We start from the raw sequence: 113,371 nt of genomic DNA on the forward strand, positions 1-113,371 counted from the left end.
GCCCTCCCGGATCACTACACCGCTCGTCCCCTCTCGGCTCACCACACCGACCGCGCTCTCCCGGGTAGCAGCATCCTCCCGGGTAGCAGCATCCTCCCGGGTAGCGCTGCCCTCCCGGGTCGCCACACCGCCCGCGCCCTTCCGGGTCGCGGTGCCTTCGATACCCGCGCGGGTGGCGAAGAACTTCCGTAGTACCTCTCGGAGCGCGGTGTGCTCCGAGGTGAACGCGAACAGCGGTGGGAGCGTCGCCGGGGCCGTCCCGGCCTCGGGCGCGCTCATGACGCGCTCCCGGGGACGGCGGCGGCCACGCGTCCGGTCAGGTAGCGGTCGCGCAGGGTTCGCTTGTCGATCTTGCCCATGACGGTGCGCAGTTCGGTGTCGACGAATTCGACCAGGGCGGGACATTTGTAGTGCGCCAAGCGTTCTCGGCACCAGGTGACGAGTTCGGCGGCGGTCGGGGGCCGCTCGGTCGGTACCACCAGGGCGCACAGTTGCTCGCCCATATCCGGATGCGGGATGCCGATGACGGCCACGTCGAATACGCCGGGATGGGTGCGCAGTACCGCCTCGGATTCGGCCGGGTACACGTTCACCCCGCCGCTGACCACCATGTCCGAGGCGCGGTCGGTGAGATACAGGTAGCCGTCCGCGTCGAGATAGCCGATCTCGCCGATGACGAACACGTCCCCGTCGAGGTAGCTGCGGGCGGTCTTCTCCGGGTCGTTGTGGTACTCCGGGCGCATCCCGAGGGCGGAGCGCGCACACACCAGTCCTGGTGTGCCCGGGCCCAGTTCGCTGCCGTCCTGGGCGCGGATGCTCAACTCGTATCCGGGCATCGCGCGCCCGACCGAGCCGGGGTGGGCCAGCCATTCCGTGGAGTCGATGAAGGTCACCGTCCCCACCTCGGTGGACCCGTAGGCCTCGAACAGGACCGGGCCGAACCAGTCGATCATGGCGCGCTTGACGTGCACCGGACAGCTCGCGCCGGTGTGCACGATCGAGCGCACGCTGCCCACGTCGTAGCGCTGGCGGATCGCGGCGGGCAGCGCGAGCAGCCGGGAGAAGTGCGTGGGCACCATCATCGAGGATTCGATCCGGTAGCGGTCGATGAACCGCAGCACCCCTTCGGCGTCGAAGCGCCGCAGGATGACCAGCGGGTTGCCGACCGCCAGCCCGCGCACGCCGCCGATGGGGCCGGTGTGGTGCATGGGTCCGACGATGAGGTGGCGACCCCTGGGCCGCACCGGCGATCGGTCGATGCGGCGTACGTGCTCGACCATATTCGCACCGGTGGGATACATCTGCTCCGGCAGCCGCACCCCCTTGGGCAGTCCGGTGGTGCCGGAGGTGTAGTACAGCGGTGCGGCCGGGACGATCAGCTCCGACGGCTCGTCATCGGGGAATCCCGCGACGAGCCGCTCGAAACACTCCACGGCGGCACTCCCCCCGCCCCCGGCAGCACGCCCCGCATCGACCGTCTCGCCGCCCACCTCCGCGGAACCCCCGCGCATTACCCGCCCCGCGTCTCCGGAATCCGCGCGTGCTACCCACCCCGCGTCGCCGGAACCCGCGCGTGTTATCCGCCCTGTGTCTCCGGAACCCGCGCGTGCTACCCACCCCACGTCACCGGAACCCCTACGTGTCACCCGCGCCGGGGCGTCGGAAGCCCCACGTGTCACCCACCCCACGTCACCGGAACCCCTACGTGTCACCCGCGCCGGGGCGTCGGAAGCCCCACGTGTCACCCGCCCCGGGGCGTCGGCACCCTCCGGTGTCTCCCCGGCCGCGAGTCCGGCGACTTCCGCTGTCTCCCAGGCGATGACACGCACCGTCTCGCTCGCCGCCCGCACCGTCGCCGCGCAGCGCGCCGAGCACAGCACCGCATGCACCCCCGCGTCGTCGAGGATGTGCCGCACCTCGGCCGCGGTGAGCTGGAAGTTCACCGGCACCACAGACAGCCCCGCGTAGGTGGTGGCCAGATGGGCCAGCGCCGTGTACAGCCCGTTCTCCGCCATGATCGCCACGCGCTGTCCCTTCCCCACCTCGAGGGACAGCAGCCAGCCGACCGTGCGGTTGATCATCGAATTCAACTGCGACCACGACCATTCGAGGTCGCCGTCGGTGACGGCGACCCCGTCCGGATCACGGCGCGCGACCGCCGCCACTCCGTACGCCACGATCAGCTCCCGACCCGGGGATGCGAGCGCGCCAGGGTGGTGCGCACCGCCGCGAGCACGGATTCCGCGTTGGGCACGAACGCGTCCTCGAGCGGTTTGGCGTACGGGATGGGCGTGTTGGCCCCCGCGACCCGGGCCACCGGCGCGGCCAGTTCGTCGAAGAGCCGTTCGGAGATCATGGCGGCCAGCTCCGCGCCGAAACCGTTGCGCCGCACCGCCTCGTGCACGATGACGGCATGCCGGGTGCGGGCCACCGACTCCAGCACCGTCTCCTCGTCGAGCGGCACCAGCGACCGCAGGTCGATCACCTCGGCCTCGATGCCGTCGGCGGCGAGCTGTTGCGCCGCGGCCAGGGCGTCGTAGACCTGGCGGCCGTAGGAGATGAGCGTGATGTCGCGTCCGGGCCGCCGCGTGGCCGCCACCCCGAGCGGCACATAGTGCCGCCCCACCGGAACCGGTTGCGGCGGCGTGAAGTACAGCAGGCTCTGCTCCACCACCACGCACGGATCGGGATCCTCGATACAGGCGGTGAGCAGCCCCTTGGCGTCGGCCGGGGTGCTCGGCACCACCACCTTGAGTCCGGGGATATGGGTCAACCAGGCTTCGAGCATCTCCGAATGCTGTGCGCCGAACTGCATTCCGGCTCCGGCCGCACATCGCACGGTGAGCGGGACGGTGGTCTGGCCACCGGACATGTAGCGCAGTTTGGCGGCGTGATTGGACAGCTGGTCCATGCACACGGCCAGGAAGTCCATGAGCATGATCTCCGCGACCGGCCGCATTCCCGCCACGGCCGCGCCGATCGCCGCGCCCATGATGGCCTGCTCGCTGATCGGGGTGGCGCGCACCCGGTGGTCGCCGTACTTGGTGGACAGCCCGCGCGTCACCATGAACACGCCGCCGCCCGGGTCGGCGATGTCCTCACCCAGCAGGAAGACCGAGGGGTCGCGGGCGAGGGCATCGTCCAGTGCGCTGCCCAGCGCCTGGAATCCGGTCATCGGCTGGCTGTCGGTCGCCTCTCGCGGCTGTGCCTCGCTCATACCAGCGCCTCCTCGTACACGTCGGTGACCGCCTCCGCGGGATCCGGCGGCGGACTCTGCTCGGCGAAGGCCACGGCGTCCTCGACCGCCGCCTTCTCCTCGTTCTCGATGCCCGCCAGCACCGCCTCGTCGGCGATATCGCGGTCGAGCAGCCATGCGCGGAAACGCGGCACCGGATCGGCGGCGCGCGCCGCGTCCAGCTCACCGGGTTTCATGTACTCGTTGCGATCCGACATCTGGTGTCCGTGGAAACGGAAGGTCATGGCCTCGAGCAGGGTCGGCCCCTCCCCGGCCCGCGCGCGGGCGATGGCCTCGCGCGCGGCGGAGTACATGGCGACGGGGTCGTTGCCGTCCACCCGCACGCCGGGGAAGGAGTAGGAGGCGGCGCGGTCGGCGATGCGCGCCACACTGGTGCCGTCCTCGTATGCGGTGTGTTCGGCGTAGAGATTGTTGTGGCAGCAGAAGATCACCGGCAGCTTCCAGATTCCGGCGAGATTGCAGGCTTCGTGGAACGCGCCGATATTGCTGGCCCCGTCGCCGAAGTTCACCACGGTCACCTGGTCGGTGCCGCGCAGCCGCGCCGCCAGGGCCAGCCCCGCGCCGATGGGCAGTCCGCCGCCCACGATGCCGGTGGTGACCATGAGCCCGGACTCCGGGTGCGTGATGTGCATCGGCCCGCCCTTGCCTTTGCACATCCCGGTGGCCTTGCCCATGAATTCGGCCCAGAGTTCGCGCAGCGGAACACCTTTGGCGAGCTGATCGTGCAACCCCCGGTAGGTGGTGACGACATGGTCGTCCGGCCGCAGCAGTGTGCCCACGGACGCGGAGACGATCTCCTGGCCGCGCGGCGAGTAGTACTGCGCGCTGACCTGTCCGGCCAGCACCAGCGACCGGAACTTCTCGTCACACAGTTTGATTCGGGTGGCCTTGCGGAAGATCCGGATCAGTTCGTCTCGACCGATCTCGGCGGGAATGTCGGTGTCCAACACGATGACCTATCTATTAGTTGGTCCGATAATTAATTGATAGCACGGGGCGCGATCGCCCGTCCAGTGCCGATTCGGGTCATTTCGCCAGGTACGCGTCCAGATCCTGATGGAACTGCCGAATCCGGACCTCCTGGTAATCCGCCAGGGTCACACCGGGTTTCGTCATGGCCTTCAGACCGCGCTGCACCAGCGGCAGATTCGACAGGTCCTGATTGAACACCGGAACCAGCCCGCCCAGTTCCGGTGCGGCGCTGAAGTCCTCGTCCGGACCCAACCAGTGGATCGGACCGGCCTTGGGTTTGGGCACACCCGGCGGGAGCGGCGCGAGCAACATGATGTCGAACACGCAGCGATCCGGATCGTTGCCGTAGGGCCGGAAGCGGTAGGTCAGCGGTGCGCCGACACCCGCCCACGGGCACATGTTCGGGAAGACGAAATATTGGATGGCGTCCACGATCTCGCTGTCGCTGACCCCGGACAGATCCGCCCCGGAGCGCTCCACCAGGCGCTGCCGCAGCGCCTCGGCCACGATCGGCCGCGCCGACTCACCGTCGGGGACGTGAATGGCCCCGATGCCCTCGGGGTAGAAGTCGCGGAACATGGCCTCCAGCACATCCTGGGGCTCCAGCGGTTCCAGATGCGGGCTGGTGGTGGCCTGCGGGGTGATCATCCGATTGAAGCCGGGCTGCCCGTCGGACCCACGGTAGACGTCGTACTGGGTATTGCTGTCGCCCAGGTATTCCAGCAGTTGCGGGTGGGTCGAGATGACATGGTAGGACTCGATGAACGCTTCCAGAGCGACCTTCCAGTTGCAGTCGATCACCTTGGCGACGTGCACCGCCTTGAACCGCTCCTCCAGCTTGAAATACGCGAAGTGTTTCTCGACCTCGCCCAGATAGGTGTGCAGCGAGACCGCGTCGGGATCCGGATTGACGAAGACATATCCCGCCCACACATCGGTCTTCGCCTGCGGCAGTGCGAATTTCGCATCCTCCACGTGGGGGAAGTCCCAGCGGCTGGGCACCTCGGCGAGCGCCCCGTCCAGCCCCCAGGTGAAACCGTGGAACGGACAGCGCAGCTGTTCCGCGTGACCGTTGTCGTCGCACAGCCGGGTGCCCCGGTGCAGGCACGCGTTGTGATACGCCCTGATCTCGCCGTCCCGGGTGCGCACCACGATCAGGGAGATATCGGCGATGTCGTAGACGATGTAGTCGCCGGGCGCGGGGATGTCCTCCTCCCGGCAGGCCAGCTGCCAGACCTTCTTCCACACCTTCTCCACCTCGAGCCGGTGGAAGTCCGCGGAGAGGTAGCGCTCCTTGTCGATGTCCTCCGACCCCAGGTATTCGTAGGACTCCTCGAGCAGCGGGGGCGGCACCTCCCGGGTGTCACCGGACAACAGGCTCTGCACACTGGGCCCGGGTGAGCGGGCCTCGCCCGGTGCGAGCTCGCGGCCGTCGCGAAGGTCGGTCATGACATCCTCCAACCAGAGTGAATTACATTGCGGGAGAGAAGGTGACGGATGGCGCTCATGGTGCCGCCGTCAGCTGTTCGACATAGCGCTGCGCGGCCATGCCGATGAAGGCCGACCCATTGCTGGTCCAGCCGCCGTCGACGTAGAGCACCTGCCCGGTGATATAGCTCGCGGCCGGGGAGATCAGGAACCCGACCGCGGCGGCGATGTCCTCCGGCGTGCCGAGCCGTCCCAGCGGCATGGCCGCACCGATGGCCCGTTGCAGACCGGGATCGCCGAATTCGGCCCGGGTGCCCTCGGTGAGGACCAACCCCGGCCCCACCGCGTTCACCCGGATCCCGCGCGGTGCGTACTCGGTGGCCATCTGCTTGGTGAGGGCGACGATGGCGGCCTTGGACGCGGGGTACATGCCACGCCCCGGTCCCGACATCTCGGCCAGCACGGAGGTGAGGTTCACGATCGCCCCGCCGTGCGCCGGGAAGTTCGCCACGCAGGCTCGGGCCACCAACCAGCTACCGATCACATTGGTGCGCAGCACCGCGTCGACATCGGTCAGGGTGGAGTCGTCGAGGGTGTGCGAGCGCCAGATCCCGGCATTGTTGACCAGCACGTCCAGCGGACCGACCGTGGCGGCCAACTCCCCGACCGCCTGCTCGTCGGAGATATCGCAGTCGAGCGCCGTCCCGCCGATCTCGGCGGCGGTGGCCGCCGCCGCGGCCTTGTCGAGGTCGACGGCAACAACCTGGAATCCGTTGTCCGCCAGCTGTTTCGCGATGGCGCGGCCGATTCCGTTGCCCGCACCCGTCACCAGGGCCTTCGACATGCCCCACCTCCGTTCTCGGCGACCGCGCTGCGCGACCCCCGCTTGTCTATGACACGGATCACTATTATATTGGCCAATTAATTAGTCAAGACCCGGCCCACCCGCCTGTTTTCTGTGGGGGGCAACATCTTTGGAGGCGGCTTTGACCGATACCTCGCCCTGCTCCGCTCCCGCGTTCGATCCCCTGGATCCGCAGACACTGCAATGCCCGTATCCCTGGCACCGCGCCCTGCGCCGGGAGGCGCCGGTGCACTTCGTGGCGAGCCGGGGCATGTGGTTCGTGACCTCGCGCGAGCTGGTCGCCACGGCGCTGGCCGATCACGAGGTGTTCTCGTCGAACTTCGGTCTGCCGCAGCTGCCCCCGCCCGAGTCCATCAAGGAGGAACTCGAGCGGATCCAGGCACAGGGGTGGCCCGCGGTGCCGACGCTGCTCACCGCCGATCCGCCGGAGCATCACTACTACCGACGCATGCTGGCCAAGGCGTTCACGCCCCGGTTCATCGCACGCCTGGAGCCGCGCATCCGCGAGATCGCCCGCGAGCTGGCCGAGGGACTACCCGACGGCACGCCGGTGGAGTTCGTGAAAGCCGTTGCGGCACCACTGCCCCTGCGGGTCATCGCCCATGTGCTGAATGTGCCCGACGACCGGATCGACGATTTCAAACGCTGGTCGGATCAGTTCACCGCGACGGTGGGCGCGGAACTCGACGACGGCGGACGTCTGGAGCAGGCCCGCGGTCTGCTGGAGTATCAGCGCTTCTTCGCCGCCGAACTCGACGACCGGCGCGCGCATCCGCGCGACGACCTGCTGAGCGGACTGGTCCACGCGCCCAGCGCCGCCGACGGTGACGAACCGCTGAGCACGGCCGCCTGCCTGAGCATCATCCAGCAGTTGCTCATCGCCGGGAACGAGACCTCGACCAAACTGCTGACCGGAGTGTTCGAACAGATCGCGCACGCGCCCCGGTGGTGGGAGTGGCTGCGCGCGGACCCCACCGCGCATGCCGCACCCCTCATCGAGGAGGGGCTGCGCTTCCTCGCCCCCGTGCAGAGCATGTTCCGCATCACCAAGACCGAGGCGACGCTGGGCGGCTACACCATCCCGGCCGGGCAGCTGGTGGTGCTCGGTTTCGGCTCGGCCAGCCGAGACGAGGCCGCGTTCGAGCGGCCCGAGGAGTTCGACCCCGAACGGCCGGATGTCAGGTCGCACCTGGCCTTCGGCGCCGGTATCCACGCCTGCCTGGGCGCGCCGCTGGCCCGGCTGGAATCCCGGATCATGGTCGAGGAGCTGGCGGCGCGCTTCGGCGCGGTGGAATTCGGCCCGGACAACGATTTCGAGTACGAACCCAGCTTCATGCTGCGCGGCCTGAAGCGCCTCTCGCTGATCTTCCGGGCGCAGGGCACACCCGCCGCCGACCGCCCGGTATCCGCCACGGCCGAACGGTAGGCCCGGCGATGACCACCACCGCTCCCCCACCCCCACCCGATGCGGCCTCGGCGCGCGCCGAGGTGGTGCGGTGGTCCCGGGGTTATGCGAACCGCCATCCCCTCGCCGCGCTGCGCACGGTCGGCGGGCAGTTCGTACTCGGGGTGCGCGCCTGCCAATATCTGATGTCCGATATCGCGCGTCGCCGGTTCCCGTTCGGCGAGTTCGTCGAACAGGCGACCTTCATGGCACGCACGGCGGTGGTGCCGACCCTATTCGTCACGGTGCCCATCGCGGTGACGCTGTCCATCCAATTCGGTTTGCTGGCCGGGCAACTCGGGGCGACCTCGCTGGCCGGGGCCGCCAATGGGCTTGCGGTCATCCGGCAGGGCGCGCCGATGGTCGCCGCCATTCTGATGGCGGCGGCCGTGGGGTCTGCCATCAGCGCCGATCTGGGGTCGCGGACCATTCGGGAGGAGACCGCGGCCATGGAGGTCATGGGGGTGTCGGTGATCCGGCGGCTGGTGGTGCCGCGCCTGGCCGCCGCGGTGGTGGTGGCCGTCGCACTGACCGGATTCACCTGTTTCATCGGCTTTCTGGCCGGATACGCCTTCACGGTCACCCTCCAGGGCGGCACCCCGGGTAGTTACACCGCCACATTCGCCTCCTTCGCCACGGTCGACGATCTGGTACTGACCTTGCTCAAGGCGATGGTGTTCGGGGTGATCGTGGCGGTGGTGTCGTGCTACAAGGGGCTCGACGCCCGGCACGGCGCATCGGGGGTGGCGAACGCGGTCAATGCCGCCGTGGTGCAGTCGATTCTGCTGCTCATGCTGGTCAATGTGCTGATGAGCCAGATGTATCTGATCCTGTTCCCGCGGGCGGGATTCTGATCATGGCGACCGGCTACACCATCGCCGGAACGCGCCCGCTGGTGGCGGGGGCCGGTTTCGGCCGTCACCACCTGGCGCGCGTCGGCCACATGGTGGCCTTCTTCTTCCGTGCCATCGCGGGCATACCGATTGTGCTGCAACGGTATTCGCGTGAGTTCCTGCGGCTGCTCTCCGATGTGACCTGGGGCAACGGTTCCATCGTGGTGGGCGGCGGCACCGCGGGCGTGGTGCTGGTGGTGGGTGGCGCGACGGGCGCGATCGTGGGCATCGAGGGCTACAACGCGCTGCAACTGCTCGGCCTGGGTCCGGCCACCGGGCTCATCACTTCCCTCGCCGCGGTGCGGGAGCTGGCCCCGCTCATGGCGGCGCTGGCCTTCGGCATCCAGGCGGGCTGCCGCTTCACCGCGCAGTTGGGGGCCATGCGGATCGCCGAGGAGATCGACGCCCTGGAATCGGTGGCCATCCGCCCGATTCCGTATCTGGTGACCACGCGGGTACTGGCCTCGGCGCTGGCCATCCTGCCGCTGTTCGTCGCCTGCCTGGCGCTGAACTTCCTGGCCTGCCAACTCGTCGTCTTCCTCGCCAGCGGGCAGGGCACCGGTACCTATCTGCACTACTTCGCGCTCATGCTCAGCGGGCGCGACATCGTCTTCGCGGTGATCAAGGTGTGTGTCTTCGTGGCGGTCATGTCCACCATCCAGTGCTACTACGGCTTCTACGCCACCGGTGGCCCGCGCGGGGTCGGCATCGCGGCGGGGCGGGCCATGCGCGCCAGCATCACCATCATGGCCGTGCTGAACATGCTGCTGACCATGGCGTTCTGGGGCATCGACGCGGGCGGACGACTGGGGGGTTAGGCACGACATGGGAAACAGGACACGGGGCAATGCGTTCGAACTGGACGGCCGGGGGCCGTCCACCCGGCTACTGCTGGCGACCGGGGTGGTCTTCCTGGTGATCTGCGTGGTCGCGACCCAGCTGCTGCTGGCGAAATCCCGGGGCGATCTGGATCGCAGGGTCACGGTGACCGCGCTGCTCGGGAGTGTCGGCGACGGTCTGCCGGAGAAATCCGATGTGAAGTTCCGAGGGGTGCTGGTCGGCATGGTCCGGGGCGTCACCCCGGCACGCGGCGATTCGCCCAATATCGTGACCATCGACCTGAAACCCGAACACGCGCGGCGGATTCCGAGCACCGTCACGGCACGCATCGTGCCGAGCAACGCCTTCGCCGTCTCCTCGGTGCAACTGGTGGACAACGACGGCGGGCCGTCCCAAGGAGACGACGGCGGGCCGTCCCATGAAAACGCCGTCGGGCGGCCGCTCACGGACGGTGCGACCATCGCCGAGGACCGTACGCTGCCGACGCAACTGTTTCAGACCACCCTGGTCAAGGTGCGGGAACTGCTGCGCGCCGTCGGCCGCGACGACAGCGACCGCACCCTGGGTCTCATCCGCACTCTCGCCGATGCCACGGCCGGCAAGGGCGCGACGTTGACCGCCACCGTGGACGGGCTCAATCGGGTGGTCGACGAGATGAACCGGCTCAGCACCGAGGACACCGGCCCGAGCACCCTGCGCACCTGGGAGCGGGCCATCGCGACCTTGGCGGAGACCGCACCGGATCTGGTGGACGCGCTGCACAGCACGGTCGCGCCCCTGCGGACCGTCGCCGAGAAGCAGGAGGAACTGGCGGCGCTGCTGCTGGGCACCGGCGACACCCTCGGCACCGTCGGCACCGCCATGGACAATCACGCCGACCAGCTGGTGAACATCACCGCCCAGCTCACCCCGGTGGTGGGGGTGCTGGCCGACGACGCCGGCGAATTCCCGGCCATCATGCTGCGGTTGAACAGTGTGGTCGACACCTTCTTCCGGGAGCTGTGGACGCGCACCGGAGAGAAGCTGACCTTCACCTTCAAACTGGTGGTGTCGCTGACCCCGCTGCGGCTGTATGTGCGGGCCGACTGCCCGGTGTACGGCGAATTGCGTGGCCCGAGTTGCGATACCGCGCCCGAGACCACACCGGTCATCGACACCACGGGTCTGCCCGATGCGCGCGCCTACACCCCGCCGCCCGGGGTGACGCTGCCGGACGCGGACTCCGCGGCGGCCCGCATTCTGCTCGGCCCGCTCGGAACTCCGCCCGCACCACCGGTATTCACCCCGGTTCCACAGACCGGTCGCTCGACGGAGGGCCAACGATGACAGCACACCGACGAAACCTGCTGTGGCTGGCCGCTTTTCTCGTGGTGAGCCTGTCGCTGACCTGGACGATATTCGTCACGTTACGGCGGGATGTACAGGGTCCCACGCATTCCTACACCGCGATGTTCACCGATGCCTCGGGCCTGCGCAAGGGCTCGGATGTGCGGATCGCCGGGGTGCGGGTGGGCAGGGTCGACGCCGTGGAACTCGACGGCACCCGCGCCCGGGTGCGCTTCCGGGTGCGGCGCGATCAGCCGGTCTACGGCGATACCCGCGCCTCGATCGTCTACCAGAACATCGCCGGACAACGCTATCTCGGCCTCACTCTGGCCGACTTCGGTCAACCCGCACGGCTGCCCGACGGCGCCACCATCCCGGTCGAACACACCGAGCCCTCCTTCGATCTCACCGGTCTGCTCAATGGTTTCGAACCGCTGTTCACGCTGCTCGACCCGGCCGACCGCGGCAATCTGTCCACCGCACTCATCGAGGCGCTCCAGGGCGATGTGCACGCACTCACCACGCTCATCACCGAGACGTCCCGACTGGCACAGGTGGTGGCCGGACCCGACGAGCTGCTCGGCAAGGTGATCACCAGCCTGAACGGGGTGATGGCCACCCTCGCCGCGCAGGGCACCCGGTTGCAGACCACCCTCACCCAGGTCCGCACGGTGGTGGACGGGCTCGCCGAGCAGCGCGGTGAGCTGGTTTCCTCGCTCGGCGCGATCTCCGGAACGGTCGGCCGGCTCGCGGCGGTGATCACCGGGGCGGCACCGGATCTGGAGCAGTTGCTGGCCCGGGAGCCGGGGTGGCTGGCGACCATCGTCGGCAATCCGGACGGCGTCGCCACCCTGGGGGCGAACCTGCCCGCGGTGTTCAAGGGGCTGGCCCGGGTGACCGGGGACAGCACCGCCATGAGCGCGCAGGCGTGCGACTTCAACTTCACGATTCTCGACCTGATCGCCCCCGTCGTTCCCGCGATCGTCGACAGCGCGACCCCCGGTGGGCAGCGCAGGTACTCGGCACAGTGCAGGTGATATGCCATGACAGCGACAGCGCGAAACAGCACGCCGCGCAGCCTCATTCCACGCTCCGTCGGTATCGGTCGGCGACTGCGCGACCGGCCCCTGGAATCGCTGCGCCAGACCTGGCTCGGTGCGCTGGCGCTGGCCGCGCTCGTCCTGGCGGTCGCCGCCACCACCCTGGTGACCACGCTGCACATCGGCCAGGCCACCTACACCGCCGAGTTCGGACAGGCGGCGGGCATCCGGCCGGGTGATCAGGTGACGGTCGCGGGGGTGCCGGTGGGAACCGTGGGCGGCACCGAACTCGCCGGCGACCGCGTGCTCGTCCGCATGAAGATCGACGGCGACGTCGCCCTCGGCGCGCAGACCCGCGCTGAGATCGTCCTCACCACCGTACTGGGCGCTCGCTCGATCGCGCTCATGCCCGCCGGTGACGGATCACTGCCGGACGGACGAATCCCACTGACGCACACCACGGTTCCCTACGATCTGCAGAAGCTGCTACAGGATTCGACCGCCACTTTCGAACAGGTCGACGCCGATCGTTTCGCGCGATCCATGGGCCTGCTGGCGGCACAGCTGCGCGATACGCCCGCGATCCTGCCCGAGGCACTGGCCAATGTGGAGAACCTGTCGCGGATGATCGCCGAACGCCGCGATCAGATCGGCGCACTGTTGCGCAATACCGCCCAACTGGCCACCATCCTCGGCGACCAGAGCGGCGATATGGCCGCCCTCATCGGACAGGGCGATGTCATGGTGCGGGAAATCCTCGCCCGCCGGGCCGGTGTGGTGCGACTGCTGGATGCCGCGACCCAACTGGTCACCATCGCGCATACGGTGGCGGTCGGCAATCGGGAGCACATCGACTCGCTGCTGGTCGACATCCGCACCCTCACCGGCATGATCGGCGACCACGACGAGTTGCTGCGCAATATGTTCCAGGCCATGCCGATCGCCGTCCGCAATATCACCAATGCCACCGGCACCGGCCCGTTCCTGGACTTCCTGCTGCCCGGCGGGCTCATGGTGGATTCCTGGATGTGCGCGATCAGCGCCAATGCCGAGCAGCACCACTGGCCCGAACACTTCCGGTACTTCGAGGACTGCCGATGAGATACCCAGCCCTCCGCCACCGAGCCCTCCGTACCGGCGCGATCGCGGCTCTGGTCGCGGCGCTGGTCGCCGCCGGATTCGCGGTACTGCCCGGCACCGGGACCGCGCCGCGCACCATCATCGCCCAGTTCGACAATGCCATCGGCCTCTACCAGGGCAATGCGGTCGCGGTGCTCGGCATGCCGGTCGGCACGGTCGAGAACATCACCGCCAAGGGCGAATACGTCGAGATCGAACTGCGCATCGACAGCGGCGTGCGCCTGCCCGACACCGTGCAGGCCGTCACCGTCGGCACCTCGATTCTCACCGAACGGCATATCGAACTCACCCCGCCCTACACCGACGGCCCGACCCTGCCCGACGGCGCGGTGCTCGGCCTGACCCGCACCAGAACGCCCATCGAGTTCGACCGCATCCTGAACATGGTGGACAAGCTGGGCACCGCGCTGGGCGGCGACGGTCGCGGCGGCGGCCCCGTCGCCGAGATCCTCGACAGCACCGCGGCCATGGCGGCGGGCAGTGGTGAGCAACTGCGCTCGGCGCTCGGCACGCTGTCGGAGGCGCTGCGCACCGGGGCCGACGACGGCGAGGGCACCCGCCAGGCCATCACCACCATCGTCACCGAACTCGCCGCGCTCACCGACGCCGCCGCCCGCAATCAGCAGCTGCTCGACCAGTTCGGTTCCGGCGTCGGGCAACTCAGCGACCTGCTGGTGCGGGAACAGCTGGGGCAAGGTGAGACGGGGCGACTGCTCAACGAGGTGCTCGACCGCATCACCGCCCTGCTCACCGAGCATCGCGACGATCTGCGCGCCACCGTGGCCAGCAGCGATTCCTTCGCCCGCGCGCTGGTGGACTACCGGCGCGAACTCGCCGAGGTCTTCAATCTCGCCCCGCTGGCGGTGGACAACGTGGTGAACGCCATCGACCAGCGCAACGGCTATCTGCGGGTCGGCGCGCACTTCGATTCGGTGTTCTTCGACAGCTCCATGACCAAGGAGGTGTGCAATATTCTCGGACTACGCCAACTAGGGTGCAGCACCGGCAATTTCAGCGATATGGGGCCGGATTTCGGCGTCACGTCGGTACTCGAGGCGATGACGAGGATGCACCCGTGAGCCGCCGTCGACCGCTGCCGGTCACCGTCTGCGCCACCGCGGCCCTGCTCGCGGGCTGCTCGGTCAGCGTGGAGGACCTGCCGCTGCCCGCGCCCGGGGTGAACGGCCCGAGCTATCACCTGAACGCGGTGTTCTCCAATGCCCTCAACCTGCCCGATCGCGCCAAGGTCCGGGTCGGCGGCGCGGACGTCGGCGAGGTGGTGTCCATGACCGCCCGCGACTACACGGCGGTGGTGTCGATGCGCATTCTCGACACCGTCGCGCTACCCACCGGCACCCGGGCCGAATTGCGTTCGGCCACACCACTGGGCGATATCTTCGTCTCCCTGGTGCCGCCCGCCGGAGGTGGCGGCGACACGGCGCTGCGCGACGGTGACACCATCCCGCTGCCGTCCACCGCGGCCGCCGCCACCGTCGAGGATGTCCTCGCCTCCACCACCCTCCTGGTCAACGGCGGCGTGATCCGCAACCTCACCCGGGTGCTCAACGGTATGGGCGACGCCATGAACGACGGGGGTGCGCGCCTGACCGCCGTCATCGCGCAGTCGCGGGATCTGCTGGCCACCATGGCGGCCCGCTCCGAAGAACTACGCGGCGTGCTGGCCCGCACCGCGGCACTGGCCGACGGCCTGGACGCGCGGCGCACCGCCATCGACGAGATTCTCGGCGCGGCCGGACCCGCCCTCGCCGTGATCGCCGACAACACCGCGCGCATGGTCACCCTCGCCGACCAGATCGCCGCGCTGACCCGGCATCTGGAGAAGTTCCCGGCGATTCAGGGCACCGACACCCGCAGCATCGTGCACGACCTGAACATGGTGTCGGCGGCCTTCAACGAATCCGCCGTGGATCCGCGCGTCACCATGGCCAACCTGCTGCGCATCCTGCCGCCGACGCTGAAGTTCTTCAGCTCCAACGCCGCCCACGCCGATGTGGAACTGCGGCAGGTGGTGATCGGTCCGGTGGACGATCCCGGCCACCTGGCCGATTCGGCGTTCCGGTTCCCGGAGCAGGCCGATCTGGCGAACTTCGTCGGATCGCTGGCCTTCGTGCTCACCCAGCTCGGCAATCGCGTGACGGGGGCGGGGCGATGAGCATGCTGGAACCACCGGCGCGCCTGCTGGTGCGCACCGCCCGGGCCGCGACGGCGCACCGGCTCGCGCTGTCGGTGGTCGCGCAGGTGGCGCTGCTGGCCCTGGCCGGGGCCTACATCATGTTCGGCGCGCTGCGCACCGATCCGTTCGCCACTCAGATGCGGATTCGGGTACAGCTCAGCGAATCCGGCGGACTGCTGGCCGGACAGGACGTCACCCTGCGCGGCGTGCCGATCGGACGGGTGGAGTCGGTGGAGCTGACCGCCGACGGTGTGCGGGCGGTGGCCCGGGTCGACGGGACCGCGCGCATTCCGCGCGACGGCACGGCGGTGCGGGTGTCGGGGCTGTCCCCCGCCGGTGAGCAGTACCTGAACTTCGAACCCAGCTCGCAGGGTGGGCCGCTGCTGACCGACGGCAGCCTGATCACCCAGGACCGCACCGTCGTGCCGGTGCCGCTGTGGCGGGTGCTCGGCAATATCGACGGCCTGCTGGCGCAAACCGATCCGGAGCGGCTGCGGGCCATCGTGGACGAGCTCGGCGTCGGACCGGAGGGACCGCGCACACTGCGGAACCTGCTGGGCGGCATGGAACTGCTGGTCTCCAGCCTGGACGGCGTCCTGCCGCAGACCACCGCCCTGCTGCGCGACAGTCGACCGGTCTTCCAGCTCATGATCGACAAGGCCGACGGAATGCGCACGGCCACCGCGAATCTCACCGCCACGCTCAACGCCGCCGGGGCCAAGGACGCCGGGCTGCGGCAGCTCATCGAGCACAGCCCGCGCACCCTGGCCGCACTCGACACCCTGATCGCCGACAACTCCCCCACCATGGTGCAGCTGCTCGGCAATCTCGCCACCGTCGCCCAGCTCTCCTATATCCGGGTGCCCGCGCTGACCCATCTGCTGCGCGACGACCGCGGCTCGGTCCTCGACGCCGTCGCCTCCACCATGCACGACGGCGGGGTGTGGGCGGTGGCCAACCTGTACTTCCGCCACTACTGCGACTACCCGCATCCGCGCGACGTGCCGTTCGACCCCAGCTATCCGGAGCCCTACATGTACACCTACTGCGCCAATCCCGATCCGGCGCTGCTGGTCCGGGGAGCCCGCAACGCACCGGTGCCCCCCGGCGACGACACCGCCGGTCCGCCACCCGGATACGACCCCATGCGCCGCACCGACCCGACACCGATCGGACCGCACACCATCCCGCTGCCCTACGGCGGCCCCGTCATGCCGCCCGAATCCGAGCCCCACCGGCAGGGCAAGTAGCTCGACCCCTAGGAAACGCCATGCCCGACAAGACCATCGACGTCCTCGATCAGGACGCCGACTCCCCCACCTCGACACCGCCCGAGACCGCGACTACCACCGCCACCGACAGCACCGGCTGCGACAGCAGCACCGACGACATGCGCACCGACCGCGACCGCGAAACCCCCTCCGACACCGACGTCGCGACCGCGAAGTCCACCGCACCCGACAGCAGCCGGTCGTCCACGGCCGATCCCGCGACTCGCGCGGACCCGATCGACCAGGCGGCCCCAGCAGAGAAGGCGGCCCGTTCAGGCACACCGGCCCCGGCAGACAGCTCGGCCCGCGCGGACAAGGCGACACCAGCAGACAGCTCGGCCCCGGCAGGCGAAGCGACACCAGCAGACAACGCCACCCCGGCAGGCGAAGTGACATCAGCAACCAGCGCCACCCCGGCAGGCGAAGCGACACCAGGAGACAACGCCACCCCGGCAGGCGAAGTGACACCAGCGGACGACGGAGCCCCCTCGGACAAGGCGACACCGGTGGCGTCGGCGGCATCAGCAGGCAGCGCCGGCGCGGCGGAATCGTCGGACGCGACAGGTCCCACGACTCCGGCACATTCCCGCGTGGCCAAGACCATCCGTATCCGGTGGCGCCCCGCGGCCGGTGCGCGCCGCCTCGCCCCGGCGATCGCGCTGCTGCTCATCATCGGCCTCGGGGCCGCCGCCGCGTACTTCGGCTGGCAGTACCGCGAGGTGCGGGCCACCGAGCAGGCGAGTGCCGCCGCGCTGCGTGCCGCCGAGACCTACGCCGTCACCCTGACCTCGGTGGACAGCGCCGATCTGGACGCCAATTTCCAGGCTGTCCTGGACGGCTCCACCGGCGAGTTCCGCGACGCATACACCCAGTCCAGCAGTCAGCTGCGGCAGCTGCTGATCGACCACCGGGCGGCGGGCAAGGGCGTGGTGCTGCAGTCGGCCGTCCAATCCGCCACCCGGGACGAGGTGGTGGTGCTGCTGTTCGTCGACCAGACGGTGACCAATACCGAGATGCCGGACCCGCGGGTGGACCGCAGCCGCATCGTCATGACCATGCGGCTGGTCGACGGGCAGTGGAAGGCCGCGCGGGTCGATATTCCCTGACGGCGCTCGCCGTCGACGAGAGGTGGAAAGACGAGAGGTGGAAGTATGAACAGTCCCCAACCCACCGGCGCGCTCACCGCGCTGCGCGACGACCTGATCATGCGGTCCATGCTGGCCCGCGTCGGTGACGTGCCCGAAGCCGTCCTGCTGCCCGTGCTGCGGGTGGTCGCCGACGACCGCGCCGCGGTGGACGCGGGCTGGGCGGCCGTCACCGCCAAGCGCACCGGCAACCGGTTCCTGGAGGGACCGCGCTGGTCCTGGAAGCGCCGCTACGGCCAGTTCGTCACCGAACTCGAATGGGCCACCACCGAATTGACGAAGGTCATGCCGGTCGAGGACGTCACCGACCTGGTCGCCACGGCGGTGTCGATCCGGCTGCGCCGCTGGCTGCGCTATCTGCTCCCGGCCTTCGCCTCGCTGCGGCTCATTCCCCAGGGCATGTACCCGTCGGTCATGGACGCGGGGGTCGGCTTCGCGACCTTCCTGGTCGGACCCATCCGCCGCACGGCGGTCGAGGCCGACGGCACCCTGGTGTACGAGATCCCCGAATGCGCCATGCACGCCTCGGTGTCCGCGCCCGCCGCACAGACGAATTCCTGCCTCATGGGCTGCAAGGCGGCCTGTGAGCGCGTCTTCGACGCCACCTCGGCGATGCCGCTGGAATTCGAACCCCATCTGCCCGAACTGTCCTGCACGCTGCGCGTGCGTCCCGCGCTCTCATGATCCAGGAGGGGCCATGTCCAGCCCGACCACGACATCCGACCAGACCGCGACCGGTCGCGACTATCTGCCGCTGCACGACGAATTCGACTACACGGTAGACGATTTCACCGGAGCAGTCCCGGAGAGCCTGCGCGGCACCATGTATCGCAACGGACCGGGCAAGATGGACGCCGGGGGCCAACCGCTCGGCCATCTGTTCGACGGTGACGGCATGCTGTCCATGTACGCCTTCGACGACGGGCGACTGCACTTCCGCAACCGGTTCGTCCGCACCAAGCACTATCGGCGGTCGCTCACCGCGCACGGCGCGCCGTATCGCGCGCTGGGTACCCTGCGATCCGGCGGAATCCTCACCAACGCACTGCGATTCCCGGCCAATGTGGCCAATACCAGTGTGGCCGTGCACGCCGGGAAGCTGCTGGCGCTGTGGGAGGGCGGGCGACCCACCGAGATCGACCCCGACACCCTGGCCACCGTGGGCGTACACGATTTCGACGGCGGGCTCACCTGGATCGGCGCGTTCTCCGCTCATCCGCGCTGGGATCCCCGCACCGGCGAGATGTTCAACTTCGGCCTGTCCATGTTCCCGCGCCCCCAGCTCGCCTGCTACCGGGTCGACCGCGGCGGCACGCTGCACGCGCTGGGGTCGCTCGGACTGCCCACCCCGATGTTCAATCACGATATGGGCCTCACCGAACGCCACCTGGTGTTCGCCATCCCGCCCCTGGTGTTCCCGATCGGCAAATTCCTCGGTGCGGGCCTGGGCATGCGCAATTTCATCGAGGCCATCGACTACGACGCCCGGCGCGGCACCATGATCGGCCTGGTGCCCCGCGACGGCGGCAAACCCCGGGTGCTGCACACCGATCCGCTCATGCACCTGCATCTGGCCAACACCTACGAGGACGGCTCGGACACCGTGGTGGAGCTGGTGGACTACGACGCCTCCTGGACGGAACTCAACAGCCAGCTCAGCACTGTGCGCGACGGCATGCTCGGTGCCGGAAAACCCTACGGCGGCAGGCTCACCCAGCTGCGCGTCACCCCCACCGGCCGGGTGATCCACGAGATCCTCTCCGACCTGCACGGCGACTTCCCCACCTACAACCTGGGCCACACCAGCCGCCGCAACCGCTACGTGTACCTGGCCGCCAGCGCCGACGGCACCCCCTACCCGAGTTCGATCGCCAAGCTGGACACCGACACCGGCAAGGAGTCGGTGCACCGACTGCCGGACGACACCCTGGCCCACGAGGCCCTGTTCGTCCCCCGCCCCGGTGCGAGCGCCGAGGACGACGGCTGGCTGCTGGCCGTGACCCAGGACCGCACCACCGAACTCGCCAGCGTGCTCGTACTGGACGCGCGCGACCTCCTGGCCGACCCGCTCTACCGCGGCACCCTGCGCCACCACATGCCGCTCACCTTCCACGGCACCTTCACCGACCGGGTCGCCCGGCCCGCCTGAACACCCGGCGGGCGGTGCGTGGCCGCATCGCCCGCCTAGGTGGTGGCGTCGAGCAGCAGGCGCTCGAACAGGCTGTCCAGGATATCCATTTCGATGGGGTCGGAGGCCGCGGCGGCGTGCGCGAAACCGTCCACGACGGCGAGGATGAGCCGGGCGATCTGCACCGGGTCGAGGTCGGCCGGGATTCGTCCGGCGGCCTGCCCTCGGGTCACCGCCTCGGCCACGCCTTCGACCATGCCCTTGCTCACGGCGGCGAAGGCTTCCGAGAGTTCGGCGTGCCGTCGGGCGTCGATCGGTGCGGTCGCGACGAACCCGGCCAGTTCCGGATGTTCGTGGTTGATCCGCATGGAGACCGCCAGCAGGGCTTGCAGCAGTTCGCGCACCGAGAGCGCACCGTCGATGGCGGCCGCCGCGCGGTCCTGGATGCGGCCGTACACCTCGGCGCAGACGGTTTCGAACAACTGGCTCTTGGTGCCGAAGTGGTAGTAGACCGCCCCGGCGGTGACCCCCGCGATACCGGCGATGACGCTGTTGGTCGCCGGTCCGTAGCCGTGCTGAGCGAAGCAGCGAATGGCGGCGTCGACAACCCGCTGTCGCGTGTCGACGCTGTCGATTCCGGCCGGGCGGCCCGGACCCGGTTTACCCCGCTTGCTCTGAGTCACCTGGTCATTATCGCGTATCGGCCGGGTCGTACCGGCCGGAAGGGGTAGCGGTGGTGCGCGGTGCCCGGCCGGTCCACCGGCGGTGGGCGCGGCTGAAATTGGCGGCGTCGTGGTAGCCGAGCCGGCGCGCGATATCGGCCAGGGTGAGGCGATCCAGGGCCAGCAGTTCGGTGGCGAGGGTGTGGCGCACCTCGTCGAGCAGTTCGCGGAAGGTGGTGCCTTCGGCGTGCAGCCGGCGGCGCAGCGTGCGCTCGTCCAGGTGCAGCCGGGCCGCGACGGTGGCGGCGGTCGGCCCGTCGGCGAGTTCGGCCAGGATCAGCGACCGGACGCGGCCCGCCGTGCCGCGGCGGGCCCGCCGGGTTTCGAGCAGCCGTCGGCACTGCTGTTCCAGCAGCAGCGCGGTGGTCGAATCGGATTGGGTGAGTGGATGATCCAGTAGTCGGGCGCTGAACACCAGGCGATGCCGGGCGGCATCGGTGCGCAGGTCGACGCCGGGCAGCCGCTCCCGCAGCCGGGCCGCGCGGGCTCCGGTGAAGGCGGTCTCGATGCGCATCCCGCTCCCCGCGCCGATGGCGGCCGGAGCCAGGACGGCGATCTTGGTGAGTTCCCGCTCCACGAAGAAGGCGCGCACATCGGCCGGAATGGCGCTGTCGTCGAAGGTGACGGTCAGGTCCGGCCCGTCGGCGGCGAGCACCGGTTCGATGAAGGCGAAGGACAATTCGGCGTACCGCACCCCGAGCCGGATCGCCTCGCGCACGGTCGCGGCGGACAGCATGGCGTAACCCCAGACGCCGAGGGTACCGACGGTGTAGCGCAGCCCGGCCGCGATTCCGAGACCGGGCCGGTCACCGATCCGGTCCAGCAGGGCGCGGGCGATGGCCAGTTCCTGTCCGGCTTCGACCACGGTATCGGGCCGGGTCAGGTCCGTGGCGCACAGCCCGGTACCGGACAGGCATTCGCTCGCACTCATCCCGTACTCGCCACCCAGCTCGACGAGGATGCGGGCGGCGGCCGGTCCGCGCGGATGATCCCAGGCGCGCGGCGGTGGTGTGATCGAAGCGCTCATGTCCGTAAATGACAATAGGACACCCGGAGCGGACATCGCGGCGATTCGGGGTCGGCTCCTAGCGTCGAACCATGACGAGCAGGACGGTGTCGGTCGGGATCATCGGCGCGGGTTTCGGCGGTGTGGCGGCGGCCATCGAATTGGACCGCCACGGCATCGGCGACTACACGATCTTCGAGCGGGGCGATTCGGTGGGCGGGGTGTGGCGGGCCAACTCCTATCCCGGTGCGGCATGCGATGTGCCCTCCCCCATCTACTCGCTCTCCTACGCACTGGAGACGAACTGGTCGCGCCGGTTCGGCACGCAGCCGGAGATCCACGACTACCTGCGGCGCACCGCCGACAGCTTCGGCGTCACCCCGCGCATTCGATTCGGCACCGAGGTCACCGCCGCCGCCTTCGAGGAGGACAGCGGCCGCTGGCGGGTGGAGACCGCGGCCGGCGAGGTGCTGCGATTCGACGCGCTCATCTGTGCCACCGGCCAACTCTCCCGCCCCCGACTGCCAGAACTGCCGGGCATGGCGAGCTTCGGCGGTGCCCAGTTCCATTCCGCGCAGTGGGATCACGACGTCGATCTCACCGGTCAGCGGGTCGCGGTGGTGGGCAGCGGCGCGAGCGCGGTGCAGGTGGTGCCCGCCATCGTGGACCAGGTCGCGGAGCTGCACGTCGTCCAGCGGTCCGCGTACTGGGTGGGCAACAAGTGGGACCATCGCACCACCCGCGCGATGCGCGCGGTCCTCGGTTCGGTGCCGGGACTGGCCCGGCTCCAGCACAATATCGAATGGCTGTGGTACGAGTCGCGAGCGCCGTTCATCGCCCGCTGGGCCGCACCGGTGCAGCGACTGTTCGAACTGTGGCTGAAGGTCAAGATGCGCCGCGAGATCCGCGATCCGGAACTCCGCGCCGCCGTCCTGCCGACCTACCGCTTCGGCTGCAACCGCGTACTGCTGTCCAATGACTGGTATCCGGCGCTGGACCGCGAGCATGCCACCCTCCACCCGCACGGGGTGGAGGAGGTCACCGAACGGGGACTGCGGCTGTCCGACGTCAGCGAGGTCGCGGCGGATGTGATCGTCTGGTGCACCGGGTTCACGGCGAGCGAGTACCTCGCCCCCGTCGACATCACCGGACGCGACGGCCGAAAGCTGCATGCGGAGTGGAAGTCCGGGCCGTACGCCCATCTGGGGATCACCGTAACCGGCTACCCGAATCTGTTTCTCATGTTCGGGCCGAACACCGGCTCGATCACCAACACCATCACGTTCATGCTCGAGAAGCAGGCCCGCTACGCGCGCATCGCCATCGAGCGCATCGCCGAGCGCGGCGGCTGGCTCGACGTGCGCCGCGAGGTCCAGGACGCCTACAACGAGCGGCTCCAGGAACGGTTGCGCCACACCGTGTTCACCACCGGCTGCCCGGGCTGGTACCACACCGAGGAGGGCAAGGTCATCGCCGTCTGGCCCGGTTCGCATATCGGTTACGCCCGCGCCACCCGCACGGTGGATTTCAGCGAGTACGAGTTCGGTCACGCACCCGCGGCCGTCTGACCTTCCCGATCCGACCCCGCGCGGTGGCCCCGCCCTGCCCCGGCCCGCTCGACGGCCACGACCGCCGCGAACAGTAGGGCCTCACCGGCATTGCCGAGCGGCGGCAGGTCGAAGGCCGCCGCGGAGGCCACTACCAGCACCACCGCCGCGATCACCAGCAGGGGCCGCTTCTCCCTGCGCCACAGCGTGATTCCGGCGAGCAGCACCACGGCGATCACGACCAGTACGGGCCAGGGCGGCCCGTGCGGTTCCGCAGGGGTGTAGCGGAGGGTGTCGGCGAACTCGCGTGGAACCAGCCGCAGCGCGAGCAGATCGCGCAGCACGCCCCAGGCCATCAGCAGTACGGCGAGCATCCAGGCCCAGCGGCGACGCAGGCCGAGCACGCGTTCGGCCGCCCACACCAACAGCAGCGGGGTCAGCACCGCGTGCCCGACGAACCTGCCGACGCTCAGTGCGTGCAGCGTCGCGCCCGCACCGAGAGTGGAGCCGAGACCGAAGACCGCCGCGTCGTAGGCGAGTCCGAGACCCAGCAGGGTCAGGGGCCAGCAGGGCGCGGACGGCACTCCGGAACCGGTCCACAGCGCCACGACGCATCCCAGCTGTGCCACCGCCAGCAGCACCAGTACCACCGAAACCATCCGCTACCACCCGCTTCCCTCGAACGGCCACGATATCGGCGGCTCCGCCGGGTGTCGGTCACCGCCGCCCGGCTCGGCCCGCGCTCAGGCCGGTTTCCGGCGCAGGTAGGCCCCGTGCGGATCGCCCTGTACCCGGCCATCGCCGAAGATCCGCCGACCGCGCAGAAAGACGTCGGTGACGCGGGCGTTCATCTCGAAGCCCTCGAAAGGCGTGTACTCCTGGGCGGATTCGGAGTCGGCGGCGCGCACGGTCCAGCGGGCGTCCGGGTCGATCAGCACGATATCGGCGTCATGGCCCGGTGCGATATCGCCCTTTCCGGACAGCCCGTACCGGCGTGCGGGATTGCCGGAGGTCAGCTCGGCGATCCGGGACAGCGGCAGCCCCCGCTTCGTCCCCTCCCCCACCAGACCCGGCAGCAGGTACTCCGCGCCGCCGAATCCGGATTTGGCGGCGAAGACGTCCGCGCGATCGTCGCCGAACTTCTGCTCGTCCCGACAGCAGGCGTGATCGCTGACCACCCAGTCGATCTCACCGGCCAGCAGATGCCGCCACAGCGCCTCGACATCGGCGCGCTCGCGCAGCGGCGGATTCACCTTGCCGCCGATACCGTGCGCGGTGTCGACATCGGCCAGCAGGTGGCCGATGGTGACCTCGCGGCGGAAGTCCACGTGCGGGAAGGCCCCGGCCATGGTGAGCGCCGCCGCGACCGCCTTGGCCGAGGACAGGTGCAGCAGGTTGATATTCGCCAGTCCGGTCTCGTGGGCGAGATAGGAGGCCATGGTGATGGCCAGGCCCTCGGAGTGCGGCGGGCGCGACGCGCTGTAGGCACGCAGCCCGGTGAGGGTGCCCTCGCGCTCCACCAGTGCCGTGTAGGCGGCCATGATCTCGGCGGTCTCGCAGTGCAGCGACAGTGAGATGTGCGGACCCAACGCGGCGCGCGCCCGCTGGACGGCGCGCATGACGAATTCGAAATGGGCCAGGTCGTAGCGCTCGTGTGGCCCCAGCATGAGGAAGTCGGCCTGATCTGACGAACGGCCGTGCAGTCCGTGCCCGCCGTAGAACATGAAGATCTTGAACGAGGTGATGCCGAAATCGGTGACCAGCGACGGGATCTCGGCGATGTGCTCGGCGCTCATGGGCGCCAGGTGCAGGGCGTGGTCCACGAACGAGCGCCCCGACATCCGCTCCAGCACCTCGGGGACGAAATCGCGGTACGCGCCGCCCCGGTTCAGGTAGTAGCGGCCGGTGCGCATATAGGTGAGGGAGGTGGTGACGCCACCCTGGGCGCAGGCGCGGCTCTCGGTCTCGGTGTCCTGCGACAGCTCGCGGTAGATGCCCCAGTGCTGGTGGGCGTCCACCACACCCGGAAAGGCCAGCAGGCCCTGCGCGTCGACCACCCGATCCGCGTCGGTGACCGTCTGATTCGGCCCGATGGCGGTGACGACGCCGTCGTGCACGGCGATATCGACCGGTTCGGGATGGTCGGTGGTCGGATCACCCGGTCGCACCACGCGGGCGTTCCGGATCAACAGGTCGGTCGCCACGACTGCTCCAGTTTCTCTGTGCGAAACATCTTTTCCAACTCGGCGATCATCGCAGTAGGATGCGCTGATAGTCAACGCCACAACGTCCTGAGCTGTTTCGTATTGGGAAACACAAGGTGGCGGGTGAGGAGTCGGGTGATGGATGGACCGCTGTCGGGAATCCGGGTGCTGGAGGTGGCGACGCTGTTCGCCGGACCGCTGGCGGCGACGCTGCTGGCGGATTTCGGGGCCGAGGTGGTGAAGCTCGAGCACCCCGGCGGCGACCCCGTGCGCGGACACGGCGCACAGCGCGACGGGGTCGGCCTCTGGTGGAAGATGCTGGGCCGCAACAAGAAATCGGTGACGCTGTATCTGGGCGCACCGGAAGGGCAGGAGATCTTCCGCCGGATGGTGGCCGACGCCGACGTGGTGATCGAGAACTTCCGCCCCGGAACCCTGGAGCGCTGGGGATTGGGCTATCCCGAACTGCGCGAGATCAATCCGGGACTGGTGCTGGCCCGGGTGACCGGATTCGGGCAGGTGGGGCCCTATGCCCGCCGTCCCGGTTTCGGCACGCTGGCCGAGGCGATGAGCGGATTCGCCGCCGTCACCGGAGAACCGGACGGCCCGCCCACGCTGCCGCCCTTCGGCCTGGCCGACGGGATCGCGGCGCAGGCGACCGCTTTCGCCGTCATGACCGCGCTGCGCGCCCGCGATCGCGACGGACACGGCCAGCAGATCGACCTCGCCATCATCGAACCGATTCTCACCCTGCTGGGTCCGCAGCTCATCGCCTACGACCAACTGGGCGAACTCCAGCCGCGCATGGGCAATCGGTCCTCGAACAACGCACCGCGCAATGTGTACCGGACCGCCGACGGCGGATGGGTGGCGGTGTCCACCAGCGCGCAATCGGTGGCCGAGCGGGTGATGCGACTGGTCGGGCGGCCGGAGTTCATCGACGAACCCTGGTTCGCCTCCGGTGCCGAACGCGCCCGGCACGCCGATGAACTGGACGCCGCGGTCGGGGCGTGGATCGCGGACCGCCCCACCGACGAGGTGGTACGCGCCTTCGAGAAGGCCGAGGCCGCCATCGCGCCGGTCTACACCGCCGCCGACGTGCTCACCGATCCGCAGTATCGGGCACTGGGCACCATCGCCGAGGTGCCCGATGCCGAACTGGGGACACTGCGCATGCAGAACGTGCTGTTCCGACTCTCCGAGACACCCGGCCGAATCCGCTGGGCGGGACCACCGCTGGGCGCGCACACCGCGGAGGTGCTGGGCGAGTACGGCGTCGACGCCGCGGCACTGACGGCGCTGCGGGACGCGGGGGTGGTCGCATGACGTACCCGGCGCATTCCCCGGACCGCCCGGCCCGACCCGTCATCACGCGCGATCCCCTGCTGGAGGCGGTGCGCGGCGGCGTCCGGCTGATCGAACTCGGCCAGCCCTTCTTCACTGGTATGCCGTGCTCCCCCAACCATCCCGGCTTCCGCATGACCCTGGCCCGACGCCACGGCGATATGGTGCGGCCCGACGGCGGGTCCGCCGCCAATGAGGTCATCGTGACCGGCGGGCACGTCGGCACGCACATCGACGCGCTCAGTCACGTCAGCCACGACGGACTGCTGTACGGCGGCATCGACGCCGCGGCCGCTCAGCGGGGCGGCGCGTTCAGCGCCCACGGCGCGGAACTGTTGCCCGGCTTCCTACGGCGGGGCCTGCTGTTCGACATCGCGCGCCGACACGACACCGACACTCTGCCGGGCGGGTACGAGGTGACCGAGGCCGACCTCGACGGCGCGGCGGGCGACGCCGGGTTCACGCCAGAACCCGGTGACGTGGCGCTCATCCGCACCGGCTGGGCGCGGCACTTCGACGACCCGCCCACGTATCTCGGTGGCACGACCGGGGTTCCGGGCGTGGGCGTGCCCGCCGCACGCTGGCTCGCCGCGCACGGCGTGGCCGCCACCGGCGCCGACACCACCGCCTACGAGCGCATCGCCCCCGGCGCGGGACACAGCGTCCTGCCCGTACACCGGGTGCTGCTCGTCGACTCCGGAATCTACATCCTCGAACACCTCGCACTCGAGGAACTCGCGGCGGCCGAACTGACCGAATTCGTCTTCATGCTCGCTCCCCTGCGCATCGTCGGCGGCACCGGCTCCCCGGTGCGCCCACTCGCGGCGGTGAGCCGATGACCGAGACACCCGGCACGACCGAAGCGACCGAGCCCCGCGAATCGACGGGACCGACCGGGCCGACGGCGCCCGCCGAGTCGACCGCCCCCGTCAGGTCGACCGCACCGACCGGTCCTCCGGCGGCCTACCGGCTGGCGGAGTTCGCCGTGGCGGCGCGGGACAGGGGGGTTGGTGTGGAGTTGCGTTCCGATGCCGCGCGGCGCGTGCTGGACGCACTCGGCAACAGCATTGCGGCGCAGCGGGTTCCCGCCGCGGCCACGGTGCGCGCCCTGGTGGCCGAGTGGGGTGGGGCCGCGCGGGCGACCGCGCTGGGGCTGCCGGGCCGCTATCCGGAAGCCGCGGCGGCCCTGCTCGGCGGCACCCTGGCACACGCCCTGGACTTCGACGACACCCACCTCCCGTCGGTGCTGCATCCGTCGGCCACGGTGGTACCCACCGCGCTGGCCGTCGCCGAGGCCACCGGAGCCACCGGGGCCGCGCTGCTGGACGCCATCGCGGTCGGCATCGAGCTCACGGTGCGCGTAGGGATGGCCGGATACGATGCCGCACTGGGTAATTCGGTGTTCTTCGAGCGCGGACTGCATGCCACCGCCATCTGTGGCGCGGTCGGCGGCGCGGTGGCCGCGGCCATGCTGTACGGCCTGGACGCCGCCGGAATCGCGCACGCGCTCGGCATTGCCGCCAGCATGGGTTCGGGCCTGCTCGAGGCCAATCGCACCGGCGGCACCGTCAAGCGCGTGCACTGCGGCTGGGCCGCGCACGCCGCGGTCACCGCCGCCGGTCTGGCCCGACACGGCCTCACCGGCCCGCCGACGGTGCTGGAGGGCAGATTCGGTCTGCTGCACGCCTTCTGCGGGGAGCGGGCACATCCGGACCAGCTGCTGGACGGGCTCGGTGAGCAGTGGGAGCTGCCCGGGGTGTTCTTCAAGCCGTATCCGTGCAATCACTTCACCCACGCCGGTATCGACGCCGCCCGCCGCCTGCGCGATCGCGGTGTCACCGCCGACGAGATCGTCCGCCTCACCCTGGGTGCGCCCACCCCGGTGCTGCGCACCATCGGCGAACCCCGCACCGCCAAACAGCGACCCGAATCCGGCTACCACGCGGCCTTCTCCGGCCCCTACACGGTGGCCGCGGCCCTGCTCGGCGGCGGCGGACTCGGCGTCTTCCACGAGGACTTCACCGACGTCGCCGCCCGCGACCCGGCCCGCCTCACCCTCGCCGCCAAGGTGGTCTGCGTCCCCGACCCCCGCTGCGACGAGATCTTCCCCCACCAGTTCCCGGCCACCCTGACCGCCGAACTCCGCGACGGCCGCACCGTCACCGAACATGTGGCGGTCAATCGCGGCGGCCCGGGCGACCCGCTGTCCCCCGACGAGCTGGCCGTCAAATTCCGCCTCAACACCGCCGAGGCGCTGTCCCCCGCCCGCGCCGACGACATCACCGAGATCGTCTACGGCCTGGCCGATCTCGACGATCCAGGAAAGCTGACAACCCTGCTGCACTCCCCCACCTAGCCCTCACCTGCGCATACGAAAGCAGCCCGGCCCCTCGGCCGCCGGGCTGCTTTCGCACGTCCGCAGCATGCCGGGCGCTCAGTAAAACTGCTGGTCACAGCGGTGAAATTTTCGGCTCGAGCTATTGACTCACGAGTGTTTCAGACCATTAATTGACGCTACTCGAAGAAACACTGTTTCCCCCTGAGAGACAAAGGAGTCACCTTGAGAATCAGAACCCTGTCGGCCGCGCTGTCCTCCCTCTGGATCGCCGTGGCCGCGCTCGCCACCGCCCTCGCCCCCGTCGCCACCGCCGACACCACGGTGACCAAGGTCGAGAACAAGGTCGAAATCCGTTGCGCCTTCCGCATTCTGAAGCAGAGCAGCGACTGGTACTTCCCGGCGGGGAACCCCAAGGGCCTGCTGTGGCTGCAGCACGGCTTCTCCGCCGCCAACGATGCCATGGACGACACCGCCCGCAAGTTCGCCGCGCAGGGCTTCCTGGTGTTCGCGCCCACTCTGCCGACCTCCAGCCTGCTCGGCTGCACCATCGCCAACCTCGGCAACAACACCGACTTCCTGCACAATGTGGCCGACCTGTTCGGCAAGTCCGCCGATCCCTCGGACAAGCTCGGCCGCAGCTTCGCCGACGCCAAGGCCAAGGCGGGGCGACCCGAACTCACCCTGCCGACCTCCTGGGTCTTCGCCGGACATTCCGCGGGCGGCGAGGCGGTGCCGTTCGTGGCGCAGGAACTGCGCGCCGACTACCCGTCCGCCTTCGCCAATCTGCGCGGTGTCATTCTCTTCGACCCGGTCAAGAGCATCATCGGCAACAACCTGAGCAGTTCGCTCAACCATCTGAGCAACAGCACCCTGCCCGTGGTCGCGGTCTCCGCGCCACCGTACAGCTGCAACCGAAACGGCTCGGGCACCGAAGAGGTGCTCGAACAGCTGCCCCGGCCCTTCCTGGGCGTCCTGGTCACCACCGCCTCCCACATCGACGTGGAGGCGTCCAGTGCACCCGGGCCGGACAAGTTCGCCTGCGGCACTCCCCAGAGCAAGAACGTAGATGCGCTGCAACGACTTTCGGTGGCGTGGGCCGGTGATTTCGTGAGCGGCTCGACCACGGCCGACTACTACCCCGGCGGCGGATACTTCCAGAGCCTGGTGAGCGCCGGAATCCTCGAGCCCCTGTCCTGAATCGGCATCACTGCGATCCCGGCCGCGCCGGAGGGAAACCTCCGGCGCGGCCGAGCAGCGCGGGGACGGGGCTGCCCAGCACCTCCCCCAGCCAAGTACCGGTCGCGCTCACCGCCTCCGCGCGCACCCCGGTGCCGATATCCATGCGGTGCAGCAGGTACAGCAGATCCTCGGTGGCGATATTGCCGGTGGCGGCGGGTGCGAACGGGCAGCCGCCGACCCCGCCGGTGCTGGCATCCAGGATGCGCGCACCCGCCTCCAGCGCGGCAACGGCATTGGCGTAGCCGGTGTTCCGGGTGTTGTGGAAGTGGCAACGGACGGGGATGCCCGGAGCCAGCGCGGCAGTGCCCGCCACCAGTGTGCGAACCCGATCGGGGGTGCCGACGCCGATGGTGTCGGCCAGGGCGATCTCGTCGGGTTCGGCGGCGGCGACCCGGCGCACCAGATCCAGCACGGCGGCGGCGGACACCTCCCCCTCGAAGGGGCAGCCGAAAGCGGCGGCGATGGTGACGGTGCGCCGGACGCCGTGTGCCGCGGCGCGCCGGGCCAGCGCCGACCAGCGCTCCACCCCCTCGGCGGTGGTGCAGTTCTGATTGCGCCGACTGAACGTATCCGTCGCCACCACAACCACATTGATCTCGTCGACATCGGTCGCCAGGGCGCGGTCCAGACCCCGGTCGTTGAACACCAGGCCCGCGTACGAGACGCCGGGCACCCGGGGGACGCCCGCCATCACCGCCTCCGCGTCCGCCATCTGCGGAACTCGTTGCGGATTCACGAAACTCACGGCTTCGATGCGGCGCAGCCCGGCCTCGACCGATCGTTCGATCAGGCGGATCTTGTCGGCGGTCGCGACGATCGCGCGCTCGTTCTGCAATCCGTCGCGCGGGGCGACCTCCAGCACGGTGACTTCCACGCCCAACCTCCAGCATTCACTCGTCTTGCCGCTCTGTTTCTCTCAGGGATACAGTGTTACCACTCTCGCACACTTTACCGAAATGGAGGCGACGCATGGCCGCCGCACCGCACCCGACCCCCGGGCCGCTGGCCGATCTGCGCGTGATCGAGATGGGCCAGTTGTTGGCCGGGCCGTTCTGCGGACAGTTGCTCGGCGACTTCGGAGCGGAGGTGATCAAACTCGAAGCGCCCGGCAGTGGAGATCCCATGCGCCAGTGGGGCCGGGAACAGTCCCAGGGCAAATCGCTGTGGTGGCCGGTGGTGGCGCGCAACAAGAAGTCGGTCACCTGCGATCTGCGCCAGGCGGAGGGCCAGCGGCTGGCACGCGAACTCATCGCGCGCGCCGATATCGTCATCGAGAACTTCCGCCCCGGCACCATGGAGCGCTGGGGACTCGACTACAACCGCCTGCGGGCCGACAATCCCGGCCTGATCATGGTGCGCGTCACCGGATACGGCCAGACCGGGCCGTACGCGCCGCGCGCCGGATACGGCTCCATCGGTGAGGCCATGGGCGGCATCCGCTACACCACCGGCGACCCCGACCATCCGCCCGCGCGCACCGGTATCTCCCTCGGCGATTCGCTGGCCGCCGTCTTCGCGACCATCGGCACCCTGACCGCGCTGCACCACCGGGAACGCACCGGACAGGGTCAGCTGGTGGACTCCGCCATCTACGAGGCGGTGCTGGCCATGATGGAATCCCTGCTGCCCGAATTCGCGGTCACCGGCTATCAGCGCGAGCGTACCGGCTCGGTGCTGCCGAATGTCGCGCCCAGCAACGTGTATCCGACCGCGGCGGGCGAGATGATCCTCATCGCGGCCAACCAGGACACGGTGTTCGCGCGACTGGCCGAACTCATGGGCCATCCCGAATTGGCGACCGACGAGCGGTATTCCACCCATACCGGCCGGGGCGCGCGGATGGCCGAACTCGACGATGTCATCGCCGCGTGGACGGTCACCGCCACCGCCGACGAACTGCTGGAGCGACTGCACGGCGCGGGCGTTCCGGCGGGCCGGATCTACACCGCCCGGGATATGTTCGCCGATCCGCACTTCGCGGCGCGCGAGGCCATCGTGCGGATCGCGCATCCGGAGTTCGGCGAGCTGCCCATGCACAATGTGGTGCCCAAACTCAGCGCCACCCCCGGCACCATCCGGCACTGCGGCCCGGAACTCGGCGAGCACAATGCCGACGTGTACGGCGGCGTGCTCGAACTGTCCCCCGACCGCATCGCCGCACTCGCCGACAGCGGCGTCATCTGAGGGGAGCACCCGTGAAGGATCTCACCGAGGACGCGCGCAGCGCCGGCTACGGGCAGCGCCTCGGGTCCGGACAGCGGCCCGCCGTGCTGGTGGTCGATATCTGCGCCGCCTATCTGACCGACGGATCGCCGCTGCGCGCGCCGGTGGAGGACGCGGTGACAGCGGCCGCCGCCGTGGTGCACCGGGCCCGCGCGGGCGGCCATCCGGTGCTGTTCACCCGGGTCAGCTATCGGCCCGGCACCGCGGAGGGCGGACTGTTCCGCCGCAAGGTGCCCACCCTGGCGGTCTTCGAGGAGGGCAACCCGCTCGCCGACTTCCTCGACGACCCCGCCCCGCTGCCCGGGGAATGCGTGGTGGTCAAGCAGTATCCCAGCGCCTTTCACGGCACCGCGCTGGCCGCCAACCTGACGGCGGCCGGTATCGACACCCTGCTCATCACCGGTCTCACCACCAGCGGCTGTGTGCGCGCCACCGCCACCGACGCGCTGCAACACGGCTTCCGGCCCATGGTCGTCGCCGATGCCTGCGGCGACCGCGACCCGCGCCTGCACGATGCCAATCTCTACGATCTGGACGCGAAGTACGCCGATGTCCTCAGCCTGGACGCGGCACTGCGCCTGCTGCCCTGACCAGGCCCGCACCCGGGATCTCCGGATGCGGGCCGGGCACGCGGTGCGGACACTCGCGCCGGGTGTGATCGGATCGGTCGGACGCGGCAGGCACAATCAGGACATGCCAGACGGTCCCAAGCCCACCTCCGAGCACGCCGGATACTCCGTGCGCACGGTGGCCGAGCGGATCGGGGTCCCCACCGCCACCCTGCGCAGTTGGAACCGGCGCTACGGCATCGGACCGCAGCAGGACCGGCCGGGTCGGCACCGCCTGTACACCGAGGCCGATATCGCGGTGCTCACGCGGATGGTGGATCTCATCCGGGCCGGTGCGACCCCGGCCGGAGCGGCCGCCACCGCCCGCGGTCCCGCGCTGTCGCTCGGCGACAAGGCCGCGCTGCTCACCGCCGCGTTCGCGTTGGAGAGCCGGGCGGTGTGCGCGCTGCTGGACACCCACCTGCGCGATTACGGGGTGATCGACACCTGGGATCGGCTGTGTCGCCCCGCCTTCGCCGATATCGTGGCGCGCCAGCTCGACGGGGAGGGCTGCGTCGACGTGGAACATCTGTTGTCCTGGTGCATCATCGCCACCCTGCACCGCGCCGCGCCGCCGCCGGACACCCCGCCCGGACCGGTGGTGCTGGCCTGCACCAGCGGCGAAACCCATTCGCTGCCACTGGAAGTGCTACGCGCCGCCCTGGCCGAACGCGGCACGGGCGCGCATATGCTCGGCCCGGACGTGCCGACCGCCGCCCTGGCCGACACCCTGGCGCGACTGCCGTCCCCGGCCACCGTCCTGCTGTGGTCGCAGCAGGAGTCCACCGCGCTCACCTCGGCGATCCGGGTGTGCGACAACGCCGACGCGACGGTCTACCTCGGCGGCCCCGGATGGGACACCCTCATCCTGCCCGCATCCGCCACCCGGCTGGACAGTCTCAGTGCGGCGGTCGATCGTCTCGGCTGAGTTCCTCCACCGCGGCCAACGCCGCCTCGAGCGAGTCGACATGGCGGATATCGTGCGCGAATCGTCTTCCCGCCCAGCCCGGTCCGGCCAGCACCAGATCGATCGCCGGGTTGTCGGCGATCCGGATCGGTTCCGGGCGTGCCGTATCCGATGTCTGCGACCAGAGCACCACGACGGCCGGACCGGCCCGGCGGGCGAGCGCGTCGAGCAGAGCGTCGACGGGCACGGCGGCACCGAGCATGAGGGTGGGCCGCCCGCGTTCGGCCAACGCGGCGCGCAACACCTCCAGCGGCAGCACGTGATGCTCCTCGGCCGCGCAGGCCAGCACGATCGGCCGCGCCCGGTCCTTGTCGGTCTGGGCGGGCACGGTGCGGTGCAGGCCGGTGGTCAGTGCCCACGACAGCACGTGCTCCACGTCGATGTAGCCGTCGCCGCGGCGCTGCCGATCCACGATCGCGCCGAAGGCGGGGCGGCACAGCCGATTCCACGTCGCCACCACGCCGTGGTGCGCCAGGTGCGCGGTGACCAGGGAGAGCAGTGCGGAGACGTCCATGCGTTCGGCGGCGGCTACGACCGGTTCGACGTCGCCGAGCGGGGGTGCGGGACCCAGTACGGTTTTCGCCGCCCGCGCCGCACTGACCGGACTCGCCCCGGCGCGCACCAGTTCCACCATGCGTGTCACCACGGCGAGGTCCTCGGTGGTGTAGTGGCGGTGCCGGCCGGGCCGGTGCCGCTGTGGGCCGAGCCCGTAGCGCTGATTCCAACTGCGCAGCGTCGCGACGGGAAGGCCGAGCAGTTTCGCCACCGAACCGACCGTGTACTCGGTCACGACAGACACCTCGGTCGGCTCGGCCACAACGGGCTCATCCGCCGGCTCGGTCGCACCGCGAGCCTCGGTCGACTCGATCGGCTCGATCGCACCACGAGCCTCGGTCGACTCGATCGGCTCGATCGCACCGCTAGCCTCGGTCGACTCGTCGGGCTCGGTCCGCGTCGGGTCGGCGCGCATCAGCGCACCGCGTCGTTCCCGACCGACGCGCGCCGACCCGCACCCCACCGCTCGTATCCGGCGCTCACGGCACACAGCAGACCCCAGCCGGAGGTCACCAGCAGTGTGTTCGGCCGTTCGGGTCGTCCGCGCAGCGCCCGGGCCAGCACCACGGTATCGGCGGTGTCGGACGCCACCCGGATCGCGGTGGCGGCCCGCCGCGCCCGCGGATCGGTCGCGCCCGCCATGACCAGCCCGGAGGCCAGGTCCCGCAGCGCGATCAGGCGGGCCAGCGGCCGCAACTCCGGTTCCTCGTCGGTGCCCAATCCGGCCGGATGCAGCATGATCTCGGGCCGGATGGCCACCGCGAGACCGTAGACCGCGGTCGCGAGGCCGAGTAGTCGGGTCGGGGTGGCGGGGTTCATCGGGTCACCTCCGGGTGTTCGAGGACGAGTTGCACCACATTCAGGTAGCCGGATCGGAAGCCCGCTTCCGAGTAGGCCAGGTAGAGCCGCCACATCCGGCGGAAGGTGCGGTCGAAACCCTGTGCGGCCACCCGCTCGGTCTCGGCGGTGAAGCGCTCCCGCCACAGCCGCAGGGTGTGCGCGTAGTGCGGGCCGATCTCCTTCCGCTGCACCACCCGCAGTCCGGTGTGCTCCGAAAGCCGCTGGGACAGCAGCGTTTCCGAGGGTAGGAAGCCGCCGGGGAAGATGTACTTGTGCACCCAGGTGTAGGTGCGTCGGCTGGCCAGCATCCGGTCGTGCGGCATGGTGATGGCCTGGAGGGCGCTCCGGCCGCCGGGGGCCAGCACTCGTTCCAGGGTGGTCAGGTAGTCGGGCAGGTAGTCGTAGCCGACCGCCTCGATCATCTCCACCGAGACCACGGCGTCGTACCGGCCGTCCACGGCACGGTAGTCGAGCAGGTCGATGGTGACCCGGTCCGCCAGCCCGGCCGCGGCGACCCGCTCCCGGGCCAGTCGGCGCTGTTCCCGGGAGAGCGTGATGGAACGCACCGTGGCCCCGCGCGCCGCCGCCCGGATGGCCAATTCGCCCCAGCCGGTGCCGATGTCGAGTACCGAGGTGCCCGGGCCGACACCGGCGCCGTCGAGCAGTCGGTCGATCTTGCGGCGCTGGGCGGCGGCGAGGTCGCCCCATACCGGTGGTGGGTCCAGCCGGTCGAAGTCCGCCGCCGAATAGGTCATGGTCTCGTCCAACCACAGCGCGAAGAAGTCGTTGGACAGGTCGTAGTGATGTGCCGCGTTGCGCGCCGCACCCGATGCGGTGGCACGCATCCCACGCGGCAGTCGCGGCAGGCACAGCGTCCGCAGGGTCTGCAGTGACCGCGGGATCAGCCGGTCGATATGCGCGGCCAAGACGGTGAGCACGCCGGGCAGATCGGGTGCGGACCACTCCCCGGCCATGTACGACTCGCCGAAGCCGATGAGTCCGCCGTCCGCGATCCGCCCCGCGAAACCGCCGGGGTCGTGGATCAGCATGCGGGGTGCGGTCGGATCGTCGGCGCTGCCCAGGACACGGCCGTCGGGGAATTCCACCCGCAGCGGCAGCCCGCGCACGGCATTGCGGAACAGTGCGGCCGCCACCGGCCGCCCCAGGGCGGCCCGCCAGCCGCGCGGCACCCGGTGCGGTTCGGCCCAGCGGTCGTCACGGGATTCGGCGTCGTGCGGCGCGCTGTCGCGCGCATCGACGTGGCGCACATCGACATCGTGCGCATCAGCGTCGTACGTGTCGGCGGCGTGTGCGTCGGGCGCCTGCGCATCAGCGTCGCTCGCGTCGAGAGCGTGCGTGTCGGCATCGCGTACGTCGAAGGCGCGCGCGTCAGCGTCGCTCACGTCGAAGGCGTGCGTGTCGGCATCGCGTACGTCGAAGGCGCGCGCGTCAGCGTCGCTCACGTCGAAGGCGTGCGCGTCAGCGTCGCTCACGTCGAAGGCGCGCGCGTCAGCGTCGCTCACGTCGAGAGCGTGCGCATCAATGTCGCTCGCGTCGGGCGCGCGCGCATCCGTGGCGTGCGGCTCGACCGGAGCGCTCGCCCGGGGGCAGTGGGATGTGGTCACGACAGCCTCCTACGAGATGTGTTGTGGTCGCGGCAGTACCGGCAGGCCGCGCGCCCACAGCCGCAGCCCCTGCCAGCGGATGCGCGCCGTCACCCGCCAGGTCTCCAGCGGGTGGGCGAGCAGTACGCGCGCCAGGGTGCGCGGGTCCGCGGGCAGCACTCGCCCGGACATGCTGGCGGCGAAGAAGGTTCGCCCGTCCGGTCGGTCCAGCACGATCGCCAGGCGCAGCCGGTCGGTCGGCACCGGGGCGCGCAGCCGGTAGCGTCCGGCCACCGGATTGAACGGCGAGACGTGGAACCGTTTGGCCACGGTCGATTCCGCGCGCGCATCGGGTTCCACCACGTAGCGGTGCACGCCGCCGTAGGTGTTGTGCACCTCGGCGACCACCGCGCGCACCGCTCCGGCGCGGTCGTGGCACCAGTAGACGGTCAGCGGATTGAAGACGTAGCCGAGCACGCGGGCGTTGGTGAGCATGAGAACGCGTCCGCCGCCCGCGTCGATCCCGGCGTCCGTGAGACAGCGTTCCACCATGGCCCGCACGTCGCGACCGTCGTCGAGGCGCGCGAACGGCCGCAGATACCACGGCAGCCGCGGCGGTTCGTCCAGGTCGACCAGCCAGCTGTAGCTGCGATAGGTGAACCGGTGCCGGACCGGCTCGGTGCGAGTGTGCCGGATGACGGTCCGCACCAGCCGGGGCGCGGTCACGACGGCTCCCCGGCGGCCACCGCCACCGTGGACGGGCGCCGCGCCCACCGGCCGCCGATGCGTTCGGCGGCGCGCAGTCCCGACAACGCGCCGTCCTCGTGGAAGCCCCACCCGTGGTAAGCGCCCGCGAAAGCCACCGTGTGATCGCCGATCTCGCGCAGGCGATGGCGCGCGGCCATGGATTTCGGCGTGTACTGCGGATGTTCGTAGGTCATGGTGGCGAGCACGGTCTCCGGCGCGACCCGATCACCGTCACCGAGGGTGACCAGGAAGCGCCGGTCGGCGGATTCGGTCAGCCGCTGCAATCGGGAGACGTCGTAGCTGACCAGCACGCGGTCGGGGGCGGCCGCGCAATCCGGCAGCCGGTAGTTCCAGGAGGCCCGCGCGCCGGAACGGCGCGGCAGCACCGATTCGTCGGTGTGCAGGATGGTGTGGTTCACCGAATACGGCAGTGCCCCCAGGATCTCGGCCTCGGCCGTCGTCGGTGATTCCAGCAGCCGCAGCGCCTGATCGGGGTGGGTGGCGATGACGGCGGCGTCGAAGAAGTCCACCCGGTCGGCGTCGTCGCGCACCGCGACCGTCCGCGCGCCCCGGTGCACGGCGCGCACCGGCGTCCCGGACCGCACCGCGTGCATCCGCGCGGCGATGGCCCGCACATAGGTGGCCGACCCGCCGGTGACGGTGCGCCAGGTCGGCGACCCGAACACGGTGAGCATGCCGTGGTGGTCGAGGAAGGTCAGCAGATAGCGCGCCGGATACTCCAGCGCCCGCTGCGGCGGACACGACCACACCGCGGCCACCAGCGGCACCATGAAATGGGAGGTGAAGTACGGCGAGAACCGGCCCGCCGCAAGGAATTCCCCGAGCGTGCGCTCCTCGTCGCCACCGTGGGCGGCGAGTTCGTCGCGGGCGAGCCGGTGGAAGCGCAGGATCTCACCGAGCATGGCCAGATACCGGCCGCGCCGCAGGGCGCCCGGTTCCGGGAACAGTCCGCGCAGTCCCTTCGCGCCCGCGTACTCGAGGCCGCAACCGTCGCAGCGCACCGACATCGACATGTCCGATTCCTGTGTGCGAACGCCCAATTCGCCGAACAACCGCAGCAGTGTCGGATAGGTGCGGTCGTTGTGCACCAGGAAGCCGGAGTCGACCCCGAGGGTGTCACCCGAACCGTCGCGGCGGGCCGCCACCCGGTGCGTGTGGGCGTGCCCGCCCAACCGGCCGTCGGCCTCGTACAACACCACATCGGCATCGCGGGCCAGCACCCAGGCGGCGGTCAGGCCCGAGACGCCGCTGCCGATCACCGCCACCCGGCGGTTGGCTCCGGTCAACGCTCGCACAGCGGCACGATCCGCTCGTCGCCGCCGGTGGTGGGCGAGGTCAGGAACAGGCAGGTGTTCAGGCCCGCCGCGTCGATGGCGGCCCGGATGGCAGCCCACTCGTCCGCGCTGCGCGCCGGGGTGCGCGAGAGCACGAATCCGGAGGTGCGCTCCGGATTCACGACCAGTGCCCAGGAGTAGTCCGGATCGATCGCCGTCACCACGTAGTTGGTGGGCGGGTCGGGCTGATTCCAGAAGGTGACGCCCAGTTGCGCATTGGTCACCGGGTCGTTCACCCGAGCCCTGCCGACGATCTCGTCGGTGGTGCCGAACCAGGTGGTGCAGCGGTTGCGGACGGTGATGTCGCCGTCCGGCATCAGGCTGTAGTCGGCGCGGGTGTCGCGGGCGCAGGCGAGGTTGAACGGCTGCGGAATGGCGGCCAGCTGCTGCCACGTACCCAGGTACCGCTCGACGTCGAGCCGGGGCACCGGGGTCACGGGCGCCGCGGACGCGGTCGCCGGCAGCAACGCCCCCACGGCGAGGGCCGCCGCCGCGGTGGCGAGTACCGCCGACATCCTCCGGTGCTGTCGATGTTCCTTCATCGTTCTCCACTCCTTCGCACGAGTCGCTGGACTCGGTCGACGTGCTGGTGCCGACAGCGTACCGTAGAAACGATGCAAAAACGATGCATCATCCGAAATCGCATCGCTACCAGGAAGGCGCCCCCGCTATGCCCGCACGGCCCGCCGATCGGCTCGACGACCTACTCGACCGCACCGTCGTAATCGGCTACACCCGCCTCGGGCTGCGGCTGCGACGCCGATCGTGGCAGCCGATCCCGGCGGACGCGTTACGCGGCAGGACCGCACTGGTCACCGGTGCGAACTCCGGAATCGGCCAGGCCACCGCCACCGGCCTGGCCCGGCTCGGGGCACGGGTGACGCTGCTGGTGCGCGATGTCGATCGCGGCCGCCGGGCGGCCGCCGCGATCGCGGCCACGGTTCCCGGCAGCGCGCCGCGCGTCGACGAGTGCGACGTGTCCAATCTGCTGCGGGTGCGCGCCTACGCCGAGGCCCGCGCCGCCGCCGCGGAACCCCTCGATATCGTGGTGCACAATGCGGGGGTGCTGCCGTCGAGCCGGACCGAGAGTCCCGATGGCCACGAACTGTCCCTGGCGACCCACGTGCTCGGCCCGCTGCTGATGACCGAACTGCTCGCCCCCACTCTCGCCCGGTCGGATTCGGCCCGGGTGATCCTCATGTCCTCGGGCGGGATGTACACGCAGCCGCTGCCGGTGGTGGATATCGAGTACCGCACCGGTCGCTACCGGGGCGCGGCGGCGTACGCCCGCAGCAAGCGAGTGCAGGTCGCACTGACCCCGATCCTCGCCGAACGCTATGCCGCGCAGGGTATCTCGGTGCATGCCATGCATCCGGGCTGGGTGGACACCCCGGGCATCACCGCCGCCCTGCCCGGCTTCCGGCGCGCGGTGCGCCCACTGCTGCGCACCGCCGCGGAGGGTGCCGACACCGCCGTATGGCTGGCGACCGCCGATGTGCCGTCCGGCCTGTTCTGGCACGACCGGCGCTCCCGGCCCACGCACTACCTGCGCCGCACCCGGGAACTGCCGGGCGACCGCGAACGCGTGTGGCGGTACTGCGCGGCGGCGTCCGGGATCGATCCGGACAGCCGCCCTGCCAACCGAGACCAGCCTGTCGACTGAGACCGGCCGGTCGACCGAGACCAGCCTTGGTCGCCCGCGCCTACGACAGCGCGACGCTGCAACGCCTCGCGTACCGGCCGCCGCAGGATCAGATGGTGGCCGAACTGCGCGCCGCCGGTTCCCGCCGAATCGCCGGAGTATGGAGGCCGCCGAGGTGACGGCCACCGACGATCCGGCGGCGGACCGCACCGTCGACGCGGTGGTGCAGCCGGGGCTGCAGGTGGCGGAACGGTCGATGCATTCGACCGAGACCAGCCAGCCCGACCGACGCCGGTCGGTTGGCAGTCGGTCGGCGGACGAGAGTCGCTCACATGCCGCGGAATTCGACGATGGGGGCCGGATACACCGATGCGGGCACACCGGCGCGCCACGGCCGGTGCACCTCGCCGCCCGGCAGGTCCGCGAGCTCGGGCAGCCAGCGACGCACGTAGTCGCCGTCGGGGTCGTAGCGTTCGGACTGCAACAGCGGGTTGAGCACCCGGCTGGACCGGGTATCGGTGCCGGTTCCGGCGGCCCACTGCCAGTTCAGCCGGTTGTTGGCGAGGTCGGCGTCGACCAGCCAGCGCTCGAAGTGCGCGGCGCCGCGCCGCCAGTCCACGCGCAGCGTCTTGCTCAGGAAGCTGGCCACGATCAGGCGGGCGCGCCCCGGCATCCACCCCTGGGCGAGCAACTGACGCATGGCCGCGTCCACGACCGGGTAGCCGGTGCGTCCGGCTCGCCACGCCGCGAGACCCGTGCGGTCGTCGAGCCAGGTCCGGCTCTCGGACCGGTAGTCCGCGTGCGCGACCTCGGTCCGGTCGGCCAGCACCTGGTGATGGAAGTCCCGCCAGGCCACCTGTCGCACGAAGGCGTGACCGCCCGGGGACGAGGCATCGGTGCGATACACCACCTCCGCCGGCGAGAGGCAGCCGAAGTGCAGGTAGGGCGACAGACCCGAGGTGCCCTCGACCGCCAGCAGATCCTTGCCGTCCGCGTACCGCTCGACCGGTCCGGACAACCAGTGCGCCAGCAGCTCACGGCCGGTGATCTCACCGCCCACTCGCAGTTCCGGCGAACCCGGCTGGTCACACAGGTCGGCCGGATCGGGTATCGGATCGCTGGCGATATCGGGCACGGTTAACGTGTCGGGGGCGGGCAGCGGTGACCGCATGGGCGTTTCCAGCCAGCGGCGGAAGTAGGGCGTGAACACCGCGTAGTGGCCGCGACCGGTATCGGGTTTCACCTCGGCGGGATCGACCGCGGTGATCGACGCCGCGTGCGTGCGCAACCGGCGGCCACCGGCCGAGAGTCGCTCCCACAGGGCATTCTCGCGGTCGCGGCTGTAGCGGCTCACATCCTCGGCGATATGCACGGTGCGCGCGCCGACCTCGGCCGCCACCCGTTCGACCTCGTCGACCACGCGGCCGTGCCGCACGATCAGCCGACCGCCCCGGGACCGCAGTTCGGTATCGAGTTCGGTGAGTGCCGCCCGGAGGAATCGCAGCCGGTTGGGCGCGGCCGTTCTCGACAGGATGGCCTCGTCGACGACGAAGAGGGGTACCACCTCTGTCCCCTCGTGGTGGGCGGCGGCGAGCGCCGGATTGTCACGCATGCGCAGGTCGCGGGTGAACAATGCGATGGAGGCAGCCATACCACCAGCATACGCTCAAATCGATGCACAACCGATTCAACCCGGGCGGTAGCAAACACTTTGTTTGTGGAAACACCGTTTCGATGTGACACTATCGGCGGTATCCGAGTACGAAACCGTGTTTCGCACAAGAGAACAGAGGCAACGTATGGGAGCGCATCCGAACGGCTGGTGGATCCTGCTGCACCTGGTGCTGTTCGTGTTCTGGCTGGGCGGCGATCTGGGCGTGTACTACTCCAGCCGCTTCGTGATCGATCCGCGGCTCACCCCGGCCGCCCGGTCCTCCGCACTGGCCATCATGAGCGGACTCGATCTGGGTCCGAAAATCTGCCTGGTGCTGTTCCTGCCCAGCGGCGTCACCCTGATGGCCCTCGAACCGCACGGGGCGTCGCTGTTCGGCATCGACTTCTTCCCCTGGTGGTTCGTCGTGGCGGTCTGGCTGTTCGCCGCGGTGTGGTTGACACTGGCCGTCATCGCGCATCGCACGCACGGACGCCTCGCGGGCATCCATCGCGCCGATCTGGCCATCAGGGTGGCGGTCATCGCGGGGGCGCTGGCGTCGGGTGGCTACGCGCTGGTGGCTGCCGAGCCGTTCGGCGTCACCACCGATCCGCGCTGGCTGGGCGGCAAGATCCTGCTCTACGGCCTCGCCATCGCGGCGGGGCTGGGCATCCGAATGACCTTGCGCCCCTTCGGCCCCGCCTTCGCGACCCTGATGTCCGAGGGCTCCAGCGAGCCGGTGGAGCGCACGCTGCGACGCAGCGTGGACGGCTGCCTGCCCTATGTGTGGACGATCTGGGGCAGCGTGCTCGCGGCGGCCGCACTGGGCGTGCTCAAGCCCGGCGCGGATCTGTGAGACGGCGCGGTCGCCCCGAATGCCCTCACCCCGCCTACGCCGTCAGCCCGCGTACCCCAGTTGCGCCGACACCGCGCCCGCCGCCTTCTGCAACATCGGCACGTACTCTTTCAGCCGCGGTTCGAAGCGCGACAGCGGCCCGCACACACTGATCGCGGCCACCACGCCGCCGTCGTGGTCGAGCACCGGGGCCGCGACCGAGGCCGCGCCGATCTGCCGCTCCCCCAACGAGATCGCGTATCCACGCTTGCGCACCTCGGCCAATTCGGTGCGCAGCTTGCGCGGGGTGGTGATGGTGGCGTCGGTGAAAGGGGTCAATTCGTGGCGGTCCAGGTACTCGTCGACCTCCTCCTCGCGCAGGAAGGCCAGGATGGCCTTGGAGGAGCTGCCCGCGTGCAGCGGATACGGCACGCCGAGGGCGACCTCCATCCGCAGTTCCTGATCCGGCACCACCTGATCCACGTACATGCGGGTGTCACCCCGCCGAATGGACAGGGTGGCGGTCTCCCCGGTCTGCGCGGCCAGGCGGCGCAATTCCGGTGCCGCCATGACCCGCAGATCGGTGCGCGCGAGATAGGCGCGCCCCAGCGCGATGGCGGCGTGGCCGAGCGCGTAGCGACGGGTGGTGGGCTCCAGGGTGATCAGTTCGCGATTGCGCAGCGCCGTCAGGATGCGGTGCACCGCGGCCTTGGTCAGCCCCAGTTCGTTGGCGATCTCGGTGACCCCCAGATCGGGTCGTCCGGTTCGGCCGAACAGTAGCAATACATCCATGGCGCGCTCGACGGCGGCGATGGAACGACTTTGATTCTCGGCCTCGGTGTCCGACACGCCTACAGCTTAGGGCACACCATTTCCCATTGGGAAACACCCCGCCGAATCCCGCGAGAACTGGCCATTTTCGTCGCACCGCTTGCACCGCACTCATCCAGGGCGTTACCTTGTGCGTAACAACGTTTCCACTACCGAAACGGAAACCCTGTGAGTTCGACGAATCTCCGTGCGGTACTGGCACAGTGGGCCACCGGCGTCGTCGTGGTGACGACCATCCGCGACGACGGCGGGCGGCACGGCATGACGGCCAGTTCCTTCACCAGTGTGGCCCTGGATCCGCCATTGGTCTCCATCAGTCTGACCACGGCCAGCACCACCTGCCGACTCATCCGCCGCAGCGGGGTGTTCGCGATCAATGTGCTCGGCCACGATCACGAGGAGATCGGGCGGCGCTTCGCCACCGCGAGCGACGATCCCGCCGCCCGCTTCGCACTCGGCGACTGGGATACCGCACCCAGCGGAGCGGCGATCCTCACCGACGCGGTGGCCTGGCTCGACTGCGCGGTCGCCGCCTGCCACCCGGCCGGGGACCACACCATCGTCCTCGGCCTGGTCCAGGACGCGGCCCGGCCCCGGCCCGCACCCCCGCTGATCTACCACGACCGCACCTACCACGAGGGGATTGCCCGATGACCGCCGAACGACCGACCGGCCAACGGCTCGTCGAAGATATGACCGATGCGGAACGGCAGCGCGCCGAACGCGTCGACGCCGTGCTGCCCGCCCTGCGGGCGGCCGCCGAGGAGGCCGATCGCACCGCCACCTTCCCGGCCTCGCATATCGGACTGCTGCGCGACGCCGGACTGCTCGGCCTGGTGGTGCCGGAGAAGTTCGGCGGCCTCGGCGGCACCCTGCGCGATCTGGCCGCCGCTACCTTCGCCATGGGCACGGCCTGCCCGTCCACGGCGCTGGCGTACTTCTTCCACAACACCAGCGCCTCGCGCGGGCTGCTGCCGCTGGAGGCGATCGACGCCGGACTCTTCGCCGCCGAGGAGATCCCGGTGGTGCGCGCCTTCGCCGAGAAGGTGCTGACCCGCATGGCCGACGGCGTGTGGCTGGCCAACTTCGCCTCCGAGTCGGTGAAGACCGCCAAGGCCAACATCACCATCGCCACCACCGCGCGCAAGGTGGAGGGCGGTTGGATGCTCCAGGGCGAGAAGTCCTTCGGCTGCGCGACCGGGGTGGCCGACTACTACCTGACCTCGGCCAAGCTGGAGGGCTACGAGACCGCCGAGGGGTTGGCGACCTTCTTCGTACCGCGCGACGCACCCGGGGTGAGCGTGCGCGCCCCCTGGGACGGACTCGGCATGCGGGCCACCGCCAACAACGGCATCCGGCTCGACGAGGTGTTCATCCCCGAGGACGAGGCCCTTGCGGTTCCGGGCGCGTTCACCAAGATGCTCACCATGAGCAGAGGCAGTTTCGTCGGCAATCAACTCGCCATCGCGGCGGTGTACACCGGCTGCGCGCAGCGCGCCTACGACGAGACCCTGACCGCGACCACACGCAAGACCTTCGCCGACACCGGGGAGCCCATCGCCTCCTCGCCCGTGCACCAGGTACTGATCGGGGAGATGACCCGCCAGTTGCGCACCGCCTACCTGTGGCTGCGCTATCAGCTGAGCATCGAGACCGCGGAGCCGCCGATCACACCGAAGTCGGAGGTGTTCACCCAGTGGCGGCTCGGCAAGGGCGCGGTCACCGAAGCCTGCTTCCAGGTGGCCCTCGGGGCGCTCAAGGCGGGCGGCACCTCGGCGGCGTCCATGGGCGGTCCGGCCGGGCGCGCGCTGCGCGATCTCGCCATGGGACTGGTCATGACGTTCCCGGCCGAGCGGGGCATGCTCGAGGTGGCGCGCATCGTCACCGACGCCGAGGCCAACGAGCTGTTCACCACCGCGCCCGAGGCGGCGCGATGAGCGCGGCGCTGCCCGAGATCCTCGATCTGATCGACGGCGAGTGGGGCACGCCGAGCGTGGATCTCGGTCTGGCACTGGAGGATCCGGCCACCGGAGCCCCGGTGGCCCGGGCCGTCGCCACCGCCCCGGAGCGTGTCGATCGCGCACTCACGGTGGCGGACAACGTGTCCGGAGCCATCACCCCGGACCTGCTCGACGCCGTCGCCGACGGCCTGGAGCCGCTGCTGCCCCGCATCACCGAACTCGACGCCCGCGCCACCGGCGTGCCGATCCGGCAGACCGAACCCCTGGGCATGATCGTGTCGGGCGCGTTCCGTCTCGCCGCCGAACAGCTTCGAGCGGGTGTGCTGCGAGCCGACGTGGCGGGGGTGCGGGTGCGGCGGCTGCCGCTGGGTCCGGCACTGTGCCTGGTGCCGTGGAACGCACCCGCCCCGATGGCCGCGCACAAGGTGGCCAACGCCCTGGCGGCGGGGTGCCCGGTCATTCTGAAGGTCAGCGAATTCGCGCCCTACAGCACGATTCCACTGGCCGAGGTGATCTCCGACCATGTGCCCGCCGGGATGTTCCAGCTGGTGCAGGGCGGTCCGGCGACCGGTGCGCAACTGGTCGCGGACCCGCGCGTCAAGGCCGTCTCCTTCACCGGCGGGCTGCCCGGGGGCCGCTCCATCGCCACGGTGTCGGCTCCCCTGCTGCGACCGTGCCAGCTCGAACTGGGCGGCAACAATCCCCTCGTGGTGCTGCCCGACGCCGATCTCGACACCGCCGCGCGCATGGCGGCCGAACTGCTCACCACCCTCAACGGTCAGTGGTGCCGGGCGCTGGGCCGGTTGATCCTGCCTGCCGACCGTGCGGCCGAGATCCTGGACGCCACCGGAAAACGCTTGGCGGCCTTGCGCATCGGGCCACCACTGGATCCTGAGACGGAATTCGGTCCGCTCGTCCATTCCCGCCATGCCCACCGAGTGCGGGCGGCGCTGACCGGACGCCGGTTCCACGCCTACGGCACGCTGCCCGGCGGCGGCAACTATGTGGAGCCCACGCTGCTCGCCGACGATCTCACCGACGAGGTGTTCGGACCGGTCGCCGGAACCGTCACCTACGACTCCGTCGAGGAAGCGGTGCGGCTGGCCAATGCCGTCCCCTACGGACTGGAGGGCTATGTGTGCGGCAGCGACGAGGAGCTGGCCGTCAGCGTGGCGCACCGGATACGCGCCGGTGAGGTCAAGGTCAACGGCTCGTCGATCATGAGCCTGCACCTCATGACACCGCGCCCGGCCTGGGGGCTGTCCGGGCTGGGCGAGGAGGGCACCACCGAAACCCTGCGTTTCTTCACCGGAGCCCGGGTGGTCGGCGTCGAGGGCCGCTTCGCTCTCCACACGTCGTGACCGCCGTCGTGGTGGTGGGGGCGGGCCCGGTCGGCTTGACCGCCGCGCTCACCCTCGCCCGCCGTGGCGTCGCGGTCACCGTGCTCGAACAGGGCGACGGCCTGGCCGCCGAATCACGTGCCTCCACCTTCCATCCGCCCACCCTGGCGATGCTCGCGGATCTGGGGGTGCTGAAACCGCTGCTGGCCCAAGGCATCATCGCGGCCACCTTCCAGTACCGGGAGCGTGGGGGCGGCCCGATCGCCACCCTCGACCTGGGGGTGCTCGCCGACGACACCGACTACCCGTTCCGGGTGCAGTGCGAGCAGAGCAAACTCACGCCCATCCTGCGCGGTGCGTTGCCCGCGCACGCCGACGTGCGTTTCGGCCACGAGGTGCGCGGCCTGTACGCCAGCGACGACGGGGCCGTACTGCACACCTCGCGCGGGCCGGTGCGCGCCGACTGGGTAATCGGCGCGGACGGCGCGCATTCGGCGGTCCGCCACGGTATCGGGGCCGGTTTCGACGGCAGCACCTATCCGGAACGGTTCCTGGTCGCGTCGGTCGACGAGGATCTCGCGGCGGCGCTGCCCGATCTCGCACCGATCAACTACGTCTTCGACCCGGACGAATGGCTGGTGCTACTGCGCACTCCCGAGCACTGGCGGGTGCTGCTGCCCACCCCCGCCGATACCGATGACGACCTCGAATGGTCCCGACTGCCACAGCGTTTGGCGGCCGTCGCGGATCTGGGCCGCCCGTGGCGCATCCGGCACGCCTCGCTGTACCGGGTACACCAGCGCGTCGCCCCGTCGTTCCGCAGCGGCCGGGTGCTGCTCATGGGAGACGCGGCGCATGTGAACAATCCGCTCGGTGGCATGGGTATGAACAGCGGCATCCACGACGCCGTCCAACTCGCCACCGCACTCGCCGATGTGCTCGACGGCGGCACCGAATCCCAACTGGACACGGTGGCCGCCCGGCGGCGCACGGTCGCCGTCGAGCACGTACAACGCGCCAGCCACGACAACTGGCGGCGGCTGCGCGGCGAGGACGAGACCTACCGCGCGCACCTGCGTGAACTGGCGGCCGATCCCATCACCGCCCGCGCCCACCTGCGCCGCGCCTGCCTGCTCGACTCCTTGGAGGCGCCACGGTGATCCGCCACACGACCACGCCGACCGCCGCCGATACCACGGAACACGCGCCCACCACCGCCGTCGATCCTCGATCCCCGCATGCCGCCGGTGGTCTGGTCCGAACACGCTGCGGCCGTCACGGTTTCGCGCGGCGGGGTACGGGTCTGCCCACTCCGGAGGACGGCGTCGTCCGCCGGCGCGGCCAGTCGCGCCGGGTCGGCGCTCGCGGCGGGTTCCCCACACCCGCGCCCACGGCGACAACCGGGGACGCCCGCGTGGGTCACGTAGGCGACCGAGCGCACGGCGCTGCGGTGTCGGGCGCGTACGCGCCTCGCGGCGGCGCGAAACCGGACGGAGCGCGCCGATGAGGATCTCGCGGGAGAATCCGGCGCGGCCGAGCGAGATCGTCGGAACGGTGCCGGTCACACCGGCCGAGGCGGTGGATCCGGTGGTCCGCGAAGCGCATCGGGACTTCCAGGGGTGGTCGGCGCTGCCGTTGGAACGCCGCCTGACGGTGCTGGGCACCGCCGCCGACGCGCTCGCGGCCGCGACCGCGCGGCTGAGTGTGCTGCTCGCCCGGGAGACGGGTAAGCCGGTGGCCGACTGCCGGGGCGAGATCGGTTTCGCGGCAACCTATCTGCGGTGGGTCTGCGCGAACGCACCACGTGTGCTGGATGGTTCGGTCATCGACGACGAGCACGGCCGGATCGAGTGCACACCCGCTCCCTTCGGAGTGGTCGCCGCGATCACGCCGTGGAACGCGCCCGTCATTCTCGCCGCGCTCAAACTCGGTCCCGCGCTCGCCGCCGGAAACGCGGTGGTGCTCAAGCCGTCTCCGCTCGCACCGTTGGCGGTGACGGAGCTGGCGGCGCTGCTGCCCGCCACCCACGTGATCCACGGCGGCCCGGAGACAGTGCGCGCGCTCATCGCGCATCCGAGGGTCGGCAAGGTGGCCTTCACCGGCGGGGCCGAGGCGGGCCGCCACATCGCCGCGGCGGCCGGTACGGCGCTCACCCCGGTGGTGTTGGAGCTCGGCGGCAACGATCCGGCGGTGCTGCTCGACGACTTCGCGCTCACCCCGGCCGATTACGAGCGTCTGGTGCTCGCCTCCTTCGCCACCTCCGGGCAGGTGTGCATGGCGGCCAAACGGCTGTATGTGCCGCGGCACCGCCTGGACGAGTTCGTCGAGTCCTATCTCGCCGCGGCGCGCCGCGTCCTGATCGTGGGTGATCCGCTGGACGAACGGGTGACCATGGGTCCGGTGGTCGATCGCGCCGCCGTCGAGCGCATGAACCACTTCATCGCCGACGCCTGGAATCGCGGCGGCTGGCTCATCCCGCTCGCGGATCTGCCGACGGACACCGCCGACGGGTACTATGTCGCGCCCACGCTGGCCCTCGACCTCCCCGACGACGCCGCCCTGGTGCGGGAGGAACAGTTCGGCCCGCTGGTCCCCGTGCTCACCTACGAGACCGAGGACGAGGCGTTGGCCCGGGCCAACGACTCCGACTTCGGTCTCGCCGCCTCGGTCTGGTCGGCCGACGAGGACCGCGCCCTCGCGGTGGCCGCCCGGCTCGAGGCGGGCTTCACCTTCGTCAACACCCACAACCGCACCGGCATGTCGCTGCGCGCGCCGTTCGGCGGTGTCAAACGCAGCGGCTTCGGTCGTGAGTACGCCGAGGAGGGCCTGCGAGAGTACGTGCAGAGCACCGTGATCCACGCCCCGGCCGCATTCCGCCCCGGCGGCGCGGGCATGCCCGCGCGCGCCTACCCGGACGCGGCGTCGCGGTAGCCGTCCACATCCGCCCGCATCCGACCGGTCACCGCCCAGTGCACGCAGCGGCGCAGGATGGTCCGGAACGCCGCGGACTCCCAGCTGCCCCGGTCGGTGCGCCCCAGATCCGCGATGCCGAGATCGCGCAGATCGTAGCGGCCACGGCAGTGGCCGAGGGTGAGATAGCAGACCATACCGGCCCCGTGGTCCTTCAGATACAGCACCGGGCGGATCTCGTCGGTGCGGGTGTGCCCCTCCGCGAAACCCGGGCAGTCGCCGACGAATCGGGTGTGGGCGAGCACGCGCAGCGGCGGATGCAGTTCGCTGATGTACAGCTCGTCGGTCACCTCGAACGCCCCGACCCCCCGCAGCAGCGGATGTTCGGGTTCGGTCGGCACCACCCGGTAGGGCGCGATATCCGGATGGCCGAGGAACTGGCTGCCGAGGACCTCCGCGAGCTCGCCGAAGTCGCGGGGCGTGGCGAACAGGGCGTCGGCCTCCGGCCCCAGGGGTTCGATGGCGGCATTGGTGCCGTGCAGCGCCAGCCAGCGCCCGCCCCGGGAGACGAAGTCCGCCAACCGTTTCCGCTGCCGCTCGGTGGGCACGGTGGCGCAGGTGTAGGTGACGAGCAGGTCGGCGGTGTCCAGGGCGTCGCGGCAGTCGTAGTCCTCGAATACCCGGGTGCGGACCAGTTCGTAGGCGCCGAGTTCGCGCAGCAACCGCAGCCGGGCGTAGTCGAAGTCGTGCCAGCGTCCACCGCACACCAGCACCGCCTCGATCCGGCCGGTGGGTCCGGACATCACGCCGCCTCAGAAATCGAATCGATTGGTGAAGCCGCCGTCCACCACCAGGTTGACCCCGGTGATGTGCCGTGCCGCCGGGGAGGCGAGGAAGGTGACCGTACGGGCCACGTCCTCGGGACCGGCCAGCCGCCCCAGGGCGGTGGCGGCCACCGCGCCGTCGTAGAGCGCGGGCAGCTGATTCTTGATGTAGTCCCACGCCCCGCCGTCGAAGTACACCGGCCCGGGCGAGACGGCATTGACCCGAATGCCCTTGGGACCCAGTGCCCGTGCCTGTGCACCGACGTGCTGGACCATGGCGGCCTTGAGCGCGCCGAAGCTGTTGGCGGTCGGCAGCACCCCGGCTTCCAGTGCGGAGGTGCTGGCGATGGCGACCACGGCCGCAGCCTCGCTGCGCTCGAGGTGCGGTGCGGCCGCCTCCAGCAGGCGCACCAGGCTCATCAGATCGGTGCGGAAGTTGTTCTCCCACGCCTCGGGCCCCTCTCCCACCGAGGCGGAGGCATTGACCACCACGATGTCCAGACCGCCCAGCGCGCCCGCGACGGCCTCGACCAGCTCGGTGATGGCGTCCGGGTCCGAGACGTCCGCCGCCCGGTGGAATACCGTGCCCTGCTCCCCCAGTTGTGCCGCGGCGGCGGCGAGCGCGTCCGCGTCGCGGGCGCAAACGCCCACCGCCGCACCTTCGGCGAGCAGGGACCGTGCGGTGGTGAGGCCGATGCCGCGGCTCGCGCCCGTGATGAGGGCGCGCTTGCCTTTGAGATCCAGTTCCATGGGAGTGTTCCTTCCGGTCGGCGGATGCTGTCACGCCGGAATGCGCTGTGTGGGAGCGGCTCTCGGCACGCTGCCGGTTTCAGTGAAACACAAACTAGAGTCCATCTATAGAAACTTCGCCGAATTCGCGGCCGAAAGTCCGCCGGGCACACCAACAGTCGCCGGGGGGCGCTGAACGCCCGACAGACACAGCAGGACTCGATACCCGCACAGCGGATTTCCGATGCGCACGCCCGAACTAGTCGGCACGGCACCGCGCGGATCACAGCGCGCCGATATCCTCCGCGATCGCACGCACCTCCGCGCCGAAGCGCCGGCGGCCCAGATTGGCCAGCACGGCGTCCTCGGTGAGCCACGCGACGGCCGCCACCTCGAGCAGGCTCGACAGCGCGGTCGCCGCCGCGCCGCGGCGCGCCGGTGACGACTTCCCGTGCCGCCGAGCCAATTCGGCCGCGAACACGATCACGACCTCGGCATGGTGCGCGCCACGCAACGCTTCGACGGCCGAGTTCCAGCCGGGTGAGCGAACGAAGTAGACCAGCGCGGCATCGCGTCGGTGCGAGCACCAGTGCAGCATCGCGTCCAGGACATCGCCGATCGGCACGTCCGGGCTCCGGTCGAACTCATCGCGCAGCCGGCTCGTCAGCGCCCGCGCGAACCGACGCACGGCGGCCAACAGCACCTCGTCCTTGGACCGGTAGTGGTAGTACACCGCGGCCGGGGTCATACCCGCCGCGGTGGCGATCTCGGCCACGGTCACCTGCTCGATCGGCCGTGCCGCGCACAGTGCCACAGCGGCATCCAGTACCGCGTCCTGCCGAGACGGACGGTGGGGCGCGCGACGCGCGCCGGGTCGATCTGCCATCGCACGATGATGACAGGCGCGACACCATGCGAGCACCGCGCCATCGCCATACGAGCACAGTGCCATCGCGCCGAACCAGTGGCTCTGCCATCGCACAGCAGTGCTCGGCAAACGCGCCGAACCAGTGCTCTGCGATTGCTACGAGCACTCGGCCATCACCACACAAACGGTCTGGCGTCGCTGCGCGAAACGCTGTGCCCTCGTCGCGCGAAACGCTGTGCCTCGCCGTAGCGGCGCTTGTGCCATCCTGAGCGCACCCACCGTCGGCGCACAGTGAACCGGAGCAGCGAGGATGACCGATCGCCCCCTCGAGGATGTCCGCCCGCCCGCGCATCGGCCGTCACGCCGCCACCTCGTCGTCGCGGCAGCGGTCCGGGTGTTCGCACGTAAAGGCTTCGCCGACACCGCGATTCAGGACATCGCCGACGAGGCCGGGATGGGGTCGGCGGCGGTCTACTACCACTTCACCGGTAAGGAGGAGCTGTTCGACGCCGCCCTCCGCCAGGCCATGGACGCCAGTTCCGCCGCGGCCGAGGCGGCATGGCCGCAGGACGCACCGGCCGACGAGCGCACCCTGGACCGGATCGTCACCGCCGTCTGGGACTGGACTGTCCGCGACCCCGACGCCTTCCGCCTGCTCTCCGGTCAGTCGCACGGCGGTGCGACGCCCGGATCACGCACGCTGGCAGCGGAGTACGCGGCCCGCCACGAACGGCGCGCCCACGACTACTTCGGGGCCGACCCGGTACCCGCCACCCCGCGCGCCGCCGCGGCGGTCCGCGCGCTGCGGGCGCTGCGCATCCGCACCATGATCATGACCACCATCGCCGTGCATCCCCTTCGCCTCGACGACGGCCCCCTGGCGGGAATACCCGACGGGGACCTGCGGACCGCGCTCATCGAGGTGTGCCACCGCATGGTGAAGGGGCGCGAGCCAGGACCCGCCGCCCCCGCTCAGGAGTGATAGTCCACCACCGCCCGCGCCGCCAGGCGCGGCACTAGCCAGGCCGCCACCTCGCGGTGCGCCGGATGCCCCTGGTAGGCCAAGAGTTCCGCGCCGGAGTCGTGGGTTGTCACCAGGCACAGGTCATAGGAGACATCGGTGCCGAGCTCGTCCAGCTCGACCGTCAGCGACCGCACGTGCGGCACCTCGCCCGCCAGGCCGCGCAGCAGCTCCGCCGCGCGCTCGCTGTCGGCGCGATCGGCGAACTTCATGAGCACCACGTGGGTGAGCGCCCCGTCGGTGCTGATCGCGTCGGCGGTCATCGGCTGCCGCGGCGACGCATCACCAGCAGTCCGGCGGCCAAGGCCGCGAGTATTACGCCACCGGCCACGATGGCGACGATCATGCCGGTATCACTGTCCTCCTCGGCCGCTTCGGCCGTGTCGGCGTCGGCCATCGGCGCGGGTGGTGGTGTGGTCTCCGGCGTGCCGAAGGTGAGCGGGACGGACGCCAGGATCTTGGACGGGTCCGTCAGACTGGTGACCGCGACGGTGCAGGCTCCGGGGGCGGCGGTGCAGTCGGTGCCGCCGACGGCCTCGACCAGCGCCAGCTCTCGGCCGCCGGTCGGCTGCCAGACGCCCTGTTCGTCGGCGCGGCCCATGAGCGAGCCGCTGAGCTGGCAGTCGGTCGGCAGCGTGATCTGCGGTTTGCACTGTCCCACGGCCACCGTGGGGAGATTCGGCGGCAGGCCCGCCAGATTCACCGTGATCATCTGTCCGGGTGCGACTCCGGAACTCTCGCTCACCTCCAGCGTCGGCGCGGCGGACGCGGCCGGACTGCCGACGAGCAGTGCCAGGGTGGCGGCGGCCGCCGGTACGGCGGTGCGCAGGACGGTGGACTTCATATTCTCTCCTCGGGGGATCGTCACAAGCGCCGACGCTCGGCGAGCGCGGCGAGAGCTACGGCGGACAACAGGGCGGCGGTGATCCACCACAGCGCCATCGACGGACCGGCGGTCTCGGAGTCGACCCGGGTGGCCGACGTGGTGGTCGTGGGGGTGACAGGTGGCCGGGAACCGGCGAAATCGACCGGGATCTGCGCGGAATTCGCGTCGATCACCGATTGCGGTTCGGTGCCGGGCAGCGGCGCGGCGGCGATCACGCACTGCCGCTGCGTGCAGTCGATATCGCCGAAACGCGCTCGCGCGGTGAGGGTTACGGTCGGAATGGTGCCGTCGGCGGTGATATTGACGAAGGTCGCCCCGCCTTCCAGGTCGCAGTCCCGCAGCCCGTTGGCGAAGCCCTGCGTGCACAGCCCCACCGCGACGGCGGCCAGGCCGGGCCGGAAGCCGCTGCCGTCCACCGTGATCCGCTGCCCCTCGGTGAGACCCGAACTCGCGCTCACCGACAGCACGGGCGGGTCCTCCGGTGCCGCGTACGCGGGTGCGGTGACGGCCAGCGCCGCCAGCGTGATGGAACAGACCGCGGCCGCGCGGATCATGACAGCCCTCCTTCGAGCACCGGGTGGGCGGCGCTGGTACGCGCCGGTCGAGGACGCGCCGAGCGCGCGTACAGCGCGGCGGCGATCAGGACGGGCAGAGCGAGCGCGGTGAGCGCCGTACCCGTGCCGAAGCTCGCGTCGAGCAGTGTCACCGCACCCAGCCCCAGTACCCCGGCCGCCAGGACGACGAGCAGGGTGAGCACCGGGAGCCACGGGTGTTCCGACACGGTCGCGGCCGTGCGGTCCAGACCGCGCGCCGCCCGCGCGGCGGCGGCCAGCGTGACCGCGATGCCGATCGCCGCACCGGCGGTGCCCGGCGCGGTGGCCACCAGGACCGGACCACCCGCGGCGAGGATCAGCAGCACCGGTACGGCGCCGACGTGCGGGCCGGGCAGTGCCACCGCGATACCCGCGGGCACCGCGGCCAGCAGCAGCAACCCCACCTGGTCCGCCCCGAACGCTTCCCAGCGGAAGAGCAGCAGGTGCAGTGCGGGCAGTACGGTGCCGCCCAGCACGAATCCGGCTGTGGCATACCCGAACAGGAGCAAGCGGATCGAGACGGACGCCCCCGCGCCCGTTCCGACACCCGCACCTACGCCGGCGCTGGCACGGCCGCCGGAACCTCCGTCGGAACCGCCACCGCCACCGCCACCGCCACCGGCATCGGCATCGGCATCGGCACTGATCGGAACCGGTTCTTCCGCAGCATGTGTCACTCCCAGCGCCAGCACGCTGTGCAGTCCGACGGCGATGCCCGCGACGATCAGCGCGGTGCCGGGCGTCTCGATCCAGATGGCACTCGTACCCGCCGCGACCGCCACACCCACCGTCATCGCCACCTGCCATCCGGCCAGGGCGCGCGACTGTCGCCAGACCATGACGCGTCCGAGCGCGATGAGCGGGCCGCAGGCCGCGCTCGCGACCAGCAGCGCCGCGACGAAAGGCACGGGCCCGGTGACCATCCCGGCGACGATGAACGCCAGCCCGGCCACGATCCCCGCCCCCGCCGCCCAGGACGGCGGCAGCCGCCGCCACACCGCCACCGCCGCCGCCACCGAACCGGTGACCAGCGCGGTGATCGCGATATAGCCGACCGCCGCGCCGGGGACGCCGACCACCCCGCCGAACGGTTTGCTCAGCAGCACCAGTTGCCCGCCCGCCACCGGACCAGCCCAGACACCGGCGAGCACCAGGGCGGCGAGCCCGAGTCGATCGGAACGCATATCACCCCTCCGACCTGCGTCGCGGACCAGCGGTGCCGGGCGCGGCGGACGGAAACGTGGATCGGTGCGATTCGCAGGTCGTCATCCTTACCTCCTGCGAGCGTTTCTCTGAAGGAAACGCAGTTTCGGAATTGCCATATTGAACCCGCACCTCCACCGGGTGTCAAGGCGAAACGAACCCGGCCGCAAGGGAAACAGCCGATCGCGCCACCGCCGATTACCACGGCGTGAAATCCGTGAACGCCGCTGGACAGATCCGGGCACCGGGTACAGAATCAGAACTATGGAAACAGCGTTTCGATGAAGGAAACGCGATCCGGAGCGGAAGGGCCTCACCCTATGACCCGAGTCGCGGCCGCGCAGTTCGCGGTCGGAACCGATGTCGCGGACAACCTCGCCACCTGCGTCCGCATGATCGACACCGCCGCCGATACGGGCGCGGAACTGGTGGTCCTCCCCGAGTTCTGTAACCACCTATCCTGGTACGATGACCGCGCCCATGCGCACCGAATGGCGTGCCGGCTCGGAGATTCCTTTCTCACCACCATCGCCGACCGCGCCGCCCACCACGGCGTATTCGTCAAGATCGGCGTCACGCTGGCGCACCCCGACGGCCGGACCACCGGAGCCTCGCTGCTCTTCGGCCCCGCGGGCGAGCTGCTCGGCCGCGCCGACAAGCAGATCCTCATGGGTGCCGAGAACGACTATCTCGAGGTGGGCCGGGAGGATGCGCCGGTCATCGAGACGGCGCTCGGCCGCCTCGGCATGTACGCCTGCATGGAGGGCGTCGTCAACGAGGTCACCCGGTCGCTGGCGGTACGCGGCGCGCAGGTGCTGGCCAACAGCCTCAACTCCTTCGCCGTCGACGAGGCGGCACTGCATATTCCGGTGCGCGCCGCCGAGAACAAGGTGTGGGTGATCGCCGCCAACAAGGTCGGCCCGCTGCTGCCGGTGGACCGGCTGCCCGAGATCGCCGCCCGGCTCGGCGTACCGCCGGATCGACTCGACGGGGCCGGGGAGTCCCAGATCGTGGCCCCCGACGGCACCTGCGTGGCCAAGGCTCCGCCGCGCGGGGAGGCCGTGATCGTCGCCGATATCGAGATCGCCCGCGCCGACGACAAACGACGGCCGGACGGCACCGATGTGCTCGCCGCCCGGCGGCCCGACCTCTACCGGCCGCTGCTCGCCGCACCCGCCGCCCGACAGGCCCCGACCGGCGCGGGGGCGGTGACCGCGGCGGTCGCCCGGCCCGATCACGACACCGTGCGGGCGCTGGCCACCGCCGACGTCCAGCTGATCGTGCTGCCGGAACTGGCCGCCCTGCCGGCCCCCGCACTCGTGGACGCCCTGCGCGACACCACCGCGCACGCGGTCACCACCGTCCGCGAGGGCGTCGCTCACCACGGTCTGCTGGTGAACGCCGACGGGGTGGTGGCGCGCCAGCCGCAGCTGCATCCGACCGCGCGCCACCCCTGGCTGACCGCGCCCGGCTCCGCCCTCACCGTGATCGAACTGCCCTGGGGCCGGCTGGCGCTGGTGGTCGGCGACGACGCGCTGTTTCCCGAGACCTTCCGGCTGGCGGCCGTCCAGGACGCCGATGTGGTCGCGGTGTGCCACACTCCCGCCGAACCGTGGGAGGCGCGCCTCGGACTGCCCGAACGCGCGGCCGAGAATCGGCTCAACGTGGTGGCCGCCGGACTCGACGACAGTGGCGGGCTCACCGGCGGGATCTACGCGCTCAGCCCCGATTTCACCCTCTGGACGGTCTGGGAGGGCCCGTTCGCCGGGGTGATCAGCCATCCCGACATCACCCCGGTTCCGGCCGGGGCCACCAGCGTTCGCGCCCGCATCCGACCGGCCCAGGCCGCCAACCGCCTCGTATCCCGGGGCACCGACCTGGTGGCCGATCGCCCGCGTCAACCCTTCGATTCCCTACCCGTGCCCTGACGAAAGCAGCCGTGTGACAACCGTATCGACGACTCCGGAGCAGCCATGAGCGAAACCCTGCAACACGTCGAGCAGCTGGTCGACCAGACCCCGCGCGCCGATGTGACCGAGACCTTCGAGGAGTGGCGGGCGCTGCTCACCGGATTGAAATCCCTTATCGCCGCACGCTTCTCGCTCACCCGTGACCCCTCGACCGCCGATCTGGAGACCTACGGCGACCCGGACGGTGGCCCCTCCGGCAGCCTCGCCGCCTACTCCGGACCGGAGATCGACTGGCTGGTGCACTCCTGGATCGGCGATCCCCGAACCGGTTTCGTGAATCTGCATCTCACCGCGTGGTTGGGCCCGCACATCCGGGTGCCGCACCTCGGATCGGCGCTGCTGCTGTGGCCGGAGGGCTGGTTCTACGTGGACGCGATCCCGCGCGGCGACCTCGTCGGCGACGGCGCGTACTTCGACGACTTCTACGCCCCCAATGACGAACCCTGGCTGGACTTCAAGCGCGACCACCCGGACTTCACCTGGTTCACCAGCCGCACCGGCTTCATTCGCGGCAGCCTCTCCCCCACCGCGTACTGCTACTCCTTTCCCCCCACGCGACCGAATCTCGATACCGTGGCGCAGGTGCTGACGTCCAGAGTGGAGCAGTGGCTGACCTGGGTGGACGCGGCCGAACCCGTGCCCGCCGCGGAACGCCCCGCACTCGCCGAGCGGGATCTGGCCATCCGGCGCAATATCGCCGAGCGGGATCCGGCCAATGTCATGGGAGAGCGGTTCTTCGGGCCCGAACTCACCCAGCGGCTGGTGCGCGCGCTCTGGGGCGGCGACCGTGAACTGCCGAGGCCGACCGCATGACACTCATCCGCTCCCTGTGGTGGTCGGCGCGCACCGACGGCACCGCACCATTCGACACCGCCCACCTGAAGGTCTACTACCCGGCCGTCGCCACCGGTTCCGACGCCGAACGGCTCACCGGCGTGTTCCCGCCAGATCCGGCGGACGCGCCCTATCCCGTGGTGGTGTTCCTGTCCGGGGTCAATGTCGGGCAGGAGTCCTACCGCCGCTTCGCCACCGCGGTCGCCGCGACCGGATTCGTGGTGGTCACCCTGGATCGGGTCGCCGAACTGTTCGGCGGGCAGCGTGGGCTCACCCCGGGCGTGGATCTGGACGCCGCCCGCCCGGACGCCTACGGCACCCGGCCGACCTGCCCCACCATCGGCGCGGTGCTGGCCGCCCTGGCCGACCTGAACGAACAGCCACCCTTGCGCGGCGCTCTCGATCTGGAGCGAGTCGCGCTGGGCGGACATTCGGCGGGCGGCACCGTGGCCCTCCAGTCCGCGCGCTTCTTCCCCGAGATCGCGGCGGTATTCGCCTGGGGCGCGCACACGCTCGTCGCCACCATGCTGGGCTGGGCGCCGGGCACCGTGCTGCCCGCCCAGACCGCCTGCCCGGTGCTGCTGGGTGTGGGGTCATGCGACGGGGTGATCCAGGGCAGCACCGACCGCTACGGCGAGGAGGGGGACGAACGGCCCGATCCGGTGCGGCGCACCTTCACCGAGGCGCTGCCCGACGGCGATCACCTGCTGGCGGAGGTGCCGGGAGCCAACCACTTCGGGATCGCCGACGCGGACCCCACCGCCGCACGCGCCTTCCTCGACGGCGTCGGTGACACCGACGCCCTGCCGTCGTTCGCGCGGCTGGTCTCGATCTTCCTGCGGACGCACCTGCGCGGCGATGCCGCGGCCAAGACCGAACTGGCCGAATTCGACGATGCCGCACTGCGTCTGACCCGGCGATAGGAACCACCATGCTGAAGAACTTCTGGTACGCCCTGGAATTCGCCGACCGCATCGGGCGGCAACCCCGGAAGGTGACCTGTCTCGGGCAGGATTTCGTGCTGTTCCGCACCCGCTCCGGCACGGTCACCTGCCTGTCGGATCTGTGTGTCCATCGAGGCGGGGCGCTGTCCATGGGCACGGTCACCGACGACTGCATCGCCTGCCCGTACCACGGCTGGCAGTACAACAGCGAGGGTGTCTGCGTGAAGATCCCGGCCAATGCCGAGGAGCGCAAGATCCCCCGCAAGGCGCGGATCGACGCCTACCCGACCGTGGAGCGCTACGGCATGGTCTGGGCGTTCCTGGGCGATCTCCCGGAGGCGGAACGCCCGCCCATCCCGGTCATTCCCGAACACGACGACCCGGAGTTCCGGGTGGTGCAGTTCGAGATGGAGATCGACGCCAATTACGAACGGGCACTGGAGAACGTGGTCGACGCCGCGCATACGCCGTTCGTGCACGGCACCAGCTTCGGCAACCCGGACAAGCCCGAAATCCCGGATTTTCGTATCCGCCAGACGGATTGGTCGGCCGAGGCCGATATCCAGCTCAGCCCGCCACTGCCCAAGGGACTGTGGGGACTGCTGGCCCGGCGGCGACCTCGCCCGGAATCGGTCACCGTGACCAACGCCTGGTATCTGCCGAACATCGTGAAGCTGCACATCCGGCTGCCGATCGGCGACATGCTGCTCTACGACTTCAATATTCCGCTCTCCCAGGAGCGCACGCTGGTCAAGATCCTGGGCTACCGGAATTTCTTCACCGGGGCGTGGGCGGACGGCAACGCGCGCAAGCGCATCGAGAAGATTCTGCTGCAGGACCGGCCGGTGGTGGAATCGCAGCGGCCCGAACTGCTGCCCTTCGACCTGTCCGACGAGCTGCACGTGCGCAGCGACGGCCTGCAGGTGGCCTACCGGCGGCGACGGTTGGAACTGCGCAAGCAGGGGTGGTGGGTCGGCGACGACGACATCATCACCGGCGACTCGCCGCGCCGGACGGCGACCGTCATCGCCTCCCCCGCCCGCCGCGACAATCCCGAACTGGCCAGTGCCTGGGTGCACAAGGCCCGCACCGGAGGTAATCCCGAATGAGCCTGCCCACCGCGCTCTGCGAGCGCACCCTGTCGGCGTTGAGCACCGCGCTCGGTCTCACCGTCGCCGAGGATCTGCCGCTGACCAGCGCCGTGTCGCCCGATCCGGTGGGCAGGCTGCGGGTGCTCCGCGGCGGCCCCATCGACAAGGCGGTGGTGGTGGATCTGGTGGTGCCGCCCATCGGACTCGACAGCCACATGGTGTTCGCCTTCACCGGAAGTGATTCCGCCGTACCGCATTTCACCCTCGATGCGGTGTACGCGGGCGACTACCACGCCATGCACCTGGATCTCATCCCGCGCGTGGACCTGGCGGTGCACCTGGACTATCTCGACGCCGCCTTCGGACCGCTCACCGATCCGCTGGCGGAGGCGTGGCGCATCGACGGGCTCTCCGCCGCCGCCATCGGACCCCGACAGCGGGCCATGATGTCGCCGTGGATGGTGGTGTGCCGGGCCACCGAGACCGCGTTCAAGGCCCTCGACGCCACCGTGGACCGGTATCTCGAGCATTGGCTGACGCTGGTGGACAACGGCGTTGCGGCCGTGGACGCCGAGCTGGCGGTGCGCGACCGTCGCCAGCGCGCCAACCTGTTCAGCCCCGAGGTCGATCCGGTGTGGGGGCGGGTCGCCCAGCTGCTCGGCACCGAACAGGCCGAGCGGGTGCGCGGCGAACTGCTGGCCGCCCGGTGAGAGACGGTGACGAGTGAGAGAAGGTAGCGCCATCGACGCTCCGAGCAATTTCCAGCAGCGCATCGCGGGTGAATGGGTGGGCCGCCCCTCCTTATTCGACGCGGGCGGCACCTGGTGTGGTTTCGAGGACATCCGACGCGCGTCGGTGCACGAGAACGGCACCACCACCTACTACATGGACGGCGGCCTCACCGGCGGCGGCACGCTGGCGGGCCGCTTCGCCCTCGGCGCGCCGTTCGCCTTCGGCGTTCGCGACTCCGACGCCGACCGGATCTACACCGGCCCGGACTTCTTCGGATCGGGGCAGCCCTACGGCGGGTTCGTGGACGCCAACTACTACGGTCCGGGCTGGCAGGTCGGGCTGAACACCTGGAATCAGACCCTCGGCGACACCCAGGTGTATTCCTCGGTGCTGTACCAGGGACCCGCGCTGGTCGGGGTGTTCACCGGTCTCTACACCCGCGACCCGGAGCTGGTCGAGCAGCGGGTCGAGACCGAAACCCGCTGTGGGCCGGTCGTCTTCACCGTGCCGACCAAGGAGAAGAGCCGCTACGCCGGTGAGCTGGAACTGTGGTCGGCCACGCAGCAGCCGCTGGGCGCGCTGCGGATGGAACTCGAGATCGACCCGGTGACCCTGCTGGTGGCCGAACACCGCCTGGTCATGTCGGGCCCGGTCGCCTCCGACTCCCGGATCACGGTGCGCCGCGACGGCGTGCGGTCCTTCCACGAGGGCCCCGATGTGTGGGGCAACGGAAACTCCTACGGCAGAGCGAATTTCGTGCGGCTGCACACCATCGACGGCCGTCGGCTGATCGGCCGCGAGTTCATGATGGACGCCGAACCGGGTATGGGCGCGGGCACCCGGATGGCCGTCGTGTACCAGATGTTCGACCACAACAGCCTGGCCGCGGTCATGCACGGCGTACTGGAGCGCACATGAGCGCCGTGGTGATCACCGGCGGCACCCGTGGCATCGGGCTGGGTATGGCGCGCGCACTGCTCGACGGCGGTCACCGGGTCGTACTGTGCGGCAGCGACGCCGGGCGGGTAGCGAAGATCAGCGCCGAACTCCCCGATCACGCGGTGGTGGTCACCGCCGACGTCACCGACCGGGAGCAGGTGCGTCGGCTGTGGGACACCGCGGTGGAACGGTGCGGCGGCGTGGACATCTGGATCAACAACGCGGGCGTTTCACACGACCGGAAACCACTGTGGGAGTTATCCGTCGAGACCACCCGCACCGTCCTGGACACCAATCTGCTGGGCGTGCTCAATGGCTGCGCCGTGGCCGTGGCGGGAATGGCCGACACCGGCGGCGGCCACATCTGGAACATGGAGGGCCTGGGCAGCGACGGGCGCATCGTGGCCGGGCTGGGGGTCTACGGCGCGAGCAAGCGCGCGGTCACCTATCTGACCACCGCGCTCGCCGCCGAGGTGCCGTCCGGGGTGTCGGTCGGGCTGCTCAGTCCTGGCATGGTCGTCACCGACCTGCTCACCCACGGCTACGACGATCCGGCCGAGTTGGCCAAGGCGCGCCGCATCTTCAACATCCTGGCCGATCCGGTGGAGACGGTCGCGCCCTGGCTGGCCGCGCGGGCGGTCGACAAGCGGCGCAACGGCGCGCACGTGCGCTGGCTGACCACCCGCAAGATCATCGGGCGGTTCGCTCTCGCGCCGGTACGTCGCCGCGACCTGTTCACCACAGAGAGGAACCCATGACCGACGCACTGGGCTGGCGGCGCAAATTCGGGGTGATCGCGCCGTCGACCAACACCATTGTGGAACCCGACTTCTACCGCATGGGCGTGCCGGGGGTCACGGCCCATTTCAGCCGCATCCACATTCGCGACCAGAACATGAACGACGACGCCGGTATGGGTCGGCTGCTCGAGCAGATCCGCGCCGAGATCGGGGCCGCCTGCGAACGCGTGCTGACCTGCGAACCCGACTACATGGTCATGGGTATGTCCGCGGAGACCTTCTGGGGCGGAGTGGAGGGCAATCGGCAATTCGTGCAACAGATTCACGACATCACCGGCCTGCGGGTGGCCACCGGCGCGGAGGCGTGCCGACGTGCCCTGCACCTGTACGGCGCGGAACGGATCGGCGTGGTCACCCCCTACCAGCCCGTCGGCGACGAGAACGTCGTCCGCTTCTTCGGCGAACTCGGCTTCGACGTCAAAGCCATTCGCGGACTGCGCTGCCCGACCGCCGTGTCCATCGCCCACGTGACCGAGGACGAATTGCGTACCGCGCTGCACGAGGTGGACGACGCCGGAGTGGACGCACTGGTGCAATGCGGCACCAACCTGTCCATGGTGCGTTTGGCCGACGAGGCGGAACGCTGGCTCGGCAAGCCGGTGATCGCCATCAATGCCGCGACCTGGTGGATGGCACTGCGCGACAACGACATCCCCGACCGTGTGGAGGGAGCGGGCGCGCTGCTGCGCGACCACTGACCGCCGGCCCGGCACATTCGTCGCCGGGTCCGGACCGCCGACGCCGCGCGCCCCCACGTGCAACAGGGCCAGGACGCGAACTCAGCGCATCGACCCCGCCGGCGGCAGATGCGGTTCGAAAGCGGCAGCGACGCGGAGAAACTCGGCGTCGGTGGGCACGCCTTTGGTCGATGCTGCCTCGATCTCCGCCGCCCTCGCCATGTCGATCATCGTCGCTGCGTTCATGTTGCGGCCGTGGGCTGATGCCACGGGTCGCCGGTGGGCACTCGGGCGGTACTCCTCACTCGAGCCCCTGAGCGGCTTTGAGCCGTTCGTCGAAGATGGCGATAGTGTCGTCGGCGAGTCTGCCGACCGGCCCGGAAAGCCAGGGCCGGTACACGGTTGTCACGCGGTCGGTGCGTATCCATCCCGCGATGGGGTCGGCGTCGGCCAGCGGGACAGCCACCAGGCGGTCAGGGTCGTAGCGCTCGACGGGCGCGACCATGACCCAGTTCTCACCTGGTCCGAGCAGGTATCCGGGGGTGACGATCACGCGGTAGGGGGTGCGCTCGTCGTCTTCGCGGCTGGGTCGTTCTCGATCGAAGGTGTAGATGTCGCCGTGGTTCACGCGGCGTGCCCGCCTCGGTGTTCCTCGGCGCGGGCAGCCTCCTCCAGTGCGGCCTGTTCCTCGGCGCGGGCAAGGTCGGCGGCCTCGTCGCGGCGGCGCGGCCGATTGGCGTCCTCCCACAGCGCGCCGATACGAGCGGCCCGCACGACGTACGGGGAGAGCTTCAGACCGTTCCGTTCAGCAGCAGCCCGGAAAAGCGCCAGGTCCGCGTCTGGTACCTCGATCGTCAGTTTCGCCATACTTCACACCATACTCTCAGCCAGGTCATAGAACGGGGGATACGCCGTGCTATGTAGTTGCCTCGGAACGTCACGGCCGCGGTCCGAGCCGAGCGGGTGGGATCAGTGTTCGCGCAGGAGGGCTCCCGCGCCCTCGATGCGATCGGCGAAACCGTGGTCGCGCAGGGCGTACCACAGGGTGGCGGCATTGATGGCGATCACCGGTTTGCCCAGTTCCGCTTCGAGGCGATCGGCGAGTGCGACGAAGGAAAGGTTGGTGCCGACCTGCACGATCGCCTGCACGTCCGGGCCGTCCAGGGCCGTGACGACCTCGCGTAGGCGGTCGTCGCCGACGCGTGCGATTGCCATGGCGCTCGGGCAGCGCAGCCCGGTGATGGCGGCGACGTCGAATCCCGCCTCGGTGAAGAACCGCCCCACCTCGCGGTCGGCGATGGGTTGGTACGGCGAGAAGACCGCGATGCGGCGGCAGCCCAGTTCGTGCAGAGCGGCCCGGCACGAACTCGCCCCGGTGGTGACCGGCAGCCCGGTGCGGTCGCGCAGGCGCTGTTCGAAGGCCGCGTTCCCGGCCACGCCGCCCCAGAACGTCTCCGCGGACATGCCCATGACCATGCGTTCGGGTTCGGCGGTCAGCACATCGCGCACGGCGGTCTCGATGGAGGCGCGGATCTGCACCAGCAGCGCCTGGAAGTCCGCGTCGTCGCCCATCACCGGATTCGGGATGTACATGGAACCGGCGCGGAACGCGATACCCGGCAGCCCCGCCCGCCAGTAGTCGTGCTCCACAACGGTATTCGTACTCGGTACGACGACGCCGAAGACGGCGCGGGTGCCGACGACATTGGTCATGACGCTCCCTGGTACTGCTGGATTCGGGTGTTTCGGTTCAGGTGGTGACGCGGGCCAGCACGTCGGCGGCCGCGCGGTGCGCCCGCTCCCGGTCCACCGGGCGGTCCAGCAGCAGCGCGTCCACGAGCAGCGGCGCGACGATCGCCGACGCCGCCTCCTCGACGGCGGCCTCGTCGCCGAATGCGAGTGCGCGCAACGCCGCCCGGAATGGCTCCAGCAGGTCCGCCACGTACCGGTGGCGCAGCTCGGTGCAGGACGGGTCGGCCGACGAGGCGGTCACCAGTGCGCGCAGGAAGGCGGCGACGGGCTTGTCGCGCAGACGATCACACAGCAGATCCACCTCGGTGTGCAGATCGGCCACGAGATCACCGCTGGGCGTGAGGGGTTCGTGCGGGGCGACGGCGATGAGCGCGGCGAGGACCTCGCGCGGTGTCGGCCAGTGCCGGTAGATGGTGGTGCGGGCGACGCCGGTCACCGCGTGCAGGCGCTGCGGGGTGAGCGCACCGGCCCCCTCGGTGAGCAGCAGGTCCAGCGCCGCGGTCAGCACGACGGCTTCGGTATCGGCGGCGGGGCCCGCGGGACGTCCGGGTCGAGTCACGAGAATTTACGATACACCTTGTTTTGGTTATTCATAACCAGTACATTTCGTATCGGAAATACAGCTTCCCGAGGAGGACCGATGCGTCCACACGTAGAACTCATCGACACACGCGATCTGATCACCCATATCGCCGAGTTCGAGCACGCCACCGGCAGCGCCGTGCAGCGCAATCTCAGCTACGACGAAGAGGACGGATCCGCCTCGCTGGCGGTCACTTTCACCAGCGACTGGTCCCGGCCCGCCGGGGTGCACCACGCCGAAACGGAGTGGTACGTGCTGTCGGGCGAGGTGACCATCGGCGATACCGTGCTCGGCCCCGAGGGCTATTGGATGGCCCCGACCGGCGTCCGCACCCCGCCGATCTCCGTCACCGCGGGCACCGAGATCCTGCTGTTCCGCGAACAGGGCGACTGGCGCTTCGACCTCGCCGACGCCGACCGCGACTTCGTGCGCCCCGATCAGACACTCGTGGTGCTGAATTCGGCCGAGATGCCCTGGATCGACGTCAAGGACGGCAGTCCGATGCGCTTCGACCTGGGCGGCACACCGGTACCCGGCCTGTACATCAAACTGCTGCACCGGGACGAGAAGACGGGCTTCTACACCCGCCTCATCAAGGCCAAGCCGGGCTGGCGCGAGGAGCCCCTGGCCCACCACCCGTGCTCGGAGGAGGCGTACTGCCTCGACGGCGGTTTCGAGTACAACTTCGGCAGGATGTGGCCCGGCACCTATTTCTGGCGGCCCGCGCTCATCCGACACGGCGATTTCACCGCCGACGCACAGCAGGGCTGCACATGGATCGTGCGCTCGGACGCCGATCTCGTGGACTGGTACACCGACAACGCGCGGGTGACCATGTCCGGCGACGCCACCAACTGGGGCGACGACTACCCGCACAGCCTCGCCCCGCGCTACATCGAACCGGTCCGCTCCCGCTCCATCGGAGCCTGGGCCGATCCCGGCTACCAATAGCGGCGGCCACGCGGACGACCCGAGTTCGCCGGGGTCCCATCGGCTTCCGATGCGGCACGGCGCGCGCGGGTAACCGGGTACGGGGTGCATGACAGGGTCGCCCCGTACCCGTCGGCCATCCCGGCACAGCCTCCCGTGCGGCCACGTCACGCCGGCACAGCGACCGTCCCGGCACGGCTCACTCGACGCAGCGGCCGCCCCGACCGGACACCGCGATGAACCCGATACAGCGATAGATCCGACATCACTCACCCCGGCTCGGCGATCAACCGCACACGACAGCCAGGCCGGCCCGGCGATCGACCGAGAGCAGCGGGGTGCGATCACGCCCGCCTATTCGAACGCGTCGTCGACCAGGGCGCGAGCGCGGCGAACAACGGCGCGGTCCACCATGCGGCCCGCGTCGTCGAGAACGACACCCCCCGCGGCGGCCTCGAAGCGGCGCACCAGCGCACGGGCCGCGTCCAGGTCGGCGGGGCCGGGGGTGAACACCTCGTTGACGACGGGGACCTGGGCCGGGTGGATGCAGGTGCGGCCGCGAAAACCCAAGCGACGCAGGGCTTCGGTCGATGTGCGCAGATCGTCGAGGTCGCGGAAGTCGGTGCTGGTCGGCGCGAGCGGGGCCGCGATGTCCGCGGCCGCACTGGCCAGCACGATCCGGGTGCGCAGGGCGAGCATTTCGTAGCCGTCACGCCCGGGTTCGATACCCAGTTCCGCGCACAGGTCCGCCTCTCCGATCATCAGGTGCCACACCCGGGGCGCGGCGGCGATCTCGCGCGCCGCGTAGATCGCGGCGGCGCTCTCCAGCAGCGGGCAGAGGCGAATGGGCCGCCTCGCCGGTTCGACCGCCGCCAACACCTCCCCCACCTCCCGAATCTGTTGCGCTGACTCCGTTTTCGCCAGGCATACGGCTTCCACTCCGGCCGCGGCGACCGCACGAATGTCCTCGAGGCCATGTTCACCGGGGTTGACGCGTACCCATATCCGCCGCGCCGACGGGGTGGCGGCGCGCAACCAGGCGGCCACCTCGGCGCGTGCGCCCTCCTTGTCCCGCAGCGGCACCGCGTCCTCCAGATCCAGCAGAACCACGTCCGCGGGACCGGACACCGCCTTGTCGAACAGTTCCGGTCGGTTACCCGGAACATACAGCGCCGATCGCATCCACTCCCCCTCACTCACCGGGCAACATATCGGCACACCACATTTGAGTGAAACATGGTTTCCCATATCGAAACATAATGGTCACCCCCCGCCCTGTCCAGCCGCAATAGGCTCACGCCGACCGCTTGACAGCAGCGTCGCCATCACCCTTAATGGTCAGCCAAAGAAGAAACGCCATTCCGCTAGAGGAAACAGGCGCCCGCCGTGGGAGTAGCCATGCAACTCAGAGGCCCAGGTCTGGCCACCATCGCCGTACTCGCCGCGCTGCTGGCCGCACCCGAAGCCCAGGCCGCCGACCGCCTGCCCGGAACCATCGACATCCCCTGTGCCGCCACGGTTCTCGAACAGGGCGCGGACTGGTACCTACCCGCTGGACCGCCTCGGGCCCTGGTGTGGGTGCAGCACGGCTTCGCCCGCTCCAGCGGACATGTCGGCGCGCTCGCCTCGACCTTCGCCGACGCCGGATACCTGGTGTTCGCACCGAGCATGCCGTTCATGAACCTCTCGGGCTGCACGCTGCAGAACATCGGCGACAATACGGCGTTCCTGCACGATGTGGCCGCCCTGTTCGGCACCGCCTCCGCGCCGGGCGGCGCGCTGTCGACCAGTCTCGCCGACGCCGCGCACCGCGCGGGCCGCGCCGTTCCCGCCATTCCCGAACGACTGGTGTTCGTCGGGCATTCGGCGGGGGCCGAGGCCGTCGCGTACGTCGCCGAGCGGCTGCGCACCCATCATCTGGAGACGTGGAACACGCTGCGCGGGGTGGTCCTGCTCGACCCGGTGCGCTCGTTCATCGGCAACAATATCGACCGCGCCCTCGACGGCATCTCCGGTACCGACCTGCCGACATTGACGATCTCGGCCCCGCCGTCGCCCTGCAACAGCTTCGGCATCGGCACCCTGGCCGTACGAACTCGTCTGGACCGCCCCTTCCTCGGCGTGCTGCTGCCCTCGGGGGTGCACACCGACGCCGAGGGCACCAGCTCGGACGCGATGGGCGAAATGCTCTGCGGCATCTCGGAATCGGTCAACTCGTCCACGCTGCGCCGACTCGCCCTCGGCTGGATGGGTGACTTCGTCGCCGGAACACGAACACCCGACTACTATCCCGCCGCGCCGCACGGCACGGTGCCCGCCGCGCCCGCGGCTCACCTCCTCACCGGCTACTGACCGCGTCTCGCGGTCGCCTCCTCACCTGTTCCACGTCGAAAGTCCGGTACCCCATGCGTATTCGATCCTCGCTCGCCTCCGGTGTCCTCACCGCCGCCCTCACCGCCGCCGTGATCGGTGCGGCCGATACGCCCGCCGCCGCCGAACCCGCCGAGGAGCAGGGCCTGTCGGGTCTGTCACTGTGCCAGCGCGCCCAGGTGAACACGGCCTCGCTGCGATTGGTCAGATTCCACCGAGCCGGTGGCGAATTCGCCGAGGTGCCCTACACCGACCTCGCCGCGTTCGCGGCGTCGAAACCCCAGGTGCGCCCGCTCACGGTCACCAGCTACATCACCTACGACGACACCGGTGTACCGCGCCAGGTGCGCTGCAAGGGCAAATCGGCCGACCACATCAACCAGGAGTACGGCGACCGCACGGCCGGGGCGAACGGCACCTGCGGTGAAACCAACCGGAGAACACTGTGGCGGGTGGCCCGGGATCTGACCCGGGCGGAACGGGACGCCCTGGTCTACCGCCCGTACCAGGTGACCATCGATCCGGACACTCCGGCGGCCACCGGTCAGGACTGGTTGGCCGACTTCCCGACGGCCACGGTCGATTCCGGCGGCACGCTGCACCTGCCCTCGAAATCCCTGCACGTACCCCTGGATACGCCGGGTATCCCCGACGCCTTCAAAGGGCAGCACTACTGCACCCTGATCGCCCCCGAACACCTGAAGCGCATCCTGCTCGGCACGGTGCCCGCGTCCTGATTCGGGCGGGGTCGACGGTCAGCTCGTCCGCGCGTCCACCCGCGCCGACAGGAACGGCCGACCCGCCTCGACGACGATCTCGGGCTCGGTCATCGCGAGCACCCGCCCGCGATGCTCGAGCTCGAACCGTCCGGCCGCCAGCGTATTGCGCACCCAGTCGCTGGCCCGGCCATAGTTCAGCGCGATCCGCAGTTCCGTACCGCGCCAGGTGGTTCCGACCGGAGTCCGGTAGCGCTTTCCGGTCCGGCGACCGACGTGGACGACATTCGCGTATCCGGGTAGACGGGCGGCCGCCCCGAGGAAGGCCGGATTGGTGATCCGACGGTTCACTCGAGCCAGGACACGCATGGGCCGCCACCGCATGGCTCATGGTATCCGGGGTGCACCGCCGACCGGCCCGATCTGTCGGCCTGCACAAACCGCTCGCGCATCCTTCGACACCGTGCCCATGGCGGGAGTCCGGAACATCGACCATGCTGGAGGGGTTCAGCTGTCGAAGGAGCCGGCCGATGTCGTCATGGAACCGTATCGAACGCGGCAGCGGGGAACCGCTGGTACTGCTGCACGGAGCGGGTGGCACGGCCCGCAACTGGCTGCCGGTCATGGATCGGCTGGCGGTCGACCGCCGGGTGATCGCCCTGGACTTCCCCGGCTTCGGACGCACCCCCTTCCCGGACGACGCGGTGTTCGGAATGGACTGGGCCATGGGCGAATTGGCGGCCGAGCTGCGGCGGCTGGGGATCGACGGTCCGGTGGATCTGGCGGGCAACTCCATGGGCGGCTGGTTCGCGCTGGAGGCCGCCAAGCGGGGCATGGCGCGCTCGGTGGTGGCGCTCGCCCCGGCCGGGCTGTGGCGGCGCGGCATGCCCGGGCTGCTGTACACGCAGTTCCACTCCATGCTGGCGGGCAGCATGCTGACCCGGGGACCGGGTGCGGCGGTCCTGCGCATTCCACCGGTCCGCTACGCCGGTCTGGCCGTGGTGGCCAGCCGCCCCTGGCGGATCAGCGCGGCCGAGGGCATCCGCATGGTCCGCGACCTGGACCGTTCCGAACGGGCGCTGCGCATCGCGGTGAGTCATGCCCGCGGTTTGCGGTTCGAGGGCGGTCAGGACATCGACGCCCCGGTGACGGTCGCCTTCGGCACCCGCGATCTCATGCTGCCGTCGGGCGTCAGCCAGCACCGGGATCAACTGCCCGCCCACACCCGCTGGGTGCGCCTGCCCGGCTGCGGGCATGTGCCCATGTCCGACGATCCGGACCTGGTGGCGGGCACGATCCTGGACGGGATCGCACGTCCCGCCGCCAGGGAAGCGAGCGCCTGAGCTGCGCTACGGACGCAGCAGGAAGTATCGCCAGAAGGCGTTCTCGATGGGCAGCACGCGGGCCTCGATGAATCCGGCCTCCCGTGCCCAGCGCAGCAGGGTCGGCGTGCGGAGCATGGTGCCGGTGGCCTCCACCGGGTTCTCGGCCATGGTGGCGGTCAGGTAGTGCAGCACGCTGCAACCGAATTGGAAGCGTTCCAGCAGGGGTCCGGGGGTGGTCAGCTCGTCCTCGACCCGATCGTCACCGATGAGGACCGCGCCGTCGGCCGTGAGGGCACGGCGGGCGGCGCGCAGGGTGCCCACCGGATCGCCCATGTCGTGCAGAGTTTCGAACAGTGTGATCAGTTGGTACGCACCGGTTTCGGTGAGTGCGGCGGCGTCGGTCGCGGTGTAGCGCACCCGGTCGGCCAGTCCGGCCGCCGCGGCCGCCGCACGCGCCTCCTCGATCGAGGCGGCGTCCAGGTCCACGCCGTGCACGCTCGTGTGCGGGTAGGTGGTCGACAGGGCGGTGGTGGCGCTCACCACACCACCGTCTGAACGTTGCTCGGCCGAGTCTGAACCCCGCGCCCACCGGCCGCCTGTCGCTCCGCCGACCGTCTCGATGTCACGCCGCCGACGCATCGCCCATTTGCCAACTGGTTGCCACATGCCGACTCGAGGTACTGTTCACCCTTCGAAAGATCCTTGGGGGATTCGCGAAGTAGCACCGCCGAACCGGTCGAGTACCCCGAACGTGTTCGAGGAGAACGCCATGCCCTACCTGATCGTCGGACTCATCACCCTGGCCCTGTGGGTGTTCTGCCTGATCGACGTGATCACCGCCCCCGAGTCCGGCATCCGCCACCTCCCCAAGGGCGCCTGGCTCCTGGTCATCCTCTTCGTCCCCACCGTCGGCGCCCTGCTCTGGCTCATCCTCGGCCGCCCCTACGAACCCCCGCGCCCCCGCTCCACCACCGCCTACCCCGAATACGACCGCCCCGGCCGCTACATCCCCCGCAACCCCGACGACGACGAGGAGTTCCTCCGCGCCCTCCGCGCCCGCGCCGAACAGCAGCGCGCCGAGGCCAAACGCCAGGAGGAAGCCCGGCAGCGCGACCTCGAACTCCGCCGCCAACAGGGCGAACAGGTGGACTGAACCCATACGCGAGCGAAAGCCGAGCCGCCCCGACTCCTGCTTGCTCTGGCTGCTGACCGCGCAGACCATCTTCTCCCTGGACACCATCGCGCACGCCGTGACGCTGTCGGGCACACGCTCGGACTACGCGCTCACAGCCGCGCTCGCGCTGGTCTGGGGAGCGATTGGCTGGGCCTCGATCAGGCGCACCCCAGCCCGGGACCGGCAGCGGGACCGACCGCGCACACCGGCCGGATCGAGGCCCATATCCGACCGCTCGGCACGGCGTCGCGCCACTCGCCCGGCAGGCCCTCCGGCATCCCGACCCGGGCAGCGAAACCCGGGAAGACTCACGTCAGAGCGCAGTAGCCAATCAGTTGCCATACCTTGCTGATCGTCCCTCGACGCGACGCGACAGTGAAGCCGGTCCTCGGTAACGATCCAGATACGGACACTGCGCCGGAGGCGGTTCCGGACGCGACACGGAGAACGAATACTCCAGCGCCGCAGTGCCTTTCGGCGGAGACGCCGCGTTCGTGTGAGGTGGGTCGCTGTGGTGGCCGGGCAGTGACCGCTATCGCATTCCACTTCCTGGTCGCATGACCGGCGTGTCATGGTCGCAGTCGTCGCCGGGCCTGGCGCGTCGCACCATTCGGAAGGTTTCTCATCGGCTCCCCACGGAGGACACCATGCCTACTCGGACCACCGCTTTCACCCTGCTGACCGCCGCGAGCGGAATCGTCGCCGCCACCGTGATCGGCGCCGGATCGGCCGCCGCGGCCACCCCGGTCGCCGGACCGGGGGCGGTCGGATTGGAACTGACGCCCGGCGAGACGGCGGCGCTGGCCAGTGGTCCGGTACCCGCGCTGGTCGACCAGGTGGTGCCGTACAACGCCACCTCGGTGGCGCTCGCGCCGGGATCGCAGCTGGCCGAGAACGACGCGTGGCGGTTCGCCCCGCTGCGCGACATCATCGGTGAGGCCGCGGCGCACCCCGGCGGGAACGTGGCCGTCCTGGTGAGCCCCGCCGACGGACTGATCGTCGTCCAGAACTGGTAGATGCCCGACCGCGGATGGCCCGTCGATCGCATCGGCGGGCCATCCGCGCGCATCGGCGCCGGGCGGCACCCTGGACTCTCCTCCGGTGGGAGAGTCCACCATGGACCGTGGTTCTCCGCTCCCGTCCAAGGAAGGTTGGCGATGGCCACGGTGGTAGACGTCGACGCGCGCGGTGCGCAGCACTGCGAGACGACGGCGCTGGGCGTCCTGCTGCGACAGCGGGGCCTCGAGCTGTCCGAGCCCATGCTCTTCGGGCTCGGCGGCGGGCTGTCCTTCCTCTACTGGGACAGCAAGGCCATGGGCTTCCCCTTCCTCGGCGGACGCGTCAAACCGTTCGACCTCACCCGCAACCTCGCCGCCGCCCTCGGACTGAACCTGCGCGTGCACGAGACCACGTCACCGCGCAAGGCGTGGGAGAACGTGGCCTCCGCCCTCGACGACGGCCAGCCGGTGGGCCTTCAGCTCGACAGCTACCACCTGGACTACTTCGGCTCGAAGGTGCACTTCGGCGGCCATATCGTCGCCATGTACGGCTACGACGACCACAGCGCCTTCCTGGTCGACACCGCACAGCAGGGCGGCGCGGTCACCACCAGCCTGGCCAGCCTCGCCGCGGCCCGCGCCGCACGCGGCCCGATGACGGCCAGGAACCGCTCCTTCACGCTCACGCCGCCCACTCCCCCACCCGGCCCATGCGGCCCGATCGTTCCCGCCGTCACCGCCTGCGCCCGCGCCTTCCTCGAGCCACCCATCGCCAATATCGGCTACCGCGGCATCGAGAAGGCCGCTCGGCTGGTGCCCACCTGGTTCGAACGCACCGACAACCCGGGCCGCGACCTGCCAGAGGCCGCGCTGCTCATGGAGCGGGCCGGGACCGGCGGCGCCCTGTTCCGCAATCTCTACCGCGACTTCCTCGCCGAGGCGATGGAGCTGTGCGACGCCAGCGAACTTCGCACCGGCCACCGCCTGTACAGCCGTGCGGCCACCCACTGGACCGAGGTGGCCACGCTCCTCACGCAGGCCGGAACGACAAGCGCCACAGAGTATCTCGCTCAGGCGGGAACGCTGCTCGGCGAGGCCGCCCGCATCGAGCGCGAGGCCATGCTCGCCCTCGTTCGACTCGGCGAGCCGGAATGAGATCTCGGCCACGTCCGCCCCGCCGAGCTTGCGACTCTACCCGCACGGGAGGGTAGAGTTCCCATCGCTGAGCGTTAGCTGAGATTCCGCATCAGGCAGTGTGGCCGATGCCGATCAGCAGTGGTTCCGCATCGTCGGCCGCTCGCATCCGGAATGAATTCTGTTCATGCCCACGCGTTTCCGCACTCCGGTGACGCGTGCGCAGTGATGATTGGAGCCGCCGATGGCGACCGCCGCGCCCACCCGCGATACCGAAGGGTCGGTACTTCACGCTCTGCGCCATCCCACCCGATTGCGTACCGAGGTGCTGGCCGGTCTCGTCGTCGCGCTGGCCCTCATCCCCGAGGCGATCTCCTTCTCGATCATCGCGGGCGTGGATCCGCGCGTCGGCCTGTTCGCCTCCTTCACCATGGCCGTCACCATCGCCATCGTGGGCGGTCGCCGGGCCATGATCTCGGCGGCGACCGGTGCGGTGGCGCTGGTCGTCGCACCGGTGGTGGCCGAGCACGGGCTCGACTATCTCATCGCCACGGTGATCCTGGCGGGTGTGCTCCAGATCGTGCTGAGTGTGCTCGGCGTGGCCAAGCTGATGCGCTTCATTCCGCGCAGCGTCATGGTGGGTTTCGTCAACGCCCTGGCCATCCTCATCTTCCTGGCCCAGATCCCGCATCTGCTGGGCGTGCCGTGGCTGGTGTACCCGATGGTCGCGATCGGCCTGCTGATCATGGTGTTCCTGCCCAAGCTCACCACCGCCGTCCCGGCCCCGCTGGTGGCCATAGTCGCGCTCACCGCGGTCACCATCGCGTTCGCGCTGAATGTGCCGAATGTCGGCGACGAGGGTGAACTGCCGTCGAGCCTGCCGGTGCTGCTGCTGCCGAACGTGCCGCTGAACCTGGACACCCTGACGATCATCGCACCCTACGCCCTGGCCATGGCGCTGGTCGGCCTGCTCGAATCCCTCATGACCGCCAAACTGGTCGACGACATCACCGACACCCACTCCGACAAGACCCGTGAGGGTTGGGGCCAGGGCATCGCCAATGTGGTCACCGGCTTCTTCGGCGGCATGGGCGGCTGCGCCATGATCGGCCAGACCATGATCAATGTGAAGGTGTCCGGCGCGCGCACCCGCATCTCCACCTTCCTCGCCGGCGTCTTCCTGCTCATCCTGGTGGTGGGCCTGGGCGATGTGGTCGCGCTGATTCCCATGGCTGCCCTGGTCGCGGTCATGATCATGGTGTCGGTCGGCACCATGGACTGGCACTCCATCACCCCGAAGACGTTGCGGCGCATGCCGATCGCCGAGACCACCGTCATGCTGGTCACCGTCGCGGTCACCGTGTTCACCCACAATCTCGCCTACGGCGTCATCGTCGGCGTGCTCACCGCCATGGTCGCCTTCGCCCACCGCGTCGCCCACTTCACCGAGGTGACCACGGTGCACGAGGCCGACACCGACGAGGACGGCGATATCGACACCCGCGTCTACACGGTGCGCGGCGAACTGTTCTTCGCCTCCAGCAATGACCTGGTCTACCAGTTCGACTACACCGGCGACCCGCACAACGTGATCATCGACATGTCCGACGCCCACATCTGGGACGCCTCCACCGTCGCCACCCTCGACGCCATCACCACCAAGTACGCGTCCAAGGGCAAGAACGTCGAGATCATCGGACTCGAGCCCGCCTCCGAACAGCGCCGCGAACGCCTCAGCGGCCACCTCGCCGGAGCGCACTGACATGGCCGACCGCGCCACCCTGCAGATCGGTCAGGTCGCCGAGCGAACCGAGTTGTCGATCAAGACGATTCGACACTACGACGAGGTCGGCCTGGTCACCCCCTCGGCGCGTTCGACCGGCGGCTTCCGCCTCTACACCGAGGCCGACGTGCGCCGCCTCATGGTCATCCGCCGAATGAAGCCGCTGGGATTCACCCTCGCCGAGATGAAGGAACTGCTGGAATCGCTGGCCGTCCTGGACGATGCCACCGCCGACACCAACCGGCGCCGCCGAGCCGCCGAGGTCCTGCGCGACTGCCACGACAAGGCCGAGGCGAGCTGCGCGACACTGCGCCGCCAACTCGCCTACGCCGAGGAATTCGCCGCTCTGCTGTCCGATCGCAGCGCGGCGCGCGACTCCGCACCCGCGACCTAGCGCGCCGGATTCGCCCGAGGGCGCGCGCCACCACGCCGACGCGACCGTGGTGGCCCCCGCGCGCCCCGGCTGCGAGCATGGGGCGGTGGCCGTCGATACCGAAGAACTGGATCCCCGCGCATTGGAGGCGCTGCGGATGCCACTGACCGGTTACTGCTACCGCCTGCTCGGCTCCGCCGCCGACACCGACGACGCGGTGCAGGAGACGCTGATCCGCGCCTATACCCGACGCGACGGCTTCGACCCCGGCAAGGGGCGGCTGTCCACATGGGTGCACGCCATCGCCACCAATGTGTGCCTGGACATGCTGCGGTCGGCGCGGCGGCGGATGCTGGTGTGGGAGGGGCCGGTTCCCGAGGGGTTCGATGCCGGCTCGGTGCTGCCCGCCGACCGGTGGGTCGAGCCGATGCCCGACGCCGAACTCATCGAGGCGACCGATCCGGCCGAGGTGGTCGTGCGGCGCGAATCGGTGCGGTTGGCGTTCGTGGCGGCGCTTCAGCATCTGCCGCCGCGACAGCGGGCCGTGCTGGTGCTGCGCGATGTGCTGGCGTTCTCGGCGGCCGAGACCGCCGGGATGCTCGGGGTCAGCGCGGCGGCGGCGAACAGTGCCCTGCAGCGGGCGCGCGCGACGCTCGACACGGTGCGGACCGATCGCGGGCACGCGCTCGACCTCGACGCCGAGCGGGATCGCGACCTGTTGCGGCGGTATCTGGTCGCCTTCGAGGCACACGATGTCGATGCCTTGGCCGCGCTGCTGTGCGAGGACGCCGAATCGAGTATGCCGCCGTTCCCCTGGCGCATCGACGGGCGCGACGCCCAGCTCCGGATCTTCGCCGCGGCCGACGCCTGTACGCGTGATCGGCTGGTGCCCGTCCGGCTCAATGGATCCGCCGGATTCGGCCAGTACCGCCCGGACGAGCACGGAGTGCTGCGCCCGTTCGCCCTGCTCGCGCTCGAGCAGCGCGGCGGTCGCATCGCGCGACAGCTGACCTTCCTGGGGACGCACGCTCGATTCGCGCGATTCGGATTGCCCGAGACATTCGATTCCGCGACGACCGATGAATCTCGGCCACCCGCGTCGTAGCAGTAGTGACCCTATCGCTACGACGCTTCGGAGATGCCCGTGACCGACACCATCGACCTGCGCGCCCACACCACCGCCGAGCGGGAACGCCTCGCCGACCTGCTCGCCACCCTCACCCCCGACCAGTGGGCCGCGCCCTCGCTCTGCACCGGCTGGCGGGTCCGTGAGGTCGTCGCCCACATGACCATGGCCTACCGCATCTCGTTGCCGCGATTCGCCATCGGCTTGGCCGCGGCCCGCTTCTCGTTCAACCGCTATGCCGACCGCGCGGCTCGCGCCGATACGCGGCGTCTGAGCGACGCCGAACTACTGACCTGCCTGCGCGACAATGTGAACCATCCGTGGCAGCCGCCGGGCGGCGGCCCCGCGGGCGCGCTGAGCCACGACGTCATCCACGGTCTCGACATCACCGAACCGCTGGGCCTGCCCGCCGCCCCGGCCGCCCGCATCGCGCTGGTCCTCGGTCACGGTGATGCGAAGACCCTCGCCTACTTCGGCGTCGACCTCACCGGCGTGCAACTGCGGGCGACCGACGCGGACTGCACGATCGGCTCCGGAACCCCGGTCGCCATGCCCGCCAAGGACATCCTCCTCACCGTCACCGGTCGCCGCCCCCTCGAGCGGGGGTGACCCGACGCGGATCAGGGTGCCACTCGGGGAATTCACCGATGCGCCCGATTCGGCGGGCGAGGACACTCGACAGTGTGACGACCAACGATGCCACCCCCCGTACACCTGTCGCCCCGGCCGACTTCACGCCCGCCCCGCGCCCACGCGGCGGCGGGACCCGCTCGCTCGGCCTCGCCCTGCTCGCCGCCGCGTTCCTGGCCGCACCCGCCGCGTGGGCGGCCGGTACGGCCACCGCGGACAACGGCGACGAGCGGGGTTACGGCTACGTGCTCCAGTTCGGTGAGAACGGCTACGAACACCACTGGGTCCAGCACCCCGACCGCACCGGCTACTACTACCACGACGGCCGGATGTACTGGAATCCGGGCAAGTAGCCCGACACTCCCGAACGGTGCGGATACTCGCGTCGATTCCGCCTGCACCGCCGGATGATTCGCCCGCTCCGACCCGAGTGTCGGTGAACGGCGCTAGTCTCGCCCCATGGGCATTTCGTCGCGGCGCGATGGCCCGGTCGATCCGATCGCGGCCGCGTTCTTCTGGCTGCCGGAACTCGGCATGCCACCGCGTCCCGGTGTGGAGGGCCTGTCCCGGCCCGCCGCCCGGGTCGTCATCGAGGCGGCACCGCAAGCCTGGCGCTACGCGGGCGACTGTCTCGGCACCAATTACGCACTGGAGTCCTTCACACTGGTCGAACGCCTCGGCAGGCAGGCCCCCGATCTCATCCGCCGGGGCAAGCCCGTCCGCTGGGCACGAGCCTGCGTCTGGGCGGTCGGCCACCGGTACGGGCTCATCGGCCAGGACTGCGGCCTGGATGTGCCGAACCTGTCCCGGGAGCTCGACGCCAAACCGCACTACCTGAACCGGGACGCCGCCGCCATCCGCGAGGTCATCGACCAGAACTGGCACATCCCGCTGGACTACGACTTCAGCTAGGCGGCGCTGCGACCGGTCCGGCGAGTGTCGGCCACCGCCACAGCCGGCGATTCGGCGATTCCGGGGGCCTACCGGCGCACAGCGGCCCTCGAGTTCAGTCGATATGGAAGGTGTCCGCGCGGTGCGACAGCCGTTCGGCGAAGGTCTCCGTCCACGCGGTGGACTCGGGTTCGTCGGGGGTGATGGGGGTGCGGTGGCTCGCTCTGGGCGGCACGGGAATATCGCGTCGCTCGGAGCCGCCCGGACCGGCCTGGAGGGCCAGTAGCCGCACACCCCAGCGGACGTAGGCCGGAACACTCATCCCCGCGCACTCGGCGGCATCGCGCAACGTGAGCCAGTCCCCCTCGCTCACGGTCACCACTATGTCTTTGCTCGCCATACCCGACAACCGTAGACCGCGTTCGGGGACCGCGCAGCGAGTCCGGGTATCCGCTGTGCGTGCATCGGGCGCGACATCCGACCGGCTATCGGGCACTGACGTCCGGTGTGCGGATCCGCCACATGCCGCCGCCGATGGCGAGTACGCCCCGGGCGGGCAGGGCGACCGCACCGATGACCGGGTTCTCGGCCAGGCGCACGGGATTGCCGGGATCCTGGCCGTCGAGCACGGCCGATGCCGCCGTGATCAGGTACATCTGCTCGGGCATCAGGGTTCCGTAATGGCCGCTCGGCATCGTGCCGGACATCCGCAGGGAGCCCATACCCAGTGCGGCGGCCGCGATTTCACGGGCCCGCAACAGCGACCGCGAACGCCAGGTCAGCGGCAGACGCGGTCCCAGCACGTTCGGCAGCCGCAGCGCCGACGCCCCGGTGGCGGTGAACGTCCACTCCACCGTGGGGTCGTCGACCGTCCCACGCACCGACGCCGGTCCGATCCAGGTCACCTCGATGGCCGGGCCACGGTGCGTCACCGCGGCGTTCCGGCAGGTCCCGCAACCAGGTCGCCAGGCCGAGCACGGTCCTCACCTCCGTGCGATCCGTCCACGACGCGGCCGCGGCGGGAACCGTGGCGAGTGGCGAGGTGAACCGGACCACCAACGCTAGCCGCGGTGCGGCCTCGTGTCGTCGGGTGTGCATCCGCAGCGCCGGGTCGTCGGCGATGATCTCGCCGTACTCGGGATCGGCATCCGGTTCGGAGAGCGACTCCCGCGGCCGCGGCACGAAAGGCGTCGACCACGGCCGGATCGAACTGGATGCCGCGCCGGGAGCGGACGACGTCGAGCGCGGCGTCCATCCCGGCCGTCCGGTACACCATCTCGACGACGTCGGCGAGATGGAACGGCCACACACCGAGTCCGATGCGGTCACCACCCACACCGCCCGGCACCTACGGCGATCTCGATGACGCACTGGACGGTCTCATCGGCAGCATCGTCGCGTATCCGGAGATCTGAGCACGGCGCACACCAGGACCTACTGCGACCGGAGGTCCCGGAAGTTTCCCGACGCACCGCGCGAGCCCGAACCACCGCCCGCAGAGGGAAATTCGATATGAGTGGTCAGGACACATCGCGCTGGGCGGGTAGGGCAGCGGCGATGAGCGCGACCACGATCATGACGGCGGCGATGGCGCAGAAGGCGCGGTCGTACGCGCCGTGCACACCCGCCACCGTGGTGAGCGCGGCCACACCGAGCGCACCGCCGACCTGCTTGGCGGTGTTCATCAGGCCCGAGGCCGCGCCGGCGTCCGGGGTCGGCACACCGGCGGTGACGGCCACGGTGATCGGAGTGTTCAGCAACCCGCCGCCGATGCTGAAAACCACGGCGGGACCGAGTATTCCGAGGAGATACCCGCTGTCGACCTCGAGGTGGGCCTGCCACCAGAATCCGGTCGCGGCGAGCACGGCGCCGACCGCGATGAGCACGCGGCCGTCGACACGGCGCATCAGCCACGGCGTCGCGCGCGCACCCACCAGGATCGCGACCACGGTGTGCGGCAGGAAGGCCAGACCGGTCAGCAACGGGCTGTAGCCGAGGACGTCCTGCATGGACAGGGTGAGGAAGAGCCACATCGGATTCAGGCAGGCACCCGCCAGCAGCATGGCCGCATTGCCCACGGCCACCGAGCGAATGCCGAACAGGCGCAGGGGGATCAACGGGACCACCGCCACCCGCGCCTCGACCACGACGAACACCACGAGCAGACCGACGCCCAACGCGATGCCGGTTACCGTCACCGGTGCCGTCCATCCTGATGTCGCCGCCTCCGCGATGCCGAAGGCGAGAGCGCTCACGCCCGCCGTAGCCAGGACGGCACCGATCGCATCCAGCCGCGGCCGCGCGCCGGTCGGCCGATCGGCGGCGACGTAGCGCGCTGTGAGCACCACCGCCGCCACGCCGAGAGGGACGTTGATCAGGAGGGTGGACCGCCAAGAGAGATATTCGGTCAGAATGCCGCCCACGAGATTGCCCGCGGTGCCGCCGCCCATCCCCACCGCCGTCCAGGTCGCCAACGCCCTGGTGCGAGCGGCGCCTTCGGGGAAGGTGGCCGTGAGCATGGTCAAGGTGGCGGGCGCAAGCACCGCCGCCCCCAGCCCCTGCACCGCACGCGCCGCCACCAGCATTCCGGCCGAACCGGCAAGGCCGCCGACCAGGCTCGCGCCCGAGAACAGCAGCAGTCCGGCCAGGAAGACTCGGCGGCGGCCATACAGATCGGCGAGGCGACCGCCCAGCAGCAGCAACCCCGCGAAGGTGAGTGCGTACGCGGTGACCACCCACTGCTGCCCGGTCTCGCCGAAGCCGAGCGCCTCCCGAATCGACGGAAGCGCCACATTCACCACGGAGATGTCCAGCACCACCGCGCACTGGGCGGCGCACGCCACCGCGAGCACGACGCCGCCCGTGTCGCCCCGCTTCTCGTCGAGAAGGTTCGCTCGGACCTCGCGTTGGGACATGCCCGCCTCCCGGCTTATACGCTTGTACCATATACACTTGTATCACGAAGTGCCGCCGAGCGAAAGGAAGGGTCGTGCCCCGCACTCCAGACCACGCGGCTCGCCGCGCACAGATCGCCGACGCCCTGGTCCGGGTGGCGAGCCGGGATGGCCTGCACGCGGTCACCATGCGATCGGTCGCGGCCGAGGCGGAGGTCTCACTGCGCCTGGTGCAGTACTACTTTCACGACAAGGAACATCTGCTGATCGGCGCGCTGGAACATCTCGAACAGCGCAGCCACCGACGCTGGGCGCAGCGCCTGGCCGAACTCCCCGATCCCCCGCCGCCACGCGCCGTCATCGAGGCGTTCCTGCTCGAGGCACTGCCGACCGACGATCCGAGCCGGGTGTTCCACCTGGTCGGCACGTCCTACGCCGTACTCGCCATGACCGATCCCCGCATCGCCGAGCAGCCCTTCATCGGTGGGGTGAGCCGCCTCGAGCGGCAACTCGCCGGCACCCTCGCCACCGCCCGGGCCGCGGGCGAACTGGCCGACGACGTCGATATCGACATCGAGGCGATACGCCTGGTCACCCTCACCAACGGCTTGGGCACCACCGTCTTGGTCGGCCAGCGCAGCGTCGACGACGCCATCGCGGTGGTCCGCTATCACCTCGATCGCCTGTTCCGGCCCGCGCGCGGCGGGTCTGCCCGCTGATCACATCGGATGCGATTCCAGCGGCGGGTCCAACGGCTTTCGAAGATGCGATTACCGATTGCGAGGTCAGGAGAATCCGTGAGATCCGCCGTCGACCGAATGGTCGGATCTGAATTGACAAATACGACCGGTCAGTATTCATCGCCTGTCCGCCCCGGTTTCGACACCTACTTCACGAACCGGGGGGTGCGGACGGATCATCGTATGAGCGATCGAAATGCTGTGGCAATTGCTCGCATTTCACGGAGATGTACCAGACCTTTCGGTGCGGTTAACGGCCCAGCATCCGGTATGCAGGCAGTATGCGGCGTTCGGCGCATGAGCACACGAAAAACTGGTCGGATGCCTGGCGATACGCGGCGATGTTGCTCCTGAACCGTTAGCGCTGCGCGCGGCGATTCCACCCGGTAATATCAAGCGGCGGTATCTGAATACGCTGCGGTCGAACGTATTTGGCGCGCCGATGCAGGATGTCGAGTCGAGCCCTGCGCTGGCACCCGACCGCATGAAACAGGGAGTTCATTGTGGCGAGGTCGGATCGGCACTCGAGCCTCATACTACTCGCGCTCCTTGTCTCACGGCGCGAGCGGAGCGCGTCGACGGCGGTTTCGTTACCCGCACCATCGATCTGATCCGGTCGACCCCCATCGACAGCGGCATGGCCGCGGCGGTGTCGGCCCGAAAGCCACCGGCACCGCTGCGATCTGGTCGCCCCTACTCGCAGTGAGGAGATGTTCTTGCCGACGCAATCTCATCCGCACCACCTCGGCACCCGTGGACACGACAGCGACGGCGGTGTGCGCCCGTGAGGCTGTACTCGTCGGAATTCGCGGCCGATCCCGGTGCCGCATACCAGGATCTGCGCTACCGCTACGGTGCGCTGGCACCGGCGGAACTCGCCCCCGGGGTGCCCGTCACGCTCGTGACCGGATACCGGGCGGCCCTGGACGTACTGACCGATCCGTCGCGTTTCCCGGCCGATCCGCGGCAGTGGCAGCAACGCGTCACCGGCGACTGCCCGGCCCTGCCGATGCTGCAGTGGCGACCCGACGCGATGCGCAGCGCGGGCAACGACCACACCCGGTACCGGCGCGCCGTCACCGACTGCCTCGACCGCGTGGACCCGTTCGCACTATCCATGACGGTCGAGCACGCCGCCGCCCGGCTGATCGACGGATTCTGCGAGTCCGGCTCCGCGGATCTGCTGAGCCGCTTCGCGATTCCGCTCACGGTCCAGGCGTTCAACCGCATCCTCGGGCTCGCCCCCGCGGCGGCGCAGGCCGCATTCGACGCCCTCGCCCTGATGCGCGAGGCCACCGACGCGGCCGCCGTCGACCACGGCGATCGGATGCTGCTCGCGGCCATGCGGGAGACGGTGTCCGCCAAACACGCCGCCCCGGCCGGTGATGTGGCGTCCTGGCTGCTGAATCATCCTGCCGGACTGGACGATACCGAGGTGGCGTACCAACTGGTCATGTTGTACGTGTCCGGGTGTGAACCGACCTGGAATCTCATCGCCAACACCCTGCTGCTGCTGATGACCGACGACCGCTTCGGCGAGGAACTGCTCGCGGGGGCGTTGACCGCCCGCGACGCCATCGACGAGGTGCTCTTCGCCGACCCGCCGCTGGCCAACGCCTGTCCGCGCTTCCCACGGCAGATGCAGATCATCGGTGAGGCGATTCTGCCCGAACATCAGCCGGTGCTGGTCAGCCTGGCCGCCGGCAACAGCGACCCCGCCGTGGGCGGTGACCGCACCGGCAACCGCTCCCATCTGGCATGGGGCGCGGGTCCACATCAGTGCCCGGCCCGCTCGCTGGCCATGGTCATCGTGCAGGAAGCGTTGGACCAACTGCTCGACGCGCTCCCGGATATCGAACTCGCGGTGCCGCTGGAGGACGTGCACTGGCGCGCGAGCGCCTTCCACCGCGCACCCGCCGCCGTCCCGGCCCGCTTCCCACCCTCTCCCCCACTGTCCTACGTCCACACGTCCCCGTCGCTGCCCCACCTCTAGCGGACCGCGCCGCGGCGGCGCGCTCCGATGAGAGCCCGCGGCCCGACCGATCGGTCTCTCCCGCTCCGGCGAGAGGCCGATCACCTGGACACGGCGCGGTTAGAGTGGCGGCCGTGGGGTTGGCATTCGATACGCGCGCGTCGGATTCGCCGTGGATCGCGTCGGTCTGGACCTGCCGGAGCGAGCGGGTAGCGGAGATGACGTCGGTGGCGACAGGTACCTGGGGACTGGTGTTCTGGGTGGAACGAGGCCGCACGCACGCGAGCGTCACCGGCGCGGGTACCGCACCGGTGCCCGAGGAGGCGGATTTCGTCGGCATCGAGTTCGCGGTCGGCACCTCGTTGCGGTCGGTGGCCGCCGCGTCGCTGCTCGACAGCGGCATCGCGCTACCGGACGTGTCCCAGCGTGGCTTCTGGCTGGATGGCGGCCGATGGGAGATTCCGCATCCCGACGATGCCGAGGCACTGGCGCAACGGCTGGTCCGCGACGGCGTAGTCGTGCACGACCGGTTGGTCGCGGACGCGGTGCGCGGACACCGCCCCGACGTCAGCGACCGGACGCTGGAGCGGCGCTTCCGCGCGGCGACCGGACTCACCCGCGGCGCGATACGGCAGATCGAGCGGGTGCGCACCGCCGCGACAGCACTCGCCGCAGGGGTACCGGACGCCGAAGTCGTTGCCGCGCTGGGATATTACGACGAGCCGCATCTCGCCCGGGCATTGCGGCGCTACGTCGGGCGCACCGCGGGACAACTCCGCGCGGGCGAGGGCGGCGCGATCGCGCTCGATCTCGCTCAGTGCACGACGCTGTAGACGAGTTTGGTCACCCCATTGGAGTAGGCCGCGGAATCCTCCAGCCGCAACTGCTGCTTGTCCCGATCGGCCCTGCTGAACAGGCTCTTGCCCGCTCCCAGCAGCACCGGGAAGACGAGCAGGTGGTATCGATCGATCAGATCGGCATCGGCCAGGCGCCGAGCCAACTCGGCGCTGCCGTGGATGAAGATCGCACCACCCGCACCGCGTTTGAGTTCGGCGACGTCCTCGGTGGAGCGGAGAATGGTGGTCGGACCCCAGTCGTCGACCAGGTCGGCGTCGGTGAGACCGGTGGACACGACATACTTGGGCAGGTCCTGGTACGCGGCATGGTCCTCGGATTTCGGCCAGATCGGCGCGAAAGCCTCGTAGCTGTGGCGACCGAACATCAGCGCCGTGGTGTCGGCGAGCTCTTCACCCTTGAGCGAGTACGCCTCCGGGACGAACTCGGTCTCGAACACCCAACCGCCACTGCGATGCCCCTCGACCTTGCCGCCCGGCGAGTCGACCACGCCGTCGAGCGTCATGAAGCCGGTGTAGACCAGTTCTCGTGTCAAGGAACCCTCCCGAGGTGTGAGCGGCCGAAGTGCCGATCGCCATCGTAGAGCGGACAACCCGCCACGGTCTTGGACGAAACCGACACCGATCGCGTCCCCGGCCACGCGTCGGCCAACCGGATCGGCGCGGGCCGGCGCCGTGAGAGTCCGCTGCGGCACCTCGGGCTTCGTCGACCGAGGTGCCGCGGTCGACCTTCGCCGACCCGTCGGGCGAGTACTGATGCCCCCTTCGCGTCAGTACTCACCGGCCCCGCTCGCGGGTTCTCGGTGCGGATGGATGCCATCACGAGGTCCCGCGAGAGTCTGTCCCTCGCACACTAGGACGCGTAGCCGTGGGGTCTCGACCCCTTTCCTGCCCATTCGCGGTCGATTTCCGCCCGCCCGTGCTCCGAGCCGAGGGATCGGCGGGTGCACTCGGCGTCTTGTAGTGTTGTGCCCGGTTTTTCGCTTGCTGTGGGTGCGTGAACGGGGCCGTTCGAATGGGTGGTGTGGAGTTTCAGGCTGAGGACTTCGCGTCCGACGAGGCGGATCCCGCCGGATCGTGGGACGAGTACCTCAAGCAGAAGCAGGGATCGGTCGGCCTGGCCTTCCGGGAGCGGTTCCGCTCGACCGCGTTCGCCCAGCGACTCGGTCCCATGCAGCTGGTCCGATTCTCCACCGCCCCGCTCGACTACCGGCGCACACGACGCCATATCCGCGCCGACGGCGACGATCGGAGCTATCGGCTCCTCATCCCGCTGGCGGGTGATTTCAGGTTCGAACAAGGGGATTCCAGGGAGATCTTCCACCCCGGCAGGGTCGGCTTCTTCCGATGGCACGAACCGCTGTTCATGACGCACGAGGGGGATATCACCGCGCTGATCCTGACCGTCGACAGGGACGCCGTCGATGAAGCACATGCCGAACGGGCCCCGCTCGCCCTGGATGAGGCGCGTCCCCTGGTGCGCACCCTCGGGGCACAGACCAGATTGCTCGGCGAGGCCCAGGGCTGGACGGCCGTGGATTGGAGCGTGGCGTACAGCAGCGCGGTCGACGTACTCAGGGGGGTGATCAATCCGTATCCGGAGGCGTCGCTCGGCAAGCGCGCGATAGATGCCGAACGCGCACGGCGGCTCATCGAGCAGCACGCGCGCGACCCCGAGGTGACGCCCGGAGCCGTCGCAACGATGATGGGTATCGGCGAGCGGACACTGTACAAGGTGCTGAAGAGTGCCGGGTACCCTCCGGCAGCCGCGATACTGCGTGAGGTCCGCGTGCACCGCGCACATCGGCGCGTGCGTACCGCGCTGCCGTTCGATATGGACACAGTCGCTTTCGAGGAGGGGTTCCCGAGCGCGCGCAGCTTCCGAGAAGCCTATCGCGAGCGCTACGGGCTCACCCCGATCGAAATGCGTGACAAGCTTTTCGGTGACGACGCCCGACAGCGGTGAATCACCGGTGCGGCCCACGCCCCACGATCACTCGTCTGCCTTACCGAACCACCTCACCGGTGTGCGAGGAGCTGACACTGGGGAAAGTGGCGCTGTCCCAGCCCGCGTGGTCCATCCACGTCTGAATGTAATCCTTGGTGAAGAGTGGACCCGGCAGCGACGGGAGCGCGAAGGCGGCTACCAGGATCGGCAGCTGGTCGGCGATCACCCGGAGGTGGCGAGTGAGTTCGGTGGTGATCGCCGCGGCACGCTGCGGTGTCAGCCGAAGGTTGGCGGTGTACCAAGTGCCGTGTGCCTCGATACGGCCGAGGGCGTAGGCGGCCGCCGCGGCGACAGCGAGTTTGCGGGCCGCGGGGTCGGCGGTGGTGAATGCCGCCGTCGCCAGGGCGGTGGCGGCGAGGCGTTCGGCCGTCGCGGTGGCCATTTCGATGGCGGCCGCGTCCGGTCCGAGGGTGTTACCGGCGGTTTCCAGGCTACCGGTGTCCAGTGCGTGGGCGATCGTGCGTTCGCGTTCGACGAGCATGGTTACGTACCAGGGCAATTGTGTTGGCGTGCCGGGCAATTGCAGTGCCGTCAGGGCGCTGCCCCGTTTGCCGGCGGTGATCTGCATGATCTGGTTCTCGCCTTCGGCGGTTCGGATCGCGGCGAGGTTTCCGAGCCAGTCCACCAGGTGATTGATACGCAGCGCGCCTTGCGCGGCGGCGCGGTCGCGGCACATCATGAGGACATCGTTGGCGGTGTCGGACAGCAGCGGTTTGGCCAGCATCGACCAGAGTGCGTGTTCACCGGCGGAGACGGTGGGGTCCGTGCGCAGGTCGCGCAGCCGACGGCCGAGCACGCTGGTCGCGTACACGGCGGCGAGCCCGGTAGCGAGATCCCGCTGGACCGCGTCACGGTCGGCCATCAGGGTGCCGGAGCCTGGCCGACGTTGGCGGCTGTAATTGACCAGCCCGGCCAAACCCGCTCGGGCACTGGCGATTGCGGCATTGGCGAGGTCGAGTCGACCGTTACCGAGGACGCCGATCGCCCGGTGGAAGCGGCTGCGGGGTGGCAGCTCACAGGTAAAGTGCCCATCGGCATCGATACGAGCCCAGTCCCCGCCTAGTAGGGCCTCCCGGGGTAGCCACACCCGGTCGAACCTGATCAATGCGTGATCCATCGGCGCGGAGTCCTTGTCGGGCAATCGCACCACGTGCACGCCCTCGGCCAGACCCTCGATCGTACGAAGTTTCAGCAGGAAGGGCAGGACGCCCTCATCGCGGCCGTCGACGACCAACCGTGCGGTGATCACCACTGTTTTCGGCACGACCGGATCGGCGACATTGGGCATGAACTTGATCGCCGCGGCGGCCGGGGTGGTGAGCCGGAAACCCCCGGTGTCCGGCTCCCACGTGGCGGTGGTCTGGTGGTCGGCCCCGTTGGTGCCGCCGAGTTCGGTCAGCACCAACACCCCCAACGCCGCGGCGGTGTCCAACTCGGCCAGACACTCCTGCTGGTGACGAGAACCATTGCCCAGAGCGAGGATCGCACCGATCGCCAAATCGAAGTGGCCCGTCAGCACCAACAGCAGCCTGGGCGCGGCGATCTGCGCCCAGTCGCAGAGCGCGCCGCGCAGCTGGGCGTCCGCCGCGATCTCACTGGCCGGTCGCCCCAATCCGGCGATGACAGCCCGCAGCAGGGCCGGGGCGCGCTCGGCTTCCTGGGTGAAGGTGAGTCCCGAGGAGGGCAGATCGGCCAGACCGACGACAATGTCGCGAACCCGGGTGTGCAGGGCGACGTGCTGGCCGAAGATCACCGTCTGCAACGCTTCGACGGTGGTGGCGGGGTCGGTGCGCCGCACCGGTGGCTCGGCGAAGATTCCGTCGACGGGAAAGTCTGTCGTTGTCATGGCACTCACCTATCCTGCGATGCCGCACGTGCCGCGTCGATCGCGTCGGGCGACCCGTACGGTGTTCTACTTTCCGGACCGACCGAAACGTTCGGCCGGCCGGGCACTGCTGTATCGAAACCTTCTCTGTGTGGTGCTATCTCGGACGCATGGTCGTCACCGGGTGTGCAAACGCGGTGAAGGGGGGAAGACGGCGGGCAGCGCGGCGAGCGCGCGGTGGAAAGGACCCGGCCGCCACTCGAGCTGGTCGGGGGCGACGGCGAGAGCGAGTTCGGGCAGGGCGTCGAGGAGTTGATCGATGGCGTCGCGGGCGATCAGTTGCGCGACGGAGCGGGCATGGGATGGACAGGCGTGTGGGCCGGTGCCCCAGGCGAGATGCCAACCGTTGCCAGCATACTCGCCGGTATTGACTTCCGGACTGTTGTTACAGGCCGCCATGCTGGTGATGACCGGCTGATCCACCGGCAGCCACACATTGTCGACGATGACCGGCTGCCGCGGATACGTAAGGCAGTAGTTGGCCAACGGCGGGTCGGTGGTGAGGATCTCGTCGAGCACCGACTGTGTCGACGGCGGGAAGCCGTTGACCGCGGAGAATCGCTGGGCGTCGGTGAGGATCAGCAGCAGGCTGTTGGCGATCAGGTTCTGCGGAATCTCTATACCGGCCGAATAGCAGGTGACCAGTTGGTGGATCATCTCGATGTCGGTCAACCGCGCCGGATGCTGGACGAGGCGAGTGGCGATATCGTTCCCGGGTTCGCGGCGTTTGAGCAGGGTGAGCTCGAGCAGGGCCGCATCGAGCATGGCGTTGACCGTCGCGGTGTCGACTCCCTCGAACAGCGCCGCGCTCGCCGCGGCGACCTGCTCCCCGATTTCCGGTGGACAGCCGATGATCTCGTTGAGCACCGAGAACACCAGCGGCAGACAGTACTGGGACAGCAGATCCGCCGAACCGTCGGCGCAGAAGCCGTTGATGATCTCCACCGCGTTCTTCTCCACGCGGGCGCGCAGCCCGTGCAGGTCGACTCCGGCCAATGCGGCGTTGGTCGCTTCGCGGTAACGCGTGTGATTGACGGTATTGCCGTTGGTGCGCAGCGCGTTCGGCCGCCATTCGATCATCGGCATGATCGGCAGGTTGGCCGGCACGGTCTTCTGCCACGGCCGCGGATCGGCGGAGAAATGCTCGGGATCGTGGAGGATGCGGACCGCGGTGTGATACCCGATCACCAGCGTGGCCGATATCCCGGGCCAGATCTCGACCGGGACCAAAGTGCCGTAGCGCGATCGCATCTCACGGTAGGTGGCGTGTGGGTCGGCGGCGAACTCGGGTGTGTAGAGCGGGACGCGGGGTCCGAGCTGCTCGATCGACAGGGCCGGGGTGTCGTCGTGCTCCATGTGGACGAAGTGCTGCACTGCAGGATTCTCCTGTTGAGGGTGCATGGAAGTAAGCGGGAAGGTGAGCTGAGTGGCCTCAGGGGTTTACCGGCGGACGTGCCACGTGCCCGACGCCGGACGAGGAACGGTCAGCGCTGCCGGACGCGTGTGCCGATTCGATCTCGCCACAACGGATTCCTCCCTGTGCCGTGCCGTGCCGTCGAGACCGAGCACACCGCTCGGCCGGTTTCGACGGCACGGCATGCCAGATTCTTTCGACTGCAGCGCATTTGGATAACGCCGATTGATATTACCGGTCAGGTCTGCTGCGTGCACCGCCAACGAGCGACGAGCAACACCGCCGCGTAGCACCGCGCATCCGTACAGCTGTCGCGGAGCCATCGAACCGGTTCGTCCACTACCTGTACGCAAAGATCGGGACGCTTCCAACACTGGACGGTCGCGTAGAACGCCGCAATATCCAGGCAATCGAGACAGCACGCCGTCGCGCGGTCGGTCGGCGACCCGGAGCATCACGGACGATGCGTAACGACCGGAACCCGTTCGCCAGGAACGCCTAGCCACGGAGTTGGCACGTTTGCCCGAGATTGGCGCGTTCCGCCCTGGCCGCCCGCCGGGAGCGCCTGCGACAGTGACAGTCGGTATGCGCGGCAGGGCGTCGCGCCGTTCTGATCTTGGAGCGAAATCAGTTGTAGAGCATTCTCATTCGCGGTTCACCGTGCCTGTCGACATGTGATTGGAGATGCCGTGCCCCACACCCGAGAGAGCGCTGTCGCCTACGTGATCACGGCCCTGGAGGCCAAAGGTACTGCGACACGCGATGATTTCGATGTGCCGGGGCTGGTCACCACCTCACGCGCGATCGCTGGGAGCTGGGACCTCGAAGGGATGCCGCCATCGCTGCTCTGGACCCTCGCCGCCAGTCACCTCAGGGTCTAGCGGCTCGGGGTCCAACTCCGGCCCGGCGACCACCGGCGTCCGGCTCGCCACCGCCCAGCGCAGCGTGGCGCGGCGCATGGAGGCACCACGATCGGATCCAGCGGTGCCGCGACGACGCGTCGGGCTCGGGTCAACACGGCGGTCAATCCCCATAGATGCGTGTGATCACGCGCGCGGCCCCCGCCGTCGACCATATCGAGTCGCAGCATCGGGCCGCGATCGCCGTCGATGAGATCGAAGCGGTGATTGGTGGTGACCGCCGAAACGTACGGGCCGCATGTCGCCAGCCCGGCTCCGACCGTCGGTGCGCTGACGAACAAATAGTCGTATAGCCGGGTTGCCTTCAGTTCGTAGCGGCTGGCCACCCGCAGCGCCACATCCGGATCGTCCAGCCAGCGCGCCCCGATCTCCCACAACCGCCAGAACGTCTCGCTGGATACGTGCACGCCGTCCCCGGACAATGCCCACCCGGGCACACCGCACTCCCGGATCATCCGCTCCCGATCGAGTCCCGCCCGCGCCAGCTGATTCAGCACGAAGCGGTGCAACAGCGTCTGATCGGTCCCCACACCCACCTCCCGCACCCGTCGCTGCCAGTCGGTCGGTGCGACATGCTATCTCGCGGCGTGCGAGCCGTGTTCGGAAAATCGGCATCCCGCCCCGCTCCCCGGGCCGGCGACTACGACCGAGAATCGCTACTACATTTCGTAGTAGACAATGCGCCCCACCTCGTTTACGCTTGCCGTGTCCGATCCCTCCGATAGGCGAATACTCAAGCAGGCCAGGGGTTTTCAACGCAATGACCACGTATGCGACGATCGATATGGTGACCACACCGGACCGTTTCGACGAGTTTCGCGACTTCCTGGCGAAGCACTTGCCGAGCACCCGCACCTTCCCCGGCAACATCAGCGTCGAAGTGGCGCGCAATCAGGAGGAACCGGACCGGGTCCTCCTGGTCGAGAAGTGGCGTTCCCGCGCCGACTTCGATGCCTATCTGGCGTGGCGGCAGGAATCGGGCGTACTGGCCGAACTCGCCGCGTTCGCCGACGGCGAGGTGCGCTTCGGCTTCCACGACCAGATCGGCGTATGAGACCCGTGGCGGCTGTCAGTAGCTCGTAAGCGTCGGGTTCCCGAGCAGCTCGCTCGGGTCGACCGATGACTTTTCGCGGCCGGTGTCGTCGATACAGCAGTGGCCTGTGATCGTGCCGTGCGATCGATGGGTCAAGCCCGCGCTGTCGACATGCGACAGCGCCGAACCAGGAGGTTGCCTCGCGTGACGAAGCCGGTTACCCGTGACGAGTTGTGGGCGATGGCCCACGCCGAGCGTGCGGCATTGGCCGATGATCTGGCCGCGTTGGAGGATGCGCGGTGGGCCGAGCGGTCGCTGTGCGGGGACTGGACGGTGGAGGAGGTCGTCGCGCATCTCACCGCGGCGGCGAGTATCGGGCGGTTACGGTGGCTGCGCAGTGTCGTCGGTGTCCGGTTCGATTTCGACGAGCACAATGCGCGGCGGCTGGCCGAGCATCGGGGAGCGACTCCGGCGGAGACCTTGGAACGGTTTCGGGCGGTGGTCACCAGCACCACCGCCGCGTCGGGGCATACGGCGGCCTGGCTGGGTGAGGTGGTCGTGCACGCACAGGACATCCGACGCCCGCTGGGTGTGTTTCGTGAGCCGTCCGTCGAAGCCGCCACTGCCGTCGCACACTTCTACGCGAGCCGCGACTTCACGGTCACCAGCCGCAGCGCGATCGAGGGACTCCGCCTGGAAGCCAGCGACGGGCCGTTCACGACCGGAACCGGGCCCCTGGTCAGCGGTACGACGCTCGCGCTCACCATGGCGATGGCCGGGCGAGCCGTCTACTGCGACGACCTCACCGGCCCCGGCGTGGACACCCTGCGCCAGCGCAGCCTCGGCTAGATCCGCGAACAAGGAGTTGCACCCATGACGACACCATTCCGATTCGGGGTCGTCGCCCCGCTCCGCAGCGACGTGCCGACCTGGCGAGATCGGGTGCGCCGCATCGCCGACAGCGGCTATTCGACACTGCTGGTACCCGACTTCCCGCAGCTGCAACCGGCGCCCGCTCCCCTGCTCGCCACCGCCGCGGCGCTGACCGATCTGCGCGTGGGCAGCTGGGTGTACGCCTCCCCGTTCCGCCCCGCCTGGCTGACCGCGTGGGAGGCGCACTCGCTGACGCTGCTGACCGAGGGCCGCTTCGAGATGGGTATCGGCACCGGCAGGCCCGGAATCGAAGACGAGCTGCGCGACAAGGGCATACCCGACGTTCCGCCGCCGCGCGAGCGGCTGACCCAGATCCGCGAAACCATCACCAGGCTGCGGGAACTCGACGGACCCGACCGTCACACGCCGGTGGCTATGGCGGTCTACGGCCCGAGGGCCCGCGCATTGGCGGCGGAGGTCGCGGATACGGTCACTCTGGTGCTGGGCGATCAGCCGCGCGGCGAGGTCGAGCGGATGACACGAGAGTTCCGCTCCGACAACGCCATCGAACTCGCGCTCGCCGTACCGGTCGTCGGCGACACCGTCGCACCGCACATGGCACCACCCGACACCGATACCGCCGCCCTGCACGCGGCCGACGCGATGACCGTCCTCCCGGACGACCCGGCGGCCGCCGCCGAGGAGATTCAGCGACGACGCGAGGAACTCGGCTTCTCCTGCCCTGTATTCCGACGGCTCCACGGGCTACGAACCAAGCTGCGACACGTACATTCCGCCAGCAGAACCTACGCTGCTGCACTGCGATATCGGCGGCGCCGCCGTGTACACGGATGGCTCATACTCGGCGACCGACCCGCGCTGCTCATACCTCGCCGACGAGCCGAACTCCAACCCGAATCCCGGGGGCGGTTATCCGTACAACCCCGAAGAGGACCGCAACGACGACGGCGTCGTCAACGGGTACGAACGTTGCGGGGTTCTCTGCGGTGACCCACCGACCAGTGGTGATGTACAAACACAGCGCGGCTGCGAAGAGGGCTACATCACTGGACCCAGCTGTGACCGCTACCGTTAGGCCGCAGCGGCGTGGAATCGGGCCGACGGAACCAGACATCTGTCGGCTGACCAATCACGGCGAATCCCCCACGCCGAATCCGCCACTGGAGACCTACGCTGGTGGCGACGGAACGCCGCATATCTCTGTGGGAGAACGGAGCTCGCCACGCTGAGCCGCCTTTCAGCTCAGCTGGTGCGTGTCATGATTCGGTCCGAGAGTGCGCACAGTCGCGTGATCACCCCGCTGTCGACGGGCGATTGTCGGGAGCCTCCCGATGGCGGCTGAGCGCTCTGGGCTGCTGCGTTCAGGAAACGAGTCGCATGGGCGGTACCGAGGGTTCGGTCCAGGGCGCACAGCGCACCGAGTGCCGGCACGCGGCTGTAGCCGGACTTCGCCGGGCCGGCTGGGCGGGTGAGGTAGGTTACGAGGACGTCCACGTCGGCGGGCGTACCGAAGCGGGCGAGTGCGAGGCAGTAGCCCCAGCCGGCGTGAACGAGTTCATCGGCAAGCAACAGCTCAGCGAGTTCTGCTCGAAAGTCGGTCCGTTTGTCGAGACCGATCAGCCAGGACGCGGTCAGCCGTGGTCGCCAGTCGAACTCGAGCAGCGTGCGTAGTTCGTCGTCGGTGATCTCGCGTGCGTCTCGAGACAAGCTCGCCTCGAATTCGCGTCGGTCGGGGTGATCACGCAGCAGGTTTGCGCCGCGAACTCTCATGTAGCGGCCGGGTGGGGCGCAATCGCCGATGACCCACCGTCGTATCAGTGCCAGACTCGGCTGATCTGCGGGTAACCGGAAGCTCATCACGCCATCCTGCCCTGGCCCCTGGCAAACCAGGCGCGGAGCGCGACGAAGTCGCTGTGCCGCAGACCGACTCGCGGGTCGACGCGGTACAGGAGTGCCCCACCGGGGTGATGTTCGGCTACCCATACCCGGTCGTCGTCGCCGATCTCGTCGTCGATCCAGATGAACGACGCTCCGGCGGACCGCTCGACCAGAGTGCGTGTCTTCCAGTGCAATCCGAACCATTCGTCGATGCGATCGTCGGTGCGGTCGCACCATTCGACCACCGGCAGTTCGGGTAGACCCAGGAGTGGACCGATGGAACGGTTGGCCTCGTTCCCCCAAGTGGTGGCCCAGACCAGATCACCGGGCAGGCCCGACAGCAGCGGACCCAGAGTGGGGTCGACTCGTTCGATGAGCGGGTTCACGGCGTGCTGCGCTTCTCGTAGAGTCGAGTCCTCTTGGTAACCTTCGGGCTTCGCACGGAAGGGTATGAGCGGTCCGTCGACGTCGAGAAAGATCAGTGGGCGGCGGTCCGGAGTCATACTGGTGGAAGACTACAGCAGCGGAACTGGCCCCAATCGCAGGTCAACGGGTCGAATCAGCCGGAATGGTTGCCTGACAAGGCTTCACCTCGCAGCCCTACAGATCGTGACAGAATCGGGCACATGACGCCGGTCCCAGAAGGCCACCCAATTCCCATTGAGCCGAGCGGCTACGACAACATCGCCGACGGTTACACGATCGAGAACGAGACCGGACTCCTGCACGCATACTACAACCGGCCCGCGATCCTGGAACTCGCTGGGGACGTCGCCGGGCGGCGAATCCTCGACGTCGGCTGCGGCTCAGGACCGCTGTTCGCCGCAGACGCGCAACCGGATCGACGAATGGACCATGGGCGGTCAGACCGCCCGCCTGAGTTTCTGGGACCGGCCTTTACATGCGATGACAGACGCCTTCACCACGGCTGGGTTCCACATCAGCGTTATCAGCGAACCTCCGGCCCTGCCCGCCGCCCGCGATCTGATTCCCGAGGTATTGGGCGAAAGCCTCGATAACAGATTCCTGTGCTTCTTGTTCTTCGTCCTGCACGCCAACTGATCCACTCACCACAGCTCGAATTCCGGCTCGTCCGATTCGAGCATCGATGCCAGTTCCCCAGCGTCGATCGTGCGCCGGTCGGGGTTGTCGAGGAAGTAGCGGAAGGTCGAGAGCAGGGCGTTGGGGTCGACGGACCAGCTCAGGGTGTTGATGATCCAGATAGTGGGGCGTAACTGCCGTCCCCAGGCGCCGGAGCGTTCGATCGGCCCGTTGCGGTGCAGCTCGGACCGGGCAGTTCGGCAGGTGAATTTCAGTGATGATTCCCGCGACGCCCACGGGCGCGGGACCAGTTCTACGTCTTCGATGTCGTCCCAAGGGAATTCGTGCACCAGCGTTCCGCCGGTAATGGTCAGGCTCACCGGGGAGAAGGTCATCGTGTAGGCGCGCAACACCACCAGCCGTTGCACGATCACATACGCGGTGAGCGCGATGACCACGACTCCCAGGATCGCGAAGAACGGACCCCCGCCGTGCAGCCCGTTATCGAGGGCCGCGGCCCCGAGTCCGACGCCGGACAGCACCGCGATCAACTGCGGGTCGCGTAGCCGCTGCGCGTGCAGAACCGGTGGGGCCGAACGGCTCTCCACTGTCGTTCGACGCGGAAACACCCACCCCAGTACCATCATGATCCCGACCGCTGCGAGCATCGTGCCCGTCGGCTTGTCGGCGAGGCTGCCCACGACCACCAGCACCGCGCCGAGAAGCGCGTACCAGACGCTCAGGCGCATCGAGTGCGGCCAAGCCCTGATCGGCACGTACCCCTTCGGCGGAACGACGTAGTCGTCGTGCACGGACATCCCTCCCACTCCGTCGACAGCACTGCGTGGTGGAAAGGGACGAACCTCAGCAGCATACACCGCTACAAGATCCGGCTACCCAAGCGAATTCCACTGGTGCGCAATACCAATGAGACCGCAATATCAAAGAGACTCTGATCGACGCGGCCATCCCGTCCGCGCGGAAACGCGGCGGCCGGCTCAGCTGTCGGGCCAGCTCAGCCCCGCGAACCCCGGAACCGCATCCGATCGGAGTTCGAGCACCGGAATCGGCTTGCCTATCGGGTTTCCCATCTCGTCGAAGGCGATCGAACCGCTGGCACCGCTGATCGCGGACCGGCCGTGCAATCTGTTCATGACCTGTAGCACATCGGTCGCGGCGACGTCGGTGACGGTGTCGCCCGCCGCGCTCCGGATCGACCACGCGGCCGCCTGCACCGCGTCGTAGGCGATGATGGCGACTCCGTCGTCGAGCGAATCCCCCGGAAACAACGTGGGGTAGCACGTATCGCAGGAGTCGGTGAACTTGGCGATCGAACCCGCGCTGAAAGCCTCCGGCCGAACCTGCCACGCCTGCGGGTGCGCCAGCCCGGTGAAGACCACGCGCACACCGCTGTTCAGCGTGCGGCTGACCGCATCGTCCGGTGCGGCGTACTGCGACAGATCGTCGGCGGTGGCCACGGTGATCGGCCAATCCGTGCACTGACGCTCCGCCAGTGCCTTGATCAGCAAGGTCGCGTGTGCTCCGCGACCGGCGAAATACAAGACGTCGGGTCGGGCCGTGCAGATATTGGGCAGCATGAGGGAGAACGCGTTGGCCACACTGCCGGCGTCGGACAAATACCACTCCGTCGGGGCGGCGAGTCGATGATCGGCATCGACGAAGCCCTCCGAGAACGCGGTGGCGAGCGTCTGCGGGTAGTGGTCGCGGGGATTTCGGTCCTGTACCAGCAGGGCCGTGCGGTGCTGCGGTTTCAGATAGTCCGCGACGGCGCGCGCCTGGGCGGAGTTGGTCGGCGACACCCGGACGAAACCGCCGATACCCGTCAGATCGTCCGCGGTGAGGGTGGAGGCGAACACGGGCATCCGCGATTCGGACAGCTCCTCCATCGCCTCCCGGGCATTCTCGGTGCTGAGCCCGATTCCGGTGACGGCGACAATGCGATCGCTGTCCGCGCGCCGACGCAATTCGTCGACCACCCGCTGCCAATCCCGCAGTCCACTACCGGGATTGGCAAGCAGCAGCCGGATGAGCGGCCTACCGCCGCTCGCGGTCACGTCATGGTTCACGGCGTGCTGGGCGAGGTAGGCACCCTGCAGTTGATGGCGCACCCAGGGCATCGTCACCTCATCCCCCGGCCGCAGCGTCATCGGCAGCAGGACCGCAACGCTGACGTAGTTCTCGTCCCGGCGTGCGACGTCCTGGTTCTCCGCGTGGATCAGTCGCTGCACGTCGTCGAGTTCCGGAGCGAAGACGTAGTTGCCGTCGGTCACGCCCGTACATTCACCGGATTCGCCGGTACGGGTCACGCCCGCCCCGCACGCACGCAGCGCGTCCCGCACCGACGGAACCACGACGAACGCCGCGACCAGTGCGATCACCACCAGCACGGTGCCACCGACGATCCACGCCCACCGGCGCCACGGCGGTCGCGGTGGCGCTATCGGTTCGCTTCGACCGCTCATCGATACCTCTCCGCACGCTCGTACAGCACCATGGACCCGCTGCCCCGCCCGATCGCCAGATGCTGGAGCTCGCTGCGGATCATGGCGTGCAACGTCGCATCCGGATCGCCGAGCGGATCGTGCGTGATCCAGAGTGCGGCGGTCAACCAGCCCAGGCTGCTGCCCAATTCGTCCTCCGGCTCACCGACAATCGGCTGGATCTGGTCGATGGGCGCGACATCGGTCGCGAGCCGGTTCGGCGCGGAGGTGATGAGGTCCAGGTCCGCCAGCCACGCCGTCGCGGCCGCGACATCGAATTCGGTGCCCGGCGCGTCGAAGGGCCGACGCAGGTAGGCGACCACGGCGGGCACGTTCGCCAACGCCAGGTCGTGATAGCACGCCTCCGCTGTCCGCTCCCGCCGCGCGAGGCTGTCGCGGCAGATCGAGTGTGTGGCGACCCAGTCGCGCGGATCGTCCGCTGCTCGCTCGGACAACTCGGACAACAGGATTCGACGCAGCCACGGATTGACGCGAAAGCCGACACCGGGCTGTTCCCGGATCCACAGGTGGTTACGCAACTTCTCCACCAGCGCGGCCGCGTCCGGACGGGCGGAGTCCAGCAATTCGGGTTCGTACAGCATGTCGATGGTGTGGGCCGCGCTCGCCGTGACGAGGTCGCGACGTTCGGCGGCGTGGTCGAAATCCCGCAGCAGATGTTCGCGCGCTTTCTCCGATACCGTCGGCGGCTGCTCGGAGGTATGACCGGGCAGGGTCGAGGGCGGCACTCGCAGGGTCATGACCTGCCGCAACCGCGTCGGCCTCTCCTGGTAGCCGCAATTCGACGCGGCGCCGAGCACATCGATGGCACCGCCGGGATGGCCGTCGGTCAGTCGATGCACGAAACCGACGAGGGTCGCGTCCGGACGCATGCCGCGGGCGGCCGCCACATCGGCGATCTGCTCGGGTGCCAATCGTCCGAGATCGACGAGGTACCAGGGCAGCCACGGGCAGGGGGCAGATTCGCGGTGCTGATGCCAGTCCGCGGTGATATCGGTGAGCATGCGCGGTGCGGGCATGTTCAGCCCACCGGTCAGCTGTGTCGATGGATGCCGTGGGCCGCGCGGCAGCTGACTGCCCGGATGGTGCCAGCCCTCGCTCCACCGCGGCATCCAGGTCCGGCTGGTAGCGAACACCACCATCGGATCGTTCTCCGCATCCGACCGGTACCGGCTGCGCTCCAGTGCGGACAGGAACTTCCGGCCCGTGGGTGTGTGCGCATTGTCCAGCAGAACAACGCAATTGAGGGTCCGCCTGCTCCGGTTGAACCCGGAGTAGGCGTGCCGCAGGTCGCCGAGGAACGCCTCGCAGAAGATGGTGTCGACCTCGCCGCGCTCGGCTTCGCCCTCGCCGTGCGACCACCGGGCCAGATCTATCAGGGCGTCCTCGGGACCGTCCTCGACGGCGGAAAGCCGGCCGATGTGCCGTAGCAGCCGCCGCCGGTCGAACCATCCCAGACCTCGCAGCAGCAACCCGGTCGCCGACGAAACCCAGGGCGGCAGACCCGATCCGCCCGCTACCACCCCGTCAGCGAATTCCACCAGCTGTGTGATGGTGCCGTGGTTACGTTCGATCGGCTGGCTCCCGGCGACGACTCGTCGCAACCCGTCGAGAGCACGCCGACGATCGTCGGCGTCGGTGTGGATCGAACTGCCGACGACCAACAGGCACAGCCACAGTCGCGGAAAAGCCAGCCGACCGAACTGCGTCCGACGGCGGCTCAGCCCGAACGCCAGTTCACCGAGCACTTCACTCGGCTCCGCCTCTCGATGCTCGAAATCCACATACACGTGCGGTATCTCCCGGCATCGATACCGAATCTCGCTCAGCAGCGCCGTCTTTCCGGTACCTCGCGGACCGACCGCGACCACGATCGGAGAGTCCACATCGTGCCCCCGCGGCCGGGCGAGCAGATGTTCGAGAAACCACCCGGTGAAGGGGCGGGTGCCCGACAGCCGCGGTGGATCCATCGCCATCCCCACCCGCTCCAGAGCTCATCCGATTCCGATCGATGCGTACCGGAGATGCTAGTCACCGCAGCCGAACCGAACGCCCGGTGCTGCACACCGTCGTCAACTCGTAACACTGCCGCCGAGGTCGCGCAGGCGGGGCGTGACTCGACATCGCGAATCAATCTGGAAGGCATCACGTTCGGAGTAGGATCACGTTCGGCGTGGCCGTCTCAGGTTCGGGTCCACCCCGAGAGGCCCGACGGTGGTTCGCCCGATCGAGGGGATGTGCCGATGTCAGACCCGCGCGCTTACACGGTTTTGATCGCAGTGCCCGCGCTCTTCGCATTCGGGTCCGGTACCGCTACCGCGGCACCGCAGCACCCCGGCCTCCCTCGACCCGTCGTGGGCAGCTTCGACGCGGCCGAGACACCCACCGCGACGCGGGATCTCAACCACCTGCGGATCGGTTCCCAGACGATTCCCCTGCCCGAGGGGATCGACCCCGGTCTCCGGGAACAAGCGCAGAACTCCGTGGACGACGCGCAACGGCGGATCGCCACCGCCTACGACGATATCGGCTTCCCCCGCAACGAATCCGACCGCCGCACCGCGTCCACCGCGGCCGGTGCCGTCATCGGCGCCGTGGTCGGCAAGGTCGTCGTCTTTCCCTTGGAGATCGTGGGGTGTGGAGTCGGCGCGACGGTCGGCGCGATCGCCGGTGGCGTCATCGGCGGGCTTCCGACCGTGGGTGCGGGCGTCCCGGTCGGCGCGGCGGTGGGCGGGCTGGCGGGCTGTCTGCTCGGGGGGCTGGCGGTGGCCATCCCGGTGGATGTGGTCGGCCTGGTCGGCGGGGCCGTTATCGGCGGAACCATCGGTGGCGCATTGGGCTCCGGCACCGAACCGACTTCTACAGACGTACCCACACCCAGCGCTAACGCCTCTGTGCCCCAGACTGATTCGCCGACTCCCGCGCCAGTGGACGCCTTCGCCGCGGTCAGCCCCGATACCACCAGCGCGATCACCTCGCTCGACGCCGCGATCGACGCGATGCCACCGCTCGCCCCCGACACGCTGGGTCCTCTGACCCAGTCAGCGAACGACCTGCTCGCGGCGGTGCAGGCCGCATTCTGAGCACTCGCTCGGACGATACGTACGGAGTCCTGTGCCGCAGACCCGTGCTCGACCCGACACCGCCGCCAATTCCGGAACCACGTCACGGCGAGCGGCCCCACGTCGCGTCGCTCCGGCTATCGAGGGTTCTCGGCGGCTGTGGCGACGTGCTCCGACATCGCCGCGGCCCACGACGCACCCTCTTGTTCGAATCGTCGTGCCAGCACTCGCCAACGGCCGGGATCGAGGGGGTCGACGACGAGAGCCTGTGTAGGCGACAGGTGTGCCAGCACAGCCTGCGGCGGATTCAGCAGTGTGGCGGTGCGCCATCCGGGATACCGCCAGGACGGCGGCAGCTCACCGTCATGCTCCAGCAGCAACCGTGGCACCACCATTCGCTCGTGCGCGAATCGGTCGCCGGTGCTGTCGCCCTTACGACGGAACACCTCCGCCTGCGAGCGTTGGTGCGCGACGACTCGGGACATGTCCACTGTGCCGTCGAGCCGCAGCATCGCGCAGAGAACGGCGTAGTCGGCGTCGAGTTCGGTGAGTTGACCGTGAACGGCACGTGCTCCGAGCGGAATACGATCGGAAATCCATTGCAGCACATACAGTGTGCACTGAATGACGCCAACCGCCCGGGTCAGGGCAATGAACCACGCGTCGATATCGGAGGCCCCGCGCGCATCCGCCAGTCGCAACCATGGACGCTCGATGAGGCCGGTCAGTGCCGCAGACGCCGATCTGGAGACGCGGGCGGGCTGGTCGGGCTCGGTGAGCGGCGAGTGCGCCCAGTCGTTCATGGTCGCCGGCACCTGACCGTCGAAGTAGCGGCGAGCCAACTCCTCCGGAGTGTCGGTGTCACGTATCGCCCACAGCAGCAGCGTGAGCGCTCGCGCCGCCCCGCGAGCGTCGCGGCACAAGCCGCTCTCCACCATGTCGACGACATAGTCCGTTGCGGCGGTGAGACTTCCGCACTTCCAAGCATGATGCAGCGCGGCTCGCTGTAGGCGCGCCGACTCCAACACATAGCTGTCGCCGTCGGACTGCCGGCTCGACCCCGAGTTCCGGCGCACCTCGGTGTGCGCCTCCCAGCGCACGAAAAGGTCGAGAAGCCAGTCCGACGGCGGGTAGTGCGGGCGCTCGGAAAGGTAGCCACTCAGTTCGACGGCGGATGAACCGCCGACAGCGTGGTGCAGGAACGGTGTCCGCATAGCGGTGAACCGCAGACCGGTTGCCTGCTCGAGGTCCTGGGCGAAGGAATAGACGACACCGTGTCGCGAGCGCCGCGCCGACACCCTGTCGGCGGCGTTCGGCGTCACCGCCTCGAACGCACTGACGAGCAATGCCTCTTTCATCAGAAAGGCGAGCACCTCCGCGAGGGTGTCCAGCCCCCGGACACCGCGATCGACCGTGAACCCGATCGGGATCATCACAGCACCCCGAGCCCGCCGACCACCCCGACGATGTCACCACCGTTTCGCCGTGCCGCCTGAAATCCCTTGAGCAGCCATTCCCGAATGGGGCGCGCGGTGGTGCGCTCGTACTGCAGACCCGCCTGGGTCCAGTGCACACCGAGAGCGTCCAGGAACTTTCGCGGCTTGGTGTGCTGGGCCATCTCCTCGATATCGGCGAAAACCGTGCGCAGATGGCTGCGGACCGCGTCCGAGTCCTCCTGGGGCAGGGGGAGAAACACGCCATCGGTCGATTCGGCGAAGTCGCCGAACACGACCAGCCCCGGTGGGCGCGGCACGCGTCGCCCGCCGTCGAACAGCGTGCGCAGCAACTCGTACGATGGATTCACTCCGCGCTGGATCTCTCCCCACCCGCCGGTGACGCTGCCCGAGACCGGAACCACGATCGGCGCGGGCTGGTGCCACGTGAACATGACCAGAATGTCCGGCCCGCTGTCGTCGGCGAGCGTGCACCCCTGTACATAGTCGGCGACCGGCCGGTCCGCGACCGGATCGAACGCCAGGAAGCACACGGTCGAGTAGTCCCTGCGCAGCCGCGCCAGGTTCTCCGCCTCCAGCAGACTGGACAGCTGCCGGACATTCCCTCCGTCGAAGCGGGCGTCGGAGGTCGCCTCCTCCAGGATGGCCTGCACCGAGATCACCAGCACAGCGAGAACAGTAGCGATACCGGTGACTCCGCGCGGTCGTTCGGCCAGCTGGTCGCCAATCGGCCCACCCGGTTCGGCGGCCCCGAGATCGGGTCACGCTCAGCGGTAAGCCCTGGGGCGGGACGATTCTCACTTCCATCGTCTCGATCGCGCGCGGCTCCGGATAACCACGCTGGGGTCTTTCGCGCACCTTTACGGGTCCATCGGCCCCTGTTCCGGATGCCGGACCGGCCGAGACTGGGAGGTGCCCGACACCTATCACGGAGGCAACATCATGAAGGTCGAAGAACTCCTCGCGGCCGCGAAGGACAACGCCACGGTGAAACGCGTCTACGCCGAACCGGTCGAGCGGGACGGAATCACGGTGATCGCCGCCGCCGCGGTCTCCGGCGGCGCGGGCGGCGGTGGCGGCCACGACAAGGAGGGGCAGGAAGGCTCCGGCGGCGGCTACGGCATCGGAGCCAAACCGGTCGGCGCGTTCGTGCTGCAGGACGGGCAGTTGCGCTGGCAACCTGCCGTCGACGTCAATCGGGTGATCACCGTCGCCGGATTCGTCATCGCCATCGCGATGATCATCGGTGCGCGCATCGCCAGAGCGCACGAACGGTAAGTGTTCAAGGACGTTCGCCGGGTTGTCGTCCGACGAGACGGCAGCCCGCCGCGTCCGTGATCACTCCGGAGTCGAGTGCGCCGCACCGTGCTACCGTGGCGACGAGTCCACCGTACGAGGTTGTGATGCGAAGCTACAGCGATTATCTGCGTTGGCTGTACCGAACCGGTCGACCGAATTGGTTTGCCCGGGTGCAGAATCGAGCATCGGCGTGGGCGTTCGCGCTCGGCGTCGCCCCGCGCAGGGTAGCCGCGCTCGGCATCGTGGGACGGCGCAGCGGACGGCTCATCTGGTTTCCGATCGTCCTGACCGAGGTCGACGGCGAACGGTACGTGGTGTCGATGCTCGGTCCGAACGTCAACTGGGTGCGCAATCTGGCCGCGGCCCACGGCCGGGCGGTACTGCGCCACGGCCGCCGCGAGGACGTCCGACTGACGGAAGTGGAACCGGCGCACAGACCTCCCATCCTGCGGCGCTATGTCCAGATAGCGCCGGGCGCGCGCCCGCACATCCCGGTCGGGCGCGACGCGCCTCTCGCGGACTGGCAGCGCATCGCCGCCGATTACCCGGTCTTCCGGATCACGCGGTAGGACAGCCCGGCGTCATCCGCTCCGCGCCGACTGCGCCGAATCGGGCAGATCCGCGCTCGCAACGAGGTCCTCGGGCCACTCACCCCACACGCCGGTACGCAAGGCGCGAGTATGCCCCTCCCCGACAGCGCGCAGCGCAGCCGTCCACGCCGCCGGTTCGACCACCTCGGCAAGGTTCAGGCCCGGTAGCGCAGCGAGTACGGCGCGCAGACTCGGATGCAGCGACTGATGCACTACCGCTCCGCCGCCGTCGGTGACGGTCAAGACGCCGATCGGGACCGCCGACCGTGCCAGCCGCGCCACGACCTCCAGCTCTCCCCCACTCGCCGCACCGAAACGATCGACGACGTCGCCGCAATGCTCGGCCAGCCGCAATCGGATGCACCGGCGAGCGATATCGCACTCACCGGCACCCAGCCGCTCGGTCAACTCGGCCATGGTCGGCGGCCGCGCCGCGGACCATCCCGTGGTCAGTACCTCATCGGCGGCCGCGCCCCACAGCGGCAGCCTGTGCCGCTGGTGGGTTTCCCTGACGAAGTCCTCCCACTCGAAATCCGGCGCGGCCGCCATCCTGCCCAATGCCCCCAGCGCCGATTTCTCCGCATACGCATTGTCGAGCAGCCATCGCGCCCGCGTTCGGACACCGGTCACCGTGCGCTCGCAGAGATCGGCGATATCGTCATCGTCGAGGCCGCGCGCGAGCGCATCGAACAGCAACGCATAGTCCTCGGCGGTCCAGGGTTGGCCTTGGCGGGCTGGGCGGTCGGTGACAGTCATCGAATCCCCTCACATTCGTCGTAGGCATCGCGCCGATTCCGGCGGCGCACAGCACGCCGTATTCCTGTGGTGACCAAAGGAATATGAACGAGATGCCACCACCATCGTCAGCCAGCGCACCGACAAGGGGATCTGTTGCACGGGATAGGTGATAAATCGAGCCACGTCAGGCAGATACGACGGCTCGTGGCGCCCCGGTGGACTATCTTCGCCCCACCCGACCAACACACGTGATCGCTGCGCAGTTGGAGTGTTCACACGAGAGAAAGGTTGGATCGCTGTGTCCGCTCCGAGGCTGCGCAAGGGACAGCATCAGCCGTTGCCACCGCATACATCACCAGCGATGCGACCACCGAAACGGCCCTGTTCTGCGGCGAGGTCTACCGCCATGGCGACGAATGGAAGATCCGGCCGGTCGGGCAGGGATTGGACTCCGGGCTCGCTTGTCTGGCAACGGATTTCAGCGTGAACGTCGACGAAGACTTCGACCACGAGCGTGTCGACGAGACCGTGCGACACGAGGCCGGTGATCGATACCGGCTGTGGACCCAGGCCAGGACATTCTGCGAATACGAACTCACCATCGAGCCCCCGTTTCTGCCGGCCCTTCGTAGCCCGTTCCCACAGGACTTCCTGACCGACGGCGACGAGCTGCGACCGATCGTCGAGCTCGTCCCCGAGCCCGGCGGCGACCGAGGCGAATGGGCGGTATCGGTTCGGGCGGGCGGCCGCACGGTCGCGTACCTGAACGACGAGGATGCTCCGCGTTGGGCATCACCGACGACGCGGAGCAGAACCTGCCGTTCGGCGACTACGCCGAATGGTCGGACATCGCCGCCAGCGGTCAACACCTGCAACTGGCCACCGCGTGGGCTCCCCTCTCCTGACACTGTGGTGCTCCCGACAAGTGCGTCTTAGCCAGGGCAGACTCGACGCGTATCTGTGACTGAAGTAGCGTTCGATCTCATTTCTGGGGCGAATCCGCCCGAGAATCGGACTGCGAAACCCGCATAGACACCCGTTCCTCCCGTCCGAGACCTCTCGAGCCGACAATCGCGCCCCGCGCTCGGTCCGGCTTGCCCGTTCCATCGATCGTCCCGCTCCGCCCCGAAGTACGTGATCGCTCGTCGTTCCATGGCGTCGGTCACGTCGACACTGACGGACGCATTGCGACCAGATCGCTGCTGAGGGCGCTCGATTGGAAGCCCGGGGACAGGCTCGATTGTCGCCTCCACACGGGGCTGCTCATCATCTCCCCCGGAGAACACCCACGCATCCATATCCGCCGCGACGGCAATATCCGCATCCCTGCCGCGATTCGCCGAGTCAGTAGGATTCGCCCGGGCGATCGCGTACTCCTGACCGCAGTCGGTCCTCATAACCAACTCGTCATCTTTCCTGCTTCGGTGCTCGACGAGTTGGTGATACAGCGCATTACCGACGGCCGAACCGGAGGTCAGCGATGACCAATCCGGCACCCACCTCCGACATCGGCACCGCCATGCTGCTGATCGATCGGCTCGGGGTAACCCTCGACGATTTACGCGAAGCGTCGAATAGTCAGCACCGGATACCGACCTTCGCCGAGTACACCACCATCGTCTACAACGCGATGCCGGCGACGGTCACTCGCGACATGTATATGAACTATTGGAAGAGGCTCTGGCCGGACAAGCGACTCGACGAACCCACGGTCACCGACTTCAAATCAATCATCGAATCGACTCGTCATCAGCGCCGAATCCGCCGCAACGACCGCGGCGGCCGCTACTCCAGCGAGCACTTCTACCATGCGATCCGCTGTCTGTATCGGTTCGCGGTCGATGACAGGTACATCTCCCGAGCCGACGATCCCTCAGCGCGGTTGGAACGGCCCAGGCCGCTGCCGTCCAACCGCCGGGCGCTGCCGAATGATGTACTCGCGGCGATCAACCGCGCGGCAGGCGAGGGCGGAACCGATCCGCATCTCGACAGCCTGTTGATCAGACTCCATACTGAAACAGCGTGCCGACTCGGAGGCGCACTGGCATTGCGCATTCACGACCTTGATCCGACGCAATCGCTGATCCTTCTCCGAGAAAAGGGCCGGACCGAACGGTGGCAGCCGGTGACACCGACATTGATGGCCGCCCTGCAGAACCACCACGCGGAGCGCATCCAGTGCTTCGATCCGAACAGGCACAAGACCCGCAACGGACGCCTCCTCCGGGAAGACTGCGCACAACCACTTCTTCGATACCGCGATGGAATGCCGATCACCAAACGCCGGTACGACGTCCTGTGGAAACGCATCGGGCAGCAGGTGCCTGTCGTGGCCACTCATCAGATAACAACCCACTGGCTCCGGCACACCACCCTGCGGTGGGTCGAGCGGAACTACGGCCATTCGGTGGCGAAAGCCTACGCGGGACACACATTTCAGAACACTCTCGGAGCCACGACCACCTACACGCGGGCAGGAATCGAGGAAGTGGCGGCGGCTCTGGTGGCGATGACCGGGGAACCCCACCCGCTTGCCTCCGGCCCCGGACTGATGTGGCACGACGTCGACCAAATTGCACTCGAGATCACTCGATCTTCCGAGTAGCCCGCAGCGAAACAAGCCTGCGGGGTTACCCCCAGTCGGTTCACCAATCCCCGCCGCTTGCACAGGGTCACTGCCGGGGTGCGTACAACGGCGTGGTTTGGTCGCACCGCCGTCAGACAGCCCTCCGCAATGTCGATGGCTGTGGCCGAGACGTATCAGGTGCCAGGTCGAGGTCACCTATCAGCCCAGAGCGATGGTTCGGGTGGCTCCGGTAATGTGCTGGTGATGAGTTCGGGCGGGCGGCGGAACAAAGGGCCTGGGGCGGCGGCGGGGAATCGGGCGGCGATTGTTGCGGCGGCGCGGATTCTGTTCGCGGAGAGCGGGTTCGACGTGCCGATGTCGGCTATCGCGCGGGCCGCGGGGGTGGGGCAGGGGTGTTGTATCGGCACTTTCCCACGCGGGAGAGTATCGCGTTGGCGGCGTTCGACGAGAACATCGCGGAGATCGAGGGGTTGGCGGCGGATCCGGGGCGGACGCTCGATGAACTGCTGGGGGCGATCGTCGAGCAGCTCACCGACTCGGCGGCGCTCATCGCGCTCATCGACCCGGTGGATACGGCGGATGAGCGGTTGACCGCGCCCGCGGGGCGGCTGCTGGAGTTGATCGCGGGGAAGCTCGAGGATCCGGAGCAGCGGGGGGCGGTGCGGGCGGATCGCCCGCAGCTGCGACTCCGACAGCGCGAACAGTGCCGCGTTGGTGGTGATCCCGCGCCGGTACAGCACCCGCTGGCATCGCGTGGGCAGCCATGCCAATTCGCGCATCGCGACGTTGGGAGGCTGCACCGCATCCGGGTGCTCAAGGTTCTCGACTGCGGCGCCGAGCAGTTTCTCCACCGGCACGAAGTCCGTGTCGCCGATGGGTCCACCAGCGCTGCGGACGGTGACCTCCGCCAACATCCAGGAATCGGCGGATCGGCCCACCGGCCGGACCAGCGTCACCATGTACTCGACATCCGGGTGCCCCGGGAGCCGCAACCCCAGAGTCCGCGTTTCGATATCCAGGGGATTGCCGATCGAGCCCACAACTCGGATGTTGCCACGCTCGGCGCACCCTCACGACCGAAAACAGACCAGTCAGTCATTCCGTGGGTCGGCTGTGCCGCGGTGGCGGTGGTGCTTCCACGTCCAGGTCGGCCACCCGTTCCCAGCGGTGGTTGTCGGCGGACCGCCAAACCACGACCCAGTCGCGGTCGTCCGGCGGCTCGGCGGAGATGATATCCACCAGCCCGTCCAGGTGATGGACGAAATCGGTGCGCACGATACCACAGTGCCGCGGGGCATCACCCACCCGCGCCGCTCCGGACGGTCGATGCGGTACACACGGGTGCGGGCGGGTAGCTCAGACATGCGCGATCCGCCCGGTCACGGCGAGGGCGGATCCGCGGGGACGAGGTGAACGGTCGGGGTCGGGAACGGATACCGGCCGGGCGCATCCTCGGCGGCCTGCACGAGCGTAGTGCCGTCGTCCCGGACCTCGACAACCTCGAATACCGATACCCCACCCGCGAGTAGTCGGACTCGATCACCTACAGCCACCACACCGACCACGATATCGGACATATGTTCGATATCGTGGTCGGTGTGTCCGACCACGACCGCGAATCCTCGCCGCGCCACCTCTACGTGGCCGACGGGCGGGTGACACCCGCGCGGCAGCTGGTGGGACTGGACGAGGGCCGCTGGGCCGAACCGATCCCGGCGCGGTGCCCGCACGGACATCCACTGCCCGACGCCGCGGATGTGCTCGTGGGCTGGGTGCCGTGCCCCGGCCCGGATCGCAACGGGCACAGGACACATCGATGCCGGTGCGGGGCCACGTGTACACCCCGCCGCAAGACCGCCCTGTGTGCGCCTGCCAGCAAGCCCGCGACCGCACGCCCCACCTGAGAACCGAGGAGTCCTGAGCCGGGTCGTGCCGGTGGTGTTTAGTGGTAGAACTACACCGGCACAAGCTCATACACCTAACTGACCTGCATGAATGTAGATGCTTGAGAACGGTTCCGGCTTTGTGTCATCGTGCGCGACATGATCGTCCCTCTCCCGCGGCTCACCCGAGCGGCCACCGCGAGCCGCATCGTCGGCCTGGACACCGTCCTTCTGCCGGCCGCCACCTGGCCGCGCCTCGGGCATTTGGTCCTCGAGGTCACACCAGATGTGTGCCACGCACACAATCCGTCCACGAATCTCCGTACTCTCCCGAACGCGGCCTCACCCAGGCCGTTTCAGCTCTCCGACAAGGGAACTGAGAAACCACGCTGCGACCCCTGCCGCCAAGGTTTGGCCGCCACAGGGGCAGGGGTCGCAGGAACACCAGAACCACAACAATGTGAAAGGCTCCGGTACCCATGAGGCTTTCGGCCTCGGCAAACGATTCTCGCCGATACCCCCCAACCCCGCTACGACTCCCCCACGCTCCGGCCGGTCCCACCGCCACGAGCAGCCAGAACAGACGTGCACGTTCGGCTGCACCCCACCTCTCTACGCTCCGCCGTCGAACGAATACCCCTCGATCGACAGGAACTCCACGATGACCACACCGTCCGCCCTGCTCGTGCCCTGGTTGCTGGTCGCCCTACTCACCAGCGTGCTGATCGGCTTCATCGGCGGCGCCTTGACTCGGCACAACGGAAACACCTGGGCCACTGCCATCTGCGCGGGCGGCGGAGCGTTCGCCGGGGCATTCACCATCGGCCTGCTCACGCTGAACACGCTGCTACCCAACTGAATCGGTCCCGCACCACCCCACGGCCCCCGAGCCCATGGCACAGGGGGCCGTCAGGTGAGGTACCGCGCCGCACCCGGCCGCGTCCCTCTTCGATTGGCCGGGACGGAGGTGCGCGGGCCACGACAACTAACCCGGCCAACCGGCAACCACCCGACCAATTCGACCTCCAGCTAGGTCCGGCTGGAGGTCGAATTGGTACACCACACCGTTGTCGCAGTCGGGTTGTCGGTACAGCAACCTACCCTCGGAAGACCATTTGTCCGTTGCGGGACACCAAGTCTCGCCGGTGAGGCAGGGGTGGTCACATGGGGCGGCGATATCGGCGGTCACGGCGACGCGCGGATTCGGGGGCGTCGATGTTCATGGCAGGCGTGGCGGGCTTAGCCGTGCTCGCGCTGGTCTTGCCGGTGCTCAAGGCCCGGCCCGCGGTGGTCGCGGTGATCGGTGCGGGTTTTGTAGCCGTGGCGGCGATCGCGGCGGCCCTGTGGATCTGGCATCGGCGCCGTATCCGTGCCCGCGATGACGCGCGGGCAGTCGCAG

The 113,371-nt window shown here is 69.2% G+C and carries 117 protein-coding genes and 1 pseudogene (2 of these 118 cut by a window edge); 67 read left to right on the plus strand and 51 right to left on the minus strand.

What is annotated here, in order from left to right:
• The 6 genes from QJS31_RS01535 to QJS31_RS01560 all read right to left on the minus strand — a co-directional run.
• Positions 1–279: the 5' portion of an acyl-CoA dehydrogenase family protein gene (locus tag QJS31_RS01535; protein WP_306355766.1), read on the minus strand. 1,194 nt of this gene lie to the left of the window's left edge; 279 of the gene's 1,473 nt are visible here — the first part of the coding sequence; its start codon is at positions 277–279; its stop codon lies off the left edge, out of view.
• The gene (locus QJS31_RS01540; protein ID WP_306355767.1) at positions 276–2,177 is read right to left on the minus strand and encodes an AMP-binding protein; all 1,902 of its coding nucleotides are present in this window, start codon (positions 2,175–2,177) and stop codon (positions 276–278) included. The genes QJS31_RS01535 and QJS31_RS01540 overlap by 4 nt, the downstream gene beginning before the upstream one ends.
• 2 nt (positions 2,178–2,179) lie before the next feature.
• On the minus strand, positions 2,180–3,217 hold the full coding sequence (locus tag QJS31_RS01545) for an alpha-ketoacid dehydrogenase subunit beta (RefSeq protein ID WP_282780323.1): 1,038 nt from the start codon (positions 3,215–3,217) through the stop codon (positions 2,180–2,182).
• The gene (locus QJS31_RS01550; RefSeq protein WP_306355768.1) at positions 3,214–4,206 is read right to left on the minus strand and encodes a thiamine pyrophosphate-dependent dehydrogenase E1 component subunit alpha; all 993 of its coding nucleotides are present in this window, start codon (positions 4,204–4,206) and stop codon (positions 3,214–3,216) included. The genes QJS31_RS01545 and QJS31_RS01550 overlap by 4 nt, the downstream gene beginning before the upstream one ends.
• A 76-nt stretch (positions 4,207–4,282) precedes the next feature.
• The gene (locus QJS31_RS01555; RefSeq protein ID WP_282785320.1) at positions 4,283–5,677 is read right to left on the minus strand and encodes an aromatic ring-hydroxylating dioxygenase subunit alpha; all 1,395 of its coding nucleotides are present in this window, start codon (positions 5,675–5,677) and stop codon (positions 4,283–4,285) included.
• Between the two features lie 55 nt (positions 5,678–5,732).
• A complete protein-coding gene (locus QJS31_RS01560; protein ID WP_306355769.1) occupies positions 5,733–6,500 on the minus strand; it encodes an SDR family NAD(P)-dependent oxidoreductase in 768 nt (255 codons plus the stop codon).
• 142 nt (positions 6,501–6,642) lie between these two features.
• Between QJS31_RS01560 and QJS31_RS01565 the strand changes: the two genes are divergently transcribed.
• From QJS31_RS01565 to QJS31_RS01620, 12 genes are read left to right on the plus strand one after another with little or no spacing between them, the layout of a single operon-like run.
• Positions 6,643–7,947 carry a cytochrome P450 gene (locus QJS31_RS01565; RefSeq protein WP_306355770.1) on the plus strand — a complete coding sequence of 435 codons (1,305 nt, stop codon included), beginning with the start codon at positions 6,643–6,645 and terminating at the stop codon, positions 7,945–7,947.
• An 8-nt stretch (positions 7,948–7,955) separates the two neighbouring features.
• On the plus strand, positions 7,956–8,819 hold the full coding sequence (locus QJS31_RS01570) for an ABC transporter permease (protein ID WP_282785322.1): 864 nt from the start codon (positions 7,956–7,958) through the stop codon (positions 8,817–8,819).
• Between the two features lie 2 nt (positions 8,820–8,821).
• The gene (locus tag QJS31_RS01575) at positions 8,822–9,676 is read left to right on the plus strand and encodes an ABC transporter permease (RefSeq protein ID WP_372341519.1); all 855 of its coding nucleotides are present in this window, start codon (positions 8,822–8,824) and stop codon (positions 9,674–9,676) included.
• Between the two features lie 7 nt (positions 9,677–9,683).
• Positions 9,684–11,024, plus strand: a complete 1,341-nt coding sequence (locus QJS31_RS01580; RefSeq protein WP_306355771.1) for an MCE family protein — start codon at positions 9,684–9,686, stop codon at positions 11,022–11,024.
• Positions 11,021–12,061 (plus strand): MCE family protein, encoded by a 1,041-nt coding sequence (locus tag QJS31_RS01585; protein ID WP_306355772.1) that lies wholly within the window; start codon positions 11,021–11,023, stop codon positions 12,059–12,061. Before QJS31_RS01580 ends, QJS31_RS01585 begins: the two co-directional genes overlap by 4 nt.
• A gap of 6 nt (positions 12,062–12,067) precedes the next feature.
• On the plus strand, positions 12,068–13,165 hold the full coding sequence (locus QJS31_RS01590; RefSeq protein WP_282781069.1) for an MCE family protein: 1,098 nt from the start codon (positions 12,068–12,070) through the stop codon (positions 13,163–13,165).
• Complete coding sequence (locus QJS31_RS01595; RefSeq protein ID WP_282781067.1) at positions 13,162–14,283, plus strand: MCE family protein; 1,122 nt, start codon at positions 13,162–13,164, stop codon at positions 14,281–14,283. The genes QJS31_RS01590 and QJS31_RS01595 overlap by 4 nt, the downstream gene beginning before the upstream one ends.
• Positions 14,280–15,377 (plus strand): MlaD family protein, encoded by a 1,098-nt coding sequence (locus QJS31_RS01600; RefSeq protein ID WP_282781065.1) that lies wholly within the window; start codon positions 14,280–14,282, stop codon positions 15,375–15,377. Before QJS31_RS01595 ends, QJS31_RS01600 begins: the two co-directional genes overlap by 4 nt.
• A gap of 2 nt (positions 15,378–15,379) precedes the next feature.
• Positions 15,380–16,648 carry an MlaD family protein gene (locus tag QJS31_RS01605; RefSeq protein WP_372341532.1) on the plus strand — a complete coding sequence of 423 codons (1,269 nt, stop codon included), beginning with the start codon at positions 15,380–15,382 and terminating at the stop codon, positions 16,646–16,648.
• A gap of 20 nt (positions 16,649–16,668) precedes the next feature.
• Positions 16,669–17,775, plus strand: coding sequence for a hypothetical protein (locus QJS31_RS01610; RefSeq protein ID WP_306355773.1), 1,107 nt, complete (start codon positions 16,669–16,671; stop codon positions 17,773–17,775).
• A gap of 45 nt (positions 17,776–17,820) precedes the next feature.
• The gene (locus QJS31_RS01615) at positions 17,821–18,498 is read left to right on the plus strand and encodes a hypothetical protein (RefSeq protein WP_282781057.1); all 678 of its coding nucleotides are present in this window, start codon (positions 17,821–17,823) and stop codon (positions 18,496–18,498) included.
• Between the two features lie 13 nt (positions 18,499–18,511).
• Complete coding sequence (locus tag QJS31_RS01620; protein ID WP_306355774.1) at positions 18,512–19,963, plus strand: carotenoid oxygenase family protein; 1,452 nt, start codon at positions 18,512–18,514, stop codon at positions 19,961–19,963.
• Positions 19,964–19,998: 35 nt separating this feature from the next.
• On the opposite strand, the gene QJS31_RS01625 is transcribed toward QJS31_RS01620, so the two are convergent.
• Positions 19,999–20,625 (minus strand): TetR/AcrR family transcriptional regulator, encoded by a 627-nt coding sequence (locus QJS31_RS01625; RefSeq protein ID WP_282781053.1) that lies wholly within the window; start codon positions 20,623–20,625, stop codon positions 19,999–20,001.
• A gap of 7 nt (positions 20,626–20,632) precedes the next feature.
• Positions 20,633–21,691, minus strand: a complete 1,059-nt coding sequence (locus tag QJS31_RS01630; protein ID WP_282781051.1) for an AraC family transcriptional regulator — start codon at positions 21,689–21,691, stop codon at positions 20,633–20,635.
• 71 nt (positions 21,692–21,762) lie between these two features.
• Here QJS31_RS01630 and QJS31_RS01635 point away from each other — a divergent pair, with 71 nt between their 5' ends.
• Positions 21,763–23,238: an NAD(P)/FAD-dependent oxidoreductase gene (locus QJS31_RS01635; protein WP_306355775.1), complete on the plus strand. Its 1,476-nt coding sequence runs from the start codon at positions 21,763–21,765 to the stop codon at positions 23,236–23,238.
• On the opposite strand, the gene QJS31_RS01640 is transcribed toward QJS31_RS01635, so the two are convergent.
• Entirely contained in the window at positions 23,217–23,876 is a 660-nt protein-coding gene (locus QJS31_RS01640) for a hypothetical protein (RefSeq protein WP_282781047.1), read from the minus strand. The two genes, QJS31_RS01635 and QJS31_RS01640, sit on opposite strands and share 22 nt — an antisense overlap.
• A gap of 84 nt (positions 23,877–23,960) precedes the next feature.
• Positions 23,961–25,421, minus strand: a complete 1,461-nt coding sequence (locus QJS31_RS01645) for a dihydroorotase family protein (protein ID WP_282781045.1) — start codon at positions 25,419–25,421, stop codon at positions 23,961–23,963.
• Between the two features lie 138 nt (positions 25,422–25,559).
• Between QJS31_RS01645 and QJS31_RS01650 the strand changes: the two genes are divergently transcribed.
• The 4 genes from QJS31_RS01650 (at position 25,560) to QJS31_RS01665 (ending at position 30,300) form a co-directional block, all read left to right on the plus strand.
• Complete coding sequence (locus QJS31_RS01650; protein ID WP_306355776.1) at positions 25,560–26,747, plus strand: CaiB/BaiF CoA-transferase family protein; 1,188 nt, start codon at positions 25,560–25,562, stop codon at positions 26,745–26,747.
• Positions 26,744–27,604, plus strand: a complete 861-nt coding sequence (locus QJS31_RS01655; protein WP_306355777.1) for a cyclase family protein — start codon at positions 26,744–26,746, stop codon at positions 27,602–27,604. The genes QJS31_RS01650 and QJS31_RS01655 overlap by 4 nt, the downstream gene beginning before the upstream one ends.
• A complete protein-coding gene (locus QJS31_RS01660) occupies positions 27,601–29,121 on the plus strand; it encodes an MmgE/PrpD family protein (protein WP_306355778.1) in 1,521 nt (506 codons plus the stop codon). Before QJS31_RS01655 ends, QJS31_RS01660 begins: the two co-directional genes overlap by 4 nt.
• 204 nt (positions 29,122–29,325) lie before the next feature.
• Positions 29,326–30,300 (plus strand): alpha/beta hydrolase, encoded by a 975-nt coding sequence (locus tag QJS31_RS01665; RefSeq protein WP_306355779.1) that lies wholly within the window; start codon positions 29,326–29,328, stop codon positions 30,298–30,300.
• 7 nt (positions 30,301–30,307) lie between these two features.
• On the opposite strand, the gene QJS31_RS01670 is transcribed toward QJS31_RS01665, so the two are convergent.
• Positions 30,308–31,216, minus strand: coding sequence for a hydroxymethylglutaryl-CoA lyase (locus QJS31_RS01670; protein ID WP_306355780.1), 909 nt, complete (start codon positions 31,214–31,216; stop codon positions 30,308–30,310).
• A gap of 95 nt (positions 31,217–31,311) precedes the next feature.
• Here QJS31_RS01670 and QJS31_RS01675 point away from each other — a divergent pair, with 95 nt between their 5' ends.
• From QJS31_RS01675 to QJS31_RS01685, 3 genes are all read left to right on the plus strand, one after another.
• Positions 31,312–32,526, plus strand: a complete 1,215-nt coding sequence (locus QJS31_RS01675) for a CaiB/BaiF CoA-transferase family protein (RefSeq protein WP_282780439.1) — start codon at positions 31,312–31,314, stop codon at positions 32,524–32,526.
• Between the two features lie 11 nt (positions 32,527–32,537).
• On the plus strand, positions 32,538–33,155 hold the full coding sequence (locus QJS31_RS01680; protein WP_282780441.1) for an isochorismatase family protein: 618 nt from the start codon (positions 32,538–32,540) through the stop codon (positions 33,153–33,155).
• Between the two features lie 103 nt (positions 33,156–33,258).
• Positions 33,259–34,101 carry a MerR family transcriptional regulator gene (locus QJS31_RS01685; RefSeq protein WP_282780443.1) on the plus strand — a complete coding sequence of 281 codons (843 nt, stop codon included), beginning with the start codon at positions 33,259–33,261 and terminating at the stop codon, positions 34,099–34,101.
• Here QJS31_RS01685 and QJS31_RS01690 read toward each other — a convergent pair.
• From QJS31_RS01690 to QJS31_RS01715, 6 genes are all read right to left on the minus strand, one after another.
• The gene (locus QJS31_RS01690; protein WP_282780445.1) at positions 34,073–34,930 is read right to left on the minus strand and encodes a MerR family transcriptional regulator; all 858 of its coding nucleotides are present in this window, start codon (positions 34,928–34,930) and stop codon (positions 34,073–34,075) included. The genes QJS31_RS01685 and QJS31_RS01690 overlap by 29 nt on opposite strands.
• Before the next feature lie 179 nt (positions 34,931–35,109).
• Positions 35,110–35,514: a hypothetical protein gene (locus QJS31_RS01695; protein WP_282780446.1), complete on the minus strand. Its 405-nt coding sequence runs from the start codon at positions 35,512–35,514 to the stop codon at positions 35,110–35,112.
• Positions 35,511–36,803, minus strand: coding sequence for a class I SAM-dependent methyltransferase (locus QJS31_RS01700; RefSeq protein WP_372341531.1), 1,293 nt, complete (start codon positions 36,801–36,803; stop codon positions 35,511–35,513). Before QJS31_RS01700 ends, QJS31_RS01695 begins: the two co-directional genes overlap by 4 nt.
• 366 nt (positions 36,804–37,169) lie before the next feature.
• The gene (locus tag QJS31_RS01705) at positions 37,170–37,865 is read right to left on the minus strand and encodes a DUF1365 domain-containing protein (protein WP_282780447.1); all 696 of its coding nucleotides are present in this window, start codon (positions 37,863–37,865) and stop codon (positions 37,170–37,172) included.
• Positions 37,862–39,193, minus strand: coding sequence for an NAD(P)/FAD-dependent oxidoreductase (locus tag QJS31_RS01710; RefSeq protein WP_282780469.1), 1,332 nt, complete (start codon positions 39,191–39,193; stop codon positions 37,862–37,864). Before QJS31_RS01710 ends, QJS31_RS01705 begins: the two co-directional genes overlap by 4 nt.
• The gene (locus QJS31_RS01715; RefSeq protein WP_282780449.1) at positions 39,190–39,783 is read right to left on the minus strand and encodes a lipocalin family protein; all 594 of its coding nucleotides are present in this window, start codon (positions 39,781–39,783) and stop codon (positions 39,190–39,192) included. The genes QJS31_RS01710 and QJS31_RS01715 overlap by 4 nt, the downstream gene beginning before the upstream one ends.
• Positions 39,784–39,911: 128 nt before the next feature.
• On the opposite strand from QJS31_RS01715, the gene QJS31_RS01720 reads away from it, so the two are divergent.
• Positions 39,912–40,904 carry an SDR family NAD(P)-dependent oxidoreductase gene (locus QJS31_RS01720; protein ID WP_282780451.1) on the plus strand — a complete coding sequence of 331 codons (993 nt, stop codon included), beginning with the start codon at positions 39,912–39,914 and terminating at the stop codon, positions 40,902–40,904.
• Positions 40,905–41,211: 307 nt separating this feature from the next.
• Here QJS31_RS01720 and QJS31_RS01725 read toward each other — a convergent pair whose 3' ends face one another.
• On the minus strand, positions 41,212–42,534 hold the full coding sequence (locus tag QJS31_RS01725) for a deoxyribodipyrimidine photo-lyase (protein WP_282780452.1): 1,323 nt from the start codon (positions 42,532–42,534) through the stop codon (positions 41,212–41,214).
• A 148-nt stretch (positions 42,535–42,682) separates the two neighbouring features.
• On the opposite strand from QJS31_RS01725, the gene QJS31_RS01730 reads away from it, so the two are divergent.
• The gene (locus tag QJS31_RS01730; protein ID WP_282780454.1) at positions 42,683–43,390 is read left to right on the plus strand and encodes a hypothetical protein; all 708 of its coding nucleotides are present in this window, start codon (positions 42,683–42,685) and stop codon (positions 43,388–43,390) included.
• Positions 43,391–43,432: 42 nt separating this feature from the next.
• Here the strand turns inward: QJS31_RS01730 and QJS31_RS01735 are convergent, their stop codons facing one another.
• Positions 43,433–44,218 carry an IclR family transcriptional regulator gene (locus QJS31_RS01735; protein ID WP_306355781.1) on the minus strand — a complete coding sequence of 262 codons (786 nt, stop codon included), beginning with the start codon at positions 44,216–44,218 and terminating at the stop codon, positions 43,433–43,435.
• Positions 44,219–44,368: 150 nt separating this feature from the next.
• Between QJS31_RS01735 and QJS31_RS01740 the strand changes: the two genes are divergently transcribed.
• The 5 genes from QJS31_RS01740 to QJS31_RS01760 all read left to right on the plus strand — a co-directional run bounded on the left by QJS31_RS01740 (position 44,369) and on the right by QJS31_RS01760 (position 50,432).
• Complete coding sequence (locus QJS31_RS01740) at positions 44,369–44,854, plus strand: flavin reductase family protein (RefSeq protein WP_282780457.1); 486 nt, start codon at positions 44,369–44,371, stop codon at positions 44,852–44,854.
• Positions 44,851–46,137: an acyl-CoA dehydrogenase family protein gene (locus tag QJS31_RS01745; protein ID WP_306355782.1), complete on the plus strand. Its 1,287-nt coding sequence runs from the start codon at positions 44,851–44,853 to the stop codon at positions 46,135–46,137. Before QJS31_RS01740 ends, QJS31_RS01745 begins: the two co-directional genes overlap by 4 nt.
• Positions 46,134–47,522, plus strand: a complete 1,389-nt coding sequence (locus QJS31_RS01750) for an aldehyde dehydrogenase (protein WP_282780461.1) — start codon at positions 46,134–46,136, stop codon at positions 47,520–47,522. The genes QJS31_RS01745 and QJS31_RS01750 overlap by 4 nt, the downstream gene beginning before the upstream one ends.
• On the plus strand, positions 47,519–48,661 hold the full coding sequence (locus QJS31_RS01755; RefSeq protein ID WP_282780463.1) for an NAD(P)/FAD-dependent oxidoreductase: 1,143 nt from the start codon (positions 47,519–47,521) through the stop codon (positions 48,659–48,661). Before QJS31_RS01750 ends, QJS31_RS01755 begins: the two co-directional genes overlap by 4 nt.
• 343 nt (positions 48,662–49,004) lie before the next feature.
• Positions 49,005–50,432: an aldehyde dehydrogenase family protein gene (locus QJS31_RS01760; protein ID WP_306355783.1), complete on the plus strand. Its 1,428-nt coding sequence runs from the start codon at positions 49,005–49,007 to the stop codon at positions 50,430–50,432.
• On the opposite strand, the gene QJS31_RS01765 is transcribed toward QJS31_RS01760, so the two are convergent.
• From QJS31_RS01765 to QJS31_RS01775, 3 genes are all read right to left on the minus strand, one after another.
• Positions 50,408–51,214 (minus strand): ThuA domain-containing protein, encoded by an 807-nt coding sequence (locus tag QJS31_RS01765; protein WP_282785288.1) that lies wholly within the window; start codon positions 51,212–51,214, stop codon positions 50,408–50,410. The genes QJS31_RS01760 and QJS31_RS01765 overlap by 25 nt on opposite strands.
• 9 nt (positions 51,215–51,223) lie before the next feature.
• Complete coding sequence (locus QJS31_RS01770) at positions 51,224–51,985, minus strand: SDR family NAD(P)-dependent oxidoreductase (protein ID WP_282785287.1); 762 nt, start codon at positions 51,983–51,985, stop codon at positions 51,224–51,226.
• A gap of 262 nt (positions 51,986–52,247) precedes the next feature.
• The gene (locus QJS31_RS01775; RefSeq protein ID WP_282785286.1) at positions 52,248–52,850 is read right to left on the minus strand and encodes a TetR/AcrR family transcriptional regulator; all 603 of its coding nucleotides are present in this window, start codon (positions 52,848–52,850) and stop codon (positions 52,248–52,250) included.
• Between the two features lie 292 nt (positions 52,851–53,142).
• Here QJS31_RS01775 and QJS31_RS01780 point away from each other — a divergent pair, with 292 nt between their 5' ends.
• The gene (locus QJS31_RS01780; protein ID WP_282785285.1) at positions 53,143–53,814 is read left to right on the plus strand and encodes a TetR/AcrR family transcriptional regulator; all 672 of its coding nucleotides are present in this window, start codon (positions 53,143–53,145) and stop codon (positions 53,812–53,814) included.
• Here QJS31_RS01780 and QJS31_RS01785 read toward each other — a convergent pair.
• From QJS31_RS01785 to QJS31_RS01800, 4 genes are read right to left on the minus strand one after another with little or no spacing between them, the layout of a single operon-like run.
• A complete protein-coding gene (locus QJS31_RS01785; RefSeq protein ID WP_051037368.1) occupies positions 53,805–54,116 on the minus strand; it encodes a Dabb family protein in 312 nt (103 codons plus the stop codon). The two genes, QJS31_RS01780 and QJS31_RS01785, sit on opposite strands and share 10 nt — an antisense overlap.
• Positions 54,113–54,697, minus strand: coding sequence for a hypothetical protein (locus tag QJS31_RS01790; RefSeq protein WP_282785284.1), 585 nt, complete (start codon positions 54,695–54,697; stop codon positions 54,113–54,115). Before QJS31_RS01790 ends, QJS31_RS01785 begins: the two co-directional genes overlap by 4 nt.
• A gap of 20 nt (positions 54,698–54,717) precedes the next feature.
• Entirely contained in the window at positions 54,718–55,293 is a 576-nt protein-coding gene (locus tag QJS31_RS01795) for a neocarzinostatin apoprotein domain-containing protein (RefSeq protein ID WP_282785283.1), read from the minus strand.
• On the minus strand, positions 55,290–56,516 hold the full coding sequence (locus QJS31_RS01800) for a hypothetical protein (protein WP_306355784.1): 1,227 nt from the start codon (positions 56,514–56,516) through the stop codon (positions 55,290–55,292). The genes QJS31_RS01795 and QJS31_RS01800 overlap by 4 nt, the downstream gene beginning before the upstream one ends.
• 339 nt (positions 56,517–56,855) lie before the next feature.
• Here QJS31_RS01800 and QJS31_RS01805 point away from each other — a divergent pair, with 339 nt between their 5' ends.
• Genes QJS31_RS01805 through QJS31_RS01840 form a run of 8 tightly spaced genes read left to right on the plus strand, consistent with a single transcriptional unit; the run spans position 56,856 to position 64,543 of the window.
• Complete coding sequence (locus tag QJS31_RS01805) at positions 56,856–58,463, plus strand: carbon-nitrogen hydrolase family protein (RefSeq protein WP_306355785.1); 1,608 nt, start codon at positions 56,856–56,858, stop codon at positions 58,461–58,463.
• A gap of 45 nt (positions 58,464–58,508) precedes the next feature.
• Positions 58,509–59,318: an oxidoreductase gene (locus QJS31_RS01810; protein WP_306355786.1), complete on the plus strand. Its 810-nt coding sequence runs from the start codon at positions 58,509–58,511 to the stop codon at positions 59,316–59,318.
• Complete coding sequence (locus tag QJS31_RS01815; RefSeq protein WP_306355787.1) at positions 59,315–60,262, plus strand: alpha/beta hydrolase; 948 nt, start codon at positions 59,315–59,317, stop codon at positions 60,260–60,262. Before QJS31_RS01810 ends, QJS31_RS01815 begins: the two co-directional genes overlap by 4 nt.
• A gap of 8 nt (positions 60,263–60,270) precedes the next feature.
• A complete protein-coding gene (locus QJS31_RS01820) occupies positions 60,271–61,392 on the plus strand; it encodes an aromatic ring-hydroxylating dioxygenase subunit alpha (protein WP_282785938.1) in 1,122 nt (373 codons plus the stop codon).
• On the plus strand, positions 61,389–62,084 hold the full coding sequence (locus tag QJS31_RS01825) for a hypothetical protein (RefSeq protein ID WP_282785939.1): 696 nt from the start codon (positions 61,389–61,391) through the stop codon (positions 62,082–62,084). The genes QJS31_RS01820 and QJS31_RS01825 overlap by 4 nt, the downstream gene beginning before the upstream one ends.
• Before the next feature lie 13 nt (positions 62,085–62,097).
• Positions 62,098–63,024 carry a hypothetical protein gene (locus QJS31_RS01830; RefSeq protein WP_306355788.1) on the plus strand — a complete coding sequence of 309 codons (927 nt, stop codon included), beginning with the start codon at positions 62,098–62,100 and terminating at the stop codon, positions 63,022–63,024.
• Positions 63,021–63,803: an SDR family oxidoreductase gene (locus tag QJS31_RS01835; protein WP_282783248.1), complete on the plus strand. Its 783-nt coding sequence runs from the start codon at positions 63,021–63,023 to the stop codon at positions 63,801–63,803. Before QJS31_RS01830 ends, QJS31_RS01835 begins: the two co-directional genes overlap by 4 nt.
• A complete protein-coding gene (locus tag QJS31_RS01840) occupies positions 63,800–64,543 on the plus strand; it encodes an arylmalonate decarboxylase (protein WP_282783250.1) in 744 nt (247 codons plus the stop codon). The genes QJS31_RS01835 and QJS31_RS01840 overlap by 4 nt, the downstream gene beginning before the upstream one ends.
• Before the next feature lie 81 nt (positions 64,544–64,624).
• On the opposite strand, the gene QJS31_RS01845 is transcribed toward QJS31_RS01840, so the two are convergent.
• The 5 genes from QJS31_RS01845 to QJS31_RS01865 form a co-directional block, all read right to left on the minus strand.
• Positions 64,625–64,768: a hypothetical protein gene (locus tag QJS31_RS01845; protein WP_282783252.1), complete on the minus strand. Its 144-nt coding sequence runs from the start codon at positions 64,766–64,768 to the stop codon at positions 64,625–64,627.
• A 55-nt stretch (positions 64,769–64,823) separates the two neighbouring features.
• On the minus strand, positions 64,824–65,150 hold the full coding sequence (locus QJS31_RS01850; RefSeq protein ID WP_282783254.1) for a type II toxin-antitoxin system PemK/MazF family toxin: 327 nt from the start codon (positions 65,148–65,150) through the stop codon (positions 64,824–64,826).
• Positions 65,147–65,389 carry a hypothetical protein gene (locus QJS31_RS01855; RefSeq protein ID WP_282783255.1) on the minus strand — a complete coding sequence of 81 codons (243 nt, stop codon included), beginning with the start codon at positions 65,387–65,389 and terminating at the stop codon, positions 65,147–65,149. The genes QJS31_RS01850 and QJS31_RS01855 overlap by 4 nt, the downstream gene beginning before the upstream one ends.
• A gap of 102 nt (positions 65,390–65,491) precedes the next feature.
• Entirely contained in the window at positions 65,492–66,235 is a 744-nt protein-coding gene (locus QJS31_RS01860; protein WP_306355789.1) for an arylmalonate decarboxylase, read from the minus strand.
• A 37-nt stretch (positions 66,236–66,272) separates the two neighbouring features.
• Positions 66,273–66,833: a TetR/AcrR family transcriptional regulator C-terminal ligand-binding domain-containing protein gene (locus tag QJS31_RS01865; RefSeq protein ID WP_282783260.1), complete on the minus strand. Its 561-nt coding sequence runs from the start codon at positions 66,831–66,833 to the stop codon at positions 66,273–66,275.
• An 81-nt stretch (positions 66,834–66,914) separates the two neighbouring features.
• Between QJS31_RS01865 and QJS31_RS01870 the strand changes: the two genes are divergently transcribed.
• The gene (locus tag QJS31_RS01870; protein WP_306355790.1) at positions 66,915–67,808 is read left to right on the plus strand and encodes a DUF4437 domain-containing protein; all 894 of its coding nucleotides are present in this window, start codon (positions 66,915–66,917) and stop codon (positions 67,806–67,808) included.
• A gap of 333 nt (positions 67,809–68,141) precedes the next feature.
• Here QJS31_RS01870 and QJS31_RS01875 read toward each other — a convergent pair whose 3' ends face one another.
• A complete protein-coding gene (locus QJS31_RS01875) occupies positions 68,142–68,987 on the minus strand; it encodes a CoA ester lyase (RefSeq protein ID WP_306355791.1) in 846 nt (281 codons plus the stop codon).
• 198 nt (positions 68,988–69,185) lie between these two features.
• On the opposite strand from QJS31_RS01875, the gene QJS31_RS01880 reads away from it, so the two are divergent.
• Positions 69,186–70,139 (plus strand): alpha/beta hydrolase, encoded by a 954-nt coding sequence (locus tag QJS31_RS01880; protein WP_282783266.1) that lies wholly within the window; start codon positions 69,186–69,188, stop codon positions 70,137–70,139.
• A gap of 53 nt (positions 70,140–70,192) precedes the next feature.
• Positions 70,193–70,894 (plus strand): hypothetical protein, encoded by a 702-nt coding sequence (locus QJS31_RS01885; protein WP_306355792.1) that lies wholly within the window; start codon positions 70,193–70,195, stop codon positions 70,892–70,894.
• Positions 70,895–70,912: 18 nt separating this feature from the next.
• Here QJS31_RS01885 and QJS31_RS01890 read toward each other — a convergent pair whose 3' ends face one another.
• Positions 70,913–71,224 carry a nitroreductase/quinone reductase family protein gene (locus tag QJS31_RS01890; RefSeq protein WP_282783270.1) on the minus strand — a complete coding sequence of 104 codons (312 nt, stop codon included), beginning with the start codon at positions 71,222–71,224 and terminating at the stop codon, positions 70,913–70,915.
• 179 nt (positions 71,225–71,403) lie between these two features.
• Here QJS31_RS01890 and QJS31_RS01895 point away from each other — a divergent pair, with 179 nt between their 5' ends.
• Complete coding sequence (locus QJS31_RS01895; protein ID WP_282783272.1) at positions 71,404–72,216, plus strand: alpha/beta fold hydrolase; 813 nt, start codon at positions 71,404–71,406, stop codon at positions 72,214–72,216.
• 6 nt (positions 72,217–72,222) lie between these two features.
• On the opposite strand, the gene QJS31_RS01900 is transcribed toward QJS31_RS01895, so the two are convergent.
• Complete coding sequence (locus QJS31_RS01900) at positions 72,223–72,738, minus strand: methyltransferase domain-containing protein (RefSeq protein WP_306355793.1); 516 nt, start codon at positions 72,736–72,738, stop codon at positions 72,223–72,225.
• 229 nt (positions 72,739–72,967) lie between these two features.
• Here QJS31_RS01900 and QJS31_RS01905 point away from each other — a divergent pair, with 229 nt between their 5' ends.
• The 9 genes from QJS31_RS01905 (at position 72,968) to QJS31_RS01945 (ending at position 80,328) form a co-directional block, all read left to right on the plus strand.
• Positions 72,968–73,351, plus strand: coding sequence for a PLD nuclease N-terminal domain-containing protein (locus tag QJS31_RS01905; protein WP_195146971.1), 384 nt, complete (start codon positions 72,968–72,970; stop codon positions 73,349–73,351).
• A 668-nt stretch (positions 73,352–74,019) separates the two neighbouring features.
• Positions 74,020–74,388 carry a hypothetical protein gene (locus QJS31_RS01910; RefSeq protein WP_282783276.1) on the plus strand — a complete coding sequence of 123 codons (369 nt, stop codon included), beginning with the start codon at positions 74,020–74,022 and terminating at the stop codon, positions 74,386–74,388.
• Between the two features lie 141 nt (positions 74,389–74,529).
• The gene (locus QJS31_RS01915) at positions 74,530–75,525 is read left to right on the plus strand and encodes a BtrH N-terminal domain-containing protein (protein WP_282785430.1); all 996 of its coding nucleotides are present in this window, start codon (positions 74,530–74,532) and stop codon (positions 75,523–75,525) included.
• A 223-nt stretch (positions 75,526–75,748) separates the two neighbouring features.
• Positions 75,749–77,266: a SulP family inorganic anion transporter gene (locus tag QJS31_RS01920; RefSeq protein WP_282785429.1), complete on the plus strand. Its 1,518-nt coding sequence runs from the start codon at positions 75,749–75,751 to the stop codon at positions 77,264–77,266.
• Between the two features lies 1 nt (position 77,267).
• Positions 77,268–77,681, plus strand: coding sequence for a MerR family transcriptional regulator (locus tag QJS31_RS01925; RefSeq protein WP_282785428.1), 414 nt, complete (start codon positions 77,268–77,270; stop codon positions 77,679–77,681).
• An 85-nt stretch (positions 77,682–77,766) separates the two neighbouring features.
• Positions 77,767–78,765 (plus strand): RNA polymerase subunit sigma-70, encoded by a 999-nt coding sequence (locus tag QJS31_RS01930; protein WP_282785427.1) that lies wholly within the window; start codon positions 77,767–77,769, stop codon positions 78,763–78,765.
• A 39-nt stretch (positions 78,766–78,804) separates the two neighbouring features.
• Positions 78,805–79,395, plus strand: coding sequence for a maleylpyruvate isomerase family mycothiol-dependent enzyme (locus QJS31_RS01935; protein WP_372341516.1), 591 nt, complete (start codon positions 78,805–78,807; stop codon positions 79,393–79,395).
• Between the two features lie 74 nt (positions 79,396–79,469).
• On the plus strand, positions 79,470–79,769 hold the full coding sequence (locus tag QJS31_RS01940) for a hypothetical protein (protein WP_282785425.1): 300 nt from the start codon (positions 79,470–79,472) through the stop codon (positions 79,767–79,769).
• 106 nt (positions 79,770–79,875) lie between these two features.
• Positions 79,876–80,328 (plus strand): hypothetical protein, encoded by a 453-nt coding sequence (locus QJS31_RS01945; RefSeq protein ID WP_039814761.1) that lies wholly within the window; start codon positions 79,876–79,878, stop codon positions 80,326–80,328.
• Between the two features lie 94 nt (positions 80,329–80,422).
• Here the strand turns inward: QJS31_RS01945 and QJS31_RS01950 are convergent, their stop codons facing one another.
• The 3 genes from QJS31_RS01950 to QJS31_RS01960 form a co-directional block, all read right to left on the minus strand.
• On the minus strand, positions 80,423–80,707 hold the full coding sequence (locus QJS31_RS01950) for a hypothetical protein (protein ID WP_143981330.1): 285 nt from the start codon (positions 80,705–80,707) through the stop codon (positions 80,423–80,425).
• 85 nt (positions 80,708–80,792) lie between these two features.
• Entirely contained in the window at positions 80,793–81,239 is a 447-nt protein-coding gene (locus QJS31_RS01955) for a hypothetical protein (RefSeq protein WP_282785424.1), read from the minus strand.
• A 588-nt stretch (positions 81,240–81,827) separates the two neighbouring features.
• Entirely contained in the window at positions 81,828–83,222 is a 1,395-nt protein-coding gene (locus QJS31_RS01960) for an MFS transporter (protein ID WP_282783737.1), read from the minus strand.
• Between the two features lie 74 nt (positions 83,223–83,296).
• On the opposite strand from QJS31_RS01960, the gene QJS31_RS01965 reads away from it, so the two are divergent.
• The 3 genes from QJS31_RS01965 (at position 83,297) to QJS31_RS01975 (ending at position 86,746) form a co-directional block, all read left to right on the plus strand.
• Complete coding sequence (locus QJS31_RS01965; protein ID WP_282783739.1) at positions 83,297–83,920, plus strand: TetR/AcrR family transcriptional regulator; 624 nt, start codon at positions 83,297–83,299, stop codon at positions 83,918–83,920.
• Positions 83,921–84,725: 805 nt separating this feature from the next.
• Positions 84,726–85,934, plus strand: a complete 1,209-nt coding sequence (locus QJS31_RS01970; RefSeq protein WP_282783741.1) for a cytochrome P450 — start codon at positions 84,726–84,728, stop codon at positions 85,932–85,934.
• A gap of 113 nt (positions 85,935–86,047) precedes the next feature.
• Positions 86,048–86,746, plus strand: a complete 699-nt coding sequence (locus QJS31_RS01975; protein WP_282783743.1) for a helix-turn-helix domain-containing protein — start codon at positions 86,048–86,050, stop codon at positions 86,744–86,746.
• Here QJS31_RS01975 and QJS31_RS01980 read toward each other — a convergent pair.
• Complete coding sequence (locus QJS31_RS01980) at positions 86,728–87,303, minus strand: dihydrofolate reductase family protein (RefSeq protein WP_282783745.1); 576 nt, start codon at positions 87,301–87,303, stop codon at positions 86,728–86,730. The genes QJS31_RS01975 and QJS31_RS01980 overlap by 19 nt on opposite strands.
• Before the next feature lie 488 nt (positions 87,304–87,791).
• Between QJS31_RS01980 and QJS31_RS01985 the strand changes: the two genes are divergently transcribed.
• Positions 87,792–88,733 carry a helix-turn-helix domain-containing protein gene (locus tag QJS31_RS01985; protein ID WP_282783747.1) on the plus strand — a complete coding sequence of 314 codons (942 nt, stop codon included), beginning with the start codon at positions 87,792–87,794 and terminating at the stop codon, positions 88,731–88,733.
• Between the two features lie 40 nt (positions 88,734–88,773).
• On the opposite strand, the gene QJS31_RS01990 is transcribed toward QJS31_RS01985, so the two are convergent.
• Entirely contained in the window at positions 88,774–90,621 is a 1,848-nt protein-coding gene (locus QJS31_RS01990) for an acyl-CoA dehydrogenase family protein (protein ID WP_282783749.1), read from the minus strand.
• A gap of 156 nt (positions 90,622–90,777) precedes the next feature.
• A complete protein-coding gene (locus QJS31_RS01995) occupies positions 90,778–92,016 on the minus strand; it encodes a cytochrome P450 (protein ID WP_282783751.1) in 1,239 nt (412 codons plus the stop codon).
• Positions 92,017–92,763: 747 nt separating this feature from the next.
• On the opposite strand from QJS31_RS01995, the gene QJS31_RS02000 reads away from it, so the two are divergent.
• Positions 92,764–92,955 carry a hypothetical protein gene (locus QJS31_RS02000; protein ID WP_282780520.1) on the plus strand — a complete coding sequence of 64 codons (192 nt, stop codon included), beginning with the start codon at positions 92,764–92,766 and terminating at the stop codon, positions 92,953–92,955.
• On the opposite strand, the gene QJS31_RS02005 is transcribed toward QJS31_RS02000, so the two are convergent.
• The gene (locus QJS31_RS02005; RefSeq protein WP_282780519.1) at positions 92,952–93,524 is read right to left on the minus strand and encodes an AraC family transcriptional regulator ligand-binding domain-containing protein; all 573 of its coding nucleotides are present in this window, start codon (positions 93,522–93,524) and stop codon (positions 92,952–92,954) included. The two genes, QJS31_RS02000 and QJS31_RS02005, sit on opposite strands and share 4 nt — an antisense overlap.
• A gap of 230 nt (positions 93,525–93,754) precedes the next feature.
• Between QJS31_RS02005 and QJS31_RS02010 the strand changes: the two genes are divergently transcribed.
• From QJS31_RS02010 to QJS31_RS02020, 3 genes are all read left to right on the plus strand, one after another.
• Positions 93,755–94,048, plus strand: a complete 294-nt coding sequence (locus QJS31_RS02010; RefSeq protein WP_306355795.1) for a putative quinol monooxygenase — start codon at positions 93,755–93,757, stop codon at positions 94,046–94,048.
• A 219-nt stretch (positions 94,049–94,267) separates the two neighbouring features.
• Positions 94,268–94,876: a maleylpyruvate isomerase family mycothiol-dependent enzyme gene (locus tag QJS31_RS02015; RefSeq protein WP_372341530.1), complete on the plus strand. Its 609-nt coding sequence runs from the start codon at positions 94,268–94,270 to the stop codon at positions 94,874–94,876.
• A gap of 24 nt (positions 94,877–94,900) precedes the next feature.
• Complete coding sequence (locus QJS31_RS02020) at positions 94,901–95,911, plus strand: LLM class flavin-dependent oxidoreductase (protein WP_306355797.1); 1,011 nt, start codon at positions 94,901–94,903, stop codon at positions 95,909–95,911.
• Positions 95,912–96,163: 252 nt separating this feature from the next.
• On the opposite strand, the gene QJS31_RS02025 is transcribed toward QJS31_RS02020, so the two are convergent.
• Positions 96,164–96,778, minus strand: coding sequence for a DUF6000 family protein (locus tag QJS31_RS02025; RefSeq protein WP_306355798.1), 615 nt, complete (start codon positions 96,776–96,778; stop codon positions 96,164–96,166).
• Positions 96,778–97,302 (minus strand): HAD domain-containing protein, encoded by a 525-nt coding sequence (locus QJS31_RS02030; RefSeq protein WP_306355799.1) that lies wholly within the window; start codon positions 97,300–97,302, stop codon positions 96,778–96,780. The genes QJS31_RS02025 and QJS31_RS02030 overlap by 1 nt, the downstream gene beginning before the upstream one ends.
• Before the next feature lie 352 nt (positions 97,303–97,654).
• Here QJS31_RS02030 and QJS31_RS02035 point away from each other — a divergent pair, with 352 nt between their 5' ends.
• Positions 97,655–97,861 (plus strand): hypothetical protein, encoded by a 207-nt coding sequence (locus QJS31_RS02035; RefSeq protein ID WP_282780510.1) that lies wholly within the window; start codon positions 97,655–97,657, stop codon positions 97,859–97,861.
• A 5-nt stretch (positions 97,862–97,866) separates the two neighbouring features.
• Here QJS31_RS02035 and QJS31_RS02040 read toward each other — a convergent pair whose 3' ends face one another.
• From QJS31_RS02040 to QJS31_RS02050, 3 genes are all read right to left on the minus strand, one after another.
• Entirely contained in the window at positions 97,867–98,658 is a 792-nt protein-coding gene (locus QJS31_RS02040; RefSeq protein WP_282780508.1) for a hypothetical protein, read from the minus strand.
• Between the two features lie 180 nt (positions 98,659–98,838).
• The gene (locus QJS31_RS02045) at positions 98,839–100,323 is read right to left on the minus strand and encodes an ABC transporter substrate-binding protein (RefSeq protein ID WP_306355800.1); all 1,485 of its coding nucleotides are present in this window, start codon (positions 100,321–100,323) and stop codon (positions 98,839–98,841) included.
• Positions 100,320–102,329, minus strand: a complete 2,010-nt coding sequence (locus QJS31_RS02050) for a hypothetical protein (protein ID WP_282780505.1) — start codon at positions 102,327–102,329, stop codon at positions 100,320–100,322. The genes QJS31_RS02045 and QJS31_RS02050 overlap by 4 nt, the downstream gene beginning before the upstream one ends.
• A gap of 384 nt (positions 102,330–102,713) precedes the next feature.
• Here QJS31_RS02050 and QJS31_RS02055 point away from each other — a divergent pair, with 384 nt between their 5' ends.
• Entirely contained in the window at positions 102,714–103,442 is a 729-nt protein-coding gene (locus QJS31_RS02055) for a hypothetical protein (protein ID WP_282780503.1), read from the plus strand.
• Positions 103,443–103,558: 116 nt separating this feature from the next.
• Here QJS31_RS02055 and QJS31_RS02060 read toward each other — a convergent pair whose 3' ends face one another.
• On the minus strand, positions 103,559–104,854 hold the full coding sequence (locus tag QJS31_RS02060; RefSeq protein WP_306355801.1) for a hypothetical protein: 1,296 nt from the start codon (positions 104,852–104,854) through the stop codon (positions 103,559–103,561).
• Positions 104,854–105,543, minus strand: coding sequence for a hypothetical protein (locus QJS31_RS02065; protein ID WP_306355802.1), 690 nt, complete (start codon positions 105,541–105,543; stop codon positions 104,854–104,856). Before QJS31_RS02065 ends, QJS31_RS02060 begins: the two co-directional genes overlap by 1 nt.
• Before the next feature lie 274 nt (positions 105,544–105,817).
• Here QJS31_RS02065 and QJS31_RS02070 point away from each other — a divergent pair, with 274 nt between their 5' ends.
• Together QJS31_RS02070 and QJS31_RS02075 are read left to right on the plus strand one after the other, a co-directional pair.
• Positions 105,818–106,153, plus strand: a complete 336-nt coding sequence (locus QJS31_RS02070; RefSeq protein WP_306355803.1) for a spore germination protein GerW family protein — start codon at positions 105,818–105,820, stop codon at positions 106,151–106,153.
• Positions 106,154–106,344: 191 nt separating this feature from the next.
• Positions 106,345–106,743, plus strand: coding sequence for a nitroreductase/quinone reductase family protein (locus QJS31_RS02075; protein WP_306355804.1), 399 nt, complete (start codon positions 106,345–106,347; stop codon positions 106,741–106,743).
• A 12-nt stretch (positions 106,744–106,755) separates the two neighbouring features.
• Here the strand turns inward: QJS31_RS02075 and QJS31_RS02080 are convergent, their stop codons facing one another.
• Positions 106,756–107,520 (minus strand): hypothetical protein, encoded by a 765-nt coding sequence (locus QJS31_RS02080; RefSeq protein WP_306355805.1) that lies wholly within the window; start codon positions 107,518–107,520, stop codon positions 106,756–106,758.
• Between the two features lie 270 nt (positions 107,521–107,790).
• Here QJS31_RS02080 and QJS31_RS02085 point away from each other — a divergent pair.
• The 3 genes and pseudogenes from QJS31_RS02085 to QJS31_RS37285 form a co-directional block, all read left to right on the plus strand.
• Positions 107,791–107,922: pseudogene (locus QJS31_RS02085) on the plus strand (hypothetical protein); the annotation flags it as partial.
• Positions 107,923–108,982: 1,060 nt separating this feature from the next.
• Positions 108,983–110,107 carry a site-specific integrase gene (locus QJS31_RS02090; RefSeq protein WP_306355806.1) on the plus strand — a complete coding sequence of 375 codons (1,125 nt, stop codon included), beginning with the start codon at positions 108,983–108,985 and terminating at the stop codon, positions 110,105–110,107.
• A 225-nt stretch (positions 110,108–110,332) separates the two neighbouring features.
• Positions 110,333–110,680 (plus strand): TetR family transcriptional regulator, encoded by a 348-nt coding sequence (locus QJS31_RS37285; RefSeq protein ID WP_372341793.1) that lies wholly within the window; start codon positions 110,333–110,335, stop codon positions 110,678–110,680.
• Between the two features lie 504 nt (positions 110,681–111,184).
• Here the strand turns inward: QJS31_RS37285 and QJS31_RS02100 are convergent.
• Together QJS31_RS02100 and QJS31_RS02105 are read right to left on the minus strand one after the other, a co-directional pair.
• Positions 111,185–111,364 carry a hypothetical protein gene (locus QJS31_RS02100; RefSeq protein WP_306355808.1) on the minus strand — a complete coding sequence of 60 codons (180 nt, stop codon included), beginning with the start codon at positions 111,362–111,364 and terminating at the stop codon, positions 111,185–111,187.
• A gap of 104 nt (positions 111,365–111,468) precedes the next feature.
• Positions 111,469–111,699 carry a hypothetical protein gene (locus QJS31_RS02105; RefSeq protein WP_306355809.1) on the minus strand — a complete coding sequence of 77 codons (231 nt, stop codon included), beginning with the start codon at positions 111,697–111,699 and terminating at the stop codon, positions 111,469–111,471.
• Here QJS31_RS02105 and QJS31_RS02110 point away from each other — a divergent pair.
• The 3 genes from QJS31_RS02110 to QJS31_RS02120 all read left to right on the plus strand — a co-directional run.
• A complete protein-coding gene (locus QJS31_RS02110) occupies positions 111,688–111,993 on the plus strand; it encodes a hypothetical protein (RefSeq protein ID WP_306355810.1) in 306 nt (101 codons plus the stop codon). The genes QJS31_RS02105 and QJS31_RS02110 overlap by 12 nt on opposite strands.
• A 640-nt stretch (positions 111,994–112,633) precedes the next feature.
• Complete coding sequence (locus QJS31_RS02115) at positions 112,634–112,831, plus strand: hypothetical protein (protein WP_306355811.1); 198 nt, start codon at positions 112,634–112,636, stop codon at positions 112,829–112,831.
• A 371-nt stretch (positions 112,832–113,202) separates the two neighbouring features.
• On the plus strand, positions 113,203–113,371 hold the 5' end (the start) of the coding sequence (locus tag QJS31_RS02120; RefSeq protein ID WP_306355812.1) for a restriction endonuclease. The gene runs 389 nt beyond the window's last position; 169 of the gene's 558 nt are visible here — the first part of the coding sequence; the start codon lies at positions 113,203–113,205; its stop codon lies off the right edge, out of view.

The organism is Nocardia sp. CC213A (assembly GCF_030766805.1).
GTDB lineage: Bacteria > Actinomycetota > Actinomycetes > Mycobacteriales > Mycobacteriaceae > Nocardia > Nocardia otitidiscaviarum.

Coding starts and splice junctions, on each gene's coding strand:
- QJS31_RS01545 (WP_282780323.1), bottom strand. CDS start 3,217: ATGAGCGAGGCACAGCCGCGAGAGGCGACCGACAGCCAGCCGATGACC.
- QJS31_RS01555 (WP_282785320.1), bottom strand. CDS start 5,677: ATGACCGACCTTCGCGACGGCCGCGAGCTCGCACCGGGCGAGGCCCGC.
- QJS31_RS01560 (WP_306355769.1), bottom strand. CDS start 6,500: ATGTCGAAGGCCCTGGTGACGGGTGCGGGCAACGGAATCGGCCGCGCC.
- QJS31_RS01570 (WP_282785322.1), top strand. CDS start 7,956: ATGACCACCACCGCTCCCCCACCCCCACCCGATGCGGCCTCGGCGCGC.
- QJS31_RS01575 (WP_372341519.1), top strand. CDS start 8,822: ATGGCGACCGGCTACACCATCGCCGGAACGCGCCCGCTGGTGGCGGGG.
- QJS31_RS01580 (WP_306355771.1), top strand. CDS start 9,684: ATGGGAAACAGGACACGGGGCAATGCGTTCGAACTGGACGGCCGGGGG.
- QJS31_RS01585 (WP_306355772.1), top strand. CDS start 11,021: ATGACAGCACACCGACGAAACCTGCTGTGGCTGGCCGCTTTTCTCGTG.
- QJS31_RS01590 (WP_282781069.1), top strand. CDS start 12,068: ATGACAGCGACAGCGCGAAACAGCACGCCGCGCAGCCTCATTCCACGC.
- QJS31_RS01595 (WP_282781067.1), top strand. CDS start 13,162: ATGAGATACCCAGCCCTCCGCCACCGAGCCCTCCGTACCGGCGCGATC.
- QJS31_RS01605 (WP_372341532.1), top strand. CDS start 15,380: ATGCTGGAACCACCGGCGCGCCTGCTGGTGCGCACCGCCCGGGCCGCG.
- QJS31_RS01610 (WP_306355773.1), top strand. CDS start 16,669: ATGCCCGACAAGACCATCGACGTCCTCGATCAGGACGCCGACTCCCCC.
- QJS31_RS01615 (WP_282781057.1), top strand. CDS start 17,821: ATGAACAGTCCCCAACCCACCGGCGCGCTCACCGCGCTGCGCGACGAC.
- QJS31_RS01620 (WP_306355774.1), top strand. CDS start 18,512: ATGTCCAGCCCGACCACGACATCCGACCAGACCGCGACCGGTCGCGAC.
- QJS31_RS01630 (WP_282781051.1), bottom strand. CDS start 21,691: ATGAGCGCTTCGATCACACCACCGCCGCGCGCCTGGGATCATCCGCGC.
- QJS31_RS01635 (WP_306355775.1), top strand. CDS start 21,763: ATGACGAGCAGGACGGTGTCGGTCGGGATCATCGGCGCGGGTTTCGGC.
- QJS31_RS01640 (WP_282781047.1), bottom strand. CDS start 23,876: ATGGTTTCGGTGGTACTGGTGCTGCTGGCGGTGGCACAGCTGGGATGC.
- QJS31_RS01650 (WP_306355776.1), top strand. CDS start 25,560: ATGGATGGACCGCTGTCGGGAATCCGGGTGCTGGAGGTGGCGACGCTG.
- QJS31_RS01655 (WP_306355777.1), top strand. CDS start 26,744: ATGACGTACCCGGCGCATTCCCCGGACCGCCCGGCCCGACCCGTCATC.
- QJS31_RS01660 (WP_306355778.1), top strand. CDS start 27,601: ATGACCGAGACACCCGGCACGACCGAAGCGACCGAGCCCCGCGAATCG.
- QJS31_RS01675 (WP_282780439.1), top strand. CDS start 31,312: ATGGCCGCCGCACCGCACCCGACCCCCGGGCCGCTGGCCGATCTGCGC.
- QJS31_RS01685 (WP_282780443.1), top strand. CDS start 33,259: ATGCCAGACGGTCCCAAGCCCACCTCCGAGCACGCCGGATACTCCGTG.
- QJS31_RS01695 (WP_282780446.1), bottom strand. CDS start 35,514: ATGAACCCCGCCACCCCGACCCGACTACTCGGCCTCGCGACCGCGGTC.
- QJS31_RS01715 (WP_282780449.1), bottom strand. CDS start 39,783: ATGAAGGAACATCGACAGCACCGGAGGATGTCGGCGGTACTCGCCACC.
- QJS31_RS01720 (WP_282780451.1), top strand. CDS start 39,912: ATGCCCGCACGGCCCGCCGATCGGCTCGACGACCTACTCGACCGCACC.
- QJS31_RS01725 (WP_282780452.1), bottom strand. CDS start 42,534: ATGGCTGCCTCCATCGCATTGTTCACCCGCGACCTGCGCATGCGTGAC.
- QJS31_RS01730 (WP_282780454.1), top strand. CDS start 42,683: ATGGGAGCGCATCCGAACGGCTGGTGGATCCTGCTGCACCTGGTGCTG.
- QJS31_RS01745 (WP_306355782.1), top strand. CDS start 44,851: ATGACCGCCGAACGACCGACCGGCCAACGGCTCGTCGAAGATATGACC.
- QJS31_RS01750 (WP_282780461.1), top strand. CDS start 46,134: ATGAGCGCGGCGCTGCCCGAGATCCTCGATCTGATCGACGGCGAGTGG.
- QJS31_RS01760 (WP_306355783.1), top strand. CDS start 49,005: ATGAGGATCTCGCGGGAGAATCCGGCGCGGCCGAGCGAGATCGTCGGA.
- QJS31_RS01765 (WP_282785288.1), bottom strand. CDS start 51,214: ATGTCCGGACCCACCGGCCGGATCGAGGCGGTGCTGGTGTGCGGTGGA.
- QJS31_RS01770 (WP_282785287.1), bottom strand. CDS start 51,985: ATGGAACTGGATCTCAAAGGCAAGCGCGCCCTCATCACGGGCGCGAGC.
- QJS31_RS01775 (WP_282785286.1), bottom strand. CDS start 52,850: ATGGCAGATCGACCCGGCGCGCGTCGCGCGCCCCACCGTCCGTCTCGG.
- QJS31_RS01780 (WP_282785285.1), top strand. CDS start 53,143: ATGACCGATCGCCCCCTCGAGGATGTCCGCCCGCCCGCGCATCGGCCG.
- QJS31_RS01785 (WP_051037368.1), bottom strand. CDS start 54,116: ATGACCGCCGACGCGATCAGCACCGACGGGGCGCTCACCCACGTGGTG.
- QJS31_RS01790 (WP_282785284.1), bottom strand. CDS start 54,697: ATGAAGTCCACCGTCCTGCGCACCGCCGTACCGGCGGCCGCCGCCACC.
- QJS31_RS01795 (WP_282785283.1), bottom strand. CDS start 55,293: ATGATCCGCGCGGCCGCGGTCTGTTCCATCACGCTGGCGGCGCTGGCC.
- QJS31_RS01800 (WP_306355784.1), bottom strand. CDS start 56,516: ATGCGTTCCGATCGACTCGGGCTCGCCGCCCTGGTGCTCGCCGGTGTC.
- QJS31_RS01805 (WP_306355785.1), top strand. CDS start 56,856: ATGACCCGAGTCGCGGCCGCGCAGTTCGCGGTCGGAACCGATGTCGCG.
- QJS31_RS01810 (WP_306355786.1), top strand. CDS start 58,509: ATGAGCGAAACCCTGCAACACGTCGAGCAGCTGGTCGACCAGACCCCG.
- QJS31_RS01815 (WP_306355787.1), top strand. CDS start 59,315: ATGACACTCATCCGCTCCCTGTGGTGGTCGGCGCGCACCGACGGCACC.
- QJS31_RS01820 (WP_282785938.1), top strand. CDS start 60,271: ATGCTGAAGAACTTCTGGTACGCCCTGGAATTCGCCGACCGCATCGGG.
- QJS31_RS01825 (WP_282785939.1), top strand. CDS start 61,389: ATGAGCCTGCCCACCGCGCTCTGCGAGCGCACCCTGTCGGCGTTGAGC.
- QJS31_RS01835 (WP_282783248.1), top strand. CDS start 63,021: ATGAGCGCCGTGGTGATCACCGGCGGCACCCGTGGCATCGGGCTGGGT.
- QJS31_RS01840 (WP_282783250.1), top strand. CDS start 63,800: ATGACCGACGCACTGGGCTGGCGGCGCAAATTCGGGGTGATCGCGCCG.
- QJS31_RS01845 (WP_282783252.1), bottom strand. CDS start 64,768: ATGAACGCAGCGACGATGATCGACATGGCGAGGGCGGCGGAGATCGAG.
- QJS31_RS01855 (WP_282783255.1), bottom strand. CDS start 65,389: ATGGCGAAACTGACGATCGAGGTACCAGACGCGGACCTGGCGCTTTTC.
- QJS31_RS01860 (WP_306355789.1), bottom strand. CDS start 66,235: ATGACCAATGTCGTCGGCACCCGCGCCGTCTTCGGCGTCGTCGTACCG.
- QJS31_RS01870 (WP_306355790.1), top strand. CDS start 66,915: ATGCGTCCACACGTAGAACTCATCGACACACGCGATCTGATCACCCAT.
- QJS31_RS01880 (WP_282783266.1), top strand. CDS start 69,186: ATGCAACTCAGAGGCCCAGGTCTGGCCACCATCGCCGTACTCGCCGCG.
- QJS31_RS01885 (WP_306355792.1), top strand. CDS start 70,193: ATGCGTATTCGATCCTCGCTCGCCTCCGGTGTCCTCACCGCCGCCCTC.
- QJS31_RS01895 (WP_282783272.1), top strand. CDS start 71,404: ATGTCGTCATGGAACCGTATCGAACGCGGCAGCGGGGAACCGCTGGTA.
- QJS31_RS01905 (WP_195146971.1), top strand. CDS start 72,968: ATGCCCTACCTGATCGTCGGACTCATCACCCTGGCCCTGTGGGTGTTC.
- QJS31_RS01910 (WP_282783276.1), top strand. CDS start 74,020: ATGCCTACTCGGACCACCGCTTTCACCCTGCTGACCGCCGCGAGCGGA.
- QJS31_RS01915 (WP_282785430.1), top strand. CDS start 74,530: ATGGCCACGGTGGTAGACGTCGACGCGCGCGGTGCGCAGCACTGCGAG.
- QJS31_RS01920 (WP_282785429.1), top strand. CDS start 75,749: ATGGCGACCGCCGCGCCCACCCGCGATACCGAAGGGTCGGTACTTCAC.
- QJS31_RS01925 (WP_282785428.1), top strand. CDS start 77,268: ATGGCCGACCGCGCCACCCTGCAGATCGGTCAGGTCGCCGAGCGAACC.
- QJS31_RS01945 (WP_039814761.1), top strand. CDS start 79,876: ATGGGCATTTCGTCGCGGCGCGATGGCCCGGTCGATCCGATCGCGGCC.
- QJS31_RS01950 (WP_143981330.1), bottom strand. CDS start 80,707: ATGGCGAGCAAAGACATAGTGGTGACCGTGAGCGAGGGGGACTGGCTC.
- QJS31_RS01960 (WP_282783737.1), bottom strand. CDS start 83,222: ATGTCCCAACGCGAGGTCCGAGCGAACCTTCTCGACGAGAAGCGGGGC.
- QJS31_RS01990 (WP_282783749.1), bottom strand. CDS start 90,621: ATGACAACGACAGACTTTCCCGTCGACGGAATCTTCGCCGAGCCACCG.
- QJS31_RS01995 (WP_282783751.1), bottom strand. CDS start 92,016: ATGGAGCACGACGACACCCCGGCCCTGTCGATCGAGCAGCTCGGACCC.
- QJS31_RS02010 (WP_306355795.1), top strand. CDS start 93,755: ATGACCACGTATGCGACGATCGATATGGTGACCACACCGGACCGTTTC.
- QJS31_RS02015 (WP_372341530.1), top strand. CDS start 94,268: ATGGCCCACGCCGAGCGTGCGGCATTGGCCGATGATCTGGCCGCGTTG.
- QJS31_RS02020 (WP_306355797.1), top strand. CDS start 94,901: ATGACGACACCATTCCGATTCGGGGTCGTCGCCCCGCTCCGCAGCGAC.
- QJS31_RS02025 (WP_306355798.1), bottom strand. CDS start 96,778: ATGAGCTTCCGGTTACCCGCAGATCAGCCGAGTCTGGCACTGATACGA.
- QJS31_RS02030 (WP_306355799.1), bottom strand. CDS start 97,302: ATGACTCCGGACCGCCGCCCACTGATCTTTCTCGACGTCGACGGACCG.
- QJS31_RS02035 (WP_282780510.1), top strand. CDS start 97,655: ATGGGCGGTCAGACCGCCCGCCTGAGTTTCTGGGACCGGCCTTTACAT.
- QJS31_RS02040 (WP_282780508.1), bottom strand. CDS start 98,658: ATGTCCGTGCACGACGACTACGTCGTTCCGCCGAAGGGGTACGTGCCG.
- QJS31_RS02045 (WP_306355800.1), bottom strand. CDS start 100,323: ATGAGCGGTCGAAGCGAACCGATAGCGCCACCGCGACCGCCGTGGCGC.
- QJS31_RS02050 (WP_282780505.1), bottom strand. CDS start 102,329: ATGGATCCACCGCGGCTGTCGGGCACCCGCCCCTTCACCGGGTGGTTT.
- QJS31_RS02060 (WP_306355801.1), bottom strand. CDS start 104,854: ATGATCCCGATCGGGTTCACGGTCGATCGCGGTGTCCGGGGGCTGGAC.
- QJS31_RS02070 (WP_306355803.1), top strand. CDS start 105,818: ATGAAGGTCGAAGAACTCCTCGCGGCCGCGAAGGACAACGCCACGGTG.
- QJS31_RS02080 (WP_306355805.1), bottom strand. CDS start 107,520: ATGACTGTCACCGACCGCCCAGCCCGCCAAGGCCAACCCTGGACCGCC.
- QJS31_RS02090 (WP_306355806.1), top strand. CDS start 108,983: ATGACCAATCCGGCACCCACCTCCGACATCGGCACCGCCATGCTGCTG.
- QJS31_RS37285 (WP_372341793.1), top strand. CDS start 110,333: ATGAGTTCGGGCGGGCGGCGGAACAAAGGGCCTGGGGCGGCGGCGGGG.
- QJS31_RS02115 (WP_306355811.1), top strand. CDS start 112,634: ATGACCACACCGTCCGCCCTGCTCGTGCCCTGGTTGCTGGTCGCCCTA.